Below are 96,538 nucleotides of genomic sequence, written 5' to 3'. Positions count from 1 at the left end.
TAGTGTCACAGAGACACAGGCAGCCTGTTGCACACAAAATCAGGATACCTGAATGCAGTGCTCTGACTTGAGCACAGAGGTATAGCCGTATCGACAATTTGGTCGGTGGTGTTATTCAACCACCTTCACTTCAACTTCATCGATTTGGCAGTTCGCAGAAGCCTGATTAAAAGTGAGCTTAACAGGCAGGTTCGCGGCAACAGCAGTCAGTAGCATAGACTGCATATTTCGATAGTTTTCACTGGTTTTATTCAGTGCAGCCGCTTCTTCCTGATCCAGGTTACAAGCCAAAGTGGCATTAGTACCCTGAGGGAACTTCACTTTTACCTGAGTGGTGTTTGCAACAACCGAAGAAAATACGACGTTTGAAACGCCTTCACAGCTGTACTTATCGCAGCTTGCAGCAGCCTGACCAGCGAAAGTAATGAAAAAAGCGAAGAGAGCAAATGTAGAGAGTTTCATTGCTATAATGTCCTTTTGAGAGTTATCGGTACAATGATACCGAAAAAGGAACATGAAATAAATTGTAAGTTCACAATACCATCATCAAGTGCATACAGGTGTTGCTGGTAATAACAAAAACTCAACTAGTTCATTCAGGCTAGGTGCCTACTTTCACTACGCTTCAAAAAGCAGAAAGTAGGTTAAGTAACGTACGTTAAAAAAGTGACGAAATAAATATCGATTTACTATTCAGGCTACCAAAGCTCTTAAGTTATAAGAGCTTTGGTCATGATATAATCACGAAGTAACGTTAAAGCCTAAAAATCAAGGAGCGGTAACAAGCGCCCATGGGCCTGTCCCGTTTGGCTCGTCACCACGAGTCCACCACTTAGCAACATACACTTTGCCATTGAAGCTGGCTTTATCACCTTGCAAATAAACTTTATTTGCCTCCCATGCGGCTACGTTATCTACCGGCGGCTTGTCATCTGGTGGCGGCAGATTGTCGACGACTGTGACGGCCGGCCATCCGGTATGAGAGCCATAGAAGTTGGTCACACATTTCTCATAATCGCCTTCAACAAGCGCTGAGTAAGCGGTCTGATAACCTACCAGCTTACATTCAAATGAGAATCCGCCTGGACGATCAGCGTAATACTCCCAGTTTGCCTCCCAGTTGGTGTAAAGCACTTCGCCAGCACCATCCAGATTCAGACTACCAAATGGCGTTTGTTGCCAGCAGGTGTTTTCCTCATCACTTTCCACTGGAATAGTGTAATAGTGAGACAAGCCTTCCCAATAGCGGATACGATTGACAGGCTGGCCTTTATTCCTGTTGTGCTCGCCACACTCAATGCCACCATTGATAACGTTAATTGTGGTACCAAAGCCGTAACCAATACCAGCATTCAGTTCTGTCTGAGACGGTACCCAGGTCCGGTCAATCACATGTAACATCGCCGGTTTTGGCGCCTGTGGCGTCAGGAAAAACCAAATAGCAGAAGCAAGGTTAAGCCAGGAGTCGGCAACCAAAGCCGGGTTATTTAGCAGTACGGTCGCGTCACCATCGAACATTGCCTCAGAGAACATACCGTAGTTAAAATGGTAGGATAGCTGCTTAGCACCACGACCGAAGTAACCCTGGCCATCAGCGCAGGGCCAGCGACGGTTCTGCCAGTCATTTTGACCGCACCCAGTGGTGTAGCCGGGTTGACCTTCTGACCAGCCCATTTCGCGCACATGGACCAGCGCCTGCTGCCACTCTTCCAGGCGTAGCGGGTTGTCTGACACATTGTCTTTCGAAATATGGCCACCCGTTTCCTGAGCAAAGTGTGCAAATGCCGTAACGATAGACTTTTTACAAATAGCATCAGCATTGCGGCCATCGGTGTAATCACCACAAAAAGCTGGAAACTTACCAATTGCGCGTAAAAATCGTGTATAGGTGTACTCAGGTGCCGCCATTTGAGTCAAAAAATCCCACTCACTTTGACCAAATACTCGCTCTACACGTTTTACGTTATCGGGGTTGCTTGCCGCACCCGGAACAATTGCATCAACGATGGCATTGCTGCGTGTTTGTAGTGCTTTTGCCCAGACCGCATACATAGGGTTAGCAGTCAGCGTTGACTCGGCAGCCTGAAGGCCCGCACGATCAAGTAAATATGCACCTGAATTGTTTGGATCGGGCTGTACATTGAGGGCTAAAGCGGGGGCACTCAGGCCCCCAATCACTGCCAGACTGACAAAGTTTAGTTTATTCATAGGACATCCTTTACATGTTGTTGTGTTGTGGGACACTCTGCGAGCACCCCGATTTCGTTTATTATCGTTGTTGTGCACAGCCTGCCAATAAAGATCATTGCAACATCTACATCAGACACACTGTTGTCACAATTATTACCAAGATGACATCGCTGTCAATAACAGTTGAACATAAAACACACTAATTTCGTACCTATTTTGTACAAGTTTTTTTGAACAGCTTTGTTTTCAATTAAGAAATGCTGCAAAATGATCTCCTTGTAAATGACACTTGGCAATCGCATATGATCTCAATCCTCCCACTCAACACAACTCATTACCCGGCCGTAATCGAACTCGCTAATCTGGTCCACGGAGAGAATTACCTCGATCTTGACGGTATTAAAATGATGCATCAACGAGGCACTCAACATGATCTGAATGCCTCTTTCGTTGCTGTTGATGAGTTACAACGAGTTGTTGGATTTAGAACATCATACAGCGCTGGCCAGTGGCCCATTGATAAATGGTGTTCGACAACGCTTTGGCCGGTGGACCCAAAGCAGATGGCATACTTTAAGTGCATTGCAATTCATCCGGATGCACAAGGACAGGGAATTGGACCTAAGTTACTCAAAGCATCTGTTGAAGTGCTGAAACAGCAAGGAGCTAAGGCGGGTGTATCTCATCTGTGGATGCAAAGCCCAGGCAATGGTGCAGTCAAATATTTCTCCAAATCTGGGGGGAAGCTTGTCAAAGCCCATGATGATCGCTGGCTGGATCTCTCCTTGTACGAAGGATATTGTTGCCCTGTCTGTGGCAACGAATGTCATTGTCAAGCAGCTGAAATGGTATTGGAGTTCTGATGCACGCTTTTGATCCTCTCCATGCACCTCACTGCCAGGGGCAAGCATTCGCGCCTAGTTATTGGGCCGCAACTCAGCCCCTGCCAGTCGCAAACTCCGCGCCTCAGGCTTCTGAGCATTTTGACGTGGCCATCATTGGTGGCGGCTTTAGTGGATTATTGAGTGCTTATTATCTGGCCCATATTTATCAGCAGAAGGTATGTGTCCTTGAAGCCAATCAGGTTGGCTTCGGCGCGAGCGCCCGGAATGCAGGATTTGCGCTACCTGGCTCAGGGCGGCTTGGCTACGCCGATTATGCAAAACGCTGGGGAATGGATGTCAGCCGTGGAATTTATGATGAATTTCAGGGCGGTGTGAACAGAGTCCGCTCTTTGATTGAAGCACACCAGATAGACTGTGACGTACAAGCATCGGGCTATCTAAAAATAGCACATAATGCTCAGGCTTATGCCAACTTACAAAGCGCTGCGCAGTTTATCTCAGATAATTTCGGCAATGACGCGAGCAAGCTACTCAGCCGCGATGCGCTTGACGCACAGTTCATGTTAAATCACCATGCTCATGGTGCAATGCGCTATGAGAATGGCTTCGGTTTACACCCACTCAAACTGCTACTTGGCTATCGCAACATGGCTATCAAGGCTGGGGTGACTTTATTCGAGCATAGCCTTGTTAGTGAGGTTAACCATAGCCAGCGCCACCAACTGAGCGTTAACGATCAAACTATCAGCGCTGATAAGCTGTTGTATACCGGTAACGCGTACAATAACAAACACAGTCATCCATTGATTAACAACCGCTATCTGCCTATCCTCAGCAGTATCTTTGTGACCCGTCCGCTCAGCAATGACGAACTGACACAAACTGGCCTGAAAACTCATCAGGTCGTCATGGATACCCGCAGGCTTAAATATTACTACCGGCTACTGCCAGATAATCGACTGTTATTTGGTGGCCGAGGTGCTGTTTTCGCCAAAGATCAACATAAAACCAAATACCTTACTCATCTTAAATCGGCTCTTGCCGAGTGCTTTCCGTGCCTCACTAACATAGCACACGACTTTTACTGGCATGGCTATATTGCAGCAGCCCTGGATGATATGCCGCATGTCTTTTTTGAGGAGAATGTCGGCTACATTTTGGGTTATTGTGGTTCTGGTGTGTCATTTAGCTCGCAAGCTGCATATCGACTGGCTCAACTAACAATGAGCGATGCGGTACCTAACTTACCACTTTATCAGCGGCCTTTACCGAAAATCCCCTTTCCGCAGCTCCGCCGTTTTGGCCAGCTCGGTTACTATCACCTGGCACAAATTCAGGACAAGTTTTCGTAAAATAGCAGCTGGTACAGGGATGAATTTTTAGCAATCCGCGTAATTAAGTAGCCAATCTTGGGACGAGTAAATCTAGCGATAACGCTACTTAAGCGCCCTGCTATCGCTTAGGCACCCGGGACCTACCAGGGAATGGCAAGCCCCTGATAGTCATAGAATCCGCCGCTTTGCGCTTCATGAAGCTCATCCAACACTTGTTTAAGCCCTTGTGCAGATTCTTCGGGTGAGATCAGTGCATTGGGACCACCCATATCAGTTTTTACCCAGCCCGGGTGCAATGCGACGGTTTTGATCCCTTCAGGCAAAAGGTCATTTGACAGGCTTTTAATCACCGAATTTAGAGCCGCTTTCGAGCTACGATAGATATAGCCGCCCCCTTTGGTGTTATTAGTCATGCTGCCGACTTTGGATGACAGGACAGCAAATGTTTTCACGTCACCTAACTTAAGGTGCGCGCTAAACGCTTCGGCCAGCTTCAAAGGTGCAATCACGTTGACTTCCATCACATGCTTCCACTGCTCAACATCACAATCACCAAAAGCATATCCTTTTGGGCCATAAACCCCGGCATTATTAATGATTAAATCGATAGGCGTCTCACTCAGCGATTTCGCCAGTTTGTTCATCTGCTCATACTGGATGACGTCCAGTGCAAATATCTGCAAATGACTAAATTGCTGCTCAAGCTGCCACAATGCCTCTGCGGATTGCGGCGTTCTACAGCTGGCCAATACTCGCCAGCCCTGCTCAAGATAAAGCTTAACGAGTGCAAGCCCGATCCCCCGATTTGCACCTGTGATAAAAAGTGTGTTCATAAGTTTATTTCAGCCTTTACCTAACGCCTCACTGACCATTATATATGTTTCGCTGTCACCGGGGTCACTTACTTTGTTAACCATGACAAGGCTTGAGTTTTTTCCTCAAAATACCGAGACTCGCCTTCAACAAACCAATTACCCACCATGGCCGCAAATTTTTGCCAACGACTGTTCCCCAGTACTGCAATTTTATAAAAATCATGACTGTGACGCAGTGCAAGTGCTACATCGTCCCAGGCTGCATGGAGGTCCCAGCCCTCAAACTCGGTAACATCCACCAAGACCCTGATTTTCTGACCAACTGCTGCTCTCAATGCACTATCTATCACAGCTTTAATGGCCATATAATCAGCATGACTGACCTTGCCCAGCGCTTTAAAACTCATTAATAGGTCGCCATTTAAGCGTTCAGTATCGACGGAGATTGAATGAAAGCGCTCCATGGCAGTCTCAGCTCAGGATATGGGTTGTACTAATCCAAATTAGCAGACAGGTTAACAAAAAGGCAAAAAATAAACGTAAATTACGCAACTGTGCTGGTGTTTTAATGAAACGGTGCAACACGCCGCCGAGCATCAGCCACAGACTATCCACGACAATGGCAACAACAAAGCAGGTGATCGCTGCCAACATGGCTCCCATCATCGGGCTGACATCAGGTACACTGTTATTAGCAAAAATAGCAATACAGGCTGCGTAAGCTTTGGGGTTTAACAGGTTCAAAATAAACCCGTCCCGGAACCCCACTTCACTCCCCTCAATATCCGACAGACCGCTTTGATTATTTGCAATTTTATACGCGACGTAAAACAAGTAAACAATGGCCACAATCTGACATACCGCGCTGAGATTAGGATAACTCAACAGCAGTGCGCCCAGACCCGTAGCAGCCACAATAATAGCAACGAGCAAACCCAGCAGAATACCAATTAAAAATGGTACACCACGGGGAGCCCCAGAACTGGCTCCAACCGCAGCCAATGCCAATGGAGCGGGTCCGGGAGAGCCAATGAGCAAAGCCGTTGTCAGGGCTATCGACAATAACACTTCATACATCTACTTCGTTCCTTAAGAAATCAGCCCGGATAAACCGGGCCGATGTACGTCGTTAAACTTGTTCTTGTGGGACTCTGACATGTCCCTCCATCACCACCCTGGCGCTGCGACTCATCACCGCTTTTTTGGCCAGCCAGCGACCATTCACTTGCTCCGCTTCAGCCCCCACTTTTAGCGTGCCTGAAGGGTGACCAAACGTAACACTGTTACGCTCTCCCCCACCTGCCGCCAGGTTCACCAATGTGCCAGGAATGGCAGCGGCTGTGGCAATCGCAACCGCCGCGGTGCCCATCATAGCGTGGTGCAACTTGCCCATAGATAAGGCGCGAACAGATAAATCAATATCTTGCTCTGCAATCACTTTTCCACTGGATGCGGTATACGCTTTGGCCCCGCACACGAACGCAATCTTAGGCGTATGCTGACGTATTTTGGCTTCATCAATATGCTCAATCAAACCCATCTTGACTGCGCCATAAGCGCGGATTTGCTCAAATCGCGCCAGTGAAGCAGCATCGCCATTAATAGCTTCTTGCAGCTCCACCCCCGTGTAACCCAAGTCCTCTGCGCGGAAAAACAGGGTCGGGATCCCTGCATTTATCATAGTCACATCAAAAGTGCCAATATCGGGCACTACCAGTTGATCGACTAAATTACCACTTGGGAACATATCGGCATCAGCATCTGCCGGGTCAATAAACTCCACCACCACTTCGGCAGCAGGAAAAGTCACACCATCTAGCTCAAAATCACCGCTTTCCTGAACTTCACCATTGAGCATGGGAATGTGCGCAATAATGGTTTTTTCTATGTTGGCTTGCCAGATCCTTACTACGGCTATGCCGTTTTCAGGGACTCTGCAGGCATCAACCAGACCATTGCTAATCGCAAATGCCCCCACAGCCGCGGTCAGGTTACCGCAGTTACCACTCCAGTCGATAAAAGGTTTATCTATGGCAACCTGGCCAAAAAGATAGTCCACATCGTGCTCAGCTTTGCTACTTTTAGACAAGATCACGGTTTTACTGGTGCTGGAGGTCGCACCGCCCATTCCATCCGTTTGTTTACCATAAGGATCCGGGCTGCCAATTACTCGCAGTAACAGCTTATCGCGCGCTTCACCAGCAGTCTGTGCGACTTCCGGCAGATCACTGAGATTAAAAAACACACCTTTGGAGGTGCCGCCACGCATATAAGTCGCCGGCACACGTAATTGAGGTTTGAAAGTCATCATTTTATCCTAAATAGCAGCGCGGACACTCACAGTGAATGCCCACGGCTCGGGTAAGCTCCGCATTGGCTGCAGAGCAGGAGCGGAATCGATTATGCGTTTGCTTCCAGAAAATCTTTGGCAAAACGTTGCAGTACACCACCTGCTTCGTAAATAGACACTTCTTCTTCTGTATCCAAACGACACAATACAGGTACTTCGATTTGTACCCCATTGTTACGATGGATGATCAACTTTAAGGTCGCACCCGGCGTGCGCGTACCTTCCACGTCATAAGTTTCGGTGCCATCCAGTTCCAGAGTCTTGCGCGTTGTACCATTTTGGAATTCAAGCGGTAATACACCCATACCTATCAGGTTGGTACGGTGGATACGCTCAAACCCTTCTGCCACAATCACCTCAACCCCAGCCAGACGCACGCCTTTGGCTGCCCAGTCTCGCGAGGAGCCCTGGCCATAATCTGCACCGGCTACGATGATCAGTGGCTGCTTACGATCCATATAGGTTTCGATGGCTTCCCACATACGGGTTACTTTACCCTCAGGCTCTAAACGTGCTAAAGAGCCTTGCTTCACCTCACCGTTCTCCAGCACCATTTCGTTCAGCAGCTTTGGATTCGCAAAGGTAGCTCGCTGTGCGGTCAGGTGATCGCCCCGGTGCGTTGCATACGAGTTAAAATCTTCTTCAGGTAGGCCCATTTTCGCCAGATATTCACCGGCGGCGCTGGATGCCAGAATTGCATTCGACGGAGACAAGTGATCTGTGGTGATGTTATCACCGAGAATCGCAAGTGGTCGCATACCTTTCATAGTGCGCTCACCCGCTAATGCGCCTTCCCAGTATGGCGGACGGCGAATATAGGTGCTCATTGGGCGCCACTGGTACAATGGATCATTGTCTTCGCCATAATCAACGCTGAGATCAAACATCGGCTCATAGACGGCACGGAATTGTTCAGGCTTCACGCTCTGAGCAATCACCGCATCAATCTCTTCATCGCTCGGCCAGATGTCTTTTAACGTAACCGGGTTGCCTTCCGGATCATTGCCCAAAACACCGTTTTCGATATCAAAGCGAACTGAGCCCGCGATAGCATAGGCCACAACTAGCGGTGGTGATGCCAGGAAAGCCTGTTTAGCATAGGGGTGAATGCGACCATCAAAGTTTCGGTTACCAGATAGCACCGCGGTGGAATACAGATCGCGGTCAATCACTTCCTGCTGAATTTTTGGATCCAGTGCGCCACTCATACCGTTACAGGTAGTACAGGCAAATGCAACGATACCAAAGCCTAACTGCTCCAGCTCAGGGAGTAACTGCGCTTCTTCCATATAAGAACGAACCGCTTTAGAGCCCGGCGCAAATGACGTTTTTACCCAGGGCTTGCGACTCAGGCCCAGTTTATTCGCATTACGTGCTAACAGCCCCGCCGCGACCACGTTACGTGGATTACTGGTGTTGGTACAGCTGGTGATGGCTGCAATGATCACCGCACCGTCCGGCATTTCACCATCACGCTGTTCATAGTCAGCTACAATACCTTGCTTGGCGAGGTCTGCCGTTGCGACACGTCGGTGTGGGTTAGATGGGCCAGCCAGGTTGCGGCCAACGGATGATAAATCAAATTTCAGTACGCGCTCATAATGCGCTCCGGTCATGGCATCAGCCCATAAGCCTGTGTGTTTCGCATATTGTTCAACGAGTTTGATCTGCTCATCATCACGACCCGTTAAACGCAGGTAATCGATAGTTTGCTGATCGATATAGAACATGGCAGCTGTTGCACCGTACTCTGGCGTCATATTTGAAATAGTAGCCCGATCGCCTAAGGACAGACCATCACAGCCTTCACCGAAAAACTCAAGGTAAGATGAAACCACACGCTCCTGGCGCAAGAACTCAGTGATGGCCAGTACGATATCCGTCGCAGTGATCCCCGGCTGACGTTGACCAACCAGCTCGACACCAACGATATCAGGCAAACGCATATATGATGCGCGTCCCAGCATGACGCTCTCAGCTTCAAGGCCACCCACGCCTACTGCGATCACACCCAGCGCGTCAACATGCGGCGTATGGCTGTCGGTACCAACCAGAGTATCCGGAAATGCCACGCCATCGCGCGCCTGAATAACCGGCGACATTTTCTCCAGATTGATCTGGTGCAAAATACCATTGCCTGGCGGGATCACGTCGACATTTTTAAATGCAGTTTTGGTCCAGTTAATAAAGTGGAAACGGTCGTCATTACGTCGGTCTTCAATCGCCCGATTTTTCTCAAAGGCATTCTCTTCGTAGCCTGCGTGTTCAACCGCTAGACTGTGATCAACAATAAGCTGTGTCGGGACCACGGGGTTTACTTTAGCCGGATCGCCGCCTTTTTCTGCTATGGCGTCACGCAGACCAGCAAGGTCTACCAGTGCAGTCTGGCCGAGGATGTCATGACAAACCACGCGCGCCGGAAACCAGGGGAAATCCAGATCGCGACGACGTTCGATAATTTGAGTCAGGTAATCGTTGAGTTTTTCAGGCTCAGCGCGACGTACCAGGTTTTCTGCTAACACTTTAGAGGTATAAGGCAAGCCATCATAAGCACCCGGCTTAATGGCTTCGACCGCTTCGCGGGTGTCGTAATAACACAGCGAGGAGTCAGGTAATTTTTTGCGAAATTGGCTGTTCATAACTACTTCCAGAATTGCTCATTGGCTCAACGGCACAGATCTTTATAATTGTTGTGGACGATCTGTGCCATTAGGTGACGCGAAAAGATGATTTAGATATTAACGCTCAGACATAGGTGGAACCGGACGTAGCTCCTCACCCGTGTAATCCGCTGACGGACGGATAATACGATTGTCAGCTCTTTGCTCCATGACATGACCTGCCCACCCTGTTAAACGTGACATCACGAAAATAGGCGTAAATAGCTTGGTTGGGATCTTCATGAAGTGATAAGCCGATGCGTGGAAGAAATCCGCGTTACAGAATAGCTTTTTCTCACGCCACATGACCGCTTCACAGCGCACAGAAACAGGATAAAGCACTGTATCACCTACATCAGCAGCCAGCTTTTCTGACCACTGTTTGATGATTTCGTTACGCGGATCTGACTCGGAGTAGATAGCATGTCCAAAGCCCATGATCTTCTCTTTACGCTCAAGCATGCCCATCATTTCCTGCTCTGCGTGATCAGCAGATTCAAAGCGCTCAATCATTTCCATTGCAGCTTCATTTGCACCACCGTGCAAAGGACCACGCAATGAGCCAATGGCACCAGTAATACACGAGTGCATGTCTGACAGGGTAGACGCACAAACACGCGCCGTGAAAGTAGACGCGTTAAACTCATGCTCTGCGTATAGGATCAGAGAAACATGCATAACACGCTCATGTAATTCGTTTGGCTTCTCTCCATGCAGCATGTGCAGGAAGTGGGCGCCGATTGAATCGTCATCAGTTTCAACGTCAATACGAACGCCGTCATGGCTAAAGCGATACCAGTAACAGATGATGCTTGGGAAGCACGCCAACATTCGGTCAGTAATCGCCTGCTGCTGTTCAAAATCGTGCTCACCCTCTAGGTTGCCCAGCATAGAACAACCAGTACGTAATACGTCCATTGGATGTGCGTCAGCCGGAATACGTTCTAGTACTTCTTTGAGCGCATCTGGCAGTCCACGCTGAGATTTCAGCAGAGCTTTGTAGCTGTCTAGCTCCTGTTGATTCGGTAGTTTGCCTTTTAGGATCAGATACGCAACTTCTTCGAACTGACAATGCTCTGCCAGGTCTTTCACGTCGTAACCGCGGTAGGTCAGGCCTGAACCTGATACACCCACTGTCGACAGTGCCGTTTTACCTGCAACCTGACCGCGAAGGCCTGCACCGCTTAATACTTTAGCCATTTTGTTATCTCCTGAATTTTTACCTGCTGGTTAATTTCATTATAAGAAAGGCCACATATCAGCGGCGCTTGCTCATTATCCTTTGTGTCTTTTACTTATTTTTACCCTGGGCAAATAACCCATCGAGCTTTTGCTCATATTCGTGGTAGCCAAGATAGTCATACAAGTCCATACGAGTTTGCATGTTGTCTATGACGGCTTTCTGATCGCCATTCTCTAAGATGGACTGATACACCATTTCTGCTGCTTTGTTCATAGCACGGAAGGCACTTAACGGGTAAAGCACCATATCAACGCCCCACTCGCCCAATTCTTGTTTATTCCACAACTCGGTTTTACCGAATTCCGTGATGTTTGCGAGAATAGGCACATCCAGCGCCTCTGAAAACGCGCGATAATGTTCTTCTGTCTGAACAGCTTCTGCAAAAATCCCATCCGCACCCGCTGCAACATATGCTTTGGCACGCTCAATTGCCGCTTCCAGACCTTCCTGTGCAAACGCATCAGTACGGGCCATGATGAAGAAGTCAGGATCGGTACGCGCGTCAACGGCCGCTTTGATTCGATCAACCATTTCCTCAGTCGAAACAATCTCTTTGTTTGGACGGTGACCACAACGTTTTTGTGCTACCTGGTCTTCCAGATGCACTGCCGCTGCACCAGCCTTTTGCATTTCCTGAATGGTTTTAGCAATATTAAACGCCCCACCCCAGCCAGTGTCGATATCAACCATCAGAGGTAAATCACAAGCTGAGGTGATGCGCTGTACATCAGCAATCACATCATTTAGAGACGTAATACCCAAATCTGGCAGACCATAAGATGCGTTGGCTACGCCACCACCGGAGAGGTAAATCGCCTGATGGCCAATCTTCTTCGCCATAATTGCGCTGTAAGCATTGATGGTGCCTACAATCTGTAGCGGCCGATTGGCTTTGAGCGCGTCGCGGAATTTTTTACCTGCGCTGAAGATACCTGTACTCATAAGTGTGTCTCCCGGATAATTACTGGTGCTGTTTGGTTAACTTAGTAGCAATGTTATTTTTTGAATATTGAATATGACGACGCATTAGCATCTCTGCCAGTTCGGCATCCCGGCTTGCGATAGCACGCACTATGTGTTTGTGATCATCGTAGGCCGTCGTTACGTGCGGCCCGGCCATTCCGAGCTGCACCCGATACATACGTGCCAGGTGATAAATACCATTACTCAACATGGCGATAAGCTGCTGGTTCTGACTACCCATAATGATGCGGTAATGAAAATCCAGATCTCCGGCTTCCTGATAGTAGGATTCACCGCCTTTCACTTCATCGAACTGCTCATTCAACAGGCTGTTGAGTTTAGTGACTTCATCATCTGGCATATGCTGTGCTGCCAAACGTGCGGCCATACCTTCGAGAGCCTCACGCACCTGATACAATTCCATCAAGCCTTCTTCACTTAATGACACCACTCTGGCGCCCACATTCGGACGACGCTCAACCAAATGACAGGCCTCAAGACGGTTTATCGCTTCCCGTACAACAGCGCGACTCACTTCATATTTTGTCGACAATTCCATTTCGCTCAATTTAGACCCAGCCGGAACATCACCTTCAACAATCTCTTTTCTAAGCCGGAAAAATGCTTTATCTGAAGCAGTTACGGCACTTTCATGCATAAAGCTCATTCTGTCTTCGCCTTCCGGTCTTGTTAAAAGTTGTAGACAATATAGTGTTACTTGACGTTTACGTCAACCTAACACCGAGTAGATTGTCGACAATTTCAAATATACAGGGTATTCGTGAAATTTATGGCCAGGAAGCCGTGAGCCAGACTTAACAAGAACGGTTCCAGTTAACAACCAACTTATGTTCAGGATGTATACTATGAGAAAGAGTTAAATCACTGTTTGGCAATAGGGGCAGGCCACTAGTAACTTACTATACTTAATTCAAAATACTCCTGAAGCGCTTGAGAACAGTATGTATGTCACCCATTTAAAAGGGTTTTCACTTTGTTTATCAGTTCCTCTGTTATACCTGCTCTGCACATCCACAATGGCGCAAGATGAGCCCAGTCAAAATGCAAAGGTAGTACAACTAGAGCGAATTACAGTGACGGCTAATCGCCGTAAACAAGATTCACAGGCTGTCTCATCTTCAATGTCCGTATTAAGTGATGAAGACATGGAGCGCGCAGGTATTATCAACATCACCAGATTAGATGGTCTCATTCCCGGATTACGCATCGGGCAGTCTGGAGCCGAAATACGCCCGGCGATGCGCGGAGCAAGAACCAACGAAGTAGGAGTATCCGGCCCTGGGATTGCCGAACAAGTTGTCGGGATTTTTCAGGATGGAGTCTATGTACCAACAACCACGGCAGGCATAGGCGCTTACGTTGATATTGACCGGATAGAAGTCTTAAGGGGCCCTCAAGGTACTCTTTATGGCCGTAATACATTTGCGGGAAGTATTAACATCGTTAGTAAACAACCTGACTTTGAGTCACTGCAAGGCAGCATTAAATTGCTCAGAGGTAGCTACCACAGAAATCGCTATGAGGGAATGGTCAACCTGCCCATCAGCGGTTCGCTTGCAACCCGGCTGGTCATGGTAACAGATCAACACCAGGGCTTAATTGCCAACCATCATCTGCTAGGCCCGGAGGACGATCTCAGAGAGAAAGACTTATTTTACGCGCGCTGGATCTCCAAATTCCTGAGTAACTCCAGTTTTCAGATGACCGCACGATTCGATTTCTCCAGTAAAGACGGCAACTCAGATGCGATTTGGGGCTATCAACAAATATATGGTTATCAGCTCAGTGAAACCGATCCTGGTTCCGGCATTTTTCATCCTCAAGCCACTGTCACACCGGGCCACATTTACCAGCCTGATAATGTCAGAAATGACGACACAGGCCCATATGATGTGTATCGCAACGCACAGTCTTTTAATAAGCAAGACGAGCTATCTGGCACCGTGCTGTTAGAGTGGCACGATGCGCTGGCTCACTATAAATGGACCAGCAACTACACCAAGTTTAGTGGTAAACAATTTTACGATAATGACTTCAGCGATGGCGGTACAGACAAAGTAGGTGGGTTCGGCCGTCAGGACGAACAATATAGCTGGTCCTCAGAACTACAAGCGTCTTGTGCAACTACAGGCCCGCTGTTCTGGATTGCAGGCCTGAACATATTTCATCAGGAAGCTGACTGGGCGTGGTTGTGGCACACAGACAACAATGGTGACGGTATTGCAGACAGCATTCATGTGCCATCCTGGGGCAACCCTGAGCATGACCCTCATATCACACACTCAACAGCACTATTTGGCCAACTAAGGTTTGCACTAAACGACAAGCTTCGTTTAATCGGCGGTTTACGTTACAACAAAGATAAGAAAGACTTCACAGGCAACCTGACCCCGCAATGGCAAAATTCAGCCTTGCTGTACAAAGCGGGGGTGGAACTTAAAGTCAACGATGACGCATTGTATTACGCCAGCATTGCCAATGGCTATCGCACAGGAGGTGCCAATGATGCACGCGTGATCGAGCGTGGCGCAGACCCTTTTTACAACAATGAGCAGGTTGTTTCCTTTGAGTTAGGTATGAAGCATTCTCTTCTGGGAGGCGCAATGCAGTTGAATATATCCGCATATATGAATAAATACAGCGATGTAAAAGCACAACTGTTTGCCATTGCCTGCAATGATGTTAACTCAGGCCATACGGTGACCCAATGCCTTACTGACGGCACCAGTACCACATTCGAATATTATGAAAACGGTGGAGATATAGCCTCTTTGGGCCTGGATCTAGCGCTGTTCTGGTTACCCATGGACGATATGCGCCTGTCCGCCAATATGACCTGGATTGATGCTCGATTCAGCGATGACTTTAAAGTTGGTAATGCGGCGCTTCGTCCGCTCCTTGGGCTTGGAAATCTGGATGGCAGGCAAGATATTAATGACCACACCAGCCAGTTTAGTTTTGCCCGCTGGCAACCAGCAATGACCTCAGAATACACGCTGGGGTTCAGTGCGCTCTATCATTTCTACCTGGATGAAGCGTCCTATTTAACACCGTACATCCAGCTCAGTTATAAAGACGACTACTACGCATTTGACACCAACATCCCAGAAGTTAAAGTCAATGCTCATTTGATGGCCGATGCGCGTCTTATCTGGACCCTGAGTGACAGAACAGACATTCAGTTCTTTGTAGAAAACCTGACCAACCAAAATGTACTCAACCGCGCTGTTGTGCACTCTCAAATCGTTAATGGTTTGCCTGCCAATTCAATCCAGGCCAACTGGAACAATCCGAGGACATGGGGTGTTGTATATCGATATCAGTTTTAGTACGCGCCGGCAAAGGTGCGCAGCTACCGGCTATAACCTGCAATGATATTCGCCAGTATGCCATTGCGTTTTGCCAACGCGATGACCTGATTAATCTCTGCCAATAGACTGGCACACCAGGAGTGGCGAGATAATAATAAATGTACATCGAGCACGGCAACGGGGTGCGGCAGAGCAATAAACTCATCCTGCAAGCCACTTTTTTGCAAAAACAGCAAACCATCTTGATAATCCAGCACAAAGTAATCCGCAAGTCCTTCTATAAGTGGTCGCAGTACATTGACCTCAAAAGTGGCTTTATGCGCAGCGACACTAACGAAACTGGATTTGTTTTCGGCCACAAAACTATCAAATGCCTGGCCATAGCTACCTCCGAGCGGTTTTAGCCCCACACGCCCCTTCAGGTGCTCAAGCTTCTCAAACACAAATGGCCTGTCTTTATGTACAAACACCCTGATCTCATTACGGTAATAAGGTGCGCTGTACTGGAATAATGCACTGCGCTGCTCGGTTTTGTAGGCGCCAGAGACAACATCAAGCTGCCCCACTTCCACCATTTTTAGTACACGTTTCCAGGGTAAAGGCGGCGCGACCCATATTGGCAGATTTAACTGCTCGCCAATGTACTCGAGCAACTCAAACGAAACCCCCTCTGCTTGATCCGTTTGCTCATTGACATACCCAATAGGCCACCAACTTATCGGTCCACCCACCCTCAACTCCTGACAGCTCCCTGTCACGCTGGCACTCGCTGCAAACCCACATATTATTGGGGCCAAAAGTAAAATGACTCTGATATATTTCAGACAATAAGAAAAACGATTGAAACAGGCAGTCAAACGGCACCACTGTGGAAGGTGAACACATTCTAACCATAGACAGACAAAAGGTGATTATCCAGTATTGCGCTTAGTTCAAAAGCCTTGCGCATCATCATAGAGCTAAACGTGAGGAATAATCTGAGGACAGGCTCGATGGCCTTATTTCAGTTGCTCTATGCTACATTTTAGCCCGCAGATTTGGCACACCTATTTTGCTCGCTAAGGGGATTTCATTGCGCCAAAATAAATTTGTTTAATTGAAGAAAAATACCCTGCTCTTATTATTGTGATAAAGTCCTCTGCATTAAAACTGTAATGCCTACTAATACTTAGGGTTTACAATTAACTCGCGTCACAATGGTATATAGTATAAAAAGGTACTTCACATTCTAGTGGACAAGAGTGTAAAATAGTTCTTGCAATAATCTAAATAAGTTAAGGGAAAAAACTTTATGAATCTTAAGCTCCTACTCATTTCTGGGCTCGTGTTAATGAACACAGCCTGCTCCAGCGACGATAACACACCTGAACCTCAGCCAGATAATAACGCTGGTGAAGAACAAAACCCGACTACTGACAAAGATACTGATAAAGACACAGATCAGGATTCGGACAAAGATACGGATACAGATACTGACCCAGTGCCAGATCCAGAGCTACCGGCATTGATATTTGACTTCTCTTCACAAGGCAAATTCAGCAGTATTACTGCAGATGTAGGGTCTCCTGTAACTTTTCAGGGAACACTGAATCGAGATGATAGCGACATTACCAGTTGCCAATTAGACTTTAATGGCGATGGTATTTTCGACCATGACCTGACCTCTTGCAGTGAGTTTACTGTCAATAATACTTATGACACACCAGGAGTCTATGCTGTTACCGCGAAAGCAAACTTTGCAGATGGTACAGCAAGCTCTCAGATGCTTTTAGTTACGATCAACGGCAATATATCCTTAAGAGCACACGTGAGTGCGAACACGGCATCTTATGGTTACCTCGACACTGTGCAGGATATCAACAAAATTATCATCGATGATGGCGCAACATTGCGTTTTGATATTACAAGTCAATTTGAACTAGCTAGCATCCTTGTATCTTACAACGGAAAACAAGTCGAAGTAGATACCTCATCTAAGCGCTTCACCTTCCCTGCGTTCGAAATGCAAGAAGAGACTCACCTGCTGGCAACCATTAAAGATAAGAATGGCCAAACAGCATTGCTGTCTTTACCTATGTACCCAAATAATCGACCTGTTGTTGAAGAGTTTACAATTAATGGGCAAGATCTCATTGCTGCGGACAATTTCACCATTGATGCGCAGAGCACTTTAGCCTTTGCTGCTAAGTGCAGTGATGATAACGGAGACTGCCGTTTATCGCTGAAACTCGAAGACGAAATTGTTCACACCTCGGACACTAATTCGCTGCAATATACTAAAGTACCACCTGTTACCGCTACCAAAGCGCACATTCAGGCAGAAGATGAACTGGGTTCTACCTCACTGAGTACTGTCAACCTGCGATTGATCAATAAAAATGACGCCTGGGAAAAAGCAGCAGACTTCGACGCCAGCTCAGTACACTCAATGGATGGCAACTACATTTACTACTACAGACAAACGGAAGATTCACGTTTTATCTCACAGTTTAGTATTAGTGAAGCGCATTCGATTGATCTACTCAACGTTCCTCAAGGCTTTGAAGTGGACAGCACCATTGTTCGTAAAGACAATATGCTCTACTTCAGTATCTCTAATCAAACAGAGAAACAGTATACGACATATAAGGTAGATACGGCTGACTTAAGCGCAAACATCATCGCCAACTACTTCTTGACTTCTGCGTCTGACAACTACTTATTGCTCAGAACATCTCACGAGCAAAAAGAGAATGCACTGCCTTATCTGTATAGTATTTCCGATGACGAACTTACCGCGTTAACTTGGCCTGACTACACCTACTGGTGTGATGCTTATAGCGATGGCTTTTTCGTGAATAATGCAGGTACGGTTTACTATCAAAATAGCTGTCAACAATATGATGGAGCGCAAGTACGTCACTTTGAAAGCTTCAAATTTAAAGCCATTGGTGGTGAGTGGACTGATGTAGCACTTGACCTGTCTGGCGCACGTCGAATCGAGTTTATGGATGGCTACTATGTGGTCCTCACGTCTCCATTCGACCAATTTAACACTGACCCGAATTACAGCTTGTACTTCTTTGATTCCGAGTCTCATACACAACTGGCTGTTAGTAGCTATAACACCGGTAGTACTGACCTGAGCCACTATCACTCGCCTAATCGTCAATGGTTTACTTTTGAACATGATGATAAAGTTTGGCGCTTCTCGAAGAGTAATGGCTTAGAGCAAGTATCGCTTCTCAACGAACCGGCCGCTCCGCTTGCAGCAGCAGACAATGGTGAGGTCGTTCTAAAATATAAAGCGCAAGAGAGCGATGGCTCATCCAGTTACTTTATTGTAAAAGACAACCAGAATCAGGTGTTCTCTGAAAATCTCGGCACGCCACACAGCGTAGAAAATACCTGGCTGTGGATAACCGACAGTGCTATCTATACCAATAAATAGCCATAATTAGTACATACTAATTAGAATTAAGCGCGGCAGCTATCCTTTATAAGATCGCTGCCGCGCTTCATTTTCAATCATTCGAATAACGCTCAAACGGTTGCACATCAGGTAAAACATTGGCCAATTTATAATTGTTGCTTGACGTTAGGCACCAGCTCCACAGCAGACTGTTTAAGCCTCCAAGACACCTCATTGATAATGATAACGCTTCATCACATTTTCAACACTCAGGCTGCCACTTTTCACCGCATTGAAATCCCGTTCAGTAATTTGTTGAACGGTGGGGCGAGAGCCCTGTGCACCACTGTCATAACTGACAAAAAACTTGCCATTTTCACGGACAACCATACAACTAACGCCTCTTATCTCTTCATAATCTAGTGCCATAATTTTTGCTCCAAAAACAAGTTCGTGAACTTTTAGCCTGAGCGAATTAAGCGCGCCTCGTGAAAGCCAATAACAGTCAGCTTACCTATATCACTGCGTCGAAGCCACTTTTTAAGGCCTGCGCAGAAGCGCACAATTCCACAAAAAATAAGAAATGAAACTATTATCCCGACGTTCATTTTAACCCTTGCGTAACAACTAGCAAAAATAAATTAACCATAAAAGGTACAAGAGCGGGAATTTTACGGCAAGCATACAAATGCTTCAACCAGAGGATAAGCAGGTTGTATTTTACTGGGATATTTAGATTAAAAAAGAAACCTAAAAGCCATGACCTTATGTGAGTTTTTTATTTCAAAGGCCAAATAATACCCATCTGACACGGCATCATCCTAGTTAGCCTTGTAAAAATACAATCTCTTTTGCCAATAAGTAGGCTGTACTCGCTAAAATAAAAATTCAAACAGTCGCAAAATTAACAAATAAGCATTTCTATGCACGCAGAGTAAAAAGAAATAGGACTGCTCTACAATGCCAGTTTTAACTACGCAAGGAAAAAGACATTTGTGTGTTGCCAGCGTCGCGACCGACTCATTCGACAGTAAACGTACCGATAACCACTCAGATCAGCAAAGTAATACTATGCTGCTTATCGAAGCGTATAGAAGTTCAAGATGACAAAGTAACTTAAGTGAATAATGAAGGGAAAGTCGCTAGCTGCCAAAGTGTTGGCAGCTAAACGAGTTGGCAGGACTGTTTAACTAAAGACGCCTGCGTATAATACTGGCACCTGCGAGGAGTAACATCAGGAAATGAAGACTACCGCCAGAGCCCCCGTCACCAGACTTTCCAGTGTCAGGCGTTTTATTGTCACTGCCATCATCTTTTCCTGGTGTCTGGCCATTGTCATTATCGCTTCCACCGCCTGAGTTATCGCCATCAGGGTTTTTGTCACTCCCATCGGAGCCATCACCATCTTCTCCATCAGGTTTTTCACTTTCAGACTGTTCAACAGATAGCTGTGTGCTTGCACTCGACACGACAGTTTGCTTCCACATTGCATCAACCGACAACTCGACGGTACCTGACTCAGCAAACTGAGTAGTTAACTTGCCCGTTTGTGAACCCGAAGCGATGGGCTCGCCCGCAACAAACCACTGAAAATTTAAATCAAGCGGCTCACTAGACGTCAAGTTTGCCAGAAACTCGACATTTGTGCCCTGCACGACTTGCTCTGGCTGCACGATCACCAACCCGGATATTTTTGGCGTGATAAGATCAACCAGTTTCTGTGAGGACTCCAATAATTTGCCACCCTGATACACCTCTCGGGTCACAGTATAAATCCCCGGTTGTTCGTACTGATGCTCAGGCTCAGCATCATGAGATACAGCACCGTCACCAAACCGCCAAAAGTACTGCGCGTCACTTGCCAATACAGTGCACGTCAAAAAACATAAAAGACCGCTCATTACTTTGTACATAGTCACTCCTTGATAGTGAAATTGAAGCATTCACAACACCAAAACCGTGTTCATTTCCCAGCTAACGCCAGACTCACTTTAACATAAAAATTACAAAAAAATCGATATACGCGCCAATGTAAACGAATATAAACCTGAATCTAATCAGTCCACATTGGTTGTTATTTCACCATCAAAGGTGCCATAATCTTTGACGAAGTTAAGCTTTAAAGCGTGTGCCTGCTAACAGACACACACGATATTTCTATTGCTGAAAAGCCATACCATAAGTGCTTAATGCCCCCTCACACAATCGCCAGTTCAAAATCCCACGTGCAGGTGCAGCTGAATCAATGAAAGTAGGTGCCCATCGCAAATTACGAAACAGAACACTGTGCGCTTGTGACACAGCACCAGAACGAACAGCCTCTTGCCTCGCCAGCTCACATTGTTTCCAATCCTGAGCATCGCTGGTAGGCAACTGCAAATCAGTTATATCGTAGCTCGCTGGGCAAGATTTCCCGCGCTGCACACAGGCATTTTTCATTTCCTGAACTTTATTTTCGCAAGCATATCCAAAGGGGTTATCACGACAAAACCGGGCTGCGGTGAAGGAAAACCACGCATTGTCATAGGCAAGACTCTTGATGCGCTCTACAGCCAGGCGCTGTGTTTCAGGCAAATAGGCATAATAGCTGTTGAGCAAACTGGCAGCTCGTTGCTCATCCAAAATAGCCTGTTTGAAGTCATCTTCCAGTTCGCTGATCAACCACTTGGTTGCATTTCTCACTATCTGATATTCTGGTACCAGCGCGCGTAATGGCAATGAGGATTTGTCGTATCGAGTTGTGTAGTAACGCACCACATTGTAATCACTGAGTGACGTTAATTGACCATTAAATCCCGTTTTCGCATATTTAACTGCCTCATAAAACATATCAAAGCAGGGCTGTGGGTTATCCAAAGAGCAGGTAATGATATTATTGGGTATGACACTCAGCAACTGTTTGGGATCACCTCCTTGCTGAACCGCCCTCACCGTTATTTTGACCGACGATTTTTTATCGTGCTGCAAGTAATTAAGTTGCCCGCCGACATTAAATGCGCCCCCGTATAAGTCAACATCCAGATACCCTCCAATATCTGACTTATCTTTATTACTCCCATAGTCAATCTTTAAATTGACCAGGACATTTGCACCATACTCAATACCAGTCACAAACTCATCACCAACCAAGTCTTGTAACTGAGTCTGATGATTGTGCGCTATTTTTTCTCCAACCTGTGAGAGGGTATATCCTGTGTTTTGATTCACAGGCAAAAACACACGCTTTTTCGGGGTGCTGGAAGCACTGAATGTGTAGGAGCTTGAATACGTGCTGGATGCCATTTCTTTTGCCAACGAGGCCCCGGCAGATACACGCACCACAGGGAAATTCACATCAGTATCAACACTGCCATTAAGCATAGTCAGCATATCGTCGTAACTCATGTCGATACCGGTTTTAAATTGCAGCTCGGTATTACCAAAGCTCTCGTCAACAACACCACTGACAGCTTGTACATTCAAAAAGCGCTTTTTTTGGCTATCATAAGCCGTGCCTACTTCTATATGATCATTGATCAGCCCTGAAATGACAGAGCCTGTAAGACTGTTATGGGTCATCTGAGTATCAGTGCTGTATGTACAAACACTTACAACCGCCAACTTTATCGTCAGTAATGCAGAGTAAATAGGTTTCATATCATCTTCCTTAACGAACCGTTACCAGATAATCTTCGACTTCACCATAATGAATTCGAGTACACGCGTTATCCGAGCCTCCGCCAGCATCGGTTGCAATACGCATCAACGTCAAACCTTCAGGCACTGTTGTGGGCACATCCAGCAAAAACTTGAAAACGCCTGATGATGCCGAACGGTACACCATTTCAGATTGCTCAAACTGACCATTGTGATTCCAATCTAGCCATACCCGAACAGCTACATAAGAAGGAAACTCCGGCTGTTTGTTTCCCGGCTTAATGGTCACTTTCGCCGCCTGATTTGCTCTGAGTACAATCACTTTTCCCGAAACCAGGCTATGTTCATGTTTCTCAGACTGGTGAATAAAATCATCCACTGTTACTTCAGAGATCCACTCCCATTCGTGATCATAGCTGCGATTATCACAGTATGATCTCGGCAAAACTGTCGTTTTAAGGGCAACCGGCTCATATTCTGGGGGCAAGATAGAGCACGCTTCGCCCGCGCTGGTACCTGCATACCATTGATAAGGATTGGTAAAATCAACGTTTGCAAAGGTCAGGTACTGAGCTTTCCGCGCGGCTAGCGCAGCGTCAGAGAGCCATAACTCTCTAAGCTGACGAAGTTTTTCCTCTTTACCGACAATATCGGTCGTGCCATGCATTCGCTCCCACAGCTCAACCAATAATCCATCGTAACACTTACTCAACCAGGCAAACCGGCCTTGAGCCTGCTCTACCGTAAGTAAGTCACCCAGCTCGCTAAACCTGGCTTGCTGGTGTGTATTTGTATTTTGCTCTGATGCTAACGCCAGAACTGGCAGACCTAAAGACACAAGCAATACGAACAAAACCAATAAAAATCTGAGTATATTCATGGGATATCCTTATCTTAATACGTCACTGATGGCGCTATAATCACGCAAATAAACCAGATTATCGGCCTCGTAATCAATGCAGTGATTGCCTTCAGGGTTACGCTCACAGTAGTCCACCAAATCGGCAAATAGGTTGGCGTTAGCACGACTCTTAGTCTCAATATCCTGCAGCTGCTCAAGTTGTTGCGCAGAAAACTGTGCTGCGTAATAACGTTGCAGATTTTTTGCACGCCGATAAACCAATCGCTCATCTATCCAGCGTGCCGTCAGCTCCTTGACGATTAATCGCGTCAGGTAATTACCGGGTGTGTAACCGTTATCAGGAATAAGCAGTTGAAGATCTGCACCAGAATCCAGATAACTGGCTGTATATACGTCAGTAATATTGTAATCATCCAATGAATTAAATTGATTGATGTAGTCCGTTTTCAGATAATGTATCGCCGCTTCAAACAAGTTAAAGCAGGGTTCAGGGTTGAACAATGTGCAGTGCATAATACCGTTAGGTATGACTTGTAGCAGCCTGTTGGGATCTCCCCCACTTTGGATACCACTTATAGTGATCTTAACTGATTTTCTCTTATCTTCAGCTATTTTCTGAAGTTCACCGTCAACTTTCACTGTGCCTATCCAGTCAACACTCAGGTAGCCCCCAATGGTGCGTTTGTCTGTTTCATTTCGGTACTCAATTTTCATATTAATGACGACATTTGAGCCATACGCAAAACCATGCACAAACCCATCACCCAGGTTACTTGCCTTGTTCCCGGGATATGCCTTCGCCAATTCCTTTGCGGCTAGTGTCGGCTGGTAGCCCGAATCATTGTTGGGAATCAACATGCTCGATTTAGGTTTAATTGAAGAATAGACAGTGTAAGTACCCGTATACCTGTCAGCACTGATGCCTTTGGCATAGTTTGCACCAGCATCCGCTCGTACCGCAGGCAATTCGAAGCCAGCATCAACCTTACCATCAACAAGCTTGAGAGCTTGCTGATAGCTCAAGTCAACACCTACTCTGAAATCTATATGCGTATTACCCAGATGCTCAACTCGTCTGCCAAGCACAGATTGCAGCCCTAAAAATCGCTTACCTTTGCTCTGATAAGCCGTTCCCAGCGGCACTAGGTCGTTACTCTGATCAATGTTTGTTCGTTTCTCTACTTCATGGACAGCTATATCGAGAGCGTGTGCCTTTATCAATAACAGGGCGACCCCAAATAACAACATAATCGAAACCACATTACGTATTTTCATAATCATATCTCCATGAAAGGCCCTGATGGGCCTTAGTATTTGTCAATCCATGACTACTGCTTCAGACTGTTCAGATAGTCCTGATGCCAGGCCTGAGGCAAACGATTAAGCACATCTTCAGTTGTTTCGATCTCATTGCTAAACTCATGCTCACTTTGCATTGCCAAATCACCCACTTGCAGGCCATTTGCAAACATGCTGAAGGACTCATCTGGCTGATAATCCGGATCATCATTACCGCGACCCAGACGAAGGTTATATACCTTATCGGTAAACTCGACCTCCTCTATGTGAGTGATCATCTCTAGCCCATTTTCAGTTAAGATCTGCGTACCCTTTTCAACCTTACTCGCCCAGACAGCTTTACCAGATTGCATCACAACAGGGTGAGACTCAGTCAATAACAGTGTTTTACCTGACTTAGTTCTCAGCTGAACCATAGGGATGGTTTCAACACCAACAGAAATATCCTCAATTGTCAGAGCTAGATGGTTAGCAGGTGAAAACTCACTGGCACCCAACACCTGGTCTCCCACTTCAAGCTGTTCTATTGGAAGCTGCTTACCATTTGGTAAGGTGATCAAAGTGCCTTCGGCCAGGCAACTATATACAATTTGCATCTGGGGATGACCTATATCCTGCCAACCACTATCCATATCTGAGGAGCCAATAACAAAAGAAGCCGTTAGCGGCGGTCTCCCAGGGCGAATTACGTGATCAAGTGCAAAATGCATAATCCAGTGGGTATCCTGATATCTACCAAATAAGGTAGCATCTCCGAATACACCTTCATTTTGTGGGATATCCCAGGATATTTCAGTCATATCCATTACACCTGACTTCTCGTAGCTAAGTGTTAAATTCTTAGCAAAGAAGTTGCTGATACTCTGATAAGCAGAACCGTCTATAGATACAGCTCCTCCACCTTCTTTGGTCTGAATAAAGATATTAGTGCCATGATTCACAAAAATAGGTTTATCAATTTCAGGGCTCTCAACTAACGTGATTTTGCCGTTTTCTTCCTTTACCTCCAGGGTGGTAAAGTCAGGTAGGTAAATACGTGTAACTTTACCCATTACATCAAGCTTCCCCTTGAATGGCACCTTTAGTTTGGTTTGACTGGTAGGGGTTCCTGTTGGATAGATATTTTCATAATCACAATCCCCAAAATTCCGATTAAGACACATCACGATCCTGCCATCCGGCACGCCTGCACCTGCTTCAGAGCGATTATCAATAGGCATATCAATCTGTGTTCCGAATCCAACTCGACCAGTTAAAGGCAGTAATATAGTATCTGCCCCTGAGGATACAATCGATCTTGGCTGGGAAAAATAACCTAATTTAGCCAACAAGGTCTCTTTTGAATATTCCACCACAACGTTACGGTCTTCCATAACCTGTTTGTTGTTTGCATCCCTGTAAACTACGGTTATCCATCCATCAGCAAAGATACGTTCTGAAGCAGCAAGGTTAGAGAGAATATTTTGTACCTTAGCGTAGGAATACACCGATTTGCGCTTAGCTTCCTGCCCGTCACCAAAGTATTCATTGTATACTGGCATAGTTAACTGCTCGCCTTTTTCGTTGACCAGTTGCAGATCTATCAACGTATAATCGGTCGGCACCGTTTTACTATTTAATGCAGATAACACAACAAACTGTTCACCCGAAGATGCTTTAGTCGCAGACCCAATTCCCATATGTTTAAAAAACGAACACAGCTCAGGCCTGCCGCTTGTGCAGTTTTGTAATAAGCTGAACCCTAAAGTATCAGCACTTGATGCATCTTGTTCCAGCCTTTGCTCAATCAGAGAAAACAAATGAGGTCGATTTTTTTTACTCAAACCGTGCTGCGCTAGCCGCGCTTTCAAGCGATCATTTTTAATCTGAATGTCTTGTTGGTATACAACATTATTATCAGCTTCAATTAGACTTGCAAAAGCATCAGGCATGACGGATGCCGTCCCCAATGCAAATGCAATGGATAAATAGAGAGGTTTCATATTTTATTCCCTTAATATGGAGAGTGTTTTGAGCAAACGCTCAGGTCCCACCCGCGATATGCAAGTGCAACCCTACAGCAATTCCTTCAATTACGTTGGGTGGAGCACCATACAGGTTTGAGTCGTGATGCTTTTTGCTTGATAGGCAGATAAACCTAACGGTTCAATATATGTATAAATTCGTGAGCTCATTTCAGAAATCGCCTCAAAACAAGTCTGGGTGCCAAAAGAGTGCGAAATAGCGTTTGATAAAAGGCTGTGCTCCAAGCCATTTCCACATAAGGATTGTTCAAAATCTTCCGAAGATTGTATGTTACTTTGGACAAGACTGTTGATGAATTTCACTTTATTACCACTATGAATTTCGAAACCATAGTCAGTAGGCAGCATTTCGTCTGTGCCTGAAAAATTGACTTTGACATCTAAAACTTGGCCCTCACTAATACCTCCGCAGGAAAATAAGAAACTATATCTGCCACCAACAACCACACGCATCATTGTTTTGCCTGGCTGAAACCCCTCAGGTAGAGTAAAGGCAACCTGCCCCGAGTCCGTTACCACCTCTTTTCGATACACTTCTCGTTCTTCAAAAACACCATTACGGTTGGTATCTAGCATCACTATCGCTTGGTGTCCGACAGCATTTACGCCTAGTTCAATTATATTTTTTTTCTTCAAGTATAAGCTCAAGGGCTGGTCCAGAACCTCCTGATAGCTCTCCGGTAATAGCGAAAGACTTTGATGATTAATCAAAACCTTGTTCATCATGTCTAATCTTTCACCTCCAAACCACGGCGGACATATCACTCCCAGCGGACGTGAGTAATAATCACGGTAAGCAAGCAACTCCTTATTGTCTGTTTTCACTACTTTTAACTTAAAACGCGTAAGCAAATCGGGCTCAACATCATGTGCCCTTTGTAAAAACGGGTAAATCGCATCACTGGAATTACGCTCCCAGCGTTCGGTGCTTCCATTACCCCAATCAACAGCGATGCTTTCAATTTCATTAATGGGAAGAGTATCGATCTGGTAGCCAAATTCATCGTACTGAGGTACAGTCGTGACCGCCAAATTGGAAATTTCAGACGTCTGCGCCACCAGCCCTACCAAGTGCAACGCCTCATCGACGTTCTTCTGTGCTTCCTGTCTAGATTTGCTCACAACATCTGAATCTGCAACCAACATCAAGCAAACTGATGCATCATCCAAACTGGCGTGAGCTGGCAGACAAGATACATTAGCTTTCAGGTATAACTTAAATGCTTCTTCAATTGTCCAGCCGAAAGTTTTTACGAGCTCATAAAACACTTTTCTGAAAATACCGCCCAAGTCATAATGAGACATGTTTGCACGATACATTATCAGATGGTCGATACTACGACCATCCAGTGACGGAAGGGCAAAGTAACGCTGCCCTATGTCATGAGACTTAACATCCCAACCTAGCCACCACTTTTTATCGGTTTGCGGGTAACCCGTCCCATCAAGTACTTGCTTTAAAAATGGTTCCGATTGGCTAAAACTCCCCCCTACACTACGCTGCAAGTAGTCCAGCACAGCAAGGCCTGTAATATCAGAGAATGCTTCATTAAAAGCGCCAGATTCACCTTGACTATCCAACCGACTATTCCAATGTGTCACGGCATGCGCAGCCTCGTGCGCTATTACACTCAACGTAGTTAACGAATAATTTAAGTAGCTATCCCCATTACCAAAATTGGTATATGTACCATCCCAATAGGCTTGAGTCATGCCAAGTGAATTCTGGTGCACCCTTTGTTTCAAGGTTTGAAGACAGTAGCCATTCTCTACACAATGTACATTTTGTTCTGGAAATAACTCATTCAGCTGCTTATGAAAAAACTGCATTGTTAGCCCACCATAAAAGTGAGCTTCATTCTCAGGACTGTAACTAAACAAATGATAGTAAGCTTCATCAACTTTGGTACGCTCAAAGCTTTCAGGCTTACCGTTACAGTCAAATTCATAAGGTTCTGTTTGATGAATAAGGAAGTTAATAGTCTGCACATACGGGTTTTCCAAAAAACAACTTCCACCTTCTTTTCTCACCACAAAAGGATAACCGTCGAATTCCGCGAAGATGAGTGGGCTATCTGTATCACTTACATCATTAAACAACAGTTCAGTTGAAGCGCTGGTCGTTTCATCGTATTGATATCCAAGACAAGCCTCCATGGTCGCCGGTTGCGGTGAGTAACATATGGCACCCATTTTTTCATTGCCACCAATGCCACCAGCAGCCACATATCGGCCCTCATCAGAAAAATGATCAACCCCCTGCTCAGATTGAAGTATGCTAAGTGTATCAGCACTGATAGTGAGTCTATGTATGCCCTTTTTCGAAGTGGCCGTGACCTGAAACACACCAATCAAGCGGCCTTGCCAAACCATATAAGCTCGGCCGAAATCCTTAAATTGAGTCTCCGGGCTTATGTTTGGATCGGCAAGCAGTCGTTGCCTGATTTCCAACAGGGAACTATGAAAGTACTGACCATCCAGAGCCTTCTTTACCTCTTTCACCCTCAATGCAGCTCCAAGGCCCTGTAGGATCTGGCCCGCACTGTTCCTGACGAGTACAAATTGCCCATCGACCACTGGCTTATCTCGATAAAGAACCTGATAATGCTCGAACCGTTTGGCTGTTCCTATAGTTTTTACGTGCTGATAAGTAAGCCCTTTTTCGGCAGGTCCAGTCTTCAACGCCAAGGGTTCTACCCGGACTTGCGCCTGCAATACTTCCTCAATTTCCTGCCACAGATGCTGTTGATTTAGTAATGTGTGCTTGTCGACCCATTGTGTATCAGCGTAACTCAGACAACTGAAACAGCACAAAAAGGCCACCATGGGGACTTTGTTAATAGGCATTCACTCTCTCCCTGAATACACATAGTTTAAAAAATAGACTTTCCTTGTAAGTTTGTGACCCGGCTATAGCGCTAACACTATGAAGTAATTACTTCTTTTTATAGGGTGTTCAAACCTAACGTATTACGTCATAAAAGCGTAATTTACAAACACCGAAAATGAAACAAAAAACAAACAACCTGTTAAAATTTCATATTCGCGCTCGCACCTCAATCACGCTCAGACTAAACAGACAAGATCAAAACCTAGTTAGTTTGTATGCTGGTATTACACGAACAATCAGAAGATTGTTCCGTTATACAAAAATAAATGCGTCCTTTGATTGAAAAGTTAATTGATACTTCAGAAAGTTAAGCGGGCCCGAAGTTTTCATGGAAGGGAAACTATTTGCTTTTTTAGAACTTAAACACCAAACATAACCCTGCGTTTGGTGTACAAAAGTTAATGTGATCATACATTGAAGCGGCCATCATAGGCCAGGTACAGCAAGCTTTGCATCTGTACCGACGCTTTATCACTGGTACAGATATCAAAAACAACCAAAAAACCAAGTCTGAGCGGGGGCGCATTACCCCTGCCAGTACTTTGCAAACAATTGTGGATAGGTTTGCTTTAACACTTTGGGCTTGTTTTTAAACTGCTTGCCCTGTGGCGCATAGTTCACGGTGTTGTGATATGGCAATTCCTGCTCGGTTTTTTGCTCGTAGAGCAGTCCTGCTGTCAGATCTAACTCGTCGCAATACGGATAGGGCAAATTGTCGCGCAGGGGCATGTCATCAATGTTTGCCAGGCTATCTGGCTCGGCCAACACCTGGTCTACCCGCTCTTCGCCCTGAGTCAGTAACCAGTTACAAAAATCCAGAAAGTCATATTCACTATTACAACCGCACGTGACATAAGCTGCCCCCCAAATATCCCAGTGCCATAAACGTCTGAGCTGTTTACTGTAGTGGCTATCAAAATCGGCGACATCAGTATCAGAGAGCGTCTCGAGCCTGGCTTTTAATTGAGCCGCTTTATCTTTGGTTTGGTTATCGATGGCAATGAGCTGCCAGAATTGGGTCTGATCCATGGAATAAAACACATCAGGGAGTAATCATACGATTTTACCACAACCCGCCAGCTGAAGGGTATGATATGGCGGATTACAGGCACAAAAAAAGCAAGCCATAGCTTGCTTTTTCTTTTAAGCCATAAATTATAGCTTAACGATTTCTTCTGCCTGAGGGCCTTTTTGACCTTGAGTCAGTTTGAACTCAACGCGCTCGCCTTCAGCTAGTGTACGGAAGCCGTCACCTTTGATAGCACTGAAGTGTGCAAATACATCTGGGCCATTTTCCTGAGCGATGAAACCAAAGCCTTTTGATTCGTTAAACCACTTTACGGTACCTGTTAAAGTATTAGACATGATAGTAAATCCTGAATATTAAAATGATGCCAATCCTTAAAAGCTAACCTCTGCCCTGTTGCAAAGGATCCTTCTATACAAAAAACTGGCAAACCTATGCCCATGTGGGCGCATAGACCTAAATTTTGCCGGTGATAAAACTTCAGGACGGTACTACTACAAGCAAAAACTTATACAACAACGTAATGGAGATTTATAAACACTGACCCAAATTCTGTCTACGTTCATCTTATCGGGCTGCCCCTCTAAGTCAACTAATTTTTAATCATATTTATTAATTCTTAATGACACTAACAAGTCGCTTTCAAGGCAGAGAAGACAAGGGTGTACCTTTTTTATTTTAGCTAATTGGTGGGACTATGATCGAGGGCAAATTGTGGTTAATTTAACCTGATATAACACCTTTGGAGACTATGCTTTGCATCCAAACTGGGTATAATTCTGCGAAGTTCTCGCGAGGCGTTTTATATGCTCAAAAAAATTTTTAGCCTAATAGCCAAAGTTATCATCTTGTGTACTTTTAGTGCATCACTATTTGCCACACCATTAACAATCTCTTACCTTCAACATCCAAGTGTGCGCGATCAGGCCCTGCCTTTAATCCAGGCCGCTTACAACCAGGCAGGAATTAAGGCCAATTTTGTAGCCATGCCAGCACACCGCGTACTGCACGAAATTACAGCACAACACACCGATGGTGATGTGATCCTGGCACGAGAGATTTTTGCCCCTTTTAAAGATGTTATTGCTGTCGGGCCTGCTTTAACGGAAGTGGAATTTGTCCTCTTATGTGTTGAGAATGTACCGTGCGATAACTCAGTATTGGTGGCAACGCCCAGCACCATAGTCGCAACCGATCAGTCCAAACGTGTTTTGCTCAATAAATATCCGCACGCGAACAGAAACACCTTTTACCATATAAACAACCTGGCCAAATTGCCCGAGCTGCTGAACGTACATCGGTTTGACTATGCAATATTCGTAGTTTCTACTCAGTGGCCGCTCCCAGATTCACTGTCTCATTTACATGTGCACCACTTATTTCGCTCCAAAGCCTACCATGTGATGCACAAAAAGCATGCTGGGCTTGCTGCGCAACTTGCTCTGGCTATCTCAACAGTCAAAGCGCAAAAAGGGCTCTGATTCTAATCCTCTATGAGCTCTGATTGTGCATGGGTCACAGGAAAGCGCAACATGATACCTAACCCACTTTGATTGCAATTTACATAAACGGTCCCACCAAGATCATTCATAGCAATGCGTTTGACGTGAGCCAGACCCAGTCCTGAGCCAGCCACTTGCTTTTTGGTCGAATAAAAGGGGGCAAATATGTCTTCAGGATGAACCAACTCAACCCCAACCCCATTATCACTAAACCTGAGCTTAAGCTCAGCTTGTTTTACTTTTACAGCGATTGTAATCGTTGGCCGATCAACCCCTGAAAATGCATGTTCAATTGCGTTTGTAATGAGATGATTTAACGCCTCGATGAGACTGGCAGGCTTTAGATACAGGAGCACATCAGCGCTTTGCTCAACGTCAATATTCAGCACAACATTGTGCATCGCCAAAGAAGACTCCCAAACACTTTCCAGTGATTTAAATACATCGGTAATGCGGCATACCCTAGTTACACTATCATGCCCCTGAACAATTGACTGCTTAAGCCTGTCTATTTTGTCATCAATATGATGGAGATTACGTGATAATAAGTCAGCAGCCTGGTGAATGCATGTTGCCTGCTTTTGTACCTCAGGTAAAAGCACAGGGTTTTGTTGCAGTAAGCGGCTAAGCTGCTCTGCTGATTCACTCAACATGGATGCCGAAGTCACACTGACCCCCAGCGGCGTATTCAATTCATGGGCCAGCCCCATGGTCATTAGAGCTTGCTCTTTAAAAGCTTCTTTGTGATCATGTTCCTTTTGCTGTGACAACATTCTGAGTTGTAGCTCGAACAGGTGCTTAAGGGAACTCAGCATGGCTCTGGCCTTAGTGCCAAAAGTATTTTCTTTACTGTCCAGAACACAGACTGTGCCAAAGACAGAGTCATCAACATTTTTTATGGGTAAGCCAAGATAAGCAATCATGTTGAGCTTAATATCTGGGTTGTGGTCCCAGACAGGGTCTGCCAAAGCGTTGGGCACACAGAGTTCGCTTTCTGCCTTTATGACGGTTTCACAATATAACCCTGAGCGCTCCCAGCACTCACTGTCACCAATTTCGTACGGGTTTTCTTTATTGAGGCTTTTGTTGAACACGCTCAAATGCGGCCCGTTGAGCTTCATGATCAATGCCACCGGAACTTCCAATAGTTCGGCAACCCGGCTTAAAAGCTCGTTCCATTGCATCACCAGCTGATCTGATAAAGTATTGGTGTTCACTCGCTTGCTCCTCACAAGCCCTTTTCCTGGCAACATGCCTGTCAGACTTGCTCTTTGAGTATAGCCTGCTCACACCATTTTAAAATTCAAACTCTAATGCCAGCCTGAAGCTATGATCTTTGCTCACCTGACTCAATTCTGTGACAAAGCCAATTTCCCACTTGAGCTGTTTTTGACCCTGAAAACGGTGTAACCCAATCACAGCAGGCCCCACTCCCACAAAGTCTTCTCCGGTATAAACTTCAATTGCCGGCTGAAAAGCACTTATCCAACGATAGCGATATTGAGCACGGAACTCGGCCTCCCACCCATTACTGACCATACTACCCCACTCTCTGGCAATAAAAGCATTAAGTGTCAGACTGTTACGGCCAAACTCTTTCTCAAACAAAAGACCTACTGTCGCTTCATAAGCCGATTCTTTATGACGTTTTTCATATTCAAACAACAGCCCCCAATCAGCCCAGTATCGCCCTTGTTCAACAAGCTGCCAGCGTACCTCAGCTTCATATCCCGCCATATCGAAATTATCATCCGGATCTCGTTCACCAATTGCATAGCCTTCAACAGTCATGGTTTCCGTCAAACTCCAGCCTAATCCCAGGCGCTGCGCCAGTACATTCCCAGTATCATTTTGTCGGGATAATAAACGCCATTCGACTTCACGTTCCAGAGGCAGCACGTAAGGGTGATATACTTTATCAACGACCATATCGTCTGCCTTAACATGGCCTGACTTGACCACAAGCCCGGCAAGGCATCCAATCATAATGGCCTTTAGCATCATATTATGCTTCACTGCCCTGCCTCCAGTTATAAACAAACCAAAAAACTCCCGCTCCCGCTGCCAAAGCCAATATCGACCACAAACTTGGCGTGGCTTCATAGCCAAATAGTACTTTCAGGATCCGACCTCCAACACTGTATTCATCCACCCAAGTTCGCATATCCAACAACGCTGTATAAGCCGGGATGATATCGATCTGGGCAGCCAAATCACTGGCGAATACCAATTTACTGGCGCTGTGTAAGGCGACAAACACAGTCACCAGTAACAACATTTTTCGCGTCGCCCAGAGTAAAGAAAAATACAACAATACTGCGAAACTGGCGCATATACTGACCCCCAAAACAGTACCCAGCATTAACGCAAAGGCTTCATCCATCTGCCAGTAGCCATTAAAATAAGTCAGGAAGTTACTTAAGTATAAAGTGAGTGCAGCAGCCAGGCTCATCACCCTGGCGCAAGCAAGATCAAAGATATAATGGCCTGCTAAACCAACAAATAACGTTATCAGTATAAGAATCTGAATCAGCTCCAGCCCACGATAATCCCACCACACTGAAATATCTGCAGCCAGAATCAATAAGGCCATACAACCCAAGCCCCCTAGTAAGGTACCCAAAGCGCCTTGTTTTACCGATAAAACGTTTTTCCCGGTTGCACAAAGCAGTACGCAAACCACGGCTACAGGCAAACATTGGTTCAATGTGATCACCACAGAATTAAGGAGCATTGCTATCCTCCTTCGCGATAACTATGCCTCTCGCCGTATTAGGAGCAAATTCACCGAAGAAACTATACTCACCTGGTTCAAGCGGCCCGATGTAGATGACACTTTTTCTGCCTGGAAATAGTACTTTCTCCCGATTAAGATCAAAACTATCAAATTCCTCTGCTGCGGGGTCTTGATTCTCAATTACCAGGCGGATCTTTTTTCTTGCTGGTACAACAATTGATTGAGGGCTAAAGAGGTGGTTTTTAAGCACAATGCTACGAGTTTCCAATGCAAATGTTGGAGCACACACCATGCACAGTGCCAGTGCCAAATGCGTGTTATTCATTTTGTGCTCCTTTAAACGCCAGAGAGACCTTCAAACCACCTAATTCAGAGTCTGACAATGTCAGTGTGGCATCGTAAATCTCACAGATCTGCCTTACGATCGCCATCCCTAATCCTGCGCCCTTTTCTCCGCTTGGGTGTGAATCGCCTCCAACCCGATAAAAACGGTCAAATACACGGTCAATTTGGGCCTGAGTCATGCCTGGACCCGAATCTTGTATTTGCCATAAAACTTGGTGTGCATTGCGCGTGATATCAATGCGGATCTCTCCTTGCGGGGGTGTATATTTGATGGCATTGCTCAAAAGATTACCAAGTAAAGTTGAAAGGGTGAACTGACAGCCCAAAATGGAATGCGGCTCAGAGTGCAAACTGATCAGCTGCGCTTTATCAGCAATTTTATCATACATTTGTGCCACCAATTGCTGAGTCACGGCTTCTGTATCAATAGGGTCAAATTGCCTGCGCCATACCTGAGGTTCAGTTCGCGCCAGTGTCAGCATCTGCTCAACAATATGATTGAGCTGCTCTGCACTTTGCGTTATCCCCTTTAGACTGCTTTCAGTGAGACCTCCTGCCAGATTATGTAAATGAATTTTGAGTGCTGCAATGGGCGTTTTTAACTCATGTGCGGCATCAGAGGCAAAATATCTTTCCCGTAAATAAGCAGCTTCAACTTTAGCAAATAGCGCATTCATCATCGCTATCACTGGGGCCACCTCCCGATCCTGACTAAACGTATTTAATGCAGTAAAATCATCCGCTCGCCGTACCTTTAGTTCTGATGATAATTGAGTTAAAGGCCGGAGCGCACGATAGATATACCAAGCTATGAATACAGCCAGTATAGGCATGATGATCACCAACGGCATCATGGCCGACAGCACCAGACTTTCAGCCAGAGAAAAACGTTTATTTACGGGCTCGGCCACCAATACCACACGCTCTCTTCGCTCTATGACATAAGTACGTAGTCGCATCGCAGCAATATTCTGTGTTTGCCAACCTGATGAAAGGTCAACTCGAGACTCAGTATTACTAAGCCGCTCGCTTGCAGCAAGCAGCACGCCATGCTGCCAAATTTGAAAATAAATCTCCTGAGTGGGAATTGTCTGTGTGAGCTCTGTTTCCAAGAGTAACGTCGCCATTTCTCTAAGCTGTTCATCAAGTTGCTGTTCTGCTTTTTCCATACTGGCTTGATAGCCACTCAACAGCGCCCAGAAAGTTGACAGGATCAGACAGGAGACCAATATCAAAGTTAGCTTGCGATTAATGGAAATAGGCCGATGAACAGGGTGTAACGACACTCAACTACCCACTACATAACCGATACCTCGTAGCGTTTTAATAAACCCACTTGGTAGTTTTTTGCGCAAATGATGAATATGTACTTCTATGGCATTTGAGCCAAGTTCTTCGCCCCAATGATACAACTTGTCTTCCAACTGGCTCTTAGCCAACACCCGTCCCTTGTTTTCCATTAGAGCTTTTAGCAACATGTATTCCTTGCGTGGTAGCTGCAAGGTTTGTTGTTCAAATTCAACATGGTGACTAGCAAGGTCAAGGGTAACCTGATCACAACTCAAACGACTGTCCTGCTGTTTTCCAAATCGTCTGGCAACAACTCTTAATCTGGCAAATAACTCTAGTGGCTCAAAAGGCTTTGCAAGATAATCATCAGCACCATGATCTAACCCAGCCACTTTATCGTCTAATTCATCCCGGGCAGTCAGGATCAATACACCTACCTGCTCTTTATGTTGTTTGAGTGCTTTAAGAACACTCAAACCATCATCATCAGGCAACCCCAAGTCGAGCACTACTAACTCGGGCAACACCACTTCAATTGATGCCAATGCGCCAGCGCAGCTGTCAACATGTTCGACAGCATACCCTTCTTTCTTCAGTGACTGGACGAGACCCTGTGCAAGCAGGGCATCATCTTCAACTAATAATAATCTCATTTTTTACGCTTTAACTTTTTCTCGACGAGCGCTAATAGCTCGGTCACTTCTGCCTGACGGTATAGATCCGCGTTTTCACGGCCAGGACGTTTCGGCGCAGCTTGCGCCCTCTGTAAGTGTAACAGAGCAGTGCTGTATTCGCGCTCATCATATAGGAATTGGGCATAAAAGTAATTGATATCCAAGCCGTATGGATTAATTGCTAATGACTGCTCAAACAATTCACGTGCTTTGCTGTCATCCCCAAACCCTATCGGCCACCCAGGCACCTGACTGTATAGGGTACCCAGGCTAGTCAGTGCAGAACCACTCAGCGCCTCACGGTCAATCGCTATCGCTTGTTCGAATTCGACTTTAGCTTGCTTCGCCAGCCCCAGCGCTCCCAACCCCCCTTTTGCGCCCGCATAACTGGACTGAATAATGCCATGCCAAATATGGCTTTCTGCATCATCCGGATAACTTGTCACAACCTTTTGACTGTCTTTGATCAGAGCTTTAAATGCTTTTTCCTGCGCATCATCTTTAAGCTCATAATTAACTTTAGCCCAACTCTGTTGCAACAGCGCTATGTCGTCTGCAAGCGCGGCGTGGCTTTTAGCACAGAAAAATAGAGCCACAGAAGCACCGAGTGCGATAAAAGTCGATTTCATAAAGAGTCCTCCAAACGTGAAGAGAATTTTGCGGATTGTGCCGCGAAATGCGCGCGGATAGTCGACCGCTGTTTAAGAATACTGCCATCCACAAGTTCAGGCACAAAGCCATTGAGCCTGGCAAAAAACTTCTCAGGAAACCCAATCCCTTTGCGTTTAGCTTTGCTCTTCAGCAACGCCATAAACTCATCCGCAACAACCTGAGGACAATCCATTCTGTTACCAAGCTTTTTGTTCAATAAACGTACTGACTCGTCATTGATCGCGGTATCCGCAACGCGTGGAGACAAGTACTTCACTGCAATTCGTCCATCCAATTCTCGAGACAAAGCCTCACTGAAACCACGTAATCCAAACTTGCTGGCACAATAAACACTCTGATAAGGAAACCCAATGGCACCCAACGCTGAGCCAATGTTTATCACTGTTCCTCGATTTGCCTCCAGTTGATCTAGCATCGCGTGCGTCAAACATGCAGGTGAAACCAAATTCACCTGTAGCTGCCGTGTTAATTCAGCCTGACTCATATCTTCAAAGGCAACCATCCGATTCACACCTGCATTGTTAACCAGCAGACTGGCATTGCCCATTAGAGCTGCCTGATGAGCAACTTGACAGGCACCTTCGGCATTATTCAGATCTACAGCAATGGCCTGATGCTCCGGCCCAAGTTGCGCGACCATCGCCTGTAATGGCGCTTTTTGACGTGCAACCAAAAGCAAGCGCCAGCCATCTTTAAGCAGACGGTGTGCAAACACTCGCCCCAGCCCACCCGTGGCGCCTGTGAGTACCGCTAATTTTTGAGATGTCATTAGCTTGCCTCCTTTACGAAAGACCCGACCTGAGTGTCAATAGCGTGAAAAATGGCGCCATACAGGCAATAAAATCGCTTTGCAGCATGAATAATCATTTGCTGTTCTTGTGGATCCTCTATGCGATTCATTAACCCTGCAAAGAAGTCGATATGTTCTAGGTCCAACGCACCGTGGGAAGTCAAATAACTAAAGGCTTTTTGAGGCAACCCCAGTTTGTTGCGGATTTGTGTTGCAGCTTTATCAGCCAACATGATTGAGGTACCTTCCAGCACATTGACCATCCCGAAAAAGCTCAATGGCGATATACGCTGGATGCTGTCGTAGGCATAACTCACCATCATTTCTGTTGCAAACCCCGGCTTACTATGACGAACGGCTTCTTTGTCGAATCCACATGCCGCAATATCATTTAAGATCCACTCCTGATGACCCAGTTCCTCCTCGATATAGTGTGCAATAGCTTCTCGTAACCACTCCTTATCGTCGCTCAATTGAGCTCCGCACGCCATCAAAAGTGGTACAGTGTGTTTAACGTGGTGATAAGCCTGCTCCAGGAATCCAACATACTGCTCGATGCAGATCTCACTTTCAAATACCGCTTTAAAAATCGGAGCGCTCAGTAAATATTCACGTTCAATTTGCGTTGCGCTCTGTAATGTCTCATAAAAATTACTCATGTACTTTTCTCCAATATCATCTTTGGCTGTTACGCCTGCAGCTCTGCGTTATCGCAGTAGAGCGCGGTTAATTCAGTGCGATAGTAACGTGCGATCACGTCACGTTTCGGCCGACCATTTGATGTCAGTAATTCATTACTTGTCGATAAGGGTTGAGCCAACCTGTGCCAGGTTCCGATCCTGGCGTAGTCAGGTAGTTGACTGTTTATTAAAGAGATGTGTTGTTCCAGTTGATCATCACTGAGCTGAGAGGCAGCATAAATCAAGGCCACAAGGTGCGTTTTCGCATCACCATAAACCACAACCTGAGCTACTCCCGGTTGACTAAGTAGTAGCGCTTCTGGCCACTCCGGTGAAACATTTCGCCCAGAGCTGAGAATAAGTTGATTTTTAAGCCGCCCATAGATATCCAGTCCACTCTCTGTTTGCCTGACCAGGTCACCGGTTGCCAGCCAATGTTCAGGAGAATGTTCAGGTCCATTCAGATACCCTAAGTACAGGGGCCCTCTGAGGAAAAGCTGGCCTTGCTCTATCTTGTATTCAAGATGGGGGAGGACGTCTCCCACGCCCTCCGATTGTGGCGCAACTTTACTCAATGCAACGACGGAGCCAGCTTCGGATAAGCCATACCCCTGAAAGACTGGCAAACCGCTATTCCTGGCCTTAACGAGCAAGCTTTCATCGACCCGCGCTCCGCCAACTGCTATAAATACTAAACTCTCAGGAGCCTGCCACCCAGCTGAGCAGGCCGCTACGAGCAACTGCAACAACTCCGGCACCAGAATCAAAGTGTGTGGCTCGAATTGGCTAATACACATCAAAACCTTTTCTGGGTCTTGTAGCTGACTTCCCAGATAGCCAAGTGTGTTTAACGAAGGCGTAATCACCTGCCCGCCACTCAGAAGGGGAGCGTAGACACCAGCCACATTTTCCAACAACACAGCCAGCGGTAATAAACACAAGTGCTTTGGGTTCTCCAGTACCAATCGTTCACACAGGCTACTGGCAACTTGCTGCATAGTAAGGTCCGACAGGCACACACCTTTCGGCGTGCCTGTCGAGCCTGAAGTAAACGTGATCTTGCGAGTGCCTGCAAAATATGCTGCTGGCTTGCTACTTAGCTGGTAGACATAAACAGTGCGACCACATACGTTAATCGTTTTACTCAAGACATGATCTGAATTCAACGTCTCGCTCAGTAACCAACTGGCACCAGATTCTAGCAACGCATGTTCACACTGTGCCCGGGTGAAGAATAACGGCAATGGCAGAGCAATCTTGTTGCTATCATTCAAAGCGAAATCAACGGCAATCCAGGCAGCTGAGTTATCCATTTGAAATGCAACACACTCTCCTTCAAGCTCTGCAAAGACACCGCTTAGTTCGTTGCTCGCCTGCTGCAACAAGTGCTTTGTCCATGTGCCATGTTCATCTTCAAGAATCACCTGTTGCTGGCTGTGTGGGGTCTTATCTAAAAACTTATGCATGACGTAGCCCCTCCAGCAAATATTCAGTTTCACTGCGGTACTGATCTGCATAACGTCTGAAAAGCGCTGTTTCCCGAATAAGCAGCTTTGCATCTGATAAAGCCACAACACACACTTTGGGTTGCTGCTGATAGTAAGAGCCATAGTCCGCTGCAACGGCGATATCGTCCGCAGCATCTGCAAGCACGTGTACAGGCACTTTTAGCAAAGACAGCAAAGCTCTAACCTGGCTGGTGGCAGCAAAGGTAAGGTAACGAACGCCATAGGCCGTGAGCGCCTGAGTGACAATGATAAAATGCAGCAAACTCGCTTTACGATTCGTCGAGACCAGATTGCCCAGCTCTGCTATCTCAAAGCGCATATGCTGACCTTTGAACTCTTGGCCAACAGAATGTGCCTGAATTGCCTGCTCAATATCTTGTCGCAAGTACTGCTCGACAAACAACTCATGTTTGCCAGCAAGCCTCAACCCCAAACAGCAATGACCGCATGTCAGCCGAAACTCACTCAATAGGGGGTAAAAATGTTTGATCTGCGCATCAAATGCTTTACGAAAACCTGTATGAATATCGCTTTCTAACGCTGCTCGTAAAGAGGAGTTTTGCTCAGCCCAGCTCAATTGCAGGGGGGCAAATTCGGTTCCGAGATTTTGAACGAGGGCTGTCATACGCTGCTCCGTAATGTTAACTTAGGTGCAGGTTAAATTTAGAAAATTAAGACAACCTTAAGGATTGAAAATGGTCGATGTATGCTCGAATTAATGTACGTTTAGCTTGGCCAGATAGTCAGTCAACTGCTCAGCACTGACAGGCCGGCCAACATGGTAACCTTGCATTAGGGTGCAGCCCATCTCGGACAATACCTTTACCTGCTCAGCTGACTCAACTCCCTCAGCACAACAAGTAACATTGATATTTTTTGCCATCACTAATACAGATTTTATTAAACTCTGCGACTCCTCGTCGGCCAGTCTAGATAGTAATCCCGGATCCAGCTTCAAGGCGTCGATTTTTAACTCATGTAACTGTCCAATACTCGTGTGGCTGGCATCAAAATCATCGATGGCAATTGTAAAGCCAGCCTGCTGCCAATGGTTTATCACGTTATTGGCCTCCGTACCCAGCAATGTGAGTTGCTGCTCCATTATTTCAATTTCGATTTGCCAGGGTTGCAATTGATGTTCAATCAGGCGCCTGTTCAGTTCGCTCAATGCCTCGTCCTGTTGCAGTGTTTTCACAGACACATTGATACTCAGCCTGAGCTCAGGGATTGTTGCTTGCCAACTGGCAAAGTGCTTAAATGCTTGCTCCCAGAGTTTAGATTGCAATGCCATCAGGCAACCGACTTCGCTCACTTCATTGATAAATCGATTTGCTTCGACCAGCGTGCCTTCTTTATGCCACCGCGCCAACATCTCCACCTGCACAAGCCGACCATCTGATGCGCAGACAACGGGCTGAAAATACGGTACAAACTTATCTGTCGCTAAAGCGTCTAAAATAGCCTGCTCCAGAGCCTGATTTTGCTCAGCTTCATCATCCAATTTAGAACAGTAAAACTGCATCCCGCCTTTACCCGACCTTTTTGCCCGATACATAGCACTGTCAGCACGTTTCATCAGCAATTCAGCGTTATCGCCGTCGTCAGGATACAGCGCAACGCCGGCACTCAGCGCAGCCTGTACTTCAACGCCTTTGATCTCATACTGACCACACACGCCATCAAGCACTTTTTTAATCACGCTTCGTACATGACGTTTATCTTCAATGGCATCCAGTAACAATACAAATTCATCACCGCCCATCCGGGACACGGTATCACATGCCCGAACAGAATCCGTTAACCTTTGTGCAATGTGTTTCAGGAGTAAATCGCCAAAATCATGTCCCAAAGAGTCATTGATTTTCTTAAATTTATTCAGATCCATAAACACAACCGCAAACTGATGGCGATTACGCAACGCCCGTTTACACGCCTGGATAAGCCTATCTTGAAGCAGCAAACGATTAGGCAACCCCGTCAGTGCATCATGGTGGGCCAGGTGGTTCATTTTGCGCTTGAGTGCCCTTGACTCAGTCACATCCTGAAAAATCATCACGGCACCAATGACTTTGCCCGAATTGTTGTATACCGGGGAACAGGAATCATCAATGGCAAACTCCAGCCCAAGGTGATTTCGAAAGCAGGTAGAATCCGGCAGGCTAACCGTTTGCTGACTGCGCATACACACGGCCATTTGATCTTCGATGGGTCCTTCACTCCCTTCATGATATAAAGGCATCACCTCAGTAATGGGCTTACCTTTTACTTCTTCGGTAAGTAAGGCAAGTACCGCCTCAGCAACCGGATTCATAAAAATCACCCGGCTATCAATATCGCAACATATTACACCATCACCAATGGAGCTAAGCGTCACTGCCAGCAGTTCGCTGTCTGTATCTGCCTGACCCAGATGAGGCGAAAGGTGCAAGTACCGGGCAAGGTGCAAATTGCGGTGCTCAGAGCTTTGTAACTCAAAAAGTCCTGTGACACGCTCACTGTGCGCGCTCACCAGGGTCATTTTAATCACCTGACCGGGTTTTGGTTCCTCCAGCCAGGCTGCCAGCCGTGCCCAGCTATCTGGTTCCAGCAATTCATGCAGGTTATAGGCAAATAGCGCTTTGTGACTTTTAGCAAGCGCGGTTGTCAGCCCGTCACTCATACAAATCAGACTGGCATCAGAGCTAAACACAAATTCAAAGCCGGAGCTGGCCTGAAATGCTTCGAGGTAAAAGTGGTGTGCTTCATCATGACCATTATGGCGGCTCTGGTCCGATCGACGATTCAACCACCAAATCACGGTGCCAGCCATTGCCGCCATCAGGCCGCCGACGACTAGCGCCAGAATCATCGGGCTAGTTGTACCACCAGCTGAAGACGCAAGCACTGAAGTACTGTGAGGCGCAGCGCTCGCCTGCCATCCCACAACAGACAAACACAGGCTTACAAAATATTGCAAGGCAGAGGTTTTCACTCAGACTCCGGTCATCTATTAAACACAGCTCTTATCAAGCGTAGTCGCAATAACAAGACTTTGGTACTGCAACTGAAGTTTTTGAAGCCTTTGTTAATGATAGAGTTTAATGTTTTGGCAAAGACAAAAACTAAACGCTCAATTATGCTGATTTCTGGAATTTCGGCGATTTTTATTCTAGTGTCTTGAAAGCAGCCCGTAGACAGTGGAGTTTCGCATTGAGCGACGACAATATAGTAGACAGCTTCATTCGCGTTGCGCGTATCATTGCAAATCTTGACGCGATTTTGGCCGAAGCTAAAAACCTCTCTCTTACCGCCAAGAATGCCCGCGTGGTCGCGCTGAGAGCAGGTGATTCGGCCTCTGGCTTTAAACCCATTACAAACTTCATTGATGAGTTTTCGGAACAAACCATCAAGACCACTACGCATATCTCCACGCTATCTAATCAGCTGTTCAAAATTGCGCTCGAGGCAGTCCGAAGCACCCAGTTCGATATGCATGTTAATAATGCAGCAATGCTCGTCTCCACATCTCAAGTTGTTGCTTTGCAACATAAAGCAAAACAAGAGCGGCAATACCAGACCAAAAAACTGGAAATCGCTTTACAGGATCTGGAGAGCTTTTTTGAAGAGATCAACAAGCAAATGCGCAGTGCGGAATACATTGCCGTGACCAGCCGGGTTGAGGCATCAAACGCCGGAGAATTTAGCGACAGTCTACAGTCGGTCTCTGATTTTATTGCCAGTGCAGCCAAAACAATTAAGCAGTCAGTCACTGTAAACTTAAACGAAATCCATACTCTAAGAGGCGCCCTGCATTGAAAGCAACACAACTCCATCAGGCTCCGAGCCACTCCTGGTTGATGTTTGGTCGTGACGAAGGCAAACCAGAAAAGATCATTGATACTAACCAGTATCTGGTGAAAGGCACAGGGCAAGCGGTACTGCTTGACCCGGGAGGCACAGAGCTCTTTTCACCCATGTTGGCTGCCATCTTGCAACATATTGAGCTGGAAGAGCTTACCACCTTATTCGCCTCACATCAGGATCCCGACATCATATCCTCGCTGGGACTTTGGGATAAAGCCCTGCCAGATGCCACACTGCATGCGCCCTGGCTGTGGGAAGGGTTTATCCGCCACTTTGGTATGAGCAATATCAAATACCAGGGGATCAAAGACGAAGGCGGCGAAATCCGTCTGAATGACATCAGCCTGAAACTCGTCCCGGCACACTATCTGCATTCATCAGGTAATTTTCATGTGTATGACCCACTGGCAAAAATACTGATGAGTGGTGATGTAGGTGCGGCGCTGGAAAAAACCAACGCACCAATATTTGTGGATGATTTTGCGGCTCACGTTAAACATATGGAGTATTTCCATCGTCGCTGGATGCCATCCAATCGCGCTAAAGCAAACTGGGTAGCCCGCGTGAAAGAGCTCGACATCGACATTATGGCACCTCAGCATGGTCGCTTGTTCAAAGGCGAAGCGGTCGCTGAATTTCTTGAGTGGTTTGCAAAACTGGACGTGGGCATAGCCAGTTAAGGCTTACTTATCACTCCACACCGCCAATTCATTGCCACTGGGCTCAATAAAATGAAATCGCCTGCCACCGGGGAAGCTAAATATCGCTTTATTGATGGTAGCACCAGCCTGCTCTATGGCTTGCTGTGTCTGTACTAAATCATCACTGTACAATACCAGTAGCGGGGCACCTTGCGCCTGGCTGGCTGAGACATCGCTTTGGAAAAAGCCTCCCTCCAGCCCAGACTCACTAAACGCAACGTACTGCGGACCGTATGACTGAAATTGCCAACCAAAAACCGATTCGAAAAATGCCTGCGTCGCCGGTAAATCAGAAGCAGCAAACTCTACATAGTTAAGCGTATGGTGTTTCATCGTCCTTCCTTTTTTATTATTGTCTCGGCATTCAATGTGCGTTCACCTACACCTGATAAAAACCGATAACATATTGAACTGAATCGGCTCCATATTAGCGCTGAGGCGTGATAGAGTGCCAGATAAATTAGCATATTGATGATGAATATCTTGTTTCGCATACTCTTAATAGGTTTGCTCATGACCCTCACAGCACCAAGCCATAGTGCTCAATCGGCACCTGAATTACGTACCCTGATCGGCCAAAAATTAATGCTCGATTTACGATACTTTTGTCAACAAGGCAAAGGGGCAAAATGTCGGGAGCCAATGACTACCCTGCCACCGGAGCTCAAGCAGATACTGCATGACTATCAGATTGGCGGCGTGATCCTGTTTGCCGAAAATGTACGGGAAATTGAACAAATAGTCGCACTGACGCAGCAGATCCACCATGCAACAGAACAACCTCCCTTTATCGCCATTGATCAGGAAGGTGGTCGGGTTGCCAGAATTAATCGTGCTGAGGCCACCTCCTTCACTGGCAACATGAGCATAGGAGCCAGCTACGCTCAGCATGGTACACGCTATGCGCAGGAGGTTGCGTCAGTCATAGGTAAAGAGCTGTCCGTGCTTGGGATCAATGTCAATTTTGCGCCAACCGTTGATGTCAACGCCAATCCGGATAACCCGGTCATTAATGTCAGGTCATTTGGCGAAGATCCACACATAGTGGCAAAACTGGGTGCCGCACAAGTCAAAGCATTCGAGCAACAGGGGGTGATATCTGCCATCAAGCATTTTCCGGGGCATGGTGATACCAATGTCGACAGTCACACCGGCTTACCCCGCGTAAATCATCGCCTGGAACAGATACAGCAGCAAGACATTGCGCCGTTTGCCAGCATCATCAAACACCACGCACCGGGTATGATAATGACGGCGCACATCCAGTACCCAGCGCTGGATAGTACAGAAATACTCAACAAACGTAATGAAAAAATGCTGCGCCCGGCGACGATGTCACGCAAAATTATGCATGACCTATTAAGAGAAGAGTTGGGCTATCAGGGTGTCACCATCACAGATGCACTGGATATGGCCGGGATCAGTGACTTTTTCGAGCCCGAGCAGGCCGTCATAGAGACCTTTGCTGCGGGTGTAGACATCGCCCTGATGCCTTTTGCGATACGCAGCACAGAGGATATCAGCGCATTCAGACAATTTATGGATGCGCTTTATCAACAAGCCACAGCGCAACTGAGCATCTCTGAACTAAGGACATCTAACCTGAGAATACAAACGCTCAAAGCCCGCTTTTTAGCGCCAAAGCGTCAGCTGTCCTCGGCTATAGCTCAGTCTGTACTGGGGAATCCACAGCATCGTAAACTGGAGGCTGAGCTGGCACTGGCGGCCATAACACAAGTGAAGAATAACCAGCTGTTACCACTGGCTCCCCGAGCAAATCAGCGAATTCATGTGATTATGCCGGACAAACAAAAAGCAACGGCTCTGAAACAAGCCTTGTTAGCTCATGCAACTCATCCGCTCACGATTACTCTGTCCAGTTTACAAGGATTCGACCCTGCCCGGGCAGAAGCAGATATAAAAAATGCAGACTTCGTCATTGCCGGTCATGCCACGCCCGCGCAAAGCGCAGTAGAAATTGGTGGAATGGAAGACCTGGCTACACTGTCGCAGTTTTCTCTGGCAGCCAAGGCCCAGCCTGATGCATTACAAGGTTTATTGCGGTTTGCTCAATCTCAGCACAAACCAAGCGTGTTCATCAGTTTGCGTGCCCCCTATGAAATCACCCGGTTTGCCCCTTACAGCCAGGCTGTACTGGCAAGTTATGCCTATAATGTTGACGTTGAAACCGCCAGTGAAGTCAGCGGACCGGCGTATACCGCGCTTGCCAAAGTCATCTTAGGTCATGAAAAAGCCAAAGGAACACTCCCCGTTACCATAGACAAACAGGCAGATTAATCTTAGCTGCCTATAATATTTAGTGAGATGTTGTTGAATCAGCCTGTTACCTGATGAGGACATGTATGGACCCAAAGGCATCACTCACTGCACCTAACGCTATTCGCGCTATGATCCGGGCCGGGGACTATTCCGGCCCAACTAACGGCTTTGTTCCCGGCTTCGCCCAGTGTAATGTTCTGATCCTGCCTGAAGCCTATGCGTTTGAATTTATGACTTACTGTCATCACAACGCTGACTGCTGCCCTTTGTTAGCAAGCAGTATTTCACCAGGGTGTTATCATCTCGACCAGTTAGGTCAGGACATTGATATTCGTACTGATATTCCGCGCTATCGGATCCTAAAGCACGGCCAGCTTACTGAGGAAGTCTCAGATATCAAACAGCTATGGCGAGACGACCTGGTCACTTTTGCACTGGCCAGTTACCTCGCCTTTGACAATGTGCTCAACTCCTTCGGTATCTCCAGTCCACTGGCCAACCCAACGCACTCCTTACCTATGTATATCAGCAATATAGAGAGTAACCAGGTGGGGCCATTTAGTGGCAATAAAGTAGTCTGCATGCGCCCAATGAGTAAACCAGAGTTGATCAAAGCCATTCAGGCGGGTTCAGTCAGCCGGGTACCACATGGCATCCCTCTGCACTTCGGTGAAGCAAGCGACATCGGCATTAACAACCTGAATAAACCAAATTTTGGTGAACCGCTTCCCATAGCCAACGATAAACTTCCCGTCTTCTGGACAACCAGTCTCACAGCTCACCTTGCAATTACCCGGGCAGCCCCTGAGCTGTGTATTATCAATAGCCCACAACATCTGTTGGTTACGGACAAAGCCGATTTAAACCTGGTCATCAGCTGACACACTCCAGCCTGGTTTTGTAACTATGATCAGAAGACGTGAACTTGATTGGACGTGAAGCCCTAACCCTGACGTCGCAATCCATGCTAAGGTCTGGAAAAACCCAAAATAAGAGTATTCTATGCTGCTAAATTGCGATCTGGGCGAAAGCTACGGTGCCTGGAAAATGGGACTGGACAGCCATGTTATGCCGCACATTGATCTGGCCAATATTGCCTGCGGCTTCCATGCAGGCGACCCGACTGTAATGGCAAACACACTCGCACTGGCCAAAGCACATCATGTCGGTATTGGTGCCCACCCAGGTTATCCCGATCTGCAAGGGTTCGGACGTCGCTCGATGACCCTGAGTGACACCGAACTGCGTAACACACTGCATTACCAAATTGCGGCGCTGGAGGGAATGGCGCGAGTGCAGGGGATGACTTTAAGCTATGTAAAACCTCACGGCGCCTTGTATAACGACATGATGCGCGACGAAGCGACGCTTCTTCAGGTGCTCCAAACGCTCTCCGAGTACCCTGCTAAGCTCAAACTAATGCTGCTGGCAACGGCTGAGCAAGCGCATCATACACGCCTTGCGGAGCAATTTGGCGTAGAGTTACTATTTGAAGCCTTTGCTGACAGACTTTACACAGATCAAGGGCAACTTAGCCCGCGAACTCTACCCAATGCGGTCCACGACGAGGCAAACGTACTGGCACAGGTAAAGCAACTGCTGGCCCATGGCACAGTAACCACATCAAGTGGTCAGGCTTTGCCACTCAAAGCAGACACCCTCTGTGTGCACGGCGACAACATGGACAGCATTAATCAAATCGTCACTATCAGAAAATTACTCCAAACCCAATAACATCGAACAATAAAAGGATTTCACTATGATTGACACTTCCCGCCTGCTACTGCGGCCATTAACGCCTTCTGACTGGCCATTTTTTTTGCGCCTTCATCAGCTCCCTCAAGTAATGCGCTTTATTCGCGACTTGCCTGAGCAAAATGAAGTCCGCGCGCAATTTGACCGTCGACTCATCAACTGGCGCAAAGAGAACGGGGAGTGGCTTACATTAGTGATTGAAGAGCGAGAAACCGGCAATCCCGCAGGACTTCATGGCTTCTTATCCAACTGGACACCCTATCAGCAGGCTGAGCTTGGGTTTATGCTTGCCCCTGAGCATCAAGGTAAGGGGTATGCAAAAGAGTCGACCAGCGCCATTATCGATTTTGCCTTTAATCAATGCGGCTATCACAAACTGACAGCAACCGTCACCGAAGGCAATGAGGCATCATTTAACTTACTAACCGGTCTGGGGTTTGAGCATGAAGGTACACTTAAAGACAACTACATTATCGGCGGGCAATGGTGTAACGACCAAAAGCTGGGCTTAATTGCAACACGCTAAATACAACAATGCAGCCGGCCTAAAGTAAACCGGCTGCATCGTTTTTATCGATCACGTTAGAATGGTCCGGTGGCGATTTGTGGTGTTTGCCACAAGCTAGACCAAACAAAATTGCCGTGCACATAGTAAATATGATCGCCATGCAGGACACCCCGGTCATCACCTGCCCAGATATACGGAGATACTTCAACGTCGGGTTGCTGCTGCGGCACACTACTGCCCATATACTGTAGCTTAGGCGTTTCGCCTGTATGTACTTCAAATGCGGCCAGTTCGTTACGCTTATACCAGTTTACAGTGTTGTCACTGTCATTCTCTGTAAGCCAGCTTTCCACAGGTAAAGTCATTCTGAATACCTGATCACTGTGTTTTAAGTAACTAAAAGCGTGATAGTCGAATTCAACCGGGCTAAACCCGCCACTAAACACTTTTTCATCAACCAGTGACGGCGCGCTAATGTCGCTCACATCGAACAAGCTTACTTTGGCCCCAACTTCATCATCAACTTCCAAAGGCCCGTCCAAAAACCAGTCCTGAACATTTTGGCCGATGCCGATGAGTAAGTCTTCCGACACCGGATGGAGGTATGCAGAATAGCCAGGTATTTCTAATGCGCCCGTGATTTTAGGGTCATTTTTGTTTGCTAAATCCAGCACATATAAAGGATCAATCTGACGAAAGGTTACGATGTAAGCTTTGTCACCGAAAAAACGCACTGCATAGATATCTTCTTCAACCAGACCATTTTCAGACACTTTTCCGATGGGCGTAGTGCGTGTTTCATTTGGTAGCTGGCTGATCACAGTCAGGTCGTCACCTGTATTTTCCAGCAGATAGAGCCTGTGCAGTCTGCCATTTTCTTCCGTAAAGCGTGACGTCACCACGCGCAAGACTCCTTCATGCTCACTGAATCTCAGGTTACGATTACTACTACCTAAGCGCCCAGCCACTTTGCCCGAAGCAGCATAATTTACAGCATCTTCTGCCAGGTTAAACTGGTGGATCACTGTCTGTATCGAGTCATTAAATGTGACTTCTTCAGACTCATAATAATAGCCGTAGAGATACACATTGTTCTGAGACATATAGATCCCCTCAGTGCGACTGGCGATACAAGTTGTCGTTAGCGAACCCGGATCGCTCAGTGACACACGAGTCACAGATGTAATGCGGTGATAACCATTCAGCTCTGATGCTTCATCTGGCATATAGCAGGTCGCCGGGTCGACCAGAGGTCGCTCAGTACCAGTTTTAAGATCCGTCACTTTAGGCAATAACTCAGCGATATCTGTCTCGGTGATTTTTTGATAATTCGCTAATTCCAGATCCTCGCCATCTTGCGCAAATCCGTCAAAACTCGCAGAAAACTCACTGATCAAATAGAGTGAATCACCAATAACACGAGAATCAATCAATTCGCCGTCGAAGCGGAGCTGGTGCGTGATATTTCCCTGCGAAGGATCTTTGACATCAGCCAACGTGAGAGCAAAATCACGCGAGTATAAATAGGGCATGGATGTGTCCACGACATCTGATGCTACAGCAGGCTCAATGAAAAAACCGAATTTGTCATTACTAAGCACTACGGCTAGACTACCCTCTTGTAGGTATAGTTGCTGCCTTGCGTAATAATCTGTACTGGTCACCAAAGTATTGGATGACCCCAACTCACCACTTTCTTCGCGTTTTAAGATCCGCACAGACTGTTTGTGCTCTCCTTCAGCGGCCTGAAAATCTGCTGTGTTTGCAATATACAAATGTGCACCGTCATATTTAACTCTGTCGCTTTCATCAACCGCTTGCTCCTGAACATTAGTGGACGAATACTCAGGTGTTGCAGCATCCGCAACTGGCGAATCGGCCACCTCATCGCTATCCTGGTGTGCTGTCGTACCTTGAACCAGGTAAACACCATTTTTAAGGTAAGTTGCAAAGTCTGACGCATTTGCCTTGCGCAACTTTTTGGCGCTGGCCTCGCCGGTAGACAAATCAGGTACTTTGTCGGGGGGTTGTATACCACCATTACCTGGATCCGGGGTGGAAGTATTGCTGTCACTCCCTCCGCCACATGCGCTGAGCAGCGCTAAAGTAAGCGCAGCAGCACAAAACTTTTGCTGGGTAGAATTTAACATTGGCTGTCTCCTTGGGATTAAGTATGTACATAACCTTACTCGAATGCCAAAGAGTTGCTGTTACTACTGCGGTTTGAAATGTTATTTAATGTAACTCTTTCTGGCAATTAGTAATTTTATTGGTAAAGTACAGATGTTCAGGGTAGGAGTGGGTGAAAAAAGTGAAACGTCTGTCAGGTGTGATTGGCTCAGTGTTGTTTAGTGGTATGGCTTTGGCCAACTGTGATACCCATCCCGAAAACTGCATTGAAGTATCGCAATGGGAGATTTCCGTCGCGCTAGGGGCAGGTGTTGCAACTAACCCTTTAAAAGATAGCGACCATTCCCCTCTGATCGTATTACCCTATGTGCGCTATTACAGCGACCGGTTTTTTCTCGATAACACAGCTATCGGTTACACCTTTTTTGACCATCGTGCATTTGATGTTAGCTGGATTGCTGAGCTCAATTCTGAACAAGCTTTCTTTAGCCGCTCCCGACCCGGTACGTTATTGCGCTCAAATACGCTTTCCCCGGACATCAGCGAACGGATTAACCTACCCCAAACTGATATCAATTCCGGTGACAATGGTGCCGGTGCAGACGGGGGGGACAACGTTAATCCGCCCAATGAGGTCAGTGTCCAAGTCCCTCTCACCGACGTTGAGCAAAATCCAGAACAGCCTCAACAACCTTCTTTAACCTTTGATGATCTGGCAAAAAGAAAATGGGCGATCGACAGTGGTATATTGGCGCACTGGTACATCTCTGAACAACAAAAGCTAACAGTAAAATTACTGCACGATGTAAGGGGAATTTATAACGGGTTTCACGGCTCAGTGGGGTATAGTTACAAATTGCCATTTGGTGACCCCAAATATGCTCAACTCCAGTTTAAGGTGGGCGTCGACTACAAGGACGCAAAGTTAGGTAGTTATTACTACGGCATTACTGAGAGAGATACCGAACTTACTCACTTTCGTTACCAGGTCGAGAGCACTTTCAATCCTTATATTGGCATAGCATATAACCACAAACTGAGCGACAGCTGGCAATTTAAATTCACCGCAAAACATCAATGGCTTGGCTCAAGTATCGCAAACAGTCCTATCGTCGATGAAGATTATACAACCTCTGTCTTCATTGGAGGCTTGTATGCATTTTAACTGTGCCCTGTACAGCTTGTCAGTTGGGGCATTTATGTGGTGCACGTTTTCAGTGCAAGCCACCTCAGAGCCACCCCCGCTGTTCGAGATAAAACCGCTGGTCTGTATGGTAAAAACGCAAGGACAAACCTGTCAGATGACCATTCGGGTTAATTGGCATCACGCCGTACCGGAAAACCTATGCCTGTATCAGGCGAATGCGCGCTTACACTGCTGGGAGAGCAGCAACAAAGGAACTGCCAAGCTAGCTGTCAAACTGGCACAAAACATGGAGTTTAGTTTGAGGGATACAAATCAAAATACGCTCGCCAAAAAGACTGTCAAAGTCAATGCTGTTGTCAGCACTAAGTATCGCAGGAAACTTAAAACAGATTGGAGTTTATTCTAATGACCAAAGTCATACTGGTAGAAGATGATGAGAGACTGGCTCAGCTCACCGGACAGTTTTTACAAAGTAACAATTATGATGTAACCCTGGTACACGATGGGGCACTCGCACCAGAGAAAATCATCAGTGAGCAACCTGATGTAGTGATTCTGGATATTATGCTACCTAATCTTGATGGCTTCGAAATATGCCGCCGGATCAGACCAGACTACCCAGGGCCTGTGCTATTTCTGACCGCTAAAGACAGTGATTTTGATCATGTCAGAGGCCTTGAGATTGGTGCCGATGACTATGTAATCAAACCAGTTGAACCATACGTTTTGCTCGCCAGACTCAACGCACTCCTGCGCCGTCAGGGTAAACAAAATGACAGCAAGGATCAATTAACACTCGGTCAGCTGCGCATCGATAAAGCCGCACGTAAAACCTATCTGAGTGAACAGGAAATTGACCTGACAAGTTATGAATTTGATCTGCTGTGGGAACTGGCCCGAAACGCTGGTGATACCCTAAGCCGGGAGCACATATATAACCAGGTTGTGGGCAGACCTTATGACGGACTGGACCGTAGCGTCGATGTCAGGATCTCCCGACTGCGCAAAAAACTCAATGACAACCTGGAACAACCCTACCGGTTAATCACAGTTTGGGGGAAAGGATATTTGTGCTCTAAATCAGCCTGGGACTAATACGCGATGCTGCGTTTACTTGTTAGCCTCTATATTGTGGTATTTGCGAGTATCATTGCGATTAACCTAGGCAGTGAGACGATATGGCGAAACTGGGTGGAGCAAGCACCTGATGATTTGCGTCACGCGACTCAGGTTGCTAAGAACTACCAGCAGGCACTCACTTACCTGCAGAAACACGAGCTAGACTCCTACCTCAGGGCACAACCGCAGCTGAGCGTATTTTCATATGAAGATGTCGCTTGGTTACCCGAACAATTGACGGCGCTTAAGCAAGGCGAAATCATTACCTCCTTTGATGATGAAGGTAACGCCCTGCTACTTTTTGTTGTTAACGACAGTACCTCTGTCATTCAGCTCGGTCCATTTGCTCCTGCAAAATCAGCTAAAGTGAAGCAATACACCATCAAATTGCTCTCTTATTCCGTGCTGGCACTGTTGCTAGTCATATGGTTAAGACCGCTGTGGATTGACCTGGTACAACTCAAGCGTACATCCGAGAAACTCGCATCAGGCTCACTCGACCTGACACCAACCAGATCGCGATTTTCAGCCATCTACACCTTGACTCAGCAAATTGAAAGAATGGCGTTGAAAACGGCCAGCCTGATGAGCAACCAAAAACAACTGGTCAATGCCGTGTCCCATGAACTAAGAACCCCACTGGCACGTTTAAAGTTTGCCCTAGCCATGTTGGCACCAAAAGCACCGGAGCAGGTTTCAGCAATGGAAGAAGACGTCACCGAAATGGAAGTACTGATTGACGAGATGCTCAGCTATGCACGACTGGAGTTTGCCAATCAGCAACTGCACATGCAGCAATGTGATCTGGCACCGCTGATACTGGATCAGCTCGAAAAACTTGCCCGAACAACTAGCAAAAACCTGGTGACAGACATTATCAGTGATGTCCCGGTTGAATGCGATCCACATCAGTTAACCCGGGTCATACAAAACCTGTTACAGAACGCTGATAAATATGGTCAAAGCACCATTCGGGTCACCTTGAGAAGACAGCACAATATGGCTGTTTTTATGGTTGAAGATGATGGCCCCGGCATTCCTGAATCAAAGCGTGAACAGGTCTTCCAGCCGTTCTCCAGACTCGACAAGAGTCGTAACAAAGATACAGGCGGATTTGGTTTAGGCCTTGCCATTGTCAGCAAAATATTGTCATGGCACCACACTGACTGCCAGATTGATGATTCTGAGTTGGGTGGCGCCCGCTTTACGCTCAGGCTGCCACTTGTAGCCTAGCAAACAGGCTAATTAGAATTTAACGGAGCCACGCATCGCTTTGGTTTGCGCCCGCTTATTTTTGCTATCAAGTCGCTTTCGCTGCGAGCTTCGGGTAGGTTTGGTTGCCCGGCGCTTTTTTTCTACTTTCGTTGCACTGAGGATCAGCGCCTTCAACCTGGCCAATGCATCCTCACGGTTCTGCTCTTGGGTACGAAAACTCTGCGCTTTAATAACGATCACACCTTCTTTACTGATACGGCTATCCTGCAAAGCCAGCAATCGCTCTTTGTAAAATGGAGGTAGGGTTGAACGCTGAATATCGAACCGCAGATGAATGGCAGAAGATACCTTGTTGACATTTTGGCCACCCGCACCTTGCGCTCTGATCGCTGATAATTCAATTTCCCAGGCTGCCAACTCGACATGATTTGATAACTTTAACATAGTGACTACGACTCGTTACTCTAGGGGCTATCATAACAAGTCGCATATACGTTCGTCTATCTGGACGCACCAAGACGACTTGCAATCGCAGGGGACACTCTAGCTGCCCGACAAGCAGGAGCCAGGGTTGCTGCCTGACCCAGTAACATCATGCATACCCCGCCCAGGGCAAAAAATTCAGCGGGCACCGTCGCCAATTCAAACCAGTTACTAAACTGCATATTCAGTATTATCGCCGCAACACATCCAAGTGCTACGCCAAACAAAGTAAGCAGTGCATTTTCTAACATAAAATAGCCCACAATCTGCCCTTGTTGCGCGCCAAGTGCACGGCGAATGCCAATTTGTCGAACACGTCGGGTGACAGCAAAACGTGCCTGACCAAATATGCCAAGGGCAGTAACCAAGGATAAACAACCTACGACCCAAAGCAAGGTCATACTCGCCGCATACTCAGCCTGATAACTTTGCTGTTTAACTTCAGTAAAAGTCATCAACTCTTCAATCTTCCGACCATGTCGGCGCATTAAATAATCCGCCGTATTCGCCATCGCCTGAGCCTGTTGGCCCGGTGCGCTGCGCACCAAGTAATAAACGTATTCACTGGTTTCTATCACAGGGGCTAGCACGCTGTGTTCTACGACCACCCAAAAGCTCCATGCAGCCTGCAAACTTTTCACTACACCACGAACCTGCTGAGGCCGTTTATCAATATAAATCGTCTTCCCTACTGCCTGGCGCCAGTCATCCGGATACAATGACTGTGCGAGCGCCTGTGTAATGATGATCTCCGTCGCGACACGAAATCCGTCCGTATCTGCATAAAGCGAGGATTGAGTAAAGCCCTCCCCGGCAACCAGCGTCAGTCCCATCGTCTCTAACAGGGCATTATCACCCCCATAGTATCCACTGAACGTATCGTAGTCTCCATCGGCCTGAGTCGCGACTTCCAAAAAGCGCCCCCACCCAGTTAGCGGAACACCTGAAGTGACAGACGCATTAATAACGCCAGATAACTCTTTTAAAGTCAGCAAGTCTTGCTCAATATCCGCTGCTCTGGCAGCGGCATCGCCGGGTAAGTTGGTGAGAACAAAAAAGGTATTTTGCTCATCCAATCCACTTGGCCGGGATAGTAAACCTTGCTTTTGCAATGCCATATAAGCGGCATTCACCAGGATCATAAAGGTGACGGCAATTTGCAATACAAACAGCATCGGTGCGGTCCGACTGTGATTCAGCGTTTTGAGAATAGGTAGCAAGTCTCTCATAAGTTGTCCCTCACACACTGTTTAACTGGCTGGCAGGCTCTATCCGACTGGCTCTAAAGACAGGAAAAAGACCAAAAAACACACTGGCTGATATCGCCACCAACGGCGTCAACACCAGAATATACAAGTCCATTTGCATCAAATCGCTGCTCAAGTGCTGATATGCACGACTGCAAATTATGAGACCCAATTGGGCCAGCACCAAGCCCAGAGCACCGCCAAATATCCCCATCAACACAGTTTCAACACTGAACTGAATAAAAACCTGTTGCCTGCTCGCCCCCACTGCACGGCGTAACCCAATCTCACCAGCCTTGCCATGAAACTTTGCCATCATAAGGTTGGTGCTGTTCAATAAACACAGCAATAGAAAACACAATGACAACCCGAGCGCCACCCGGTTATCGTCAGAAATAGCTTCGCGATCGGCCAGGTATTCAGTTGGTGTGCTCAGCTTATTGACAATTTTGCGCTGAAAACGTCCCAGCACACGCTGCTCCTGAACGTAGGAATAGAGGAACTCTTCATAAGCACGACGTTGATTGGCATCTTGTAGTTCCACCCAAAAGTAAACCCAGACACATTCAGATGCCAACAGCGCTTCGAACGAGCTGTCTTGCGGATCGCGCCAGCATTCAAAAGGCTGTAAGTTTGCAGACCAAAGAGCGTTACGCACCTGGGTTTCAAATGGAATGAACACATCTCTTGGCTTGCGAAAAGCATGCATAGCTTCGCCATAAAAGCGCGGCAAGATTGGCCAGGTGTCCAACACACCGATTACGCGATACTCCAGTGCGCCCAGCGTAATAGACTGACCAACCGAGTTCTGACCATTAAACAGCCGTTGATTAACATCAGCACTGATAACAGCCACTTGTTCCCCTCGTCTATCGGCCTCAGCAGACCAGGCAGTACCAAACTTCATGGGGGCGTTAAAGGCACTGAAGAAGTCCCGACTGGTAGAACGCACCAATGCTGTTTTCGCGTTAGAGTCTGGTTGCCCCGACAGCTTCAACTGATCCCGGTAGCCACTAATGGGAATGTGCGACTGGGCACGGTTCGCTCGCCATAAGTTTTGTACGTCCTGAAAAGTAAGATAAGGCGGTACCCGCTCTTCTTCACCCTGACTATAATAGGCTTTTTCCGGGCCCCAGCTGTTGAGCTGCACCAAAAACAAGGTATCTGCCTTACCTGGCACGGGCTCTTGGTTCATCATGTAATTGATGGTGTAGGTGGTCATCGTCGCAGCAATACCGACCGCAATGGTGACCACAATTAAGGAACTTAATAGTGGAGTCTGTTTGAAGCTTATCCAGGCCAGTTTGAAATAATATCTCATCAGCATGCTTCCTCCACCTTGTTAAACCCGAGAATAGCGCCGGGTTAGCACGATCATCGTTGTGATCACGCCTTCGCATTGATTAAATTACTGAACTACTCGCACACGCTCTGCACTATTAAACATGCGCGTATCAGAAATGATGACCGTATCACCCACAGCTAGCCCTGACAGTATCTCTACCTGTCCGAGACTTTTCGATCCCAAACTTATGGGCTTTTTCACCGCACTACCTTCGTCCAGTACGTAGGCGTATTTGCCGCTGTATGCATCGACAAACTGACCTCTGGGCAAATACGTTACGCCAGACTTTTCCTCCAGCACAATACGACTGGTTAAACGTTGATTTTGTCTCAGGCCGGTGATCTCTGATTCCTTAAAGCGGATCTTGCCTTCAACCTGGCCTCGCACTATCTCGGGTGATATTGCAGTGAGCTCGCCTTCATAAGCACGACCATTTAAAGTAATTTGAGCAGGCATTCCCAAAGCCAGATCATCGGCATAATTCTCTGGAATATTGACCTCAACCTCGTAGTGGGACAAATCCACCACACTCAGCAACGGCTGATTTTTCACCACTGTATTTTTCTGATCGACACTCAGGTTACCCACAATGCCGTTAACCGGGGAACGTATTTCCAGTGAGGCCACCCGCCTCTTTAGTTCGTCCACCAAAACCTGTTGAGCTTGCAATTCAATGGCGCGTGTCTGGATCTCAAATTTCTGGCTTTCCTTCAGCAAAGCAACCTCTTTAACCGCCAGGCGATGTTCTCGCTGTGCGTTTTCCAGTTCATCTTTTGCTTTTTGGTAATCTATATCGCTGACTACCTGATTCTTTTTACCTTCTTCATTGCGGCGCATTTCACGCTTTGCCGCATTCAGCGCCACGATTGCTTTACCCAGATAATTCTCCTGAGCAAGATCCTGCTTCTTTGCCTGAATTTTTTCTCGCTCTAGTTGAGTACTGAGACGCGTTAACTCTGCCAGTTCCTGAGCGAGCAAGCTTTTCAGCTCAGGGCTGTCTATCTGCGCCAATGGCTGACTCATTTCTACCGAGTCTCCGGCAGTCACCAAATAAGTGACTGTACCTTCTGCCGGACTGTATAATGTAGGACGTCGTGACGCTATCACACGGCCTTGAACAGAAATATCCCGAACGAATTCACCACGACGTACTTCCGCCACATGAATGTTTTCCATTCTCACGGCGCTCTCTCCACTTGCCCAGGCAAGTATCTGAGGAACAACAAAATATAATGAAATAAATACACCAGCGATAAGCAGGAAATAGAGTTTGTAGTTGTGTTTTTTCTCTAGTTGGCTGTCCTGAGCGCTGGTATCGTCGATATACTGCATGCACTACGTCCTTGAAACTAAAAAGTGTTGATCAATACCAGGCTCTGAAAATAGCAAAACTCCATCTAAATGTCACCAACAATAAACATTTTATTAATACTTTAATCAGTTTGAAAATTAATCTGGGTACATTATTGCTCTTAGTTGGCTAATTTTTGCGCCAAACAACTCTATTTGTAGCGGGAACAGGTAAGCTTGTTAAGTGGATAAACTGAAAAGAGGAGCGGAAAGCGCGGCCTCCATGCCGCCGCAAGTGCTTGGGAATAACTGTAAATACTGCATAATCATATTCTAACCTGGACGCCACCTCCTATTTCGTTCAGTTTGGGTCGAATAAATTTTCTACTTTTTAACTAAAGTTGCTTTAGTCCGCTTGGGGCTAAACTAAGCAACCCGATTAAACTGGCGCGCCAGTAGCAATTCGCTGTCACGCAATGCACGCTTGATCACCTGCATCATGTTCTTACCTTTGGCTCGAACGAAGACACTGGGTAACCCGGGCAATAACACTTCCACTTTACAGATAGTCAAAACGCCATGGCGCTGGCAGGGCTGCTCATCCACATCAATGCGCACTTTGCGAATATGGGCGGCGTAGCGCATAAACTTGTTGGTTGCCAACTTTGCGAGCTGCGACTTGGTCGCCTCCGCAATACGCTTGCCTGTTGCTCTGAAATTTAGTTTCATAATGCTATCAACCTCTTGTACAAAGCCAGCAATTTACTGGAAATTGAACTCATATTGTTGCGTCGATGAGGCTAATCTACTAATGTATTTAAAAAGAAAAAAGCTGATTAATTCTTAGCGAAACCTCGAATATTACGAATGATAACGAACATAAATTACAATCACCTGTACTACTTTTGGCAGGTTAGTCGCCACGGCAGCATTGCCGCGGCCAGCAAAATATTGCATCTGACACCACAAACTATCAGCGCACAGATCACCAGTCTGGAGCAGCGTCTGGGTAAGCAGCTGTTTTTACGAGAAGGCAGGGGATTACGACTGACAGAGTATGGACAACTCACCCAGCAATATGCCGATGACATGTTTGCCATTGCAGAAGAGTGGCTTGAAACCACCAAAGGTGATCTTGCCTCAATCAATCGAACACTGAAGGTAGGTATTTCCGATGCGCTGCCAAAGTCTTTGGTCTCGAAATGGCTGGCTCCCTTGATTGATAACGAGCGTATCTCCAACCTGCACTGCATTGACGGTCAACAAGCTGAGCTGCTGGCACAAATGGCCACGCACAAATTGGATCTGGTGTTGGCGGATAAGCCCTTAGATGGTGACACTCCGTTCAAACTCTTCTGTCACGAAATTGGTAAGAGTCAGATCGGGTTTTATGGCATGAAGCAGGATCAGGCCTTAACCGGCGACAACTTTCCAGCTGCACTGGCCGACACACCAATCATATTGCCAGCCAAGAACAGTCCGGTCACCAGCGCCATTCAGTATTGGCTCAATGAACTCAAAATCGAGATATCTGTTGCCGGTCATGTAGACGACAGTGCTTTGATGAAAGCATTGGGGCAACAAGGATTCGGGGTATTTCCTGCACCTTTGTCTGTGCGCGAAGAAATAGAGCGACACTATGATGTAAATTTCATTGGTGCAATCGAAAACGTCTATCAGAATTACTATGCCTTTACTCCCGACAGACTGATCAAAGACTCAATTTACTCCGAATTTGTGCAACATGCGCGCAGCATAGATGATAATCAGGAACCAACATGAGTAAACCCAGAATAGCAATTCAGTATTGTGTTTTATGCCAGTGGTTGCTACGCAGTGGCTGGCTTGCCCAGGAATTGCTATCAACGTTTGCAGATGAGTTGGCCGAGGTCGCTCTGGTCCCGGCCAGCAAGGGCGTATTTAAAATCTATTATGACGATACCTTGATCTGGTGTCGGGAGCGTGATGGCGGCTTTCCGGAAGCTAAAATTTTGAAGCGTCGGGTGCGGGATCAGCTCGATCCCGGGCGCGATATGGGCCATATCGACAGCGCCGGTTAAAGTCAAAAAGCTAGAGCTTAAAGCGCTCAATAAGCTGGGTCAGCCTGGCTGCAAAGCCACTAAGTGACTCACTGTCTTTGGCCATGAAGCCCATTTCCTGTGAGTTACGAGCAGCCGTTTCCTGAACATCTTTCATTAACCCGGCAATACTTTCGCAATGTGCTGCCTGGTGATTTGCGGCCTCTAGCACCCGTTCACTCAATGCGGTTGCTTGTTCTATGGCCTCACTAACCTGCGCCATGTTACTCGCGAGCACTTCGCTTTGCTGGGCACACGCGCGAACATCCTGCTCCCCATTTTGGATCAGAGTCGCGGTAGTGTGCGTATCGGCCTGCAGAGTCGCAATCATCTTGTTGATCTCCTGCGTGGCATTTTGTGTACGAATAGCGAGCTGTCTGACTTCATCAGCCACTACTGCAAAGCCACGACCTTGTTCACCGGCCCTTGCAGCCTCGATGGCCGCATTTAATGCCAGTAAATTAGTCTGCTCAGCAATTGCGACTATCGTATCAAGGATTTTCCCTATGTCTTCGCTGTGGCCTCTGAGTCCGTCCATCGCTCCCACTGATTCAGTCATCGTGCTGCTTAAAGACATGATTTTTTCTTTATTATGCATAACGCTCTGAGCCGTTTCCTGATTCAGCCGCTGCGCATGCTTAAGCCCAGACACACCATCTTGTGACTGTTCAGATACATCAACAGCACTGTTGGCTATGTTAGACGCAATGTTCAACGCATTGTCTGTCCGCTCAACCTGAGCCTTTGCCCGGCTGGTCAGTGTTTGGCTGCGCGCCAATGAAGAGCCGGCTAAGTTTTTCAATTCATAGACCTGAGTATCAATTTCTTCCAACAAACTGCTTAGGCTTTGCTTTACCTGATTGATGTTGTCAGTCAGAGTGCCAAACTCATCATCCTGACGTTTGACTATCTGCCTGGAAAAATCTCCACAGGCTATATATCTCAGCATTTTATTTACTGCTGCCAGTGGGATAAGCATCGCACGGCTGGTAGACAGTGCGATCCAGACCGCTAAAATGGCGAAGACCAGTACTAATATCAGCGCCGCATGTTGAGCTTTTTCAATCAATTGATCTGATGCCTGCTGATACAAATCAAACTGGTTCTGGGCCTGACTCTGGATGGTATCAATCTGGTCAAACAAGTCGGTAAAGGTCTGCTCAGCACGCCGATAACTCTCCATAGCGGTTTGCTGGCCCCGGTGGCGCCGCTCAAGCGCCTGATACAAAGTGCCAGGCTCTTTTAACTGACGAGCAATGTGCTCCCAGGCCGGTTCAAACTGCTGAAGTAATGATTCGATAGGCAGCCCGGCAGACTGACGTTTCAGGTATGTCAGGTTGTCACTGATGTTATCAATAATAAAGCCAACATCATCGCGGTGCGTCGCAAGGGCATCAGAGCCTAGTTGCGCCAGAGATTGCACATTGTTTTCCAGCGTAAACAGCAGATCATCAATGCGGATCCCGGTCCCCGCGACTTCATCTCTCAGCCGGGTATCCGTTGTTTCGATTAGCTCGATATCCAACATCGCTGTACCCGCAGTATTTCTGTGTTCAAAAAACTGGCCAACGCCTTGTTGAATAGTGTGGCCCGCGCGAAATTGCACCAGACGTGCTGCGAACAAAGCTTCTGAGAATTGTCGCAATTCAGTACGCACTGTAGCAACTTCCCGAAGCGGCCGCACCACGCCGGGATTATCTGCCGAGCGCATTTCTAATTCATCAAATAGCGACTGCGCGCGTGCTTCAGCCTGGTTAAATGCTTTCTGGATCTGCTGTATTGCCCTTTCATCACTCGCACTGTATGCCTTGGATACCAGATTACTGATCCTAAGTTGCTGTTGCTGAAACTGCTCGGCGGCATGCAAGATGGGCTGGGCGGTGTCTGTTACTTTATGGTTGGCACGTTGGATCTCTAACAGTGCCCAATAAGCCAGCGCACTGGCAATGACCAGCAACATACCAATTCCACCAAAGCCCAGGGTGATTTTGTGTTTTATGGAAAGCCGCAACGGCAACATGGCTATACCTTCCTTTACTACCACCTAATTTATTTATATGCAGCTAGATGACAGTGTTAAATACGCGAGTTATTGATGAAAAATACAATATAAATATAGAAGTAATTATTACACTGCGAAATGTGGTTACCCATATTAGTCGTTCAATTTAACTCAGCCTAACTAAAATAGCTGACAAAGCTGGCCCGTTAGTACGCTGTTTTAACCTATCAGAGTTAATGAGATCTCGATTTTACAGTTCACACCTTGCTTGGCATTGTCATATTGCTTTCTGGCTCGTCGAAAACCGTAACCCATATTGTTGACGTAGCCCCGCGCATTATTTGTGCGCGACAGCCAGTTGACTGGTCTTGAATTGTGAATGCGAAAAAATATACTCAAGCAGTTTTTGACCCCTTTTCTGAGGCACCTCAAATACAATCACATCCATCAAATAAGCAAGTGACACCTTATCGCTTATCATTCTGATAAATACAGCTTACTCCTGGCTTTTGTATACATTACGAAAGCTGCGAGGCTGACATGTCGAGCAACATATCTGCAAAGCGGGAGAAACTTTAAACCTGACTGATTACCAAACATTACTTGTTGGCATCTTTGCGAATTTGTTCCAGCAGGTCTTCGTCTCCGATCATACGCTGCATCAGGTTATAAACCTGATTATCAATATCATTGTCGTATAATTTTAAAATATCGTTTGCCAGCTGCCTTTTAAGGCCTGGATATTGCTCATCGTTAGCCTGATAATATTGCGACATCAGGCCTTCTGCAGCCGTTGCTCGCATGTAATCGTTGTCTTCTTTTTCAACAATATCCAGTAAAGAACGCGCTATACGCGCGTCTACCACAGGCGTTTGTGCAACTACATCCAACGCCTGAACTCGGAGTTTATCATCATACTGGCCACGGCTGATTTTAATCACCGCGTCCACGGTGTCGTAGCTCATGGTGTCCATTTGCGTACGATTCAGCACATACATATTCATCTGTAACTGGCCCATTGCCGACAAGCGGTCAATCACAGGTAAACTCTCATCCAGCACTTTTTGCTGTAATTGTCTGCTCAGTTTATCCGCATACTCAGGATCGGTTTTCAGGCGCATCTCATAGTCATCAGGCAGGTCTTCATAAAAGCCATAAACCGGATTGCTCTGTCTGTGTGCGGCACGTTCTTTCTGTTCCTTCCTCTCCAGGATTGCCAATACAGAATCCTCAAGCGCCTCAGGAGACGCTGGCGCTGAGAACGTGCGATTCTCTAATTCGAGAACACGCTCCTGTAAGTAACGCACTTGTTCCTCTAATTGTTCAATATGTTGCTGTTTTTGAACCAAGCTACCTGCCTCGACAGACGTATACTGTTCGCTGTGACCTTGCAACGATACATTTTCTGCTGATTGAACATCAGATGTACTACTAAGTACTGGAGAGTGGGTAAAGTGGCTATAGAGCGCGACACTAAGCGCACAGACCGAAAAAGTAAACGACAGTGTGGTTTTCAATTGTGACATATATTTCCTCTCAAGCCTGGCAATCTACACAAAAAGCATTGCTTTTGCATCGAGAATACTGTTAAAAGTTGTACCTCTAACAAATAGGCCAACATAACAACAAGGACTCAGGATGGTTGCCCGCTGGCATACGGTAAAAATAAGTGTCTTAATCATCGCACTCGCCATGCTCGACCTCATATTCACCCTGCTCGGCGTGTGGTCCGTGGAAGGTGAAACACGCAACTGGGTATTGAGTTTTGAAGCATTAACCCTGATTTTATTGTTGTGCAATTGCTTAATAATAAGACAAGTTATCAGCCAACATCAATACGCACATACTTATCGGCTACTTGCAAACCTGGTTGTGTTTTCTCTTATGTTTTGTCTGGCAGGCGACGTTGTTAACTTCAACCTGGCTCAAAACTACTTCCAGCATAGTGCCGTGGTAAAACATGATTATCTCGCAGACTCTGTGTGGTTTTTTATGCCCGGCTATCTCTTCTTATTTCTTGCCTGCTGGCGTTTGCTGGGCTATTCGGGCACTCAGGTGGTTTACTTTGTAGTTGCCATGCTAATTACATCGCTGCTGGCCTTATTCAGTTACTTAAATATGCACTTACCAGGCAGTGGCTGGTATGTCACACTATTAACCGGCGGCTATGCCATAGTCATTGCACAAGCCGCATTATTAGGTCTGTGTTTACTTACCAGCTCTGATATACCGAAAACGCCGAGAATCTTTCTGGCACTCGGTATGATATTAGCGACCGTTGCAGATGCGCTTATCGGACAGTTTTGGATCTTTGGCAATGAAGGACAAGGCTACTACCCTCAGATCAGAGCTATCAACTGGGCAATTTATATTACGTCGCAGGCCATTGTAATTCATTTACCTCTGGTTGCGATAACCCAGGCTCAAACCTCAAGTCGAACCTCTGCCGCAGAGGCTGGCTTGGCAAAATAATAGCCCTGAATATAGTCGCACTTTTGCTCCAACAAAAATGCTAACTGCTGCTCTGTCTCTACGCCTTCGGCCACCACTTTAAGATGCATGTTGTGCGCCAAACTTATGATGGCGCGCACGACCATCTCACATTTATCATCCTCACCTAATTTACGGATGAATTCACGGTCAATTTTTAATGTATCAATCGGCAGGTGCACGAGATAACTAAACGACGAATAACCAGTTCCAAAATCATCAATCGCGACGGAGATACCCAGGCGCTGAAACGCATTAAGGATTTCGATTGTCTGCTGAGGGTTTTGCATCATCATCCCTTCTGTTACTTCCACCTCTATGGCGTCAGCCGGTAATTGATACTTCTGCAACAGATAAAATACCACCTCAGGCAGCTCCTCTCGCTGCAACTGATCCATAGATAAATTTACCGCGATACAGGGCGGGTTAGGGTATTCAGCTCGCCATTTTTGTGCCTGACGACACGCCTGTTCGACCACCCACTCACCTACCTTATTGATCATCCCCATTTCTTCAAGCTTGGGGATAAATACATCAGGACCCAGCCTGCTGCCATCCGCAGGAAACCAGCGTAACAAAGCCTCTACCTTATTGACGCGATTATTAAGAATGTCCCATTGAGGTTGGTAAAACAGTGCAAATTCCTGATGTTCAATCGCTGCACGTAGCTTTTGCTCTAATTCCAGCGATGCCAGTGCCTGCAAATGAAGCTCTTCAGTGAAGAACTGAAAGTTCTGCCCGCCTTGCTTTTTGGCCCGGTACATCGCCAGCTCAACGGCCCTTAATACACTAACACTGTCTTCCCCGGCGCCCGGAAAACGCGCAATCCCAATGCTTGGGCCAATGTAAATTTCATGTCCGCGAATAAGGTAAGCGCCCGACAAATGGCCGAGTAAATGCTCAGCAAGTACCGCTTCATTCCTGACATGTTGTTCTATAAAATTCTCCAGTAAAATCACAAATTCATCACCGCCAATCCGGGCAACAATGTCACCATCACTGACCGTTTTCACAATTCGGTGGCCCACTTCCTGAAGTAAAATATCACCCACTTCATGGCCAAACTGGTCATTGACCTGCTTAAAATGGTCCAGATCGAGGTGCAGAAGTGAAAACTCCCGGCCATGTCTGAGGCTACGTTTAATTGCTTGCTGCAAGTGTTTCTCAAAAGTACTGCGATTAACCAGTCCAGTTAAAGTATCAAACTGAGACAAGCGACTCAGTTGCTCCTCAATGCTACGTTTTTGACTAATGTCCTGAAAGGCAATGACCACACCAAACAAAGTCTTGTTTTCGTAGATAGGCGTGGCAATAAGCTCGGCAGGAAACATACGCTTATCACTGTCTTTGAACAGCCCATATGAATCCCGATAGGTGTAGCCTTTGGCGCAGTGCTCAAAGATTTTGCAACTCTCCCAGGTTGTATTGCCTGCCCGTGACGTCGACAAACAAATGAACTCCGCCACATCAGCACCGACTAAGGTATTTTCGTTCTGGCCAAGAATTTTCTCTGTGGCGGGATTGGTATAAGTGATCTTGCCGTGAACGTCGACGCCCAGAATACCTTCGCCGATGGATTTCAGTAATAATCGGTTTTTGTTTTCAAGTTCTTGAATATCATGAAAAGATTGCAACAACTTCGTTCTTTGCTGATCCAGTTCCAGAAAAACTTGTACTTTACTGTACAACGAGTGGGCATTAATAGGCTTAAACAGGTAATCAACCGCCCCGACCTCATAGCCTTTAAATTCCAGCGCTTCAGTGTGATCTGCCGCGGTGATAAATATGATAGGTGTGTGCTTAGTTTCGTCATTCATACGCAGCAAAGAGGCCGTCTCAAACCCATCAATACCGGGCATCATCACATCAAGTAAAATAACAGCATACTTATGCCGTAATACCAATGAGAGCACCTCATGGCCCGACTCTGCCGAGTGAAAATTAGCGTTCATATCCGACAGGATCTTTTTCACGACTCTGTGGTTTTCGGGCCTGTCATCGACAATCAAAATTGTGGGTTTAGTAAGGTCGTCTTGCTGCAACGGACTTTGCTGTATCGCTTCCATAAATCATCCTGGGTTGTGTCTTTCCCGCTCTTTCAAGCTTAGTACAAAAACCACACTGACAAGCCCAGGCTATTTAAAATTTCCTACGTCTTTAGTCCTAGTTCAAACCTGAAACCATGAAAAAATACCCATAAAGGATACAATCCTTGGGCAAAAAAACGCTTAAATTTGCTGTTTTTATTTAATCTAATGTGGTTCTTTTTTCACTTAATGTGTTGATTAACACAGCCAGAAACAATCTCGAATAGACATCACACTCTGGGTATTTTTCGATAAAGGGTAGCCGCATTATCAAGTAACTGCCATCGGCCATTGGAATCAAGAGAATCAAGGTTTTCGAGCCGTCCCAGACCTAAAAAGCCACTGTGGTGCAAACTCTGATCAAACAAATTGATAACTCGCTGCTTCAGCGAGTTATCAAAGTAAATCATAACATTTCGACAAAGTATCAACTGCATTTCACCAAACACACCATCACAAACCAGGTTGTGATTAGCAAACACAATGTTTCTGGCCAGTTCCATACGAATTTTGCTGCTGTGATATTGTGTAGAAAAATGTTCATGGAACGGCGTAGTACTGGATATTGCCAGCTGGTTATAATTTTTCTCCCCCTGACGTATCGTTTCCTCAGTAAAAATACCCGTTTTGGCCTTGTCCAAAATCCGGTCATTAAAATCAGTTGCATATATCTTAGCCCGGTCATATAAGCCGTGAGCCTTTAATAACATTGCCAGAGAATACACTTCCTCCCCGGTGGCACACCCAGCATGCCAAATTTTGTAGTAGGGGAAAGTTTTTAGGATAGGAAATACATGTTGCTCAAGAGACTTAAAAAACGCAGGGTCTCGGAAGAACTCCGTCACGCTCACTGACAATTCCTGCAGCAGCTTGTGCATATACCCTTTTTCATACAACACCTTGGGAATTAAATGCGAAAAATGGGCAACATCATCCATAAGCATGCAATTTTGTAAGCGTCTTATCAGCGTACTGCGCGCATACTGTGAAAAATCATAACCACTACGCCGATACAAAACGTCCAGCAAAATATCGACTTCTAACATTTGCTCAGGAGTCAGCTTGCTTTCGCGGCTTGATAACTGGGTCATATCAATGGAGTCTGTCGCTTGCATTTTGCGTTTCATATAACCAGATTTTCATCATAGATATCAATACATTGATATCTACCGGTTTAGCGAGATAGTCACTGGCCCCAGCTTCCAGGCATCTTTGCTTGTCTTCACTCATCGCCTTTGCTGTTAGCGCAATAATCGGGAGGCTCTGTGAAATATCCGCGCGAATATGCCTCATGGCTTCAAAGCCGTCCATAATGGGCATCATAATGTCCATCAGGACCAAATCAAATTGCTTACTCTGCTGGAGCTTCTCCAGGGCTAGTTGACCATTGTCAGCCATAGTAACATCCAGTCCCTGCTCCTTCAGCAACTTGGATAAGGCGTACGTATTTCGCAAATCATCATCCACCAACAGAACATGAAAGCCCGACAAGTCAACAGGTTGACTTACGATATCGCTGCGCTTTGCAGCAATGACACTGGGTGGTAACTGCTGCTCAACAGAATGCAAAAAAAGCTCAACTTCATCTTGCAAACGCACCGGAGCATGGTCTGTCTTCAGTACAATTTTATCGGTAAATCGCAACAGCTGATGGTATTCATCCCGGCTCAGCTCCTGCGCGGTGTAAATAATGACCGGTGGCAATATAAGGCCCGCCTCAGCATCCATTTTCTCGAGCAGTTCAAAGCCCGATATGTCCGGTAAATTCAAATCAACTATACAACAGTCAATCTGATGTTGTTTCAAAAGTTGCATCGCCGTGCTGCCATCATTTGCAACATGGAGCTGTAACCCCTTTTGCTGTAAAACCTGTTTAATCACTTTACATGCATGTGTATCGTCTTCAACCAGGAGTAAGTGCTTAATGTGTTTTTGTAGCAAAACTTCAAACTTAGCGAAGACCTGCTCCATCTGATCCAAAGAGACAGGCTTAGTTAAAAAGTCGATTGCCCCTTTTTGTAGCGCTTTTGGATCTTTGTTTTTACCCGATACAATATGAACCGGGATCAGGCGTGTTTTAGGCTCAGACTTTAACGTATCCAATAATGCCATCCCATCCATGTCTGGCAATCCAATGTCTAATATCACAGCGTTAGGCTGCGCTTGTCGTACCTTGTCTAAGGCTTCATCGGCTCGAGCACATACCACAGGTTCAAACTGATGCTTGCGCGCAATATCAGCTAAAATACTGGCAAATTGGCTATCATCTTCAACAATCAAAATTGTACTTGCATATTCAGGAAGCGGCTCGGGCGGAGCGTCAGTAGTCACGATAGAGTTAATGCCAGCTACGCTTTGTGACAGCGGCTCAGCCAGCAAGGCATCGTCATGCACTTTCACAAAATCATTTTGCTGCTCCGGTTGACTTTTGTGCACCTCAGTTTGTGACACAGGCGTAACTTGCTCTGCAGAGTCCAGTTGTTTTTGACGCGGTATATATAAAGAAAAAGTACTACCTGCCCCCAATTCGCTGGTCAGATGGATCTCGCCACCCAGCAACTTACTGAACTCTCGCGATATGGTCAGCCCCAGCCCTGTACCACCAAAGGCTCGGCTGGTTGACCCATCCGCTTGCTGAAAAGCTTCAAAAATCGCTTGTTGTTTGTCTGGTGCAATGCCAATACCTGTGTCTCTAACGACAAAGCTCAGACAATCATCTGGGGTCTGCTTCAAATTACTTAATTGAACATCACCAGCGAGTGGCTCTATGCATAGCTCAACATGCCCCTGGTCCGTAAACTTAAATGCATTAGACAATAAATTACGTAATATTTGCTCCAGTCTGAGCTCATCAGTTTCTATGTCTTTAGGTGCCAACGTAGAGATAGAAACCTTAAAATCCAGATTCTTTTCTTTAGCAAGCGGCTCAAACTGCCTCTTCAGTCGAGCCACAAAGCCGTGCAAATCAACCCGGTCTGAGATCAGTTTTAGTTTACCCGCCTCAACCTTTGATAAATCCAGAATTTCATTAATTAGCGTCAATAAAGACTGGCCACCGTTATAAATGACCTCAATGTCTTCAAGCTGTTCGTCGCTTAAGTTACCTTCCGAGTTTCTGGCTAAAGATTGCGACAGTAGCAGCAAACTATTCAGCGGCGTCCGTAATTCATGTGACATGTTGGCCAAAAACTCAGACTTGTACTTGCTGGATGCGGCCAGCTGTTCTGCACGATGCTGTAACTCAATGCGGGCATTTTCGATTTCGACTTTTTGTTTCTGTAAGGTGTCCGTGCGCTCTGTTAATTCCGTATTGGTTTGAGTCAGGCGGCTTCTTTGCTCTCTGAGCTCTTCTTCCGAACGCTTTAGCTCCTGTGTTTGCTGTTCCAGTTCCTCATTGGCCGCTTTTAAATCCTGCTGCTGGGACTCAAGCTCCTCTGCCTGCTGCTGCGATTCATCCAAAAGCTCCTGTAGCCTGCCACGTGACAGAGCTGATGCAATGGCCTGTCCAATACTATCCGCACACAGCTCAAGCAACTCAATGCTCTCTGCAGAAAACGGCTTAACACTGGCAACAACGATTACTGCCAGTACGGCTTCATTTTGCCGTTTGTCTTTTACTGGCACAGCAACCACATGCCGTGCAGCAGAGTGCCCTAGGCCCGAGTCTACCAAAATCGACACATGATCTACGGGTAGCTCTTTAAGATACAATAACTTGCTTTCTAACGCGGCCTGCCCAACCAGCCCTTCTCCGAGTTTAAATTCAGTATTTTCGGTATTTCGACATTGATAAGCATAACTGGCCTTTAACTGGAAAGTTTCGCCTTGTGCTGCGTACAAAGCACCTACTTCAGCTTCCAAATAGCCGGTGCAAAAATCACAGGCAATTTGATAAATTTGAACCACAGACTGATTACCAGTTAAACGCTCAGCAATATCGGCTTGCCCTGCTTTTAACCAGGTTTGCGCTTGCGAGAGTTGATAAGTTTTACGTAAATTTTTGGTCATCGCATTCAGCGCGTTCCCCAGTAAGTCTTGTGGTCCTTTTGAGGTAAAGTCTTGAGTATATTCCCCTTTTTCTATTTCTTTTGCATGGCGGGTGATTGCACGTAACGTTTCCGTCATTTTTGCCAGTGAGCGGGACAGCTGCCGCACCTCTTTGCTGCCTTGAAGCTGTACATTGGTACTAAAATCGCCATCAGCAACTTGCTCTGCAACCTCAATTGACTGATTAATCGATTGCCCTATCTGCTTGTTAATTAAGTACGCGATAAGTGTTGTTATCATTGCTGCCAGGGCAAGAGCAATAACAGAGAATAAAGACAACTCTGCTAAGCTATTTTGATTAGACATCAGGCTGTTATCTGCAAGCTGTTGCTGCGCAATTTCGATTTCAATCAGCTGGTTTTTGAGTGCGCGCGTTAACGGACCCAGTTGCGCTTGCCAGATGCTTTCTGCCTGATCCCAATCAGCACTGCGTCTGTACTCGAACATGTCTCGTACCAACGCCCAATATTCGACACGTAAACGCATAATTTTCTGAAATTGCATTATCTGCTGCTCGTCCAACAAGGTTTGTTGTTGCTGGACATTTAACCAGGCGTCTTCATGCCAGGAGTGATGCTCCTCAAAATCCCTGAAATAGGATTCCTGATTGCTGAGCAAAAACGCTTTTGCAGCGCTCATTGAAATCGCGAAGCTGGCCCTGAAGTCTGCCAGGTGCTTAAGAAGTTGCTTGCGCTGCTCTCCCGCAGAGAGCTCTTCTTCCCGCTCAATCAATAGCGTTACCGCATTTTGGATCCGCTCAGCTCTGGGCATCGCCTGATTAAAGAGAATTTGTAACCCTGGGAAGTTTTCTTCGGTTTGGGCGACGGCTTCTATTTGCTGCTGAACTAGCCTGGCTTCACCCAGCTTTGCTTCAAGCCTGACAACCTGGTCCCGGCTCAAGGCCGACAAGGACAATCTTTTGATCTTAAACAGAGACTCGTCAATGTTTTGCCAGACCTCCCGCCGCCCTTGCAAGTGTTGCTGACCGCCTCCTGCCATCCAGGATTTCAGCTCGAGTTTAGAGTCCTCGAAGTTAGATCTCAGTGCCTGCATATGCTTAACGCTGGCCAGTTCATTCGTACTAAACTGAGTGCTACTTTGCTCCAGCTCAGCTAACTGAAAAAGCGCCGCAATAACAATGGTGGCGGGGATCAAAAAAGCCAGTGCAAATCCGGTGCTTATTCGTGTGCTTAAGGTGTTAAACTCCATTATTCCTTCACTCTCAAATCGGTAGATCCATTTATTCTAAAATGATCACTCAGAGTATAGTCACGGACTCTCGAACATGGGGAATATTTTGGTCAATTATCCATCACATAGTGAATGGCACTATTTCGATGCAAAACCACGCAAAAAACCTTGTGCCAATAGGTTTAAGGGTAATCAAATAAAGTGGACAGACTCAGTGTAGGCGTCTTCAATAACGTTTTGAGTATCTGACTTCAAAAATGGGACTCAGTGCTTCCCACAAATTGCTATTGCTATCATTGGCAGCATTTCAAATGCTGGCATAGCCACACGCAAACGAGCATGAGCATGAGCACATCAGACTTGTGAAAATAAGTCCCCATGGTAACCGGAAAAATGGATTGTCAGTGTGTAATACTGACCCGGTTTATGCTGTGCCTGCCAGCCAAAACAAGCACACACGCGTGACACAATGCGAGTGCCTAACCCCTGCCCCTGATGCGTTTGCTGTGTGCTGATACCATTCGTGAAGATCATTCCATCGCTGTCCAACGACACACTGAGCGAGCCCTCACCATGTTGCAACGCGTTTTTGCCAATCTGCTCCAGAAGGAGATTCAGCAAACGCGACTGCACAGGCTTACTTATCGGCTCTGATGGAAGTTCCAGCGTGATCCTAAGCCCCTGTTGCTGCCAGTGTTGTTGCCATGTTTGCAAAAATACACAGAGGTCAGTTGACGTCAGCCGCACCTGATCAGCTTTACACAATAACAAAATGGCTTCACTCAGCGAAGCCAGATCCTGCCCAGCCTCTTCAAGCTGGGTCAGCAAAGGTAACGCATCTAAAGGAAGCTCATCAAGTTGTTCAAAACGTGAGATCGTATTGTGGATCTGAGCCAGCGGCGTGTTAAGTTCATGACTTAAAAAAGCGGAATAAAGCTGTTCCTGTTGCTGCGCATAACGCTGTGCATACGCATCCGTTGCAGCGAGAATCGAGTGGTAAGAGAACTCTTCAAATTGCGCTGCCTGAGTTTCATTCTCCTGTAAAGATACAATCTGCAAAGACGCTGTCAGTCGCCCGGATTCACGCGCAATACGCCGGTGTATTGGCCACCAGGTCACTGCAGCGAGTATCAACAAGGCCAGCGTCAACGCAATGAATACCGCCACCAGACTTGGCGAATCCTGGCCGCTAATACGATGAATAATATACAGCGGCTCGAAGGCGCTTTCTGTATAGCGCAGAGTATATAGATAATCATCTGACAGCGTCAGCAGTTGCGAGATTTCCTGCTCCTTTGCCTCTGGCCCAAGCCCATGCTGACTTAAAGCTTGCTGATAGTCTGTGGGTAAATCTTGCCAATTCCCCATCAATTTACCACCATCCTCGTATGGCAACATCAGCTGTCCAGACAACGCTACCTCAAGGTCCTGATAAAGATAATATTCTGAGGTCCCATCCCAGGCATAGTGATACACCTGACTGGCCACCCAGATCCAAATTAAGGAAAAGAGTCCAAATAAGGCAAACAACCATCGTGCGAGATACCACCTGAGTGTTTTTTGCCTCATGAACTCGATTCTCTCAATGCAACGCCCTGACCCTTAAGTGTTTGTATGACTGAGGGTTCGTCGTCACGACTCAAGTTATGCCGAAGCCGGGTCAATAGTGACTTGTACATATTGTTGTTGACCTCACTGTCAGGCCAGACATGGCGCAAGATCTGCGCTTTGCAAACAGGAGCCGGGGCCTGCTCCGCCAGTAAAGCAAGCAGTTGCCATTGCTGGGGTGACAAAACAATGGTGCGGCTGCCACGGGTAACTATTTTTGCCGAAAAATCCACATGCAGGCTGCCAAGCTCAAACACTTGATTGTGCTTATTTACTTTGCCCGCCAACAACTTAATTCGAACCGCCAGTTCAGGCAGGGCAAAGGGCTTGGTCATATAATCCAGTGCCCCTGCCGTAAAAGCAGCCAGTTTGTCATCCAGGTCCGTTGCCGCCGTGCAAAACAATACAGGCGCATCAAACCCTGCCAACGACTGCTGTAATAGACTCAACGCATTACCATCAGGCAACGCCATATCCAGCACGATCGCATCATATTTATCGAAAGTGGCCGTTTGCGCTGCAATGTCTTTCGCGCAGCTCAGCGTTGCGGCATAATCCACCTCGATTCCCTCAGCATTGAGAAAGTCTATCGTTTGCGCTGCCAGTACGGCATCGTCTTCAACCAATAAGATCAGCATTTAACCTCTATACTGTTACTTTGTGGTTACCATGCTACTGATAGTGTATCGGCATCAATGAGGAGTCAACAATGCGAGCAACAAAGATGATCACAAGCAGTTTTCTGATAGCCGGTTTAGCCCTCAGTGGCTGTAACTCTGACAATCAATCCAACAACCAAACCACAAATCTATCAACTTCAACAACGCCAAATGTTGAGCAAACTAACGAAGCGCACAGCGCGTCCATGGTGTTCACCAATGGGCGAATTTACACCGTTAATGCCGAGCAACCCTGGGCACAGGCGGTGGTACTTCAGGATAATAAAATCGTCCTGGTCGGGAGCAATGAAGAAGCTCAAATGTATATCAGTGACACAACACAGCATATTGATCTAAAAGGTAAAATGATGCTTCCGGGGTTTCACGATGTGCATATGCACCCGCTTGAATCTGCTTCTGAAGCCACCCAATTTACCGTACCCGCCGCTGCAACCGCAGGGGAATACATAGACGAAGTGGCTTATGCCGCCAGTCAGCACCCTACCGCTAGCTGGTTGATTGGCTATGGCCATGAAATCTCGACCCTATTGGAAATGTCCGACTCACCTCTGGCAGTACTCGACGAAGCCGTGCCAGACCGACCTGTGATTATCATGGAACAAACTTCTCACTCCATGTGGGTTAATAGCAAAGCGCTGGAGCTTGCGGGCCTGTCAGCCAGAAGCTTAGATCCGATTGGGGGTGTGCTGGGTCGCAATGAACAAGACCAGCTGAATGGTATTTTGTACGACAATGCCGGAAATCAGGTCATGGAGCTGGCAATACAGTCTCTTCCTGATGCTGCACAAAGTGACTACCTTGGCCTGCTTGAATACACCATGCCAGAGCTTAACAAGGCGGGGATCACCTCCATCAGTGACGCCCGCACCTACTGGCAACGCGGTCACCTGGAAACCTGGCAACGCGTTGCAGATGAAGACAAGCTGACATTACGTGTTTCGCTTGGGCTATGGGCATATCCGCAAATGAACGACAACACTCAGCTTGCCAAACTCAAATCTTTATATCAGAGCAATTCAGCTGAGCTGTTACAGGTAAATCAGGTCAAATTCTATATGGATGGCATTTTAGTCAATACCACCGCAGCCATGCATGAACCTTACCTGGAGAACTGGCTTGAACTGGATGGCAATCGTGGCCTCAATTACTTTACTCAGGCACGGCTTGAAAAATACATCAAAGCACTGGAGCCCACAGGGTTTGACTTTAACATTCATGGGATTGGCGATCGTGGTATTCACGAAGCGTTAAATGCCATTGAAAATGCCTCAAATGGTCAGGCCCGTCACCGCATCACGCACCTGGAAGTCGTTGACCCTGATGATTTACCGCGCTTTGCCAAGCTGAATGTGATTGCTGATGCACAAGTCGCCGGAGATTTTACCGACCCGAGCCACTGGCCTGACACCATCCCACTGATTGGCGCGGAGCGTGCCCAGGATCTGGTGCCCATTCGCAGCCTGGCCGACAATCAGGCCACGCTCACCCTGTCGAGTGACTGGAATGTCAGCCCGTTTAACCCGTTTATCGGTTTAAGTAATGCGGTGTCACGCCAACCACAGGCCATTTCACTGGCGCAAGCTATTGAAGCTTACACCCTAAACAGTGCCTATGCGATGCGACAGGAGCAGCGAGTCGGTAGTATTGAAGTGGGTAAATTAGCCGATTTAGTGGTCATTGACCGCGATCTATTCGAAGCCAGCGCCAACGAGATCCGCAATACACAAGTGGTAATGACACTGCTGGATGGCGAAATTATTTACCAGCGCTAAATTAATTAAGGGGCTAGTTAAGCCCCTTATTGTCTTAACCTGGTTAACGGTTGCCAGACCCTACCGGGGCTGGCAATGGTAACGCCCGCCCGGTTCGGGATTCGTCCTCTAATGCAGCTCGCACGGCATCAACCGAATCAAAATCCAGCCTTGGGTGATAGTTTACCCAGCGACCATTGATAAGTGCTTCGAGTTTAAACCCTGGGATCTCACTGAACATATTCAGTGTCCCATCATCACGGCGACTTGCAGCTACGGTAGGGATACGGAAAAAACGACCCTGACGCATTAACTTAGGTAACTCACGATAGCCCAGCAAAGCGACAAAACGTTGCCAGTCCTGCTCACGTAATCGTCGCTTTTTATCATTGAAATGGCCACTGTTGCGACTGTATACCAGACCGCCCTGGTATGGGACAGCCCATGCAGGCTTGTGCCAGGCACGCTCTGCTAATGCCAACAAGCGTGGATACAGCATATACTCAGCCTGCAGATCATCCCGAATCATTTCGCTCCAAAGATGCCCCTGCATACCTGTATAGCCAACGTCCGGTTTCAGAGCGGAGTCACTGTCATCCGCGCTGTAGGTGTGATGCAACACATCTCGCCAAAACTCCGCATGCACAGGCAAGTTATCCGGCATAAATTCAAATACTTTACGGGTATCTAATGCCCGGCTGGCCCAGTGATTGCCGCGCTCCTCAGGGTGGGACTGGTAAGGAAAGTCAAAATAAGTCACATCAGGCAACGACAGCACCACATCCCAGCCCAGATTAGCCTGCTTGTGCGCCACTTTATGCCCTTGTTCGCTAAGCGTACTCCAGACATTGGATTGAACATTTTTAGGCATTTTTTCTGGGTTCACATCACTCAGGCCATCGCTCCAGCCTGCCACCGTAATGCCTTTTTCAGCGACCATGGCCGCCACTTTTTCAATAAAATATCCATTCATCGAGACAATAGATTGCTTTGCATTCAGCGCTTTACATGCGGGTGAGTCTAGCCAGGCGCCCGCTGTTTCATCCGCACCTATGTGATACGTTTTTAAAGGTATACCAGCACGCTCATGCATCCGCTGAAGCTCAGTCAGTACCTTATTTACAAATCGATACGTCGCTGGCAAACATACATTCAGGGTATTATCGTGGTAATGCTGGATGGAGGAATAGCGCGTCTCGTCAGCTTCTTCCACCAGCCGATATTCATTGGCCGCCTCAGTTTTTCCTTTGGCTATCAAAGCCCGGTAACGCGCTTCCATTGCAATAATGGCGGCTCGAGAGTGTCCGGGCATATCCAGCGATGGGATCACTTCAATGTGATGCGCTTTGGCGTAGCGCAAAATTTCACTGTAATCCTGCTGAGAATAGTGGCCATTGCGCGGCGCACCGGTGCCGGTACCTGCGCCCAGTTGTGGCAACAAACAACGCGTTTCACTGAGATCTAAACAGCGTAACCCACCCACTTTTGTCAGCTCAGGCAGGCCTGCAATAGCGAGGCGCCAGCCTTCATCATCAGCCAGATGCAGGTGTAACTTATTTAATTTATAAGCGCCCATTTGCGCTATGGTATCTAACACAAACTGCTTGGAACGGAAATTTCGGGCACTGTCGATATGCAGCCCCCGAAACCCATATCGAGGCGCATCAGTAATAGCCACACTGGGAATACTGTGGGTTTTCAAATCCATGAGCCCAGCCAATGTTTGCACCCCATAGAAAGCACCCGCGGCATCAGATGCCTTAATATCAATCAGGTGGGTAGAACTATTGAACTGATACCCCTGTGCAGCTATGGGCAGTGAGGCGTCCACAGTGACCCGCACTGACAACCCTTTTTGAGTTTGTTTAACCCCCAGCTGGGCGAGTCGCTTGCCCGCCATTTCGATCTGTGCCAAATCAACGCCCTTAAGCTCAAAACGGATCCCTTTTTTCAAACTGATCCGTCCCTGTGATACCACTTTAAACTCGCGGGGCGTCGGGATCAGTCCCTCTGGCGCAGCGCGAAGCTCGGGCTCAGACTGGTGCTGCGCCAAATAAGCTGCGCCCATCCAGGGGGTTTGATCTTTATTACTGACTCGCAACTGATGGTAAGACTCGAACGGTACCAGGTATGGCTGCTGTTCAAGCTCAGTTTGCTCATCCCGGACAGAGCGCGTACTGGCGATCACTCTGGGGCGCAGGCGCTCAGATTGATCGGCTAAGATATAATTGGGCATAAACTCAGAGCGGGTGATCTGCGAATGTTCAGTGTAAAAGCGCACGCTATAGGTTTCGTCCGCAGAGAAACCAGTAAACTGCTCAGTGGGAGTCAGCCGGTGCAAATCACCATTCAGGTGTTCAATTTTGAACGAGTCAGACTCGACCTGATAAATTGGCATCAGCTGACTAAAATAAATGGCCCAATCAGCGCCGTTATAAGGCTGGGGTGAACCTAGCCGTAACTCGGAAAAATAACACTGCTTCGCGGGTTCCGGACACTGCTGTGGCATAGAATCAATTAACTGATAACGGATCTGAAGATTATCAGCCAACGCATTCAACTCGCCTTGTGTTAACGGCTCCGTTGCCGCGAGTGCTGTTTGAACACCCAATAGTGCCATTAACAGGCAAGCAAACTTATTCATATTCCCTCCGAAAACTGTTTCTGGAACAACTTATAAGCGCCACGCAACGCGGCATGCTCCAGCTTACCTACTTGAATCTCGAGCTGTTTAAATAACGCCGGATGTGTTTGTCCTGCAAGGCTTTTCCACATACCGCGCTGAAATAAGTCGTACGACTTACTGACAGATCCACCCAGGACAATTTTATCCGGGTCAAAGGCCAACAGCGTCTGCGCCAATGCATACCCCAGGTGGCTTCCAAACTCGTCAAACAGAGATTGCGCATAACGATCTCCCTGCTGCGCAAGCACTGCCTGCTCTGCTCCGTTAGTGCCTCGCTCCAGAAAAAACTGCCCGCTGGTATATTGCTCCAGAATACCATCCCGATAGGGAAAGCTGCCGAACTCTCCCGCCGCACAATGCCTGCCACTGTATAGCCGGCCGTCAAAAATGAGCCCTGCGCCCAGGCCAGTTCCCAGACACACCCCCATCAGATTGCTTACCGGCTGGTAAAAAGGAGCGCCTGGTTGATAATGACGACCATAACAATATTCACCCATAGTAAAACAGTTAACATCGTTGTTAACAACTACAGGCAAAGAAAAATGTGCATTTAATTGTGCAGCCAGAGGCACATCCTGCCACGCTGGAATATTAACCGTCTCCAGCACTGTACCATTACTCAGATCAACCATACCGGGCACGCCTATAGCGATACCGCAACAGACATCGCTGAGCTGCTCTGCAATAATGCCTGTAATAAACTCGTTAACCTGTGTTTTAGTCGCTGAAGCAGGCACACTATAACGGCGAGCCTCATAAACACCCTGTTCATCAACCCGGGCAACCTGTGCTTTGGTGCCACCCAGATCAACACATACTATTGTACTCATTGGCCCGTCGCTTCCTGTTTCTCTGTCAGTTGAGTTTGCTTGTGCCAGAACATTCTGACGGTGTGATTACGCACAATTGGTTGTGCCCACCAGGCTATCCAGGCAATGTACCCGAGCGGCAATAACAGCACTAAACACGCAAGCTGCAAAGAACCGCTTAGCTGGGCCAGAATGCCGATTAAAGGAGAAGCCAGTGCTCCCCCGACAATGCCGGTACATAACACCCCCGATACGGCACCATGACCACTCGACACAGAGTTTAGCGCCAGGGAAAATAACACTGACCACATCACAGATAAGAAAAATCCGGATAACGGGAAAGCCAACAGCGCGGTATCTGTACTGCCAATCAATGCAGTAATGAGACTCAAAGCGGCCCCCAGGCAAAACAACATGAGAACAAGTTTGGCATCGAACAGCTTCAGCAACACTAGCCCCAATACACATCCCAGCGTCAGCATCATCCAGAACTGACTGATCACCTGCGCACTGTATTGTGGTTCAATCTGATGATAAGTCTGTAAAAATACCGCTATTGAGTTGGCAATCCCCTGCTCCAGTGCCACATAAGCCACAATGGCAAAAAAGAAGCGGATCACAGTAGGATTACGAAAGTAGCCAACGCACGCTTGCCAGCTTAAAGTCTCTTGTTCGTTGCGTTCAACCGCTTCGAGCCTGCTTAGCCCTATCCAGACCAACATCAAAACACTAAGCAGTGCGAACAGCCAGTACATGCTTAACCAGGGCATCGTAGCGGGGATCCAGGTAAAATCGGCGGGCTGCGCTTGTACCTGACCGGCTAGCGAAACATAAACCCAGGGTGACAAACTGGCAGCCGCACCAAACAATAACTGAGCAAGTACCGAGAACGCGGCAAAATGTGCGCTGCCGCCGCTGCGTCTCAGTAACGGGTTAATGGCAACTTGCAACATCGCCATAGCGGTGCCAATCAAAAACAGCGCCAGCATTGCCACCGCAAACACCGGGGCTACGGCAAACAACAACGCCCCTGCACCGGCAAGCGAAAAGGCTCCAAGCATCACGCGTTTTTCACCAAAACGCTGTACCAATAGACCGGCAGGGATAGACATCACGCCGTATGCAATAAAAAAAGCGAAAGGGAATAAGCCAGCCAGAGTGAGGCCGATGTCAAAGCTTTTTATGAGTTCCGGAAACAATGGACCGAGAATATTGGTGAAAAAGGACACCATAAAAAAGGTTACCAGCACCAGGGCAACCACGGAGTAATTGGGTTTCATGTGTCTTACCTTATTGTGAGCTCAGAAGTAAAAAGGCGGTGGCTTATTTGGAATCAGTTTGTGGGCAGACAAACTCAATGATCCAAGGGGATCCTGCTAGGGATAGCCACCGCCTTAACTCGTTGGTAAGACTAGTTTGCCGTCATTGCCTGCACTGTAGCGGCACATTTCAAACAATTGTTAATACTTTTCTCGTGCTCTGTATAGTCGGCCATAGGCATAAAAACTGGATAACTATCAATAAGCTTAGCCGTCTAATCAGGAGCAAGATGTTTACTCAGCATGTTTAAAGGCAAGACTAAAATATTATTCAACTTACCATATGAATAAGTTAATAAATTCTATTTAATACACTAAACGGAGTGAGAGAAATGCATCATTTATCCGGATTTTTGTGGATAAATTCCACTTCAATCACAGTAGATGTACTGGTGTGCGTAAGCATGCAGAAGATATTCGGTAAAGAAATAAAATAGCATGAGAAAAAATCACGGGAACAAACGGAGTCGCCCACCCTATCCAGCGTTACGCATCATCTCATGCCAGAACAAAAAGAAAAGGCCTGAACCACATACTCAGGCCTGAGGGAGAATTACCAGCGACCGCGAACACCCAATGTCAGACGGCGCTCATAAACGTTTTGTGAAATACGATTATCCTTCCATTGTGCATAGTTAGATTCGTATTCCTCAGTCAGGTTACTGCCCGACATATACACTGTCATATAGTCAGTCACATCATAACTGGCCGAGATATCTATGTAGGTTGTCGGCTCGGTCCAAATAGCCGTATCACCCATACCACCCGTCGTCGTGACCTGTGCCAGGCGCTTAGAACGATGGTTGGCCGCTAAACGGAACTGGAAGCCATCTTTTTCATACCAAAGCACCGCGTTAGACGATTCTTTAGAGTTATCTTCCAGTGGTAAAGCGTCACCATAGAAGTCAACGCGGCCACTTTCGCTGTCTGAATAGGTGTAGTTAAACGCCGCACCAAATCCGCTCCAGAAGCCCGGTAAGAAGTCAAACGCTTGCTGATAGGTGAACTCAGCACCATTCATCGTTCCGCCCTGACCATTGACTTGACCTGTCACACTAACTTCACGACGTACAACCCCATCCGCATCAGCCAATGGCATTGTCCAGGTACTGGTTTCAATGAAAGATTTAAGCTGGATATTGAACACACCCACACTGACTAACGCGCTTGGTGAGAAATACCATTCCAACGCAAGATCTGTGTTTGTGGCGCGCCATGGTTCCAGTTCCGGGTTACCCTGCATGGTTGCATTAGTTGCAATCAACAAGTCAGGGGAAATCCCTTCACGCGCTGCCAGGTCATCACCGGCACGTGAACGACTTACCTGCAAACCACCCGCAATTGCGCCAAGATCCAGACGCGTCATGGTTTTACCCCAGGCAGAACGGAAGATCAGGTCATCGCTCAGGTTAACCGCCAGGTTCAATGAAGGCAGGAAATCACTAAACGACTTGCTGGTATTTATATCACCGGCATCGGCTGCCACTGAGCCAGGACAGTTCACACAAATAGAGTCGCCAATTACGTTTTGCAGGATGTCCAAATCTGTCTTGATGTACTGGAAACCCAGGTTAGCGGTGTAAAGATCGCTTGAGAAATCAGCGCGCCAGTAAAGCGTTTGTGTTTCTTCCTCAACCTCATAGGTGCTGCCTGGTACACCACCTTTTTTGTTGCCTGGATATAGCTGATTCTGGAATGCAAATGGGTCGTCAAGCTGACGCGGATCAATAAAGAAATAGCTGCCGCCATTAACAGGGCCAAAATCAGATACCTGTTGGATCCAAGCCTCTGGTAATTTATCAAAGGTATATGGTGTATCGTAACCCATTGTCAGGTCACCAGCAGATGCACTCGGTACGCCGCCGCTGCCGTCAGTATCAAAGGCCGCCAGACCTTGGTCTTTCCACATCACGTCAACACTGCCTTCGCCAACCGGGTTGCTGAATGGCGCCAACAATACATATTGCTCACGGGATACTTCACGATTACCCAAACGAGCACCGAAGCTCATTTTGGTCAGTGAGCCCATATCTTCGAACAAATATTCACCATCAAGACGTAAAATATCCAGGCTGGCGTCTTCATTAAAGTTATTCTCAGAGTACGTTGACACCACTGAGTAACGGCTCATATTGGAACCAAACACTTCACCTTGCAGCTCACTAGGCGGCAGCAATACCGGGTGATCGCCCTGATAGTTCAATCTGACCGGCACTGTGCCCGGGCCGTAACCGTTCGGATTTACCGCAATCGGGCCATTGCCTTCGTTACGACGCAGGTTGTGTGCCAGACCACTGGTCATGTAACCCTGAGCAACGTTTTCAGTGTGCATACGCTCTGCATCAGCCGTGATAAGGCGCATCTTACCAGAGAAATTACCATCGCCTTTATAGGTTAGCTCAAAGTTATAGTTGGTCGATTCACGCTCATTGGTATGGCTTTCAGAGTGCGCAACAACACGTGGCGCATGCAGCGTAATGTCCTGCGCTGTGTATAGGTTGTATCCACCAGACGTCTTGCCTCGATCCATCGCATCATGCTGCTCCTGCCAATCCCAGTGACCACCCCAGGCATTGTCCGCCATCAGGCCGCGCTGGCGATCTGCATCATCCATTTTGGTATAAAATACATCTGCGCTCAGCTCAAAGTTGTCACTAAGCTGCGCCTGGAAGCTCAGGCTACCACCTGTACGCTCACGCTCAGTAAAACGGTTAACCATACCGTAGCTGACGTAAGTGAATTCAGCATCATCAGTATCACCATCGCCATTGATATCTCCATCCGGACAATACCAACAACCACCGGCTTCTTGTGGTGCATAGCCCCAGCCGTGGTTAGTCGAACCAAAACGGTAGTTCGCCAGATTTACTTCATCTCTGGTCAGTGTCGCTAGTACCGCGAAGCGCTCAGCGTTATAGCCTGCTGCAATCATGGTTTTAGGGTCGGTTTCTTTTGAATAAGAGCCACGAGATGCTTCTATCAATGCTGCACCGCTAAACCCTTCTTCTAAATCAAATGGCTTACGCGTTTTCAGATCAACCGTCCCTGAAATACCACCCGCCAACGTATCGGCAGTTGGTGATTTCATCACATCCATAGCACCAACTAAGCTCGAAGGAATATCGGTAAAATCGGGTTGTACTGTAGTCAGTGAACCGGCACTGAGGAACTGCTCGCCATTTAGTAGCGTGGTAACCTGTGGCATACCCCGTACGTTGATCGTTGAGCCTTCACCGGCACTTCGACGGATCTGGATACCCGGTACACGCTGTAGTGAATCAGCGATTGTCACGTCCGGCAGCTTACCTATATCCTCTGCTGTGATAGAGTCGACAACACCATCCGCAAACCGTTTGGTGTTAAGACTTTTTTCAGTCGAAGCTCGGATCCCTCGAACTTCAATAACTTCCACGGACTCTTCTTGCTCAGCCTGAACCGGAGCAACAAAGGCGGTGCTTGAAATCACTGCGGCAGTGACCGCAAATGAAATGCGAGACAATCTGAATGCTGCATTGCTGTGTTTCATCTTCTTCCTCTTATTCTGTATTATCAAGATGTACGCCTGGTGAAATAATCATCAGGCACTTTCCCTATTTGAACAGGCTTGTAACTTATAAGTTTGCATTTTCAAACTCATATCGGTACAAATCTATCAGATAACAGCGCTGTCATTTTAAAACACACTACTTAATGACCAGCCATGTGTCGGCATTATGCATGCTTTCCCTTAACCAATGTTAATATTTTGTACCTTTTTGTGCATATTGAATAGGATAGTATTGCAAGAGCAGTGAAATGCATCACCTTTCAGAGCGCAGGGCGAGAAGATAGCAGGACAGACAGGCCATTAGCACAAAAAACGTACGCCTAAAGCCCACAGCTAACTAACATGAAGGAGCAATATAATGAAAGCTATGTGTGAAAAAGTCATTCCGTCTCACAATTGTTCATGGCGTTATTGCCTCTATCAACTGGACGAGATCCCTTTTAATTGGCATTACCACCCAGAATATGAAATTTGCCTGACATTGAATAGCCAGGGCATGTGCCACATTGGTGATCATATTGCGCCATACGACGACTACGACCTGGTGCTTATGGGCCCTGAACTGCCACACACCTGGCAATCTCGCGACAATACAGATGGCAGTCAACACGTAGTCCATGTGGCACAGATCCCGGCCCACTGGCTACAGCAACAACTGCAGCAAAACCCAGAGCTGCAAGGGTTACATACCTTATTGGACCATGCAAAATGCGGACTAAGCTTTAACAAAAAAACAGCTAAAAAAAGTGAAAAGCTATTCAGTAAAATGCAAAATGCGTCACCAATAGAGCGCTATATTTTGCTCTTTCAGCTGCTCAACCTGATGGCAAACAGCGCATATCAGACGCTGTCTACCATGGAGTTTAGTTTTGCCAAACAGCTGGATCCCGCCAAAGATAAGTTTGACCATGTGATAAATTATATTTACGACAATTACACTGAGTCGCTAAGTGCAGAGCTGCTGGCGAGACAGGCCCATATGAGTACCAATCATTTTCATCGCTTCTTTAAAAAGCGCACGGAATGCACCGTCACAGAGTTTATCAATCAGCTAAGGATCGCCAAAGCCTGCAAACTGTTACTCAAAACCAAAGCCCCGATCACTGTGATAAGCGACCAGTGCGGCTTTAATAATTTGTCTAACTTTAACCGCCGATTTCTTGCTATCAAGCAATGCACACCCAGCCAGTTTCGTGCTCGAGTACAGCAAAAAGCGCTGATTTAATATACGGTTCAGGCTAAGGTAAGGATTCGCTTATATGATAGGCGCGGTCTAACTATAATAACTAAGGATGAACCCATGCCGCTACTTACTGCACTGACTCTGACACCGCTACTTACAGCCAGTGTGCTTTCAACCCCCGCGACCTTGCCAGGCTGTCAAACGGGACAGGCGTGTACTATGGCTGTCTATAGCGAACGCACGCAACAATGGCAATTTATAAACCAATCGCGCGCACAACAAGCGTACACTCCCTTCTCGACTTATAAAGTACCCAATACATTGATCTTATTAGATACGCAGACCATCAAACCCGGACAGGGTTACCAGATAGATTTAAATACCTATCCGGCTAAAAAATGGTGGTTTGACGCCTGGCGCAAAGAGTCAATTACCCCACAAGACGCATTCAAGTACTCTGCACTGCCGTTATATCAGACCTGGACTAACTTGCTGAGCAAGCCTGTGATGCAACAGTACCTCGATGACTTTAACTATGGCAACCGTGATATCAGCGGACCTCATGATAAATTCTGGCTCAACAGCAGCATAAAAATCAGTGCTGTTGAACAGGTCACATTTCTGCGCCGGTTACAGACCCAAGCTTTTAAACTTAAGCCCGCGACCTATCAGGCATTTGACAAAATTTTCTTACAGGAACAGGCGGCCAACACCAAGCTGTATGCAAAAACGGGAACCGGACCGGTCGCCAAAGGTAAGTACATAGGCTGGTATGTTGGCATTGTTGAAAACAACCAGGGGCGTCACTACTTTGCTTTTAATATGGACGCCAAAAACTTTAAAGAAGTCGTATCCACCCGGGTCGAAATCGCCAAAGCTACGTTAACTAAGATGGGCGTTTTATAATCTCAATCCGAAGAACTAGATCACCAACGCTATGGAAACGCAGATTAATAGACAAATTAACAGGCGAGAGACGCGGCTTGTATCAGAAAAATACAAACCGCAACCGCTCAGAGGGTCACCATCAGGCGACCTTACGCAATAACCCCTGAGTATTCTGACGCATGGTATGTGCCACCATAAAATAGCCGATTAAAGCAACGAACGTAGCGCCTGACACCGGCCCCAGTACCCACACATAAGGGTGAAGCCTGCCATCCACACCAAACAATTGCTGCTGAATAACAAACAGGGTGATATCACTGACCAACGCAGCAACGAAACCTGCCAGCGCGCCCAACAGCAAGAACTCATACAGAGTCGCCAGCTTAATCAACTTACCCCTGGCACCGAGTGTGCGTAAGATCACCACTTCCTGCATACGCTCGGCCAGACTGGCTTGCACCTGAGATATCAAGACCAGGGCACCGCTTATCAACACAATGGACAGCACAAAACCAATCGCCAGAGACACCTGAGCAATCATAGATTGTACCTGGGCGATATTGTTCTTAATGTCTATCATACTGACAGTCGGATACTGCAGTAACAGTCGGCTAATCGGGCGAACATGATTATCCTCTAGCTTAGCCGCAGTAAAATATGTCACAGGCAAACGCTGTGCCATAGCAGAGTTAAAAATCATCACAAAGTTAGGCTTAAGCGTTCCCCAGTCAACACTGCGAATACTGGTGACTTTGGCTTCAAAGGTCTGCGTATTGACCAAGAATGTCAGCGTATCACCAAGTTCAATACCAACCCGCTCCGCGGTGCCTTCAAACACAGAGACCTGTAATTCATCTGTTTGCTCAAACCACTGTCCTTCCAGGATTTCGTTGCCATCCGGTAAAGTATCGCTCCAGGTCAGGTTGAGTTCACGGCCAACACCATTACGGGCGTCTTCTTGTTGCTCCTCACCTTCCTGTTTGGATACCCGACGGGCAAATGCCTCACCGTTTAGAGCATTAACGCGGCCCCGGAAGACCGGATAAAATGCCTCATGATGAATATTTTGCTCATTAAAGAAGGTCTTAAACTGCGCAACGTCACGCTCTCCAATATTGATTAAAAAGGCATTAGGTGCGTCTTCAGGTACCTGCATTTGCCAGTCAGAGATCATGTCATTTTTGAGTACAAACAAGAACAACATCAATTTAATGGCAAGTGCAAAACTGATCAGCTGAATCGCGTTTGCATTGGCCCGTTTTTGCAATGTTGCAATCGCCAGAGACCAACTGTTGCCCGGGCTCAGCCCCAATTTACGACCCGCACTGAAGAACAACCGGGACAAGCCAAACAGCACCCCCATCAGTGTCGCGGTACCAGCAAACAATAACAGCGTGGTTTTAATGTCCCCACTGAACAGCCACATCAACATAAAGATGGTGCCCACCGAAAGCGCCATGTGCACCCGGCTTACCGCCAGCTTATCGCCCAAACTTCTTCTGAGCACCCGCAGAGGGGGAATATCAAACAAGTCCAATAACGGCTTAAGGGAGAACATCAGTGCACACACGACACCAATGGCAATAGATAACAGCCAGGGTCTTGGTCCGGCAAGAGGTAGCTCGTTGGCAACAAAACTGGTTAGATAATCAACCGCCACTTCCTGTAAGCCATAACCAATTGCCAGACCAATCGCTAGAGAGCTAACGGTTACCAGCGACAGATGCATCAGGAAGATACGCTTGATTGTCCCGCGACTACCACCCAAAGTTTTCATCATGGCAACTGGGTCGTACTGACGCTCACAGTAACGTTTTGCAGACACGGCCATTGCCACCGCTGCGAGCATAATGCCAAATAAGCCAGCCAACAGTAAAAACCGCTCGGAACGCTCAAGATTCTCACCCAATGGTGACTGCCGGTCTTTGATCCCCTGCCAACTCTGATTTTCTCTGAGCTGAGGTTTTAACCAAACATAATAATCTTTGAGTGTCTGCTCATCGCCCGCAAACAGTAGTCGATAAAACACATCGCTGCCTGGCTGAACCGCTTGTGTAGTTGGGATATCGGCAATATTCAGTAACACACGTTTGTTACCCGCCAGTGAGAAAAATGCTGCGTCGGGCTCCTGTACCAAAACCTTTGTCACGGTAAACATGCCCGCACCAATTTCTACTTTATCGCCGACTTTAAGTCCGAGCGTGTAAAACAGCCCTTCACTTAGCCAGGCTTCACCCTTGCCAGGTGCCGCAGCAATGTCGTATTTCTCTGCGTCCAGTGCGTCTCTGAGGGTTATTTTACCACGCAGGGGGTGGCTATCGCTCACCGCTTTAATTGACCCCAGCACCAACTCGTCTCCCACGAAGAGCATGGAATCAAAATAGATGTTTTGTGCCGTTTGCAGACCGAAATCCTGCGCGACCTTAAGGTAACTCTCATCCAGCTCATAGTTACTGGACAGGCGGCGGTCGGCCGCAATAAAGTCAGCAGATTTTTGTTCAATGTTAAGTCGGATCCGTTCAGTCACTGAGCTTAGGCTAAAAACTGTCAGCACCGCCAATGCAATGGCAGCGAAAATGATAGTCAGCTCTCCTCGACGCAACTCCCGGAAAAATAATCTTAGCGCCAATCTAGCCCACATGAACAGCCACTCCTTCTCCATCACGGATCTTTGCCAGCTGACCGCCCTCAATATGGATAATGCGATCGCACTGCTTAGCCAAGTCTTCATCATGTGTAACGAGAATCAGGGTTGTACCGTGCTGTTTATTCAAATCAAACAACAGGCTTTCGATTAAGTGGCCGTTTTTAGAGTCCAGATTCGCAGAAGGCTCGTCGGCAAACAGAATTTTTGGCGTACCGATAAATGCACGAGCTATGGCAACACGTTGCTGCTCACCACCAGATAGCTGTGAGGGATAATGACCAACCCGATGCGACAAGCCCACTTTGTCCAATAGGGCTTGTGCCTGCTCACGGGCATTTTTTTCACCAGCGAGCTCTGCTGGTAGCATCACATTTTCCAGTGCAGTCAAGCTCTGAACCAGCATAAATGACTGAAACACAAAACCTACTTTTTCAGCTCTGAGTCTTGCACGCTGCTCTTCGTCGAGACGGTGCAGCGCTTCACCATCGAGATAAACCTCTCCCTTGCTGGCAATATCGAGCCCTGCCAGTAAACTGAGTAACGTTGACTTGCCCGAGCCAGAAGTGCCAACCACTGCCACTGATTCACCTGACTTGACAGAAAAATTGATATCGCTAAGGATAGTGAGGTCACCCTCAAAGGTACTGACGGTTTTACCCAACTCCTTAACCTGAATAATATTTAACTGAGAAAGCACTGACATGATGCGATTTTTCCTACAACTGGTGGTATTGATCTTCGGCACACTTTTCGTCTTAAAAGCGAATGCCAACGATACCAAAATTATGATCATAGGTGATAGCTTAAGCGCCGGTTATGGTCTCAAACAAGCACCGTCCTGGGTTAATTTGTTACAAAATAAATACGAAGCAGAGCAAAAAGCGATCACTCTGGTGAACACCAGCGTCTCGGGACAGACCACGGATAATGCGCTGCTAACGGTCGACAAGCAATTAGAAAGCCACCAACCCAGCCACGTACTTATCGAGCTAGGCGCCAATGACGGTTTGCGAGGATTTCCGCCTAAACTGATCCGCAAACATTTACGTGAACTGGTCGAGAAAAGTCAGGCTAGCGGCGCCAAAGTCGCATTGATGCAAATCCAGATCCCACCAAACTATGGCAAACGCTATAGTACTCTATTCGCTGACAGTTACCCCATGGTGGCCGAGCAAACTGGCGCCTATCTGATGGAGTACTTCATGTTACCCATTGCAGCAGATCGCAGTCTTATGCAAAACGATAACTTGCACCCCAACGCTGAAGCTCAGCCCATTATCCGGGACTTTATGTACGAACGCATTGCACTGTGGTTGCAGTAATAATACATATAGGTTTCGGCTTTTACTTTTGACCAATTCGACATGCTCGCCTGACATACATTGACACTTATCAGGCGAGTACTCTTGCAACATTCAAAAATTCTTTATTGCCAAAGGCAGGCCAACACGCTCGTGTCAGAGCCATTTATCAGCCCCGTACTAAGCCTAATCCGCTTGAGAAAACGATGGCTTCATAAGCCATGAACTAAATAATCCACCTCCTCACAAACCGTACCCTAAAACACAACAAACGAATTATGTCTCCTGCCATTATTTACAAAGAGCAACAAAAACAAAATCATACAAAAGTTCGTACCCAATACATAAAACCCCACCCTTACCAACTAAAAAACCCGCAAAAAGAAACAATAAATAAACATTTGCAACAATTAATTTAATTTGTATACTTGATGAGCAATTGAGAGTTTTAACTCTATTAAACACCAATAATGCAACAAAAAAGGATTATTTATGACACGCCTCAGCGCAGTGCTTGGCGCCGGAGCTGTTACCTTGTTTAGTACACAAGCCGCAGCTTCTATCGAATCTCAAGCGCTATTAAATCAGCAGCACCTGTGGTCACAGTTACCGACAGCGGCTCAATCAGAACACACCTCTCTGAACACTAAGGCTCAGTTTGTAGGTACTGCGCTGACCTATCGGCTAGAAAAAGCCGTAGGTGACCAGCCAAAGTACGAACACTATCAGGCCTACTATCAGGGCAAACCTATTCTTGATAGTCAGCTGGTCATTGCACGAGATATAAATGGCAATATTATCCAGAGCATGGGCAAGTTGCTCAGTGGTCAGGTTGAACTCACGAAGCAGGCCACTGTTCTCAAGCCAGATCTCAGAGCAAGCGTTGCACGCCATTATCAGGACAATCACACGATAATCCGTGGATCAACCGCGGCTTATTTAGTTGTAAATGGTAAGTTACTTGATGTGACAGTGATCGAGGTCAATCGCCAGGGTATTGCGGAGCAGTTGGTTGTCGACAGCGCTCAGGGCACCGTGATCCGCCATCACTCCAGAGCCTCTTTCTTTTCAAAAGAAACCGTTTCAGCAAACACTGTACTGGATAGTAGCTTTGTCCCCGGAGGCGGAATAGGTGGCAACGATAAACTGGGCGCAATCTGTTATTCACCACAGCCTGACAGCATGCAAGCCTGTACAACATATAAATACGATGAATTTACGCCAACTGGGCAACGCCTGTTGTTTACTGACGCCAATCCCAATGCGATTTTCGCCCAATTTGGCGGATACCCCCTGATTGTCAAAAAAGAACTGGATTCATGCACACTTGAGAACCCCTACCTGAGCACCTTTGATGCCAGAAACTCAGATACAAGTCCCGTGTCATACTCCTGTGGCGAAAAAAATGAAAATTTCGATGCGACCAAAGTAACCGGTAACTTCGATACTTGGTTTACCTATAGCCATGCCAGCGAAGCGCACTTTAATGCAGGTGTGGTCATGCAGTATTTTCATAATCAATTTGCACACTTATATCCAAATCAGTCCTCAGATTGTTCAACCAGTGGGTATTGCCTTAAGCCGCTTAAACAAAAAGTACATAGCAATACCATATTTGGTACTAACAAAGCCTTCTGGGACGGCGAATTTGTCAACTATGGTTCAGGTGATGGTTACTATTTCTATTCACAAGCCACACTAAGTATTGCTGCACATGAGATCGGCCACGCCATCACCAACTGGAATTCAGGCATTGGTGCTGAAGGTGTAGATGGTGCCATTAACGAGGGCTTCTCAGACTTGGTGACCATTGCGGTTATGGACTACTTCCAAAATCAGGCCAGCGGCGCGTACAGTCAGTCGGAATACTTTACTAAACAATTTACTGAGCAGGCGGGTCAGTATGGCCAGAATCGCAAATGGTGGTTCGGCTGGGATGCAATCTATGCCGATCAGGGCGTACGTTTCTATGAATTGCCATCCTGGGACGGCACCAGTATCGATCATGTGGCTGACTTTTCGACCGGAAAAACAGAACATGCCAATGGTGGCGTGCTACGCAAAGCCTTTTATGAACTGGTCAAAACCAAGCAATGGTCAATTCAGGATGCCTTTAAAGTATTCTTACGCGCTCAAACAGCCGGATGTATGTTTCCTAACATGAGCATGGATGAGTACGGCTACTGTCTGGCTGAACAAACCGCTTTCATTGAAATCGCCGGTAAGAATACTGATCAGCGTAAAGCTGATGTGAGTGACGTATTGCTGGGCGTCGGCATTGTTGCAGACAGCAATTTGTCTACGCTAGACGCCAATACGCGCTTCAGCTACAACGAAGTAAGCTACGACATCAGCCACCTGGCTACCGACACCATAGCGCAAATCCATGCAGACTGGGGCGATGGCACCAGCAGCACCTGGCGCAAGAGTGATAATCAGCCAATTTATCCTTTTTTACAGCAATCACACGCGTTACCACTCAATGTTTTGGCACGCGCAGCCGTAGAAGTTCAGTTCAGTGACAACAATACCAAAACAGCTTATAGACACTTTTTTAGCCGTCTGGCTGACGTCAACTGTCCGCCGTATCAAAACTCTCCTCAGGTACATACCGGCAGTCTGAGCATTGCTACCCATGAAATCAGTAATATCATTGGAGAATATACGTCAGAGGTCGGCTCTCGAATTCCTTTGGCTCGCAAACGTAACTACACGCTGGGTTTTGATAAAGATCTCAGCGGCAAAAAGCTCACAGTCCTATTTGATTCAGACAAAGATGGAGAATTCGCCTATACCGAAAAGCTCATCGGCAACGAGACTATTTCAGGTAATAGCGCCACTTTTTCACTCAACAGCAGTATACCAGCAGGGATCGGTCTGATGCGAATCGCCATCTCAGATGACAAATACTCCTACATTCATAGTTGTGGTGTGGTGGATGCGGGCCAGGTCATTGATGTGATGATCGATGCTGATTCTCCTAACCTGCCTATCATTGCCGACTTCAGCTATCAAATTTTAGAAGGGAATAAGGTTCAATTCATTAACAACAGTACCGCCAATCAGGCCAAACAGCCTGGTTATAGCTGGCAGTTTGGATTTGATAATCAAACCAGCAGCGACGAAAACCCGGTTATCCAGTTTCCCGAAAATGGTGGGACGTTCAACGTATCCCTGACCACCCGATATCAGGATGGCAGTGACAGTGATAGCAATAGTCAGGTTTTAACTTTGCAACCGGTTTCAAGTTGCAGCGCCAGTATTACCGACCCGAGCAATGCAGGAGTCTTGTACATCGACAAACTGACTTTCAATTACTACTCCACGGTATTGCATGAGGTGACTGGCGTAGCCGGATATAACGCGTCAGGATATAACTTTACAGCTCTGAGCGACTTCTCTCGCAGCGATAATTCATACCTAACGGTTGTTGGCTCGACCAATTTCCTGCCTCGCGCCACCATAGACAATCTATATGGTAACAATCAGATTGGTGCACGCTTTACTGTCTGGCTGGATAAGAATCACGACGACACATTCAGTAAAGACGAAGGTCACAATGGCAGTAATGATTACAACTATGACTACTACACCACTGATTGTCATTCCCGGGCAGATGGGATTGAGTATTGCCGTGTCACCTCAAGCAAAATCATCCGCCTGCCCTGGGTGAGCAGAGATAAACTGTTTACCTTGAGAGCCAAATTTGAGGAAAACCCTCAACACCCACTAAAGCAGGATGCTTGTAAATCCTTCACTTATGGAGAAGTTGAAGACATTCAATTCAAAATTACTAGATGGTAATTAACACCTTGTGCTCGCAGTTATGTAGGTAGGGTTCGCCCTATCTACGAGCCTTTTTAAAATAAACTAAAAGGAAAATTGTATGAAACTGGTTAGCCTAGCAGTTGCCGCTGCATTGGGAGGAGCTTCTTTTGCTTCTATTTCAGCACCCATCACACCAGAAACCGAGCGTTTCCCTGAGCGAATCGTCAAATTTCAGCAACTCGGTGAATTGGAGCAAGCCAAGCAACGCCTTGCGAGACACGGCATTACAGAAAAAAATCGCCCGTTTTTATTTCGATCTTTGGAAGAAACACTA

The 96,538-nt window shown here is 46.9% G+C and carries 77 protein-coding genes (1 of these 77 only partly in view); 25 read left to right on the top strand and 52 right to left on the bottom strand.

Annotation, left to right across the window (positions count from 1 at the left end):
- Positions 1–111: 111 nt before the first annotated feature.
- On the bottom strand, positions 112–462 hold the full coding sequence (locus tag MHN31_RS06140; RefSeq protein WP_239443755.1) for a hypothetical protein: 351 nt from the start codon (positions 460–462) through the stop codon (positions 112–114).
- A gap of 306 nt (positions 463–768) precedes the next feature.
- A complete protein-coding gene (locus tag MHN31_RS06135; RefSeq protein ID WP_239443754.1) occupies positions 769–2,208 on the bottom strand; it encodes a chitinase in 1,440 nt (479 codons plus the stop codon).
- A 287-nt stretch (positions 2,209–2,495) separates the two neighbouring features.
- Here MHN31_RS06135 and MHN31_RS06130 point away from each other — a divergent pair, with 287 nt between their 5' ends.
- Both MHN31_RS06130 and MHN31_RS06125 read left to right on the top strand, forming a co-directional pair.
- Complete coding sequence (locus MHN31_RS06130; RefSeq protein WP_125562739.1) at positions 2,496–3,053, top strand: GNAT family N-acetyltransferase; 558 nt, start codon at positions 2,496–2,498, stop codon at positions 3,051–3,053.
- On the top strand, positions 3,053–4,387 hold the full coding sequence (locus tag MHN31_RS06125) for an FAD-binding oxidoreductase (protein ID WP_194868148.1): 1,335 nt from the start codon (positions 3,053–3,055) through the stop codon (positions 4,385–4,387). The genes MHN31_RS06130 and MHN31_RS06125 overlap by 1 nt, the downstream gene beginning before the upstream one ends.
- 122 nt (positions 4,388–4,509) lie before the next feature.
- Here the strand turns inward: MHN31_RS06125 and MHN31_RS06120 are convergent, their stop codons facing one another.
- From MHN31_RS06120 to MHN31_RS06085, 8 genes are all read right to left on the bottom strand, one after another.
- A complete protein-coding gene (locus tag MHN31_RS06120) occupies positions 4,510–5,202 on the bottom strand; it encodes an SDR family oxidoreductase (protein WP_125562721.1) in 693 nt (230 codons plus the stop codon).
- A gap of 68 nt (positions 5,203–5,270) precedes the next feature.
- A complete protein-coding gene (locus MHN31_RS06115) occupies positions 5,271–5,648 on the bottom strand; it encodes an STAS/SEC14 domain-containing protein (RefSeq protein WP_125562719.1) in 378 nt (125 codons plus the stop codon).
- 7 nt (positions 5,649–5,655) lie between these two features.
- On the bottom strand, positions 5,656–6,261 hold the full coding sequence (locus MHN31_RS06110; RefSeq protein WP_125562717.1) for a LysE family translocator: 606 nt from the start codon (positions 6,259–6,261) through the stop codon (positions 5,656–5,658).
- A 52-nt stretch (positions 6,262–6,313) separates the two neighbouring features.
- Positions 6,314–7,492 (bottom strand): 2-methylaconitate cis-trans isomerase PrpF, encoded by a 1,179-nt coding sequence (gene prpF / locus MHN31_RS06105; RefSeq protein WP_125562737.1) that lies wholly within the window; start codon positions 7,490–7,492, stop codon positions 6,314–6,316.
- 92 nt (positions 7,493–7,584) lie between these two features.
- On the bottom strand, positions 7,585–10,173 hold the full coding sequence (gene acnD, locus MHN31_RS06100; RefSeq protein WP_239443753.1) for a Fe/S-dependent 2-methylisocitrate dehydratase AcnD: 2,589 nt from the start codon (positions 10,171–10,173) through the stop codon (positions 7,585–7,587).
- Positions 10,174–10,272: 99 nt separating this feature from the next.
- Positions 10,273–11,394 (bottom strand): 2-methylcitrate synthase, encoded by a 1,122-nt coding sequence (gene prpC / locus MHN31_RS06095; RefSeq protein ID WP_125562713.1) that lies wholly within the window; start codon positions 11,392–11,394, stop codon positions 10,273–10,275.
- A gap of 91 nt (positions 11,395–11,485) precedes the next feature.
- Positions 11,486–12,379: a methylisocitrate lyase gene (gene prpB, locus MHN31_RS06090; RefSeq protein WP_125562711.1), complete on the bottom strand. Its 894-nt coding sequence runs from the start codon at positions 12,377–12,379 to the stop codon at positions 11,486–11,488.
- Positions 12,380–12,398: 19 nt separating this feature from the next.
- On the bottom strand, positions 12,399–13,067 hold the full coding sequence (locus MHN31_RS06085; RefSeq protein ID WP_138538373.1) for a GntR family transcriptional regulator: 669 nt from the start codon (positions 13,065–13,067) through the stop codon (positions 12,399–12,401).
- 370 nt (positions 13,068–13,437) lie between these two features.
- Here MHN31_RS06085 and MHN31_RS06080 point away from each other — a divergent pair, with 370 nt between their 5' ends.
- Complete coding sequence (locus MHN31_RS06080; RefSeq protein ID WP_239443752.1) at positions 13,438–15,750, top strand: TonB-dependent receptor; 2,313 nt, start codon at positions 13,438–13,440, stop codon at positions 15,748–15,750.
- 23 nt (positions 15,751–15,773) lie between these two features.
- Here MHN31_RS06080 and MHN31_RS06075 read toward each other — a convergent pair whose 3' ends face one another.
- Entirely contained in the window at positions 15,774–16,463 is a 690-nt protein-coding gene (locus MHN31_RS06075; protein ID WP_164517592.1) for a transporter substrate-binding domain-containing protein, read from the bottom strand.
- 560 nt (positions 16,464–17,023) lie between these two features.
- Here MHN31_RS06075 and MHN31_RS06070 point away from each other — a divergent pair.
- Positions 17,024–19,162, top strand: a complete 2,139-nt coding sequence (locus MHN31_RS06070) for a PKD domain-containing protein (protein WP_239443751.1) — start codon at positions 17,024–17,026, stop codon at positions 19,160–19,162.
- Positions 19,163–19,354: 192 nt separating this feature from the next.
- Here the strand turns inward: MHN31_RS06070 and MHN31_RS06065 are convergent, their stop codons facing one another.
- Positions 19,355–19,552 carry a hypothetical protein gene (locus MHN31_RS06065; protein WP_239443750.1) on the bottom strand — a complete coding sequence of 66 codons (198 nt, stop codon included), beginning with the start codon at positions 19,550–19,552 and terminating at the stop codon, positions 19,355–19,357.
- Between the two features lie 531 nt (positions 19,553–20,083).
- Between MHN31_RS06065 and MHN31_RS06060 the strand changes: the two genes are divergently transcribed.
- Positions 20,084–20,230: a hypothetical protein gene (locus tag MHN31_RS06060; protein WP_239443749.1), complete on the top strand. Its 147-nt coding sequence runs from the start codon at positions 20,084–20,086 to the stop codon at positions 20,228–20,230.
- An 83-nt stretch (positions 20,231–20,313) separates the two neighbouring features.
- On the opposite strand, the gene MHN31_RS06055 is transcribed toward MHN31_RS06060, so the two are convergent.
- From MHN31_RS06055 to MHN31_RS06020, 8 genes are all read right to left on the bottom strand, one after another.
- The gene (locus MHN31_RS06055) at positions 20,314–21,036 is read right to left on the bottom strand and encodes a PKD domain-containing protein (protein WP_239443748.1); all 723 of its coding nucleotides are present in this window, start codon (positions 21,034–21,036) and stop codon (positions 20,314–20,316) included.
- Positions 21,037–21,280: 244 nt separating this feature from the next.
- Positions 21,281–22,759 carry an internalin gene (locus MHN31_RS06050; protein ID WP_138538383.1) on the bottom strand — a complete coding sequence of 493 codons (1,479 nt, stop codon included), beginning with the start codon at positions 22,757–22,759 and terminating at the stop codon, positions 21,281–21,283.
- A 10-nt stretch (positions 22,760–22,769) separates the two neighbouring features.
- Positions 22,770–23,639, bottom strand: a complete 870-nt coding sequence (locus tag MHN31_RS06045; protein WP_239443747.1) for a GEVED domain-containing protein — start codon at positions 23,637–23,639, stop codon at positions 22,770–22,772.
- A gap of 9 nt (positions 23,640–23,648) precedes the next feature.
- On the bottom strand, positions 23,649–24,896 hold the full coding sequence (locus tag MHN31_RS06040) for a hypothetical protein (protein ID WP_239443746.1): 1,248 nt from the start codon (positions 24,894–24,896) through the stop codon (positions 23,649–23,651).
- 53 nt (positions 24,897–24,949) lie between these two features.
- Positions 24,950–26,902 (bottom strand): Hint domain-containing protein, encoded by a 1,953-nt coding sequence (locus MHN31_RS06035; protein WP_239443745.1) that lies wholly within the window; start codon positions 26,900–26,902, stop codon positions 24,950–24,952.
- 90 nt (positions 26,903–26,992) lie between these two features.
- A complete protein-coding gene (locus MHN31_RS06030) occupies positions 26,993–29,791 on the bottom strand; it encodes a M4 family metallopeptidase (protein WP_239443744.1) in 2,799 nt (932 codons plus the stop codon).
- A gap of 568 nt (positions 29,792–30,359) precedes the next feature.
- A complete protein-coding gene (locus tag MHN31_RS06025) occupies positions 30,360–30,863 on the bottom strand; it encodes a DUF4240 domain-containing protein (RefSeq protein ID WP_239443743.1) in 504 nt (167 codons plus the stop codon).
- Positions 30,864–30,989: 126 nt separating this feature from the next.
- Complete coding sequence (locus MHN31_RS06020) at positions 30,990–31,199, bottom strand: cold-shock protein (protein ID WP_010380108.1); 210 nt, start codon at positions 31,197–31,199, stop codon at positions 30,990–30,992.
- A 468-nt stretch (positions 31,200–31,667) separates the two neighbouring features.
- Here MHN31_RS06020 and MHN31_RS06015 point away from each other — a divergent pair, with 468 nt between their 5' ends.
- Positions 31,668–32,342 carry a hypothetical protein gene (locus MHN31_RS06015; RefSeq protein WP_239443742.1) on the top strand — a complete coding sequence of 225 codons (675 nt, stop codon included), beginning with the start codon at positions 31,668–31,670 and terminating at the stop codon, positions 32,340–32,342.
- A 2-nt stretch (positions 32,343–32,344) separates the two neighbouring features.
- On the opposite strand, the gene MHN31_RS24365 is transcribed toward MHN31_RS06015, so the two are convergent.
- From MHN31_RS24365 to MHN31_RS05955, 12 genes are all read right to left on the bottom strand, one after another.
- Complete coding sequence (locus tag MHN31_RS24365; RefSeq protein ID WP_239443741.1) at positions 32,345–33,580, bottom strand: GAF domain-containing sensor histidine kinase; 1,236 nt, start codon at positions 33,578–33,580, stop codon at positions 32,345–32,347.
- Between the two features lie 79 nt (positions 33,581–33,659).
- Positions 33,660–34,349: a hypothetical protein gene (locus MHN31_RS06005; RefSeq protein ID WP_138538487.1), complete on the bottom strand. Its 690-nt coding sequence runs from the start codon at positions 34,347–34,349 to the stop codon at positions 33,660–33,662.
- Positions 34,350–34,368: 19 nt separating this feature from the next.
- Complete coding sequence (locus MHN31_RS06000) at positions 34,369–35,097, bottom strand: iron transporter (protein WP_239443740.1); 729 nt, start codon at positions 35,095–35,097, stop codon at positions 34,369–34,371.
- Positions 35,087–35,392: a cupredoxin domain-containing protein gene (locus MHN31_RS05995; protein WP_228553412.1), complete on the bottom strand. Its 306-nt coding sequence runs from the start codon at positions 35,390–35,392 to the stop codon at positions 35,087–35,089. Before MHN31_RS05995 ends, MHN31_RS06000 begins: the two co-directional genes overlap by 11 nt.
- A 25-nt stretch (positions 35,393–35,417) precedes the next feature.
- Complete coding sequence (locus MHN31_RS05990) at positions 35,418–36,731, bottom strand: ATP-binding protein (RefSeq protein WP_239443739.1); 1,314 nt, start codon at positions 36,729–36,731, stop codon at positions 35,418–35,420.
- Positions 36,732–37,388, bottom strand: coding sequence for a response regulator (locus MHN31_RS05985; RefSeq protein ID WP_125562660.1), 657 nt, complete (start codon positions 37,386–37,388; stop codon positions 36,732–36,734). It lies immediately after the preceding gene.
- Positions 37,385–38,038, bottom strand: a complete 654-nt coding sequence (locus MHN31_RS05980) for a hypothetical protein (RefSeq protein ID WP_125562658.1) — start codon at positions 38,036–38,038, stop codon at positions 37,385–37,387. Before MHN31_RS05980 ends, MHN31_RS05985 begins: the two co-directional genes overlap by 4 nt.
- Positions 38,035–38,850, bottom strand: a complete 816-nt coding sequence (locus MHN31_RS05975) for an SDR family oxidoreductase (RefSeq protein ID WP_239443738.1) — start codon at positions 38,848–38,850, stop codon at positions 38,035–38,037. Before MHN31_RS05975 ends, MHN31_RS05980 begins: the two co-directional genes overlap by 4 nt.
- On the bottom strand, positions 38,850–39,530 hold the full coding sequence (locus MHN31_RS05970; RefSeq protein ID WP_239443737.1) for an iron-containing redox enzyme family protein: 681 nt from the start codon (positions 39,528–39,530) through the stop codon (positions 38,850–38,852). Before MHN31_RS05970 ends, MHN31_RS05975 begins: the two co-directional genes overlap by 1 nt.
- A gap of 29 nt (positions 39,531–39,559) precedes the next feature.
- Positions 39,560–41,017 (bottom strand): AMP-binding protein, encoded by a 1,458-nt coding sequence (locus MHN31_RS05965; protein WP_239443736.1) that lies wholly within the window; start codon positions 41,015–41,017, stop codon positions 39,560–39,562.
- The gene (locus MHN31_RS05960; protein ID WP_239443735.1) at positions 41,010–41,684 is read right to left on the bottom strand and encodes a thermostable hemolysin; all 675 of its coding nucleotides are present in this window, start codon (positions 41,682–41,684) and stop codon (positions 41,010–41,012) included. The genes MHN31_RS05965 and MHN31_RS05960 overlap by 8 nt, the downstream gene beginning before the upstream one ends.
- A 90-nt stretch (positions 41,685–41,774) precedes the next feature.
- Entirely contained in the window at positions 41,775–44,030 is a 2,256-nt protein-coding gene (locus MHN31_RS05955) for an EAL domain-containing protein (RefSeq protein WP_239443734.1), read from the bottom strand.
- A 218-nt stretch (positions 44,031–44,248) separates the two neighbouring features.
- On the opposite strand from MHN31_RS05955, the gene MHN31_RS05950 reads away from it, so the two are divergent.
- The gene (locus MHN31_RS05950) at positions 44,249–44,854 is read left to right on the top strand and encodes a chemotaxis protein (protein WP_125562646.1); all 606 of its coding nucleotides are present in this window, start codon (positions 44,249–44,251) and stop codon (positions 44,852–44,854) included.
- Complete coding sequence (locus MHN31_RS05945; RefSeq protein ID WP_239443733.1) at positions 44,851–45,582, top strand: MBL fold metallo-hydrolase; 732 nt, start codon at positions 44,851–44,853, stop codon at positions 45,580–45,582. The genes MHN31_RS05950 and MHN31_RS05945 overlap by 4 nt, the downstream gene beginning before the upstream one ends.
- Positions 45,583–45,585: 3 nt before the next feature.
- Here MHN31_RS05945 and MHN31_RS05940 read toward each other — a convergent pair whose 3' ends face one another.
- Positions 45,586–45,936: a VOC family protein gene (locus tag MHN31_RS05940; protein WP_239443732.1), complete on the bottom strand. Its 351-nt coding sequence runs from the start codon at positions 45,934–45,936 to the stop codon at positions 45,586–45,588.
- A 180-nt stretch (positions 45,937–46,116) separates the two neighbouring features.
- On the opposite strand from MHN31_RS05940, the gene MHN31_RS05935 reads away from it, so the two are divergent.
- The 4 genes from MHN31_RS05935 (at position 46,117) to MHN31_RS05920 (ending at position 50,164) form a co-directional block, all read left to right on the top strand.
- Positions 46,117–47,901, top strand: a complete 1,785-nt coding sequence (locus MHN31_RS05935) for a glycoside hydrolase family 3 protein (protein ID WP_239443731.1) — start codon at positions 46,117–46,119, stop codon at positions 47,899–47,901.
- 65 nt (positions 47,902–47,966) lie between these two features.
- The gene (locus MHN31_RS05930; protein ID WP_125562638.1) at positions 47,967–48,764 is read left to right on the top strand and encodes a DUF1445 domain-containing protein; all 798 of its coding nucleotides are present in this window, start codon (positions 47,967–47,969) and stop codon (positions 48,762–48,764) included.
- Positions 48,765–48,885: 121 nt separating this feature from the next.
- Entirely contained in the window at positions 48,886–49,617 is a 732-nt protein-coding gene (locus MHN31_RS05925) for a 5-oxoprolinase subunit PxpA (protein WP_239443730.1), read from the top strand.
- A 25-nt stretch (positions 49,618–49,642) separates the two neighbouring features.
- Positions 49,643–50,164, top strand: a complete 522-nt coding sequence (locus MHN31_RS05920) for a GNAT family N-acetyltransferase (protein WP_239443729.1) — start codon at positions 49,643–49,645, stop codon at positions 50,162–50,164.
- Between the two features lie 56 nt (positions 50,165–50,220).
- On the opposite strand, the gene MHN31_RS05915 is transcribed toward MHN31_RS05920, so the two are convergent.
- Positions 50,221–52,296 carry a beta-propeller domain-containing protein gene (locus MHN31_RS05915; protein ID WP_239443728.1) on the bottom strand — a complete coding sequence of 692 codons (2,076 nt, stop codon included), beginning with the start codon at positions 52,294–52,296 and terminating at the stop codon, positions 50,221–50,223.
- Positions 52,297–52,448: 152 nt separating this feature from the next.
- Here MHN31_RS05915 and MHN31_RS05910 point away from each other — a divergent pair, with 152 nt between their 5' ends.
- Genes MHN31_RS05910 through MHN31_RS05895 form a run of 4 tightly spaced genes read left to right on the top strand, consistent with a single transcriptional unit; the run spans position 52,449 to position 55,775 of the window.
- Positions 52,449–53,441 (top strand): MipA/OmpV family protein, encoded by a 993-nt coding sequence (locus tag MHN31_RS05910; protein ID WP_239443727.1) that lies wholly within the window; start codon positions 52,449–52,451, stop codon positions 53,439–53,441.
- Entirely contained in the window at positions 53,431–53,829 is a 399-nt protein-coding gene (locus MHN31_RS05905) for a DUF3019 domain-containing protein (RefSeq protein ID WP_171045070.1), read from the top strand. The genes MHN31_RS05910 and MHN31_RS05905 overlap by 11 nt, the downstream gene beginning before the upstream one ends.
- Entirely contained in the window at positions 53,829–54,518 is a 690-nt protein-coding gene (locus MHN31_RS05900; protein ID WP_125562625.1) for a response regulator, read from the top strand. The genes MHN31_RS05905 and MHN31_RS05900 overlap by 1 nt, the downstream gene beginning before the upstream one ends.
- Positions 54,519–54,524: 6 nt before the next feature.
- The gene (locus tag MHN31_RS05895) at positions 54,525–55,775 is read left to right on the top strand and encodes an ATP-binding protein (RefSeq protein ID WP_125562623.1); all 1,251 of its coding nucleotides are present in this window, start codon (positions 54,525–54,527) and stop codon (positions 55,773–55,775) included.
- Between the two features lie 12 nt (positions 55,776–55,787).
- Here MHN31_RS05895 and arfB read toward each other — a convergent pair whose 3' ends face one another.
- The 5 genes from arfB to MHN31_RS05870 form a co-directional block, all read right to left on the bottom strand.
- Entirely contained in the window at positions 55,788–56,201 is a 414-nt protein-coding gene (gene arfB / locus MHN31_RS05890) for an alternative ribosome rescue aminoacyl-tRNA hydrolase ArfB (RefSeq protein ID WP_049863493.1), read from the bottom strand.
- A 56-nt stretch (positions 56,202–56,257) separates the two neighbouring features.
- Positions 56,258–57,469: an FtsX-like permease family protein gene (locus MHN31_RS05885; protein WP_239443726.1), complete on the bottom strand. Its 1,212-nt coding sequence runs from the start codon at positions 57,467–57,469 to the stop codon at positions 56,258–56,260.
- 10 nt (positions 57,470–57,479) lie between these two features.
- Positions 57,480–58,808 carry an ABC transporter permease gene (locus MHN31_RS05880; RefSeq protein ID WP_228553408.1) on the bottom strand — a complete coding sequence of 443 codons (1,329 nt, stop codon included), beginning with the start codon at positions 58,806–58,808 and terminating at the stop codon, positions 57,480–57,482.
- Positions 58,809–58,895: 87 nt separating this feature from the next.
- Positions 58,896–60,164: an HlyD family efflux transporter periplasmic adaptor subunit gene (locus tag MHN31_RS05875; RefSeq protein WP_239443725.1), complete on the bottom strand. Its 1,269-nt coding sequence runs from the start codon at positions 60,162–60,164 to the stop codon at positions 58,896–58,898.
- A 384-nt stretch (positions 60,165–60,548) separates the two neighbouring features.
- Complete coding sequence (locus MHN31_RS05870) at positions 60,549–60,851, bottom strand: hypothetical protein (RefSeq protein WP_125562615.1); 303 nt, start codon at positions 60,849–60,851, stop codon at positions 60,549–60,551.
- Positions 60,852–60,989: 138 nt separating this feature from the next.
- Between MHN31_RS05870 and nhaR the strand changes: the two genes are divergently transcribed.
- Positions 60,990–61,904 carry a transcriptional activator NhaR gene (gene nhaR / locus MHN31_RS05865; RefSeq protein ID WP_010380070.1) on the top strand — a complete coding sequence of 305 codons (915 nt, stop codon included), beginning with the start codon at positions 60,990–60,992 and terminating at the stop codon, positions 61,902–61,904.
- Positions 61,901–62,182 carry a SelT/SelW/SelH family protein gene (locus MHN31_RS05860; RefSeq protein ID WP_138538407.1) on the top strand — a complete coding sequence of 94 codons (282 nt, stop codon included), beginning with the start codon at positions 61,901–61,903 and terminating at the stop codon, positions 62,180–62,182. Before nhaR ends, MHN31_RS05860 begins: the two co-directional genes overlap by 4 nt.
- A 10-nt stretch (positions 62,183–62,192) precedes the next feature.
- Here the strand turns inward: MHN31_RS05860 and MHN31_RS05855 are convergent, their stop codons facing one another.
- Together MHN31_RS05855 and MHN31_RS05850 are read right to left on the bottom strand one after the other, a co-directional pair.
- Positions 62,193–64,220: a methyl-accepting chemotaxis protein gene (locus MHN31_RS05855; RefSeq protein ID WP_239443724.1), complete on the bottom strand. Its 2,028-nt coding sequence runs from the start codon at positions 64,218–64,220 to the stop codon at positions 62,193–62,195.
- Positions 64,221–64,801: 581 nt separating this feature from the next.
- Positions 64,802–65,728: a hypothetical protein gene (locus MHN31_RS05850; RefSeq protein ID WP_239443723.1), complete on the bottom strand. Its 927-nt coding sequence runs from the start codon at positions 65,726–65,728 to the stop codon at positions 64,802–64,804.
- A gap of 112 nt (positions 65,729–65,840) precedes the next feature.
- On the opposite strand from MHN31_RS05850, the gene MHN31_RS05845 reads away from it, so the two are divergent.
- A complete protein-coding gene (locus MHN31_RS05845) occupies positions 65,841–66,674 on the top strand; it encodes a hypothetical protein (protein WP_239443722.1) in 834 nt (277 codons plus the stop codon).
- Here the strand turns inward: MHN31_RS05845 and MHN31_RS05840 are convergent.
- The 5 genes from MHN31_RS05840 to MHN31_RS05820 form a co-directional block, all read right to left on the bottom strand.
- Entirely contained in the window at positions 66,626–68,758 is a 2,133-nt protein-coding gene (locus tag MHN31_RS05840) for an EAL domain-containing protein (RefSeq protein ID WP_239443721.1), read from the bottom strand. The genes MHN31_RS05845 and MHN31_RS05840 overlap by 49 nt on opposite strands.
- A gap of 251 nt (positions 68,759–69,009) precedes the next feature.
- The gene (locus MHN31_RS05835) at positions 69,010–69,894 is read right to left on the bottom strand and encodes a protein-glutamate O-methyltransferase CheR (RefSeq protein WP_194868181.1); all 885 of its coding nucleotides are present in this window, start codon (positions 69,892–69,894) and stop codon (positions 69,010–69,012) included.
- A complete protein-coding gene (locus tag MHN31_RS05830) occupies positions 69,872–74,035 on the bottom strand; it encodes a response regulator (protein ID WP_239443720.1) in 4,164 nt (1,387 codons plus the stop codon). The genes MHN31_RS05835 and MHN31_RS05830 overlap by 23 nt, the downstream gene beginning before the upstream one ends.
- 336 nt (positions 74,036–74,371) lie before the next feature.
- Positions 74,372–75,586 (bottom strand): hypothetical protein, encoded by a 1,215-nt coding sequence (locus MHN31_RS05825; RefSeq protein WP_239443719.1) that lies wholly within the window; start codon positions 75,584–75,586, stop codon positions 74,372–74,374.
- Positions 75,583–76,263 (bottom strand): response regulator transcription factor, encoded by a 681-nt coding sequence (locus MHN31_RS05820; protein WP_239443718.1) that lies wholly within the window; start codon positions 76,261–76,263, stop codon positions 75,583–75,585. The genes MHN31_RS05825 and MHN31_RS05820 overlap by 4 nt, the downstream gene beginning before the upstream one ends.
- A gap of 71 nt (positions 76,264–76,334) precedes the next feature.
- Between MHN31_RS05820 and MHN31_RS05815 the strand changes: the two genes are divergently transcribed.
- Complete coding sequence (locus MHN31_RS05815; protein ID WP_239443717.1) at positions 76,335–78,077, top strand: amidohydrolase; 1,743 nt, start codon at positions 76,335–76,337, stop codon at positions 78,075–78,077.
- A gap of 43 nt (positions 78,078–78,120) precedes the next feature.
- Here the strand turns inward: MHN31_RS05815 and MHN31_RS05810 are convergent, their stop codons facing one another.
- The 4 genes from MHN31_RS05810 to MHN31_RS05795 all read right to left on the bottom strand — a co-directional run bounded on the left by MHN31_RS05810 (position 78,121) and on the right by MHN31_RS05795 (position 86,396).
- The gene (locus MHN31_RS05810; protein ID WP_239443716.1) at positions 78,121–80,700 is read right to left on the bottom strand and encodes a family 20 glycosylhydrolase; all 2,580 of its coding nucleotides are present in this window, start codon (positions 80,698–80,700) and stop codon (positions 78,121–78,123) included.
- Positions 80,697–81,572 (bottom strand): ROK family protein, encoded by an 876-nt coding sequence (locus MHN31_RS05805; RefSeq protein ID WP_125562596.1) that lies wholly within the window; start codon positions 81,570–81,572, stop codon positions 80,697–80,699. Before MHN31_RS05805 ends, MHN31_RS05810 begins: the two co-directional genes overlap by 4 nt.
- A complete protein-coding gene (locus MHN31_RS05800; protein ID WP_239443715.1) occupies positions 81,569–82,831 on the bottom strand; it encodes an MFS transporter in 1,263 nt (420 codons plus the stop codon). The genes MHN31_RS05805 and MHN31_RS05800 overlap by 4 nt, the downstream gene beginning before the upstream one ends.
- 592 nt (positions 82,832–83,423) lie before the next feature.
- The gene (locus MHN31_RS05795; RefSeq protein ID WP_125562592.1) at positions 83,424–86,396 is read right to left on the bottom strand and encodes a TonB-dependent receptor; all 2,973 of its coding nucleotides are present in this window, start codon (positions 86,394–86,396) and stop codon (positions 83,424–83,426) included.
- Between the two features lie 379 nt (positions 86,397–86,775).
- Between MHN31_RS05795 and MHN31_RS05790 the strand changes: the two genes are divergently transcribed.
- Together MHN31_RS05790 and MHN31_RS05785 are read left to right on the top strand one after the other, a co-directional pair.
- The gene (locus MHN31_RS05790; RefSeq protein WP_239443714.1) at positions 86,776–87,642 is read left to right on the top strand and encodes an AraC family transcriptional regulator; all 867 of its coding nucleotides are present in this window, start codon (positions 86,776–86,778) and stop codon (positions 87,640–87,642) included.
- A gap of 75 nt (positions 87,643–87,717) precedes the next feature.
- The gene (locus MHN31_RS05785) at positions 87,718–88,506 is read left to right on the top strand and encodes a penicillin-binding transpeptidase domain-containing protein (protein ID WP_239443713.1); all 789 of its coding nucleotides are present in this window, start codon (positions 87,718–87,720) and stop codon (positions 88,504–88,506) included.
- Between the two features lie 121 nt (positions 88,507–88,627).
- Here the strand turns inward: MHN31_RS05785 and MHN31_RS05780 are convergent, their stop codons facing one another.
- Both MHN31_RS05780 and MHN31_RS05775 read right to left on the bottom strand, forming a co-directional pair.
- A complete protein-coding gene (locus tag MHN31_RS05780) occupies positions 88,628–91,129 on the bottom strand; it encodes an FtsX-like permease family protein (RefSeq protein WP_239443712.1) in 2,502 nt (833 codons plus the stop codon).
- A complete protein-coding gene (locus tag MHN31_RS05775) occupies positions 91,119–91,838 on the bottom strand; it encodes an ABC transporter ATP-binding protein (RefSeq protein WP_125562584.1) in 720 nt (239 codons plus the stop codon). Before MHN31_RS05775 ends, MHN31_RS05780 begins: the two co-directional genes overlap by 11 nt.
- On the opposite strand from MHN31_RS05775, the gene MHN31_RS05770 reads away from it, so the two are divergent.
- The 3 genes from MHN31_RS05770 to MHN31_RS05760 all read left to right on the top strand — a co-directional run.
- Positions 91,837–92,457, top strand: coding sequence for an arylesterase (locus MHN31_RS05770; protein ID WP_138538419.1), 621 nt, complete (start codon positions 91,837–91,839; stop codon positions 92,455–92,457). The two genes, MHN31_RS05775 and MHN31_RS05770, sit on opposite strands and share 2 nt — an antisense overlap.
- 471 nt (positions 92,458–92,928) lie before the next feature.
- A complete protein-coding gene (locus MHN31_RS05765; RefSeq protein ID WP_239443711.1) occupies positions 92,929–96,240 on the top strand; it encodes a M4 family metallopeptidase in 3,312 nt (1,103 codons plus the stop codon).
- 82 nt (positions 96,241–96,322) lie between these two features.
- Positions 96,323–96,538 carry the 5' end (the start) of a Hint domain-containing protein gene (locus MHN31_RS05760; RefSeq protein ID WP_194868189.1) on the top strand. The gene runs 1,833 nt beyond the window's last position, so only the first 216 of its 2,049 coding nucleotides appear in the window; it begins with the start codon at positions 96,323–96,325; the stop codon falls past the right edge of the window.

The organism is Pseudoalteromonas sp. McH1-42 (assembly GCF_022347845.1).
Taxonomy (GTDB): Bacteria; Pseudomonadota; Gammaproteobacteria; order Enterobacterales; family Alteromonadaceae; genus Pseudoalteromonas; species Pseudoalteromonas rubra_D.
This window is presented reverse-complemented; position numbering and strand designations above follow the sequence as displayed.

Coding starts and splice junctions, on each gene's coding strand:
- MHN31_RS05840 (WP_239443721.1), bottom strand. CDS start 68,758: ATGGAAGCGATACAGCAAAGTCCGTTGCAGCAAGACGACCTTACTAAA.
- MHN31_RS06125 (WP_194868148.1), top strand. CDS start 3,053: ATGCACGCTTTTGATCCTCTCCATGCACCTCACTGCCAGGGGCAAGCA.
- MHN31_RS05915 (WP_239443728.1), bottom strand. CDS start 52,296: ATGTTAAATTCTACCCAGCAAAAGTTTTGTGCTGCTGCGCTTACTTTA.
- prpC (WP_125562713.1), bottom strand. CDS start 11,394: ATGGCTAAAGTATTAAGCGGTGCAGGCCTTCGCGGTCAGGTTGCAGGT.
- MHN31_RS06040 (WP_239443746.1), bottom strand. CDS start 24,896: ATGAAAATACGTAATGTGGTTTCGATTATGTTGTTATTTGGGGTCGCC.
- MHN31_RS06020 (WP_010380108.1), bottom strand. CDS start 31,199: ATGTCTAATACTTTAACAGGTACCGTAAAGTGGTTTAACGAATCAAAA.
- MHN31_RS05920 (WP_239443729.1), top strand. CDS start 49,643: ATGATTGACACTTCCCGCCTGCTACTGCGGCCATTAACGCCTTCTGAC.
- MHN31_RS06120 (WP_125562721.1), bottom strand. CDS start 5,202: ATGAACACACTTTTTATCACAGGTGCAAATCGGGGGATCGGGCTTGCA.
- MHN31_RS05850 (WP_239443723.1), bottom strand. CDS start 65,728: ATGTCACAATTGAAAACCACACTGTCGTTTACTTTTTCGGTCTGTGCG.
- MHN31_RS06030 (WP_239443744.1), bottom strand. CDS start 29,791: ATGCCTATTAACAAAGTCCCCATGGTGGCCTTTTTGTGCTGTTTCAGT.
- MHN31_RS05770 (WP_138538419.1), top strand. CDS start 91,837: ATGATGCGATTTTTCCTACAACTGGTGGTATTGATCTTCGGCACACTT.
- MHN31_RS05940 (WP_239443732.1), bottom strand. CDS start 45,936: ATGAAACACCATACGCTTAACTATGTAGAGTTTGCTGCTTCTGATTTA.
- nhaR (WP_010380070.1), top strand. CDS start 60,990: ATGATAACGAACATAAATTACAATCACCTGTACTACTTTTGGCAGGTT.
- MHN31_RS06065 (WP_239443750.1), bottom strand. CDS start 19,552: ATGGCACTAGATTATGAAGAGATAAGAGGCGTTAGTTGTATGGTTGTC.
- MHN31_RS05905 (WP_171045070.1), top strand. CDS start 53,431: ATGCATTTTAACTGTGCCCTGTACAGCTTGTCAGTTGGGGCATTTATG.
- MHN31_RS06115 (WP_125562719.1), bottom strand. CDS start 5,648: ATGGAGCGCTTTCATTCAATCTCCGTCGATACTGAACGCTTAAATGGC.
- MHN31_RS05860 (WP_138538407.1), top strand. CDS start 61,901: ATGAGTAAACCCAGAATAGCAATTCAGTATTGTGTTTTATGCCAGTGG.
- MHN31_RS06045 (WP_239443747.1), bottom strand. CDS start 23,639: ATGAATATACTCAGATTTTTATTGGTTTTGTTCGTATTGCTTGTGTCT.
- MHN31_RS06080 (WP_239443752.1), top strand. CDS start 13,438: ATGGCGCAAGATGAGCCCAGTCAAAATGCAAAGGTAGTACAACTAGAG.
- MHN31_RS05935 (WP_239443731.1), top strand. CDS start 46,117: ATGACCCTCACAGCACCAAGCCATAGTGCTCAATCGGCACCTGAATTA.
- MHN31_RS05870 (WP_125562615.1), bottom strand. CDS start 60,851: ATGAAACTAAATTTCAGAGCAACAGGCAAGCGTATTGCGGAGGCGACC.
- MHN31_RS05875 (WP_239443725.1), bottom strand. CDS start 60,164: ATGCAGTATATCGACGATACCAGCGCTCAGGACAGCCAACTAGAGAAA.
- MHN31_RS05845 (WP_239443722.1), top strand. CDS start 65,841: ATGGTTGCCCGCTGGCATACGGTAAAAATAAGTGTCTTAATCATCGCA.
- MHN31_RS05925 (WP_239443730.1), top strand. CDS start 48,886: ATGCTGCTAAATTGCGATCTGGGCGAAAGCTACGGTGCCTGGAAAATG.
- MHN31_RS05985 (WP_125562660.1), bottom strand. CDS start 37,388: ATGAGATTATTATTAGTTGAAGATGATGCCCTGCTTGCACAGGGTCTC.
- MHN31_RS06025 (WP_239443743.1), bottom strand. CDS start 30,863: ATGGATCAGACCCAATTCTGGCAGCTCATTGCCATCGATAACCAAACC.
- MHN31_RS05895 (WP_125562623.1), top strand. CDS start 54,525: ATGCTGCGTTTACTTGTTAGCCTCTATATTGTGGTATTTGCGAGTATC.
- MHN31_RS05975 (WP_239443738.1), bottom strand. CDS start 38,850: ATGACATCTCAAAAATTAGCGGTACTCACAGGCGCCACGGGTGGGCTG.
- MHN31_RS05810 (WP_239443716.1), bottom strand. CDS start 80,700: ATGAATAAGTTTGCTTGCCTGTTAATGGCACTATTGGGTGTTCAAACA.
- MHN31_RS06055 (WP_239443748.1), bottom strand. CDS start 21,036: ATGTACAAAGTAATGAGCGGTCTTTTATGTTTTTTGACGTGCACTGTA.
- MHN31_RS06000 (WP_239443740.1), bottom strand. CDS start 35,097: ATGCTCCTTAATTCTGTGGTGATCACATTGAACCAATGTTTGCCTGTA.
- MHN31_RS05790 (WP_239443714.1), top strand. CDS start 86,776: ATGAAAGCTATGTGTGAAAAAGTCATTCCGTCTCACAATTGTTCATGG.
- acnD (WP_239443753.1), bottom strand. CDS start 10,173: ATGAACAGCCAATTTCGCAAAAAATTACCTGACTCCTCGCTGTGTTAT.
- MHN31_RS06070 (WP_239443751.1), top strand. CDS start 17,024: ATGAATCTTAAGCTCCTACTCATTTCTGGGCTCGTGTTAATGAACACA.
- MHN31_RS05900 (WP_125562625.1), top strand. CDS start 53,829: ATGACCAAAGTCATACTGGTAGAAGATGATGAGAGACTGGCTCAGCTC.
- MHN31_RS05825 (WP_239443719.1), bottom strand. CDS start 75,586: ATGAGGCAAAAAACACTCAGGTGGTATCTCGCACGATGGTTGTTTGCC.
- MHN31_RS06110 (WP_125562717.1), bottom strand. CDS start 6,261: ATGTATGAAGTGTTATTGTCGATAGCCCTGACAACGGCTTTGCTCATT.
- MHN31_RS05980 (WP_125562658.1), bottom strand. CDS start 38,038: ATGAAATCGACTTTTATCGCACTCGGTGCTTCTGTGGCTCTATTTTTC.
- MHN31_RS05835 (WP_194868181.1), bottom strand. CDS start 69,894: ATGCAAGCGACAGACTCCATTGATATGACCCAGTTATCAAGCCGCGAA.
- MHN31_RS05780 (WP_239443712.1), bottom strand. CDS start 91,129: ATGTGGGCTAGATTGGCGCTAAGATTATTTTTCCGGGAGTTGCGTCGA.
- MHN31_RS06140 (WP_239443755.1), bottom strand. CDS start 462: ATGAAACTCTCTACATTTGCTCTCTTCGCTTTTTTCATTACTTTCGCT.
- MHN31_RS06050 (WP_138538383.1), bottom strand. CDS start 22,759: ATGAAACCTATTTACTCTGCATTACTGACGATAAAGTTGGCGGTTGTA.
- MHN31_RS05805 (WP_125562596.1), bottom strand. CDS start 81,572: ATGAGTACAATAGTATGTGTTGATCTGGGTGGCACCAAAGCACAGGTT.
- MHN31_RS05775 (WP_125562584.1), bottom strand. CDS start 91,838: ATGTCAGTGCTTTCTCAGTTAAATATTATTCAGGTTAAGGAGTTGGGT.
- MHN31_RS05830 (WP_239443720.1), bottom strand. CDS start 74,035: ATGGAGTTTAACACCTTAAGCACACGAATAAGCACCGGATTTGCACTG.
- MHN31_RS05820 (WP_239443718.1), bottom strand. CDS start 76,263: ATGCTGATCTTATTGGTTGAAGACGATGCCGTACTGGCAGCGCAAACG.
- MHN31_RS05800 (WP_239443715.1), bottom strand. CDS start 82,831: ATGAAACCCAATTACTCCGTGGTTGCCCTGGTGCTGGTAACCTTTTTT.
- MHN31_RS05880 (WP_228553408.1), bottom strand. CDS start 58,808: ATGAGATATTATTTCAAACTGGCCTGGATAAGCTTCAAACAGACTCCA.
- MHN31_RS05885 (WP_239443726.1), bottom strand. CDS start 57,469: ATGAGAGACTTGCTACCTATTCTCAAAACGCTGAATCACAGTCGGACC.
- MHN31_RS05785 (WP_239443713.1), top strand. CDS start 87,718: ATGCCGCTACTTACTGCACTGACTCTGACACCGCTACTTACAGCCAGT.
- MHN31_RS05995 (WP_228553412.1), bottom strand. CDS start 35,392: ATGGTGTGTGCTCCAACATTTGCATTGGAAACTCGTAGCATTGTGCTT.
- MHN31_RS06005 (WP_138538487.1), bottom strand. CDS start 34,349: ATGATTGGATGCCTTGCCGGGCTTGTGGTCAAGTCAGGCCATGTTAAG.
- MHN31_RS05930 (WP_125562638.1), top strand. CDS start 47,967: ATGGACCCAAAGGCATCACTCACTGCACCTAACGCTATTCGCGCTATG.
- MHN31_RS05970 (WP_239443737.1), bottom strand. CDS start 39,530: ATGAGTAATTTTTATGAGACATTACAGAGCGCAACGCAAATTGAACGT.
- MHN31_RS05855 (WP_239443724.1), bottom strand. CDS start 64,220: ATGTTGCCGTTGCGGCTTTCCATAAAACACAAAATCACCCTGGGCTTT.
- MHN31_RS06135 (WP_239443754.1), bottom strand. CDS start 2,208: ATGAATAAACTAAACTTTGTCAGTCTGGCAGTGATTGGGGGCCTGAGT.
- arfB (WP_049863493.1), bottom strand. CDS start 56,201: ATGTTAAAGTTATCAAATCATGTCGAGTTGGCAGCCTGGGAAATTGAA.
- MHN31_RS06085 (WP_138538373.1), bottom strand. CDS start 13,067: ATGAGCTTTATGCATGAAAGTGCCGTAACTGCTTCAGATAAAGCATTT.
- MHN31_RS05815 (WP_239443717.1), top strand. CDS start 76,335: ATGCGAGCAACAAAGATGATCACAAGCAGTTTTCTGATAGCCGGTTTA.
- prpB (WP_125562711.1), bottom strand. CDS start 12,379: ATGAGTACAGGTATCTTCAGCGCAGGTAAAAAATTCCGCGACGCGCTC.
- MHN31_RS06015 (WP_239443742.1), top strand. CDS start 31,668: ATGCTCAAAAAAATTTTTAGCCTAATAGCCAAAGTTATCATCTTGTGT.
- MHN31_RS05795 (WP_125562592.1), bottom strand. CDS start 86,396: ATGAAACACAGCAATGCAGCATTCAGATTGTCTCGCATTTCATTTGCG.
- MHN31_RS05765 (WP_239443711.1), top strand. CDS start 92,929: ATGACACGCCTCAGCGCAGTGCTTGGCGCCGGAGCTGTTACCTTGTTT.
- MHN31_RS05965 (WP_239443736.1), bottom strand. CDS start 41,017: ATGCATAAGTTTTTAGATAAGACCCCACACAGCCAGCAACAGGTGATT.
- MHN31_RS06060 (WP_239443749.1), top strand. CDS start 20,084: ATGCCAGTTTTAACTACGCAAGGAAAAAGACATTTGTGTGTTGCCAGC.
- prpF (WP_125562737.1), bottom strand. CDS start 7,492: ATGACTTTCAAACCTCAATTACGTGTGCCGGCGACTTATATGCGTGGC.
- MHN31_RS05960 (WP_239443735.1), bottom strand. CDS start 41,684: ATGACAGCCCTCGTTCAAAATCTCGGAACCGAATTTGCCCCCCTGCAA.
- MHN31_RS06035 (WP_239443745.1), bottom strand. CDS start 26,902: ATGAAACCTCTCTATTTATCCATTGCATTTGCATTGGGGACGGCATCC.